Source organism: Butyricimonas hominis, from assembly GCF_014287455.1.
Classification (GTDB): domain Bacteria; phylum Bacteroidota; class Bacteroidia; order Bacteroidales; family Marinifilaceae; genus Butyricimonas; species Butyricimonas muris.
The window spans coordinates 346,030-461,372 of sequence record NZ_JACOOH010000003.1 but is presented as its reverse complement, the minus strand read 5'-3'; the positions used below and the strand labels follow the sequence as shown (position 1 = coordinate 461,372).

Below are 115,343 nucleotides of genomic sequence, written 5' to 3'. Positions count from 1 at the left end.
ACTTCTCTATCCGTGAAAACCATTACCGCGGGTGAATGGGCGAGGATATATGACGCGGGGTATTCTTTTGCCTTGCGGATGATTTGTTCCATGATTTCCTGTTTTTCTTTACCGATAACGGGAACCAGTATAGCGGAACTTTTCAAGATAACGGTTCCGGTCATGGTGATGCGTTGTTGTCCCGTGATAGGGTGTTGGGATACGGCATATACGCGACGATCCGTGAGCAAGTTCATGTCATTGGGGAATATGGAAGCCACGTGTCCGTCCGTGCCTACACCGAGGATAACACAATCGAAACGGGGGGCGGTGGAATAACCCGGAAGTTCCCATTTTACCATTTCCGAGTAGCGTTCCGCTTCAACCTTGGGTTCTTGTTCTCCCCAGATACGGTGAATATGGTTCGCGGGTATCTCCAGCGGGATAAATAGCAACTGATCGGCATGCTTGTAGTTGCTTTCGTCCTCGTCCGGCGCCACGCAACGTTCATCCACCCAGTAGAAACGAATGTTGTTCCACGGGATAATTTCTTTGTATTCTTTTACCCATAACTTGAACAGCGCTTGTGCCGTGCTACCCCCGGACAGAGCCAAGTGGAAAGGCTTTGACTTACTTTTTTTTATCACCGCGACAAGCGCTTCGCTGGTTGCACGCAACGCTTCTTCCGGTGTTTTATAAGTTTCTATTTTCATGATATATGGTTATATGTCTTAGTATAATTTATGCATTTTATACGATGCAAGTTACATTTTATTCGTGATTAAAGCAATAATTTTGCCTTGAAAGCTTGAAAAAATCTTAACGTGACATCATTTGTCGGCAGCTTTTGTTGAAACGGCGGATAAAGAGAGCCGCCGCGAACATAAGACCACCGCAGAATCCGGAGAGTAGTCCGGGAGCCCCGAAGTCGAGTAAAATACCCGTGACGTAGGCGAGCGGGACGGCAACAAAGACATAGGAAATGAAAGCGTATATCATGGGGCGTTTCACGTCGGTGATACCTCTTAACGCGCCGAGAGCGGTGACCTGTAGCCCGTCGAATATTTCGAAAACCGCGACGACGTAGAAAAGGCGGCGTGCCACTTCAATCACTTCCCGGTCGGGCGTGAAGACGGAAGCGATTTGGGCCCCGAAAAGAGCGTAGATAATGGCCGCTCCCGTCATAAAGACCACGGAAAGACGAAAAGCCGCGTGAGCGTGACGGCGCATCTTGGCGAAATTATGACGCCCGAATTCGTGGCTGATAAGTATCGTGGAAGCCCCGGCAATCCCGCTGGATATCATGAAGGTGAGGTTAATCATGGATAACGCTATCTGGTTGGCGGCAAGAGGCACCGTACCCAGCCAACCCATCATAACCGTGATGAGGCTGAGGGAGAGAAATTCGACGACCATTTGTCCGGCGATGGGGTAACCCACTTGCAAGAGTTGTTTTATTTTGCGTCCGCTGACATTTGTCCGGCGGAAGAACTGGAAGACGGTGGCGTGTATGGCGGAGCGGCGTGTATAAAAGAAAAATACCGCGGGCATCATGGTTCTTGATATCAAGGTTGCCAGTCCGGCTCCCGCTACCCCCAGATTCGGGGCTCCGAGTTTGCCGTATATAAACATGTAATTGAGAATGATATTCATGACGTTGCATGATATCGTGATGACCATGGCCACTTTCGTGTTACCGATGCCTTCCATGTATTGTTTGAATGTCATGAAGAGGATGAAGGGAATGACCGACAGGGAGGTTAGTATGTAATAGCCTTTACTTAACGCGATCACTTCCTCGGGTTGTCCCATCATGGATAAAAAAGGCATAAGAGCGAAGAGAAAGGCGGTGAGCAAGAGTGATACCGCGGTGTTCACCAGAAGAGAGTTCTGGAAGAATCCCGCCACCCGTTCGCTGTCGTTCTGGGCATGTGCCTGTCCGACGAGGGGAGTGAGTCCCGTGGCGATACCCATCCCGACGACCATCGTGTTCATGATGATGATACCGGCAAGGGATACTGCCGCCAGTTCGGGAGCGCCGAGACGCCCGACCATGATGTTGTCCGCCATTTGCACCACCGCTTGTCCCGCCAGCGAGAGCATGATGGGGAAGGCGATACGGACGTTGTCTTTGTAATATGATGAACTGATTTTCATGCCTTTTTGTAAACGGGGGCAAAGGTACGATTTAGTTTGTAAAGTTCATAACGTCACGGGAGAATAACACGCCCGAAAACCGGGGGCGGTCGGCGGGGAAACGGTGGAGTTATTCTGAAGTTCTCCTGAAGTTCTCCTGCAGTTATTCTAACGGGGTTAGAATAACTGTAACTTATCTATTGTTTAACTCTAGGATAGAGTGCAGGTCTACACGAGGGGTGGGCATCGCTTATGGAAGGGGAAATCGGGAGAAAAATAGTTGAGAAAAGTGAAACAAATGTAACCGCCCTTGTCGTATAAAAAGGTATAAGACTAAATTTTAAGTAATTTAACCTTAATATTAAGCTAAATAATTTGCGAAGATGAAATAAGTATCTATCTTTGGATATATTAAACGAGAGAAATGAAGAAGACAGTATTTCAATATTTTTTACTGTTACTTTTGCTTTTGGCAATCGGGGTAAACGCCTTTGGAGAAACTGATTCCAAAGGGGAGAAGCCCGTGCCGACAGTTCCGGGTACGGAGCAGTCGCGGGACGATTCCAAGGTTGCCACTTCTTCCGCGGACCGGCATGGTGCTTTCGAACGCACGTTGGTTTTTTCCAGTCAGCAGCTCGTGAACGGAAGTAGTCGGGAGCAACAAATCTCGTTCTCTATTTATCGCAAAATCCAATTAGCGTATCACAAGTCAGAGTATGGTATTCGGGTAGAACGTTCCATTGAAAGTTTTTCCGAATTGTTGGGTATTCGTTATATACAGGGATTCTACCTGTTCGACTTGTGTAAAATCGTCATTTAGCCACACGTAAGTCAAGTATGTCCGTGCCATATCATTGTGGTACAGGTGTTTTGTATGCCTGTATAAAATGATGAAAGAGGGTGCTATGCTCTGTTGTACAGATGTTTAGTGTGAAATCGGTATTCATGTAAGGATACGGACAGGTCCTTTACACCCTATTATTTTCAATTATTTTAAAGAGATTGACTTATGGAAACTACAAGTACAAAAATGAGTGATAAGATTACAAAGTCTGCATTATTCCAAACGTTATACCCGATCGTGGTTATGCTTATCGTTTTCGGGTTGGTATTCCTTGCTTTATATTGCGCGTTATAAATATTAAAATACATTAGACATGAAAAAGACTGCAACATCTACAAAGGGGGCAAAGAGAAATTTAGGTATTTCTGCTTTCCCGATAATCATTTTGTGTTTTATTCTTGCAATGATTATTTATCATTTCGTTTATGGAAATCCGGCTAATTTTATAAACAATGACCCGAACAATCACCCGTTACCCGGAAATCTCTTGGGTACGATATATAAGGGAGGGGTAATCGTGCCGATTATACAGACTTTATTATTCACGGTCTTGACGTTGAGCGTTGAACGTATGATCGCTTTACGCAAGGCGAAAGGGAAAAAGAATCTTCAGCAATTCGTGACCAAAGTGAAAGGTCAACTGGAAAGCGGGGATATCGAAGGAGCCCGTAAAGCGTGTGATGAACAGAAAGGAACGGTGGCGAATGTTATAAAGTCATCGCTTTCTACTTACACGCAGGTCGACGGTTGTGATACTTTGACGAAAGAAGAGAAGCAACTCGCGGTGCGGAAAGACTTGGAAGAGGCTACCATGCTGGAGTTGCCTACCATGGAGCAGAATCTGGGGGTTATCGCCACGATTACCACGCTGGGAACTTTGATGGGGCTGCTCGGTACGGTTATCGGTATGATCAAGTCGTTTGCCGCCTTGTCCTCTGCCGGGGGTACGGATTCTATCGCTTTGTCGACAGGTATTTCGGAAGCGTTGGTAAATACCGCGTTCGGTATTGCCACGGGGGCTTGCGCTGTTATCGCTTACAATTTCTTTACAAGTAAGATAGACGGTATCACGCATAGTATTGATGAAATCGGTGCTTATATCGTGCAAACATTCACGGTGAAGAACAGATAGTTTGAACCTTTAAACACACGAGTTATGAGTCAGAAGATAAAGAAGAAATCGACGTTTATCGACATGACCGCCATGAGTGACGTGACGGTGCTGTTGCTAACGTTCTTCATGCTGACCTCGACGTTTATCCAAAAGGAACCGGTGAAGGTGAATCCGCCGCAGTCGGTTTCGGAGATCAAGATTCCCGATGCAAATATCGTTTCTATACTGGTGGAACCCTCGGGAAAGGTGTTTATGGGGTTGGATAAGCCGCAAGACAGAATGGAAGTTTTGAAGAAAATGGGCGAAAGTTACCAGATCGAGTTTACTAATGATGAGTTGAAGAAGTTTAGTTTGTGTAACTCTTTCGGGGTTCCGATTCAAGGAATGAAGCAATTTCTCGCGTTATCGCCCGAAGATCAGGATAAAGTGTTGATGAATTACGGTATTCCTTGCGATAGCACGAATAACCAGTTTAAAGCGTGGATGCAGTTTGCCCGCGAGGTGAACAAGGATTTGGTGATCGCGATCAAGGCAGACCAAAGTACACCTTATCCGCTGATAAAGGATATTATGGCGACGTTGCAGGATTTGCGGGAGAACAGGTACAACCTGATAACCTCTTTGCGAAATATGCCTAATGTATGACCGGGTTGGACGTGTTAATTTGAAACGATAAGATTATGGCAGAGATACAAGATAACGGAGGCGGAGAACGCAAGAAAGGTAAACAGAAGAAGTTTAGTATCCGCGTGGATTTTACTCCCATGGTGGATATGAATATGCTGTTGATAACTTTCTTTATGCTCTGTACTTCCATGAGTAAGCCCCAGACAATGGAAATCAGTATGCCCCGGAAGGATTTGTTGAACGAGCAGGAGCAGAACAAGGTGAAGGCTTCGAAGGCGATGACCATTTTGTTGGGAAAGGAGGGGAAGGTGTACTATTATATGGGAGAACCGGATTACGAGAATCCCGATATGGTGCAGGAAACAGACTTTTCCCCGAACGGGTTGAGAGCGATTTTGCTGGGACGTAACCAGATCGTGATGCAAAAGATCCGGGAGTTGAAACAGAAAAAGGAGAATCTGGAAATCACGAACGAGGAGTACTTGAAAGAGTCCGCCGAGATTCGGAAAGAGAAAGATTCGCCTGTAATATTGATTAAGGCGACGGATTTCGCTAACTATAAGAACCTGATTGACGTGCTTGACGAGATGCAGATATGCAATATCGGTCGTTACGCGATCATGGATGTTACACAGGGCGATTTACGCTTGTTACAGGATAAAACGCACGACGGATACGCTGATGATTTGAAGGAGGTTATCGAGTACCGGGAGTTAAAACAGTAAGGTATGGCAAAAGATATTCATATAAATTCGATTGAATGGTGCGACCTCGTGTTTGCCGGGAAGAATAAAGATTACGGCGCTTACGAATTGCGTAAGCAGTCGTCCCGGCGGCATCTGACAGCTTATATAGTGATTATAGGCTGTGTCGTACTGGCAATGGTACTTCCTGCCTTCATTCGTTTTCTTACCCCGGTGAAGGCGGAGGAAAAGATGGTAGCGGTGACCGAGCTTTCTAATTTGAAGATGGAGTTACCGGAGGTGAAGGAAGAGAATAAGATCGTGGCGGTGAACGTGCCGCCTCCGCCTACATTGAAGACGACAATCAAGTTTACCGCTCCCGTGATCAAAAAAGACGAGGAGGTGAACGAGGCGGACGAGATGAAGACACAGGAGGAGGTGAATCAAGCGAAAGCGGCTATTTCCGTGGCGGACGTGAAGGGAAATGATGACGAGAACGGTCAGGATATTGCTGATTTGGAAGATCACAAATTGATCGTGGCGAGTGATGACGAGGTATTTCAAGTCGTGGAACAAGCCCCGGAATACCCGGGAGGTATGGCCGCCTTGATGAAATGGATCGGTAAAGAGATCCGTTACCCGTCTATTGCCCAAGAAATGAACATCGCGGGAAAGGTTATCGTGCAGTTTGTTATCGGGCGTGATGGTTCGGTGCGCGATGTGCAGGTCATTCGTTCCGTTGATCCTTCGTTGGATCAAGAAGCTATCCGGGTCGTGAAAGCGATGAAGAAATGGATTCCCGGTAGACAGCGGGGAGAAGCTGTATCCGTAAGATTCACGTTGCCGATATCATTTAAATTGCAACAATAAGCAATTGAAAATTGAAAATGGAGAATTGAAAATGAACTCCTTGCTTGGTTTTGGGCTCGATTTAAAATGGAGTGGGGAGATAAATTAATTAAGTTATGAATATTCGAATCGGCTTTTGGCTCTTGTTACTGGTGTCCCTTGGGGCTTGTAAAGGAAAGACATCAAGTGTGCAGGAAACCTTGTTCAGCGGGGTGATCCGGGTTGCTGTCGATGAAACGTTATCTCCCTTGGCCGAGGAAGCTATTAACGTTTTTGAGGCGCAATATAATCAGGCGGGTGTAATACCACTTTACACGAGTGAAGTGGAAGCGATTAATTTGCTGTTACGTGATAGTGTGCGGTGGGTTTTGGCTACACGACCACTGACGGAAAACGAATTAGAGTCATTCCACAGCAAGAAGTTTTTTCCGGAGTCGGTGAAGGTAGCCACTGATGGGATAGCCTTGATCGTGAACAGGCAAAATGCCGATTCGATATTCAATTTGGCTCTGTTGCAAAAGATATTTACCGGGGAGATTACCCGTTGGGAGGAGATTGCCCCGGGGTCCCGCGCGGGAGAGATACAGGTGGTTTTCGATCACCCGAATTCAAGCACCGTGAGGTACGCGATTGATTCGATTTGCGGGGAGGGGCAGTTGTCCGAGCGTTGTCATGCGGCAGGGACGAACCGGAAGGTGATTGATTATGTGGCACGTACCCGTGGTGCTTTGGGGGTAATAGGTGTGAACTGGATCAGTGATGACAGGGATTCGCTTTGTCGCGATTTTCTCGACGAGATACAGGTGGCACGCGTGAGTCGTGCCGACCGACCAACATACGGGAATAGTTACCAGCCTTACCAGTATTATCTCTATACCGGACAGTATCCCTTGCGACGGGATATTTATATTTTGCTGAATGATCCCCGTAGTGTTTTGCCCACGGGATTGACTTCTTTTTTCTCCGGTTCGCGGGGACAGCGTATCGTGTTGAAGGCCGGTTTGCTACCGGCAACAATGCCCGTGAATATCGTGAACGTGAGAGAACAAATCTAACTATAAATTTGAAGACGATGAATACAAAATGGATATTATACGGACTGTTCTTTTCGCTCCTTTCCGTGAGCGTGAAGGCGGCAGATAACAGGGTAGGGATAGCTCTCTACGAGTCGGGAATGACCGGTGCGGCAAAAGTGTTTTTTCTGGATAATCTGCCGACGCTGACGGATAATGTAGGGCAGGCTGAGGCGTGTTATTACCTCGGGGAATGTTATCTGACGCTAGGGCAGAGGGATTCTGCCGGTTTTTATTACGATAAAGGCGTGGGATTGCAACCGGATTACCCGTACAATCGGGTGGGACAGGCAAGTCTGAAGTTGAATGACGATCCTTCCGGCGCGGAGGCTTTATTGAAGGATGCCCTCGGAACGAAAGGGTATAAGAAAGACGCTACCCTGCAAATCGCTATCGCGAGGGCTTACTTGCACGCCGGTGATGCCGCGAAGGCTATGGAGCACGTGAATAAGGCGAAAGAGTTGGATGACAAGAGCGGTTTGCCCTACCTCGTGGAAGGCGACATTCTGGTGATGCGGGGACACACCGGGGATGCTTGTGCCAAGTACGAGTCGGCTACTTATTTTTCTCCGGATTGTCTGGGGGCTTATTTGAAGCAGGCACAGATATACATGTCCACCAATCGTTCGCTTTCTCTCGAGAAGTTGAATAAAGTGCGCGAGATATCGCCCGATTTTTGCGGGGCTTACTGTTCCTTGGGAGAATTGCACGAGATGTCCGGAAATAGTAAGGCGGCGGCAGAGAATTATACTAAGTTTATCCGTTCGGGGTATTACGACACGGAGAATTTGCTTCGTTACGCGGGGATATTGTATTTCGACAAGCAATATGCCGGGATGTTGCCCGTGCTGGAACAGGTGTTGAATGAACGACCGGATAATTTAGTGGCGAAACGGTTGTACGCGTACTGTCTGGCGAAGCGGGAAGACGGGGAGAAGTGTTTGCAGGCTATCCGGCATTTTATAGAGTCAACCCCGGAAGAACATCAGATTTATCAGGATTTCCTGTGTTATGCCGAGCAATTGGAGGCAAACAAGAATTACAATGATGCCGTGGTGTTTTACGAGAAGGCTTTGCAAACGGATGCCAAACATCAAGAGCTGAACAAGGAAATCGCGGATATTTTCGCGAAGACCAATCAATTGGATTCGGCTGTGGTATATTACAATCGTTATATTGATTCTGCCGGAGAGGCATCGGCGGAAGATTTATTGAAATTGGGCAAATGCTATTATAACATGGCTTGCCGGGATTCCGTTGTCGACGAACAGAAAGCGGAACTCGTGAAAGCCGATAGTTTGTTTGCCGCGTTGAGTGACAAGGTGCCGAGTAGTTACGTGGGATATTTCTGGCGGGCACGCGTTAATTCGATGCTCGATCCGGAAACCTTGGAAGGGTTGGCAAAACCTTATTACGAGAAAGTGGTAGAAATAGGACTGTCGAACACGGAACGTTATAAACGGGAACTGATAGAGAGTTACAAGTATCTGGGGTATTACCATTACGTTGTTGCCGATGCTATCACGACGAAAAATAATGGAAATCCCGATTCGGCAAAAGGTGAATACGAGGAAGCAAAGGAGTTTTTCTCTAAGGTGCTGGCGTTAGATGCCAAGGACGAGATTGCTTTGAAGGCACTGGAAAGTATAAAACTTTAATAATTTTAGATTTAGTGATTTTAGATTGAGTAAAACGACTCGTGCAAGTTGCACATAGCTTTCCCCGAGGAGTGGATGCGGGTAAGTCTTTTTTTTCCACCGTTGGGGTGTTTTGGTATGGAAATTGCACTATAATCCCACAGAACAATAAAAAGGAAATATGAAGTTTTGGTTGAAAATATTGTCTGTCGTTATTATAACGTTTTGTTTCGGGATAAATGTTTTGTCCGGGGAGAACACGTTTGAAGGACGTACGGAAAACAGGACGGAGTATTTCGCTTCTACCCGGTTGGACGGGGAATTTACTTTGAGCGATTTGGCAAGAACCTACGATTTCGTTGGTGGTGCGTTTATCCTATCCGCATCAATTGATTTACCGGGCGATACGGGTATTGAAAAAGAAAAAAGAGGTGGTTTGTCTAAACTGCTCTCGTGCCATGATTCGGTCTTGAAGTCACATCACATTATTTGTCAGGAAAAATTCCGAGAATATTTATTCACAAAGCATGTCCATGGATTTTATATCTATCGGATAGGTCGTTTAGTTATTTAGCGGTATTGCCGGGATATATTCTCTCGTGCAGGGGAGAAAAAAAGCGTGTAGAAAGTTTGTTGGGAAGAAACTTTCCCGGTGAATATACGTTAAAGTTAAAAGTAAGCATTTAAAGAACGTTTAAATTATATATTATGAGACAGAATGTCGGGTACGTGACGCAAGTGATTGGTCCTGTCGTGGACGTGATTTTCGAGAATGACGGGGGAGATTTGCCACCTATTTACGAGGCGCTTGAAATCGAGCGGGACAATGGAGCCAAGTTGATTGTCGAGGTTGAACAGCACGTGGGTGAAGACACGGTGCGCTGCGTGGCAATGGATACGACGGACGGGTTGTATCGCGGGATGAAAGTGGTTGACTTGGGGCGGACGTTGACGATGCCCACGGGCGATCAGATTAAGGGACGCCTGTTGAACGTGACGGGTGATGCTATTGATTATCTGTCCCCGCTGGAATACAAAGATACGCTTTCCATTCACCGGGAAGCCCCGAAATTCGAGGATCTGTCCATACAGGAAGAATTGTTATTGACGGGTATCAAGGTGATCGATTTGCTGGAACCTTATTCCAAAGGGGGGAAAATCGGTTTGTTCGGTGGTGCCGGTGTCGGTAAAACCGTGTTAATCATGGAAATGATCAATAATATAGCCAAGGGACATAACGGGTATTCCGTGTTTGCCGGAGTTGGTGAACGTACGCGTGAGGGGAATGACCTTTTGCGGGAGATGATCGAGTCGGGTGTAATTAATTACGGCGACAAGTTCAAGGAGGAAATGGCTCAAGGCAAATGGGATTTGGAAAGCGTGGACATGGATAAAGTGCGGGAATCACAGGCCACGCTCGTGTTCGGGCAGATGAACGAGCCTCCCGGGGCACGTTTGCGGGTGGCTTTGTCGGGATTGACCGTGGCGGAGATGTTCCGGGATTCGAATGAAGGCGGTAAGGAGATATTGTTCTTTATTGATAATATATTTCGTTTCACGCAAGCGGGTTCGGAAGTTTCGGCGTTGCTGGGACGTATGCCGTCGGCGGTGGGCTATCAACCCACGTTGGCATCGGAGATGGGTAAATTGCAGGAGCGCATCACTTCGACGAAAAACGGTTCGATTACATCTATTCAAGCTATTTACGTGCCGGCGGACGACTTGACTGACCCCGCTCCGGCGACGACATTCAGTTTCTTGGATGCGACCACGGTATTGAGCCGTAAGATCACGGAATTGGGTATTTATCCGGCAGTGGACCCCTTGGAATCGAATTCACGTATTCTTGACCCGGCTATCGTGGGTGAAGAACATTATCACACGGCGCAGAGGGTTATCGAATTGTTGCAGCATTATAACGAGTTACAAGATATTATTGCCATATTGGGAGTGGATGAGTTGTCGGATTCGGATAAGATTGTCGTGGCTCGTGCCAGACGGGCGCAACGTTTCTTGTCACAGCCATTCCATGTGGCGGAGCAATTCACGGGTATTCCGGGTGTGATGGTTCCACTGGAGGAAACTATTCGCGGGTTCAAGATGATATTGGATGGCGATATGGACGAGTACCCTGAACAAGCCTTTATGAACGCCGGAACAATTGACGACGTGATTAAGAAAGGAAAAGAGATGATGGAGAAAGCGAAAAGCAATTGAAAATTGAAAGTTGAAAATTGAAAATGAAATGAACGATGATAGGGGAGGTGCCCGAAGGGCGGAGGAGTTCAATTTAAAATCTAAAATCTAAAATCAAAAGCGTTCGCTCGTGCGGCTGTAATCTAAAATCATAAATCATAAATCTAAAATTAATCAGGATGGTTTTAAGAATAGTATCTCCGGAAAAAGTGCTTTATAAAGGTGAAGTGCAAATGGTGAAACTACCCGGTACGGTGGGACAGTTCACGGTATTGGATCATCACGCCCCGTTAGTGTCCACGTTGACAGCGGGAAAGCTGGTTTACCGGGGGGCGAGCGGGGAGAAGGAAATTGATATAAAAGGAGGAGTCGTGGAGGTGCGGGATAACAACGTGGTGGTATGTATAAATTGATAAACGAATGAAAGGTTATGCAAGACATATATTGACGGTATTCTTTTCGCTGACGGTGGCTTTGAACGTGTCCGCGCGGGAGATTGTTGCCGTGAATGATACACTGACAACGGAAGATGAAATTGTTGCTCGGGTGGATTCGCTAGGGCAGGAAGTCGAGGAAGAAGCGAAAGCATTTAACCCGAAAGAAACCATTTTCGAGCACCTTGGTGATGAATACGGTTGGAATATCGTGGGGCGTGTGACTCTTCCATTGCCAGTGATTGTTAGGGGAATAGACGGAAGTTGGCACGTGTTCAGTTCCACGCATCTGGAAGACGGGAAGGAATACGAGGGATTTTATATCGCCCGCGAGGGAACTCACGAGGGGAAGATTGTCGCCACGGACGCGACGGGAAACGTGTATCGTCCGTATGATTTCTCTATCACGAAAAACGCGTTTTCTATCATGATAAGCGCTTTGATTACCATGTTAATCGCCTTTTCGTTGGTGCGTTATTACCGGAAAAACAAATACAAAGCCCCTAGAAAGGGTGTCGGTTCAATCGAGATGGTCGTGGAGATGTTGTACAAGGAGGTTATCGTGAGCGTGTTGGGAAAAGAGGCGAGAAAATATGCGCCTTATCTACTGACATTGTTTTTCTTTATATTCATCTCTAACTTGATGGGATTGGTTGCGTTCTTCCCGGGTGGAGCGAATGTGATGGGAAATATGTCTATCACGCTTGTACTGGCAGTTTGTACCTTTGTCGTGGTGAACGTGTCGGGAACGAAGGAATACTGGAAAGAGATTTTCTGGCCGGATGTACCGTTCGCATTGAAATGCCCGGTGCCCTTGTTGCCGATAATCGAGATTTTCGGGGTATTCACGAAACCTATCGCTCTTATGATTCGTCTTTTCGCGAATATGCTGGGAGGACACTTGATAGTGCTGGTATTGATTTCGTTGATATTCATGTTCGGCGTGATGGGGCAGGTGGTTGTCGGGGTGACAACGATATTCTCGGTACTGTTTGCGGTGTTTATGAACTTGATACACGTGTTGATCGGATTTATCCAAGCGTACGTGTTTATGTTACTGTCGACGATATTTATCGGGTTAGCGAGAGTGAAGCGATTGAGTGATTTATAATAGAATAATTTGAATCAATAAATCTAAAATAAATAAGGTTATGGAAAGTTTAATTTTATTGGAAGCTGCGGTAGCCGGAATGAGTCTGGCAAAGATAGGTGCTTGTGTTGGTGCGGGTATAGCCGCTATTGGTGCCGGTATCGGTATTGGTAAGATCGGTTCTTCTGCTATGGACGCTATTGCCCGTCAGCCGGAAGAAACGAATAATATCAGGACGAATATGATTGTGATTGCCGCGTTGATAGAGGGTGTTGCCCTTTTCGCGATTATCGTTTGTTTATTAGCATTGTTTGTATAAAAAGAAGCTATGTCATTGTTTACACCGGAATTCGGATTAGTGTTTTGGATGCTGGTTGTCTTCTTGATTCTTTTCGGCATCTTGGCAAAATACGCTTGGCCTGCCATTGTCCGTATGTTGGACGAGCGGGCGGACTTTATCGATAAAGGCGTGGTTTATGCTCAAGAAGCGAAGGAAGACCGGGAGAAGGCACAGGCAGATGTCAAGACGTTGCTGGCGGAAGCGCACAAGCAACAATTGGACGTGCTGCAGCAGACGGAACGACTGAAACGGGAGATGATAGCGGATGCACGCAAGGCAGCGGAGAACGAGGCGCAACGGGTGAGAGAAGCTGCCAACTTATCAATAGAGCAGGCGAAAAGAGAAGCGGAACGGCAATTACGGGTACAAGTGGCATCTTTGTCTTTGCAGATAGCAGAGAAGGTGATGCGGAAAGATCTGTCTTCCGATAAGGCTCAAATGGAGATTATCGGTAAGCTGTTGGACGAGCTTGAAAATAAAGAGTAAAGGAGGAAGGTATGGACGAAGGATTGATTGCTCGTAGATACGCGAAGGCTCTGCTTCGATACTCGCAAGAACTGGGTGCTGCCGATTTGGTTTACGAGAAGATGAAATTATTCGAGATAAACTATATCGCTCACCCCGATTTGCAAAAGGCTTTGTTGAATCCGTTGTTGTCACCCGGGGATAAGGAGATGCTTCTTTCCACGGCTATCGGAATCGAGCCGGGAGAAGCGTATATCAAGGGGATTCGTTTGTTGATAAAGAATCACCGGGAGATGTATGTAAGACAAATCTGTCTGATGTTCCAAAAACTCTACCGGGAGGCTTACGGCATCATCCGGGTGAAGATTACCACCGCGGTGGAATTGTCGAAGGAGGCTCTGGAACAAATAGAGGATTACGTGAAACGTCGCTATGCCTCGAAAAAGATAGAATTTGTCCATAAAGTTGATTCGACGATTATCGGTGGTTTCGTGTTACAGATCGGTACGGAGCAATTAGATGCCTCGTTGATGAAGGAACTGAAGGAGATAGGAGTAGGGTTAGGACTGGAAGAGAATTATTGACTCGGTAATTCCGTGATTCAATAATTGACGATTCAGCGATTATAAGAAATTTGGAAAGTCATTTTCAATTTTCAATTTTCAATTTTCAATTGTATAAATTTATGTTGAAAGCGAATGAAATATCGGATATATTAGAGATGCAGCTCAAGGAGGTGGATACTCGAATGGTTTTTGAAGAAGTGGGTAGAGTGATGGAAGTAGGTGACGGGGTTGCCCATGTCTTCGGGTTGGATAATGTTCGGGCAAACGAGTTGCTCGAATTTGAGAACGGGGTTCGGGGAGTCGCTATGAACTTGGAGGAGGACAACGTGGGTGTGATTCTGATGAATGCCGGCGACCGCGTGAAAGAGAATTACACGGTGAAGCGTACCGGGAACATCGCTTCCATCAAGGTGGGAGAAGGTTTGCTCGGGCGGGTGATTAATACTTTGGGTGATCCGATCGACGGGGTTGGTGCGATTCAGGGTGATTTAATGCAGTTGCCGTTGGAACGTAAGGCTCCGGGTGTAATCTATCGTCAACCGGTGAAAGAACCTTTGCAGACAGGTATCAAGGCTATCGACTCTATGGTGCCTATCGGACGCGGGCAGCGGGAGCTAATTATCGGTGATCGACAGACGGGGAAGACCTCTATCGCGGTGGATACGATATTGAACCAAAAAAGGTATTTTGACAAAGGTGATCCGGTTTATTGTATTTACGTGGCTATCGGGCAAAAAGCATCCTCTGTGGCTATGCTCGTGAACACGTTGCAGGAGCGGGGTGCCATGGAATACACGGTCGTGGTGGCGGCAAACGCCTCTGATTCGGCAGCCATGCGGTATTACGCACCGTTTGCCGGGGCAACTATTGGCGAGTATTTCCGGGATAGCGGACGTAATGCACTTGTGATATATGACGATCTTTCCAAGCAGGCGGTAGCTTACCGGGAGATATCTTTGATTTTGCGTCGTCCGTCAGGTCGTGAGGCTTATCCGGGTGATATTTTCTACCTGCATTCCCGTTTATTGGAAAGAGCTGCGCGTATTATTTCCAGCGATGAGATGGCACTGACGATGAATGATCTGCCGGAAAACTTGAAACCGATGGTGAAAGGGGGCGGTTCGTTGACAGCCTTACCGATTATCGAGACACAGGCGGGCGACGTATCGGCATATATTCCCACGAACGTGATCTCTATCACGGACGGTCAGATATTTCTTGAAGCCAGTTTGTTTAACGAGGGTATGCGTCCGGCAATTAACGTGGGTATTTCGGTATCCCGTGTCGGTGGTAACGCCCAGTTAAAGGCCATGAAAAAGATAGCCGGAACGCTGAAGATCGATCAGGCACAATACCGGGAACTGGAATCGTTCTCCAAATTCGGCGGTGATATGGATTCCGTGACGGAAATGGTGATAGACAAAGGGCGTAAGAACGCACAATTATTGATACAACCCCAACATTCCCCGATGCCCGTGGAGGAAGAAATTGCTGTTATATATTGCGGTACCCAAGGATTGTTACGGAATGTGGCAATAAAACATATTGCCGAATTTGAAAAAATGTTTTTGGAAATCTTGCGTTCCAGATACCAAAAGGAGATTCTTGAACCGTTGAGTAAGGGTATGCTGGATGAAAATATTTCCAAGCTACTGGAAGAAGTTGCCGGGGATGTGGCACAAACGTTTAATGATTAGAGTTCATAAAGTTTGTAAAGTTTATAAAGTAACGGGTGTCCTTCGGACAAGATTTAATGGCAGCGTGAACTGCCGTAAACAAAGCCCGCGGGTTCCAAAATCTTATGAACTTTACAACCTTACAAACCTTATGAACTTTATAAACCTTATAAACTTTATAAACTGACTATGGCATCTACACGTGAATTGAAAGGAAGGATTAGTTCGGTACACTCTTCTCAGAAGATTACCGGGGCGATGAAGATGATTTCATCGGCAAGGTTGAGAAAGTCCGAAAATGCGTTGAATAACGCCCGACCTTACATGGAACAGTTACAGAATATATTGGATCATATCGCGGCGCAGACATGTGACTATCAGTCCCCGTTAAGCCAAGAGAGAACGGTGCAACGGGTGGCTGTTGTCATTTTTGCCGCTAACGAGGGATTATGCGGGGCTTTTAACCTGACACAGTACAAGAAGTTGTTGGAAATCCTGAACGAGTATAGTACTCAAGTGAAATCGCCGATACAGGTGTATCCCATAGGTAGAAAGATCGTGAACGAGGTGAAGCGGACGGCAGGGGTGGAAACGATGGAAATACCCGAGTTCTTCGAGGCAAAACAGTATGCTGACGGGTGTACGGCCTTGGCGGACGAGTTGATCCGACGTTTTATGGCAAAAGAAATTGATCGGGTAGACGTGATATACTCTCATTACAAGAGTATGGGCACGCAGATCGTCACCCGCGTGCAGTTGCTCCCGTGGGTGCCGCGGGAAACAAATGTTCTCTCCGGAAAGGAACAGAACACAGTTTATATCTACGAGCCTAATTGTGAAGAGATTCTGGAAACGGTGTACCCCTTGGTAATTCATTCCATCATGTATCGCTATTTGTTGGAAAACCAAACTTCGGAACAGGCATCCCGGATACTTTCCATGCAAATGGCAAATGATAACGCTATCAAGCTGTTGAAAGGTCTGCAACTGGAATATAATAAACTCCGGCAACAGAACATCACGGCAGAATTAATGGACATAGTGGGAGGCTCGCTAGAGTAATTTTAAATATTAATATTAAAGAAACATAATGATACAAACTTGATAAAACATGACTGTAACCCTGATTATTTTAGCTTTATCCGCGTTCTTTTTTGTAAATGGTAAGATAAGATCTGATGTCGTTGCGCTTTGTGCTTTAGTTCTTTTGATTCTGTTCAATATATTGACACCGGAAGAGGCTCTTTCCGGTTTCTCCAATTCAATCGTGATCATGATGATCGGGTTATTTGTCGTCGGGGGTGCGATATTTCAGACCGGATTGGCTAAGATGATCAGTAGTAAGATATTGAAACTCGCGGGGGATAGCGAGTTAAAACTTTTTATCCTCATTATGCTGGTGACTGCCGCTATCGGTGCTTTCGTGAGTAATACCGGAACCGTGGCGCTCATGCTTCCTATCGTCGTGAGTATGGCGGTAAGTGCCAAAGTGAGTCCCAGTCGTTATTTGATGCCGTTGGCGTTTGCCAGTAGCATGGGAGGTATGGCAACCTTGATTGGTACACCGCCGAACTTGGTGATTCAAAACGCCTTATTAGGAGCCGGATACGAGGGGTTATCCTTTTTCTCTTTTACCCCCGTGGGTATTATTTGCGTATTCGTGGGTATTATCGTGTTGATTCCGTTAAGTAAGATATTTCTTGTAAAGAAAGATGAGAAAAAGATAGAGAAAAAAGCGAGAAATAAATCGGTTAAAGATTTAGCTTACGAGTATCAGATCGCGCAAAACCTGTTTCGGGTAGGGGTGAAGAAAAACTCTTTGTTTTGTGGCAAGACGTTGGTCGAATTGAATATCACGGGAAAATATAACTTGACTATTCTGGAAATACGGCGAGAATCCAACACGCAAAATCCTTTCATGAAAACCATAGACCAGAGATTGGCGGGTCCGGATACGGCGTTGCAGGAGGGGGATGTCCTCTATGTGCTGGGACAATTCGCGCAAGTGGAAGTATTGGTCGGGGAGAATCATTTGGATTTGTTGGATACGCATACCGCCGAAGTTTCCGATAAACATGTCAAACAAGATGTGAACTTCGGGGAGATGGGGATTGCCGAGGTGTTATTGATGCCGAATTCGCAGTTGATAAACCGGGCTGTCAAAGATTCCGGTTTCCGGGAGAAATACCGTGTCAATGTCTTGGGTATTCAACGGGGCGGGAAATACATATTACAGGATTTGAAAGACGAGAAAATGCACTCCGGTGATGCCTTGCTGGTTCAAGGTACGTGGCAGGATATTGCTCGTTTGAACGAGATGCAGTCCGAGTGGGTGGTGGTGGGTCAGCCGCTGGCAGAAGCTGCCAAGGTTACGCTGGACCACAAAGCACCTGTCGCGGCGGCAATCATGCTTCTGATGATTGTGGCTATGGTTTTCGATTCTATCCCGATTCCACCCGTGGCGGCGGTAATCGTGGCAGCCTTGTTAATGGTATTGACCGGATGTCTTCGTAACGTGGAGGATGCCTATAAAACGATAAACTGGGAGAGTATCGTGTTGATAGCAGCCATGTTGCCCATGTCGCTTGCCTTGGAGAAGACGGGGGCTTCGTCCGTGATTTCTTCCGGATTAGTGAATTCTTTAGGTGGTTTCGGTCCTGTTATCCTTTTGGCGGGTATTTATTTCACCACATCATTGTTGACCATGTTTATCAGTAACACGGCAACGGCAGTGCTTTTAGCCCCTATTGCCATGCAGGCAGCCATAAACACGGGGGTGAGCCCTTATCCGTTCCTCTTTGCCGTCACGGTTGCCGCGAGCATGTGTTTTGCTTCCCCGTTCTCCACGCCGCCTAATGCTTTGGTGATGTCTGCCGGGAAATACACGTTTATGGATTACGTGAAAGTGGGATTACCGCTTCAGATTATCATGGGAATCGTCATGATATTCATATTGCCTTTGTTATTTCCATTTTAGTGTGAAAGGGGTAGAAATTTATGATTTTTTGATTGATAATTGCTAAATTCATTGTTCCTTTGCAGGGTAAAAACCGATAGACGTGCTGGAACGATTAAGATCATGGATGTTGCCGTTGGCTATGTTGGGTGGGGGTATATTTTACTCCTTCTTTAATTTGTTTGCTTTTCTGACACCTTATTTGATTTCCGTGATGTTGCTGATCACCTGTTGTCGCTTGTCGATACGGGAGATGCGGTTTACTCGCTTGCATGCATGGATGTTGATGGTACAAGTTTTCGGCAGCGTGATCGTGTATGGTGTCCTATGCTATTTCGATCGGGTGTTGGCGGAGGCGATGATGATATGCGTGTTGGCTCCCACGGCGGTTGCGGCGGCGGTGATCACGGGGATGCTTGGTGGAAGCGTGCCTTGTCTGGCAACCTACACGCTGGCAAGCAATCTTTGCGTGGCAATCGTGGCTCCGGTCATGTTCTCGTTGGTTGGGGTGCGGGACGGGGTGTCGTTCGGTCAGTCGGTTTGGTATATTTGCACTCAGGTGGGACCTTTGTTGCTTTTACCTCTTGCCGGGGCTTGGGTGTTGGAGTATTTTGTTCCTTCCGTGCACAAAATATTGCGTGCCCGCCAGAGTATTTCGTTTTACCTGTGGAGTTTGAGTCTGACGATCGTGACGGGGAGAACGGTGTTTTTTATCATGCAGCAGGATAGTAAGGACTACGGGGCGGAGATTCTGATGGCTATCGCTGCTCTGGTGCTTTGCATCGCGCAATTCGCTCTCGGGCGCCGGATCGGGAAAAAATATGGTGAAACGATCGCGGGGGGACAAGGACTCGGGCAAAAAAACACGATTCTCGCTATCTGGATGGCACAGGTGTACCTGTCGCCTCTCTCTTCCATAGGTCCGGCGGCGTATGTTCTGTGGCAAAATAGTATTAATGCTTTTCAATTATATCGTAAGAGAAATACAGCGGGTGGCGTGAAAGACGAACGATGATAATTAGTGAAAGGTTTGGAATTCTCCTAAAATTATAATAAATTGCAATCATAATATCGCGAATCAGCGATAAATACATGATATCATGAATAATTGGACTATAATAAAGACTTTCGTTTATCCACAAGATGCTTATATGGCAAAGGCATACCTAGAGTCGGCAGGAGTAGATACATTATTGCAGGACGAGCTGACAGCTCAAGTAAATAATTTCTATTCTAATGCGATTGGTGGTGTGAAGTTGTGGGTGCGGGACGAACATTTGTCGGAAGGGGTGAAGTTGTTGCAAGAGGGGGGATATATTACTTCGGTCGATTTGGTGCAAGAAGATGAGGTATGGATTGTTGAAGCGGATAAAACCACGGATAGGACGTGTTGTCCCTTTTGTGGCTCTTCTAATATTGGTGTAAAGAAATCTCCCGACGTGATCATGATTGTGATATACTTCTTGTTGTCGGCGTTGTTCCCGATATTCAAGTCGGTGAATAAATGCTTTGATTGTGATAAGGTGTGGAAATTTAAAAAGAAAAGAAATCATGGAAGAAGTGGAAATCCCGGAAATTGACAGAGAAGGTTTGGAAGAAGAAGCAAAGGCTATATTCCCGAACGAGGAAAAAAGAAAATTGTACGTGGATATCTTGGTGAAGAGTGTGGAGGAAGCCAAGGCATTAACTAATCTTGTGTCCTTGATGGTAGAGTACCCGGAGATCGTGACTAACGCTGACTCTCGACGGAAAATGCACGAGGCGCTTGAGGCGCATCGCGAGAAAATGGGCGAACTTGAAAAGAAGGTGAAGAAATTGTGACATTTAGAGTTTTAACTTTGAACTCTAAGCTCTTTTACTTGCTTCTTCGTTTTCTTGTTAATAAGAATAAATCCAATAACGATCAGTACGAGGGCGATCGGGTCGTGCCAAGAGAATTTCTGTAAGCCGATAGCGATAGAAACGATAGCCCCCGTGATAGGGAGTAAATATATATACGCGCTTTCCACGAATGGGGTAATGTACACCAAGGCTTTCAGACTCAAGAAGTAAGCGAGCATCGTGGAGAACACGAGCGTGAATCCCAGTTCCAACCAGATGTGTGTCGGTGCGACGGACGTGAATATCGGTGCGTTCAAGACTTGATGAATACCGAACGGAAACGTGATAATCATGGCGGCCAGACTCATCCACCGCATAACGATGACGGAATTGAACTTTTGTGTATAAGGTTTTATTAAAATCAGGTACAAGGCATTAAACACGGAAGATACGAAGATAAGAACGTCACCCGTGACCGAATCCTTGACCGCTCCGGCATGGGGAGTTATGGATACATACACCGTCCCGGCAAGGCCGAGTATGATACCGATTGCCTTATACCAGTTAAAAGAGGCATGTAACAGAAGCACGGCAAGACCGATCACGATGATCGGCTGGGTGGTACGGATCACGAAAGCATCCACTGGACCGGTCATGTTCAATCCGTTGATATAAAGTAATAAATTCCCACCGATGCCGAGTACACCCCCGAGCATCATCATTAGAATGTCTTTTTTTGTCGGTTTCGCTTGTCCTTTTGTCGGAAGAAACAACGAGATCAGCCAGAATCCCGCGGCCATCATGGTACAGCGGAGTAACACGAGCCCGTGGGGTCCTATCCACGAGGGCATAAGGATCTTCATGAAGTTCGTGTTGAAACTGTATATGATGATTGTAGACAAGACCATAAGATGCCCTATGATCTCTTTGGGCTTACCGGTTGTTTCCATTCTTTTCTATTTTCCGTGATAAACGGAAACCGGAAGAAGAAAGTTACAGAGTAAGGTCCATAAAGTCCGTAAAGTCCGTAAGGTCTATAAAGTCACGGGCGTCCTTCGGACTGAGTTTAACGGCAACATTGCTGCCGTGGACAAAGCGCCCCGCAGGGCTCCATAGACTTTACTGACCTTATGGACTTTATGGACCTTGCTGACCTTATGGACTACTTGCACAAGTCAAGAGCCGCATCTCCGGCGGGAATCGGGTCCCGTTTGATAGAAAAGTGGAAACGTGTTCCCCGTCCCTCGGATGAGGTGAACTGTATCGTTCCGCCCATAGCCTCGATGTATGCTTTGCAGATTGATAATCCAAGTCCCGTACCTTCCGTGAAGGTGTTCGCCTTGTAGAACCTCTCGAAAAGATTGGCATGAATCTTCGAGGGCATCCCTTTTCCGGTATCCTCTACCACGAAGTTGATCGTGTTTTGCTCCTTGTTCAGGGAATAACTCAGGCGGATGTGTCCCTTGTTCGTGAACTTCTGGGCATTCGATAAAAGGTTTACGATCACTTGGTACAACTTCTGCTGGTCGGTGTAGACGAGCAGGTCCGGGGTGTCGCCTTCCAAGTATAACTCCACGTTCGGGTGCGTGTTGTTCATGCGCATTAACAGAATATCTTGACAAAACTCGTGCAGGCAGAACGTGGTCATTTGAAGCTCTATCTTGTGCGCGTCGATTCTTGCCAGTCGCAACACGTCGTTTGCCATATGCGACAACTGGTCGGAATGTTCATAGATAAGATTCATGTACTCGTTGCGCTGGTTCTCGGTCAGCGTCTTGTCGGTGCTGACCAGATTTGCCCAACCCAATATACAATTCAACTGATCGTTGATATCGTTACCCAGTTTTTCCAGAAACGAGAATTTCGATTTCTCTATACGTCCCGTCTTGTCCAGTGCGTCCTGCAATCTGATCTGGGCTTGTTTCAGTTCCGTGATATCATGAATGGTGATCAACATTTCCGGGCGACAGTTCATATCCATGTACGATCCTGACACGGAGACATTGCACTTTATTGACTTCTTCTCCGATACGCGCAGGCTGACAACGGCTTCTAAATTCGAGAAGTCCTTCCTCATGCGGAACGCTTCCGTGATCGCTTGCCGGATGGGGCAGGTCTGACAAAGTTCCCCGTTCCCGCATCCTTTCTCGAAAGAGTTGACACACTGGAGTAATTCACCTACTCTTTTTTTCCGGTTATCGTCCCGTGTATCAGTCACGGTGTAATAATTTGTTTTCTCCACGATAAAATCCTTGTCGATAACTAGGATATACGCTTTAATATGTTGCAGGATAAAATCAAATAACGCTCCCGATGCCTCGATCTCTTGCCCTCTTTTACTGCTCATCGTCCTTGCTCTCATGTACAAGCAGAAGAGTAATAAAATAACGCCGCTTAATATTGTAATGATAATACAACTATTCATACTACACGCTTCTAAATTCACCACAAAGTTTGTTATAATTTACCGATGTTCCAAAGTATAGATTTAAAATTTCTATCTTTTTAAGAAAATCGTTTCCGCGAAACAGTCCCTTGGTAGCTTGATTTTTGAATTGGCATATTGATAATCACCTTGATCCTGTATAGAAACCAAGCCGGGATAAGTATTGTTACCAGACGAATTTTAGAGCAAATCCTCGTATTCCTTGTGTCGTGCCACGTAAGCGCGAGCGAAAGGACACGTGATAATTACTTTCAACTTCTTTTCTCTGGCATAATCCAGCGCCTGCTTTACCAGCGCCGAGCCGTAACCTTTGCTTTGCAAGGGCTTCGGGACGAATGTATGTACTATGTTGATTCCCCCGTCAAAGGGTTTGTATTCCACAACGGCCGTTTTGCCGTTATCTTGAATTTCGAACAGATGCATCTGTTCATTGTGCTTGATTTCCATATCCGAGTGTTTTGAGTTTATATCTATTGGAGTATACGATATACTTTCCAACACAGTTTCAGTTTTATTAAAAAATAACGAATACCTTCATTTTCAATTCTCCATTATTTTGAAACGTCTTTTCCTCTTTCATCGTATTAATTTTATGAATATATTTGTATTCTTCATCAATTTAACCATTAAATAGTAAATAATGTCTCATTTACCGACTTTGATAACCGACCTCGCGCTCATTCTTGTATCGGCGGGGATTATTACCCTTTTGTTTAAATGGCTCAAACAACCCCTTGTGTTGGGGTATATCGTGGCGGGACTTCTCGCGGGCCCTTACGTGCATGTTTTTCCCACGGTGGGGGATATCGAGAATATTAATATCTGGGCGGAAATCGGGGTAGTATTCCTGCTTTTCGCGCTAGGACTGGAGTTTAGTTTCAAGAAGTTGGTGAACGTGGGTTCGACAGCGTTTATCACGGCGATCACGGAGGTGGTCACGATGCTGATTATCGGATATCTCGTGGGCTATATGCTGGGGTGGTCAACGATGAACAGCATTTTTCTCGGGGGGATGTTATCAATGTCTTCCACGACGATTATCATCAAGGCATTTGACGATCTGGGTTTACGTAGCCAGCGATTCACGGGGATTGTGTTCGGGACGCTCGTCGTCGAAGATCTGGTGGCAATATTGATGATGGTGTTGCTTTCCACCATGGCGGTCAGCCAGCAATTTGCGGGAGAGGAACTCATCATGAGCGTCTTTAAAGTAATCTTCTTCCTTGTCCTCTGGTTCCTGATCGGGATATTTATCATTCCTTTGATATTGAAAAAAGTCAAGAAGTTGATGAACGACGAGACATTATTGGTCGTCGCTCTCGGTCTGTGCCTCGGTATGGTGGTGCTGGCAACGGAAACGGGATTCTCTGCCGCTCTCGGGGCTTTTATCATGGGTTCCATACTGGCGGAAACAGTGGAGGCGGAGCGTATCGAGCATATTATCAAACCGGTGAAAGACTTGTTCGGGGCTATCTTTTTCGTTTCCGTGGGAATGTTGGTCGATCCGGCGATACTCGTGGAATACGCGTGGCCGGTAGCGATCATCACGCTGGTGACCATTGTCGGTAAAGCTTGCTTCTCGACGTTCGGCGTCCTCTTGTCGGGACAAACGCTGAAGACTTCCGTTAAATCCGGGTTCAGCCTCGCGCAGATCGGGGAATTTGCCTTTATCATCGCCTCGTTGGGCGTGTCGCTGAAAGTTCTCGATGATTACGTTTACCCGATCATTGTTGCCGTTTCCGTGATCACGACTTTCACGACGCCTTATTTTATCCGGCTCGCGGATCCTTTTGCTGACTGGTTGTACCGGGTGTTGCCCGATCGTACCTGCAACTTCCTCGATCGCTATTCTTCCGGCGCGAAGACAATCAATCACGAGAGCGATTGGAAAAAACTGTTGAAAAGCTTTCTTGGGCGCCTCTCGATATTCAGTATATTACTGACCGCTGTCTTCTTGCTCTCTACACACGGGATATACCCGTTGATGACAGATCAATTCCCCGACTCGCCTGTGCTCGACAACGTGGTTACCGTCGTGTTGACACTGGTACTGATGGCGCCGTTTCTTATCGCGCTCGTGTCAAACAAGTACAATTCGCGCGAATTATTCATGAGTCTTTGGAATGATAGTAAATACAACCGGGGACGGCTGGTGTCGATGGTGCTTTTCCGGGTATTCGTGGCGACGTTTTTCGTGTCACTCGTGTTGATCAGGTATTTCCATATCCAGTACGGTATCGTGATTATCATTGCCCTTGGGATACTGGCGTTATTCCTTGTTTTTCGGCGTGACTTGAATCAGTATGCCAGATTGGAGAAACGTTTTCTGTTGAATCTGAACCAGCGAGAGGAAGCGGCACGCCGTCGTAATCCCCTACGTGCAAGTTTCAAGCGGAAATTGAGTGACAAAGATATTCACCTCACTGCTATTACCGTGTCGCCCAATTCCCCCTATGCCGGACTTTCCCTCGGGGAAATCTCTTTCCGAAAGACTTTCGGGGTCAGCGTGGTGGAAATTATTCGGGGCGACCACAAGATCAATATCCCCGATAACACGGAACGTGTTTACCCGCAAGATCGCCTCGTTGTCGTGGGAAGCGACGAGCAAATCCAACGTTTTTCCGCGGAGGTGGAACGAATGCAGGAGGAAAACCGTGACGGTATTCACGAGGAAGAGGTCACCTTGCAATCCTTCACCGTGGAACCCGATTTTCCTTTTCTTGAGCAGACTCTGGCGGAATCACACGTCGGCAATCGCTACAACTGCGTGATCGTGGGAGTCGAACGGGACGATAATGCCATCATGAACCCGAACGGTCACACGATCTTCAAGGAAGGTGATCTCGTGTGGGTTGTCGGCGAACGCGACAATATCCGGGATATGATAGCGGGGAAAGAGAGTTAAAGGAAGTTCGCCGCTCGACTGAAAACTCCTTCAAAGGCTTGGTGCAACATTTCCGGCGTGGCTCCCGTGTTTGTCGGGAAGGGGTTCTGGTGCGAGTACTCGTAGGGGAAATCCAGTTGTTCCAGAATCTTTCCGGCGTTTTTCGCACCGAGGGCTTCCACTACACCCCGCGTAGGCATAACGGTATCTTTCGCGAGGCTGATAATCCGGATACGGTTTTGAGCCTGTTCAAAGAATGATTCCCGGTAATCCTGCATGATTTCGGGGCGAATCATGGCTTTGAACGCTTTTTCCATGAAATCTTCCTCGTAAAGCACGGGTAACATACGGTGTGCTTCGCCCGGTACGAGAAAATCATTCATAAAATAATCTTTCACCTTTCTGTATGCTTCCCGATCCATGATATCCCGTGCGCTTCCGTCCATTCGGCTGAATATCGAACCGCCGCAAAACAGGAACAGGCGGCAGTCGTCCAGCAGTCGGTCGGGATTGGCTAACATCAGTATTTGCGAGAGGAAAGCACCGATCGAGTAAGCAAAAATGTTTACCGGGGTATCCCGCTTGAACAGGGGGTGCTGTCCCGTCTTGATCTCCGTGAGCAATTGCCATAGGTTGAACATGGATTCCTTACCCGAGATAAAGAAACGGAGCGGGGCATCCGACAGGCGGTAACTCAGCGCGACGTTCACGAACGTAGAGTTGTCGAGATGTTCCACTTCTTGCTTCCGTCGTGTTACCCACGACATCAGTGCCCGCGGGTTATACCATGTGCCCGGCGTGCGGTTCATGTGAAAAGCGATAGGGAAAAGAATGACGGCTTTACCCGTGGCGAGTGCAAGGTATTCCGCCCACGTCAGGTACTTGTCCCAGTTCCGTTCGTTCAGCCCGTGCAGCAGCAGGATGGCTTTGTCAATTTTCTTTGTTCCGCGAGGGGTGAAGACAGTGTACGAGAAACTTTTATTCTCTTGGATGTTATTGTCCGGAACGGGACAAAATTCACAGGGGGGTATCAATTGCTGGAATAGCTCGATCTCCTTCACCCCGGTGTTCTGGATGAAATGATACGGGTGTATTTCCAACGGTCTGTCGTCTATTTCTACCTTTTTATCGTAAGAGAAAATAGCTTTTAATTGTTTGGTTCTGGTGATGATTTCCATGGTGTTGTGTTTATAGCTTAATGCAAAAAAACGACACAATTCCGGGTTTTCAAAATCAAAGGTATGTACCCCGGGGGAAAGGGACGAAAAACGATATTCAGGGATAAAATTCAGGTATGAGGGGTAAATTTTATGACGGGAAAAGTGTATCTTTGTTTGAAATTTACAAAAAAAGAGAGAGATGAATGCGTTGACACGTAAAATACCCACGTTTCATTACGAGAAATCGAACTTGCTACGTTTAGTGTTATTCACGGCTGTATTTGACTTGATTTTTATCAATCTCTATAAGCCGTTTAGTTCCCTGACGTGGTATCCCGTGTCGGAGTTCAAGTTTTTCCTTTTCTCCAGTCTTGTCATTCTCACGGGGGTACTGGTGGTCGCGGTGAGTCGTCTTATCATGTATTATTACACGAAACGTCATGCGCTCAATTACCTGCAATATGCCGGTTGGATTGCAGCCGAGGTCTTTTTCATGTCGCTTTTTTATACTACCTATTCCATGTATCTGCGACCGGAGCGCGAGGTGATGGAAATATTCGCGGAATCGACCGAGAACACTTTTCTTGTTTTGCTTTTGCCTTACGCCATGTTGATGCTTTATTTCTCGTGGCGGGACAAGGTACAAAAGTTGCGGATGATAGAGAATGATAAAAACGACATGGGAGGAACTTCCGCGGTGATCTCGTTTCTTGATGCGAACGGAGAGTTGCGTTTGTCCGTGAAACGCGGAAATTTATTGTATATCGAGTCTGCGGATAATTACGTGCGTGTCTGGTATTTGAACAAGGGTGTTGTCACGAGTTTCATGCTACGGAACACGTTGAAAGCCATGGAAGAAACCTTCGAGGGAACGAATATCCTGCGTTGCCATCGTTCTTACATGGTCAATTTCGAGCAGGTGAAAGTGATTCGCAGGGAGAAAGACGGTATTTATCTGGAATTTGGCGTCGAGAAAGTACCCGATATCCCGATTTCTAAAACGTATAGCGAGAAAGTGACACATTGGTTCATGTGTTATTCATCATAATTCGTTGGAAAGTCGTATCTTTGTAGAGGAGAAGTTAAGATTATGACACCTAAGGGGAGAAAAGATTTAACAGTTTCGGACGGAAGCGTGAAGCGGAAATTGGGGTCACGGAAATGGAGAAAAATCGTGAAACGGGTTTTCGTGTATGGTATCGTTTTGCCCCTTTTGCTTTGTTGTATGGGGATACTCTTTTGTAATTACCGGATAACGTGTTATGCCAAAGGTCGGGTATTCACGGACACGGCATCAATCCCTTGTAACAAGGTGGGATTATTGCTTGGGACTTCCCCCCGGTTAAAGGGTGGGCGGAGTAACCCGTATTTCGACAACCGCATCAACGCGGCAGTGGCGTTATATAACGCGGGAAAGGTAAAATATATACTGATCAGTGGGGATAACCGCCGGCACAACTACAATGAACCTCAAGCCATGAAAGATTCGCTGTTGAGAAGAGGTGTTCCGAAAGAGGTGCTTGTGTTGGATTTCGCGGGACTGCGTACGCTCGATTCCGTGGTGCGTTCCAAGGAGATATTCGGGCAGGATAGTATCACCGTGATTTCCCAGCAATTTCATAACGAACGGGCTATATTTCTGGCTCATCATTATGAAATGGAAGCGATCGGGTACAATGCCGAAGATGTCGGAACCCAAGAAGGTTTCAAGACACAAGTACGCGAATTGTTTGCCCGGGTAAAGGTGTATGTCGATTTCTTCACGAACAAGCAACCCCGCCATTTAGGAGAGAAGATCGAGATTCCGGAATAAGTTTATAAAGTTCATAAACCCGAAGCGACAGGTTCTATTCGCCTTCGGCGAGTTGCAGGTTGCAAGTTGCATTTGCCACAAGCGGCAAGTTACAAGTTACTTTTCTCGAGTTCTAGTTTGTATTCCAACTCATCCTCTGTTTATAGAGGAAACCGGCGAGTAAGCGAGGGCAATAGGGAAGCTTGCTTCCTGATTGCCGAGCGTGAGCTGGTTCGAGACCGGCTTCCGGGCTCACTTGGACGCGAAGCGAACGGAGGAGTTTAATCTAAAATCATCAATCAAGCAATCGTAAATCACCAAATCAATAAGATTACTGAATCAACAAGTCCACTTCCCGATATTACGTTCTTCCGCGTTGAATTCCACGCCCACCTTGACGGTTTTCCGGCTGTCGGCGGAGTAGGGGATGAGGTATCCCCGATCGTCGATTTGGGCGAGGGCTTCCTCGGCGGAGCCGTCGAGTTTGAACTCGAAGACATATATGTATAGCGAGGTTTTCACCACGGCGTCCGCCCGTCCTCGGGCACTGCGTACCTCGGCGTCGGTGAATTGTCCCATTAACTTGAATACAAGGTAGAACACCACTTGATAATGCCGTTCCGTCTTGGCGTTTAACTCGTAAGGAAAATCGGCGAAGAACGCCCGCAGTCGTGTCATGAAGGCATTGACATCCCCTTTTTCCAGTTCCTGCACGAATTTGCCGATATAAAAATCCGTTTCGCTTCCCGGTATGGCGGAGTAAAACGGGGCGACAAAATTCAGGAACCCGTACTTCACCTCCTCGTTGGGGAACCCGAGAGTGTACGTCTGGAAACGCTTGTCATATCCCTTTATCGTCAGGTAACCGCTCTGGTAGATCATCGGCACGGGATTCTTCACGTCGGCACGGTCGTCGGTGAGCGACGAGGCGGTTACCTCGATGCCGTCCAGTTCCTGCAAGTCGAAATCCGTCTGCTGCAGCATGCGTGCCAGAAACGTCGGCGTACCCGTTGCGAACCAGTAGTTCTGGAACAAACGTTTCTCCATCACGCTCAACAGGCTGAACGGGTTGAACACGTTCGGCACGTCACCGCTACTGAAATGATAGCCGTCGTAGCGGCGGGTTAATTCCTCTATCATCTCCTTGCGTGTCCCCCCGTGGTATGCCACCAACCGGTCTATTTCCGGCGCGAAGTTCGCCTCTATCTCGGAGAGTGTCAACCCGCAAAGCGTGGCATAATCCAAGTCGAGGCTGATATCGGAGAGTTGGTTGAGATTGCTGAATATCCCCATCTGCGCGAACTTCGTCACCCCCGTGATGAAGATGAAACGCAACCACGGGTCGGCGGTTTTTAACACTGAATAAAATGCCGTTAGTATCGAGCGGTATTGTTCCTGCAACTCAGGGTTATCGAAGCTGTTGAGCAGCGGCTTGTCGTACTCGTCTATGAGCACCACTACCCCCCGCCCCGTCCGGGCGTGTGCCGCCTTGATTACCTCCAAGAAACGAATGGAACGCGTCGGTCCCGGTATACTGACCCCGTACTCCCGTTCCCATTCCCCGAGGCGGTATTCCAGCATCTTGTCGAGTTCCTCCACGGTCTGGTATTGCCCCGCGTTCAGGTCGAGATGCAGCACGGCGTGAGTCGCCCATTCCGTCTCCAGCCGCTCGACGGCAAGCCCCTCGAAAAGCTCGCGCTTGCCTAGGAAGTACGCTTCCAGCGTCGAGAGCAAAAGACTCTTCCCGAAGCGCCGCGGGCGGCTCAGGAAATAGGGGGTTGGCGTACTGGCAAGGCGGTACACCAGTTCCGTCTTGTCCACGTACACGAAACCTTCCCGGCGGAGTTTCTCGAAACTCTGTATGCCGATAGGCATCTTCCGGAGATGGGATAACGTTTGGTTCATGGTCTTTTTTTTTACCTTCGGCAAGTTACAGGTTATATTCGCCTTCGGCGAGTTACAGGTTGCAAGTTACATTTGCCTTCGGCAGGTTACAAGTTCAATTTGCTTTATTCGTTATCACAAAGGTAGGGATAACAATTGAAAATTGAAAGTTGAAAATTGAAAATGTTCTATTCGCCTTCGGCGAGTTGCAGGTTGCAAGTTGTATTTGCCTTCGGCAAGTTGCAAGTTACTTTTCTTGCGTTAAGGCTGTATTCCAACTCTTCCTCTGTTTATAGAGGAAACCGGCGAGTAAGCGAGGGCAATAGGGAAGCTTGCTTCCTGATTGCCGAGCGTGAGCTGGTTCGAGACCGGCTTCCGGGCTCACTTGGACGCAAAGCTGACGGAGGAGTTTAATCTAAAATCTAAAATCATAAATCATAAATCACCGAATCGTCAGGCTCATCGAATCGGTCGTTACTTCCAAATGTTGGCTTTCCGAAAATTCCGTTCTCTCGGGGTTGCAGAAGAAGGGGTAGAGGTGGATTTTCCGGGGTTGCTTGTCGTTGAGGACGATGGAGATGCCGCAACTGGCGCGGGTGACGCCGCTGTCGGCGACGAGCATGGGTTTGCCGGGTTTGTTGTCGAAGAGGACGCCGACGAGTAGCGGGTCGTGGGGAGAGCAATGGGGGGAGCGGCGGTTGTCCTGCCACGTGATGGTGATGGTGTTGCCGTCGGCGCGAGCCTCGAGGTTCCACGGCAGGCTTCTCGGCCCGAAGCTGAAACGGAAGAGGTGGAAACACGCCACGACGCGTCCTATCAACTTGTCGTGGTTCATGTGGAACATGAGGTTGTCGCCCGTGCGTCCTGCCCAGTAGAGGGTGGCGGCGGTTGCCCATGCCGGGTAGTCCGCCATCGTCCGGGCGAAGGCGGCGCCGAACTTCCTTGCCTTGCCGAAAACCTCGTTCGTGCGTTCCTGCTCGGGATGCTTGGGTCCGGTATGCTTCCGGTTGTGCTTCGGTCGGAGTACCCAGTTGCCCAGTCGTTTGAAACCGATGATGTTGCGTAAGTTCACCCGCCGGATGGAGAAAAAGTCAAAGATCGTTTTCATGGTGTGTGGTTTATTTGTTACTAACTCGAGATTGGTTTCAGCCTGTGCCGGATTTGTCCGGTAGTCGTGTACCTTGTTGCTTTATTCCTCCACGGGTTCGTGCCAATGCACTCGGATTTCGGGGAGGGAGTCCATCACCATCAGCCCCGCCGAGGCGGTCAGCTCATCCACCGGAACCCCCGCCAGCAGTGCCACCATGCCTTGCCCGGCGGCGCGGCTCAGCCGCGAGAGGTAGTAGTGCGTGATGTCGGCGGTGTATATTCCGTCCTTGGCATACGTCGGGGAGGCATCCGTCAGGATGGCGTCCACCGGTTTCCCCTCCGCGTCGGTCACTGCGGCCTTCACGCGGTTGTCGCCGTCCGTTTCGTAGAGGCGCACGGCGGCAGGCAGCGGGTAAGGCGTATTAGTCATCTCCTCTTTGACTTCCTCTTCCTCTTCCCCTTCCACGGGCGGTGTCGTGTACCATCCCGGCTGCCGGACATGCCACCGGATTTCCACCTTCGCCGGTGTGCGTCCCTCCGTTTGTCCCGGAAGCGCGTCCGGCAATTCCATCCGCACCATGTACCCGCCCGTGCCATACACCACTGCCTGCCCGTCAGGGTATCCCTGTCGGGCGGCATCGGCAAACGGCAGGGCGTCCGTCTGCTGTTGGAGTACGCTATAAAGCGTCCCCGCCGGGTCGTTGACCGTGCTCATAAACATATACGGGGCATCCTCCGCCGCGCCCGTGACAAAGGAGCAGCTCCGGGCAGTGCCGCCGCCATCGTGCCAGTGGAGGGTGATGCCCATGCCGCCTGCCGACGGGTCGAGGGTGGAGATACAAGTGTTCGACGGGTCGGCCATCACGACCAGCCCTTTCAAATATTCCCGGAACTTGGCGGCATCCCCCATCACGCTGCTTCCGGCAGCGAGCATCTCCCGCCCGAGGGCGTCGGCGTTGTTGAGCCGGAAACGCAGAACGGGCGGCACTCTCCCCGCTCCGGGCCAAAACGTGAACGAACCCAAAGGTTCAGCCTCGTGCGGGACAGTGGCGTTATTGAAGACCGGGGCGGACGGGGGAAGTTCCCGCAGGCGGTAGAGGTGGATTTGCTGCATATAGGTCGTATCTCCCCACACCGTCCCGCCGTGGCGGGCGAAAAAGGTGATCGAATCGTACACGTGGTCTGCCCGCACCTCCCCGCCGGAAGGAGGCGAGAGGGTGAAATAGGGTGTCGCGAGCGTCACCCCCGTGATATCGTCCGTCCGTCCCAACAGCAGCATCCGGGGGGAAGAGGTCGCGAAGGAGTCGCGCTTTACGGTCAGTGCCGGAAGTTCCTCCGTCACGACGGTGACCTTCACGGGAGGCTCCGGGTCGTGAATCGGGTCTTTCACGTCGCAAGCGGCGAGCAACAGGATTGCCGCCGGGACGAGAAGTGATGTAATCGTAATTTTCATATCTTTCATTCGTGTATTTGTTCTACTTGTTCCTTCCGGTAGTCCACACGAGGCTGATTCCTGCTTGTGTCGGTCCCCAGAAATTCTTTGTTTTCCCTCTTTCCTTGTACCGTCGTGTTCCTTCAACCGCGTCGAACGTGTCGTGGTCGAAGTGCGTGTAGCCCAGTCCGAGATTGAAGTCGATGGAGAAGCAGCGCGAGAGATAGAGCTGGTAGCCCGTTGTCACGCCCGCGCTCCACGTCGTGCCTTGGTAGCCGGTGTCTTTCGACAGGAAGCTGCCTATCGGGTACTTGTATATATTGTACTCGCCGTAGCTGCCCGATACTCCCGCGTAGAAGCGTTTGCCGTCGAGCAGGTACCACCTTGCTTCGGGGTTGAGCAGCCATACCTTCTGCACCTTGCCGCGGTCGCCGTTCCACCGCGCGAGGCTGCCGTCGAGCCGTATGCCGACATGGCGGTTCACGCGCCACTTCGCTCCCAGTGCGGGAAGCAGCAAGGCGTCGTGCAGCAGGTTCGTCCGTATGGCGAAGCGGTACAGGCGTGCCGGGGATTCCGGTTCCGCTGGTGGCGCGGGTGCAACTGCCTTCGCGGGTGCGTTTTCCGTTATCGTTTCTTCGACCGTCACCGTTTTCTTTTCTGTCGTTTTTTTCTCCGCGGCGGCGGGTGGAGCCTCTTCCTTCGGCTTCTCCGCCACGGGCAGGGGTGCCGCTTTTGCCGGGACGCGGAGGGTCATGATTACCGCGTCCCGGTTGCCGTCGCGGGCGACGGCGCGGTTAGTGGTTATGAAGTTCTCTTCCTTGAGTCCCCGGCGCGTGATGAGTTCCGACTTCACGCGGTTGGCGCGGACGCGTGCCATGTCGAGGTTTTCCCGTTCGGAGGGGAGGGAGGCACAGTAGCTGTCCACGGCGAGAGGCATGCTGCCGTCGGCTATCCGCGCGCGGTATTCGTCCACGAGCGAGAGCAGGCGGCGGAGTTCCGCCTCGTTGCCCCGGAGGAAAAACATATCGTTGCCCGGCAGGAAGCGGAAAGTGACGACGGAATCTGCCGCCACTCTGTCCGCCCCCCGGGCGGGCGGTGTACCGGAAACCGGCATGCCCGCTATCAAAAAGAGTAGGATCTTAGTTAGTCGAGAAGGTTTCATAAAGCTATTATTTATATATAAGTATTTTGTCGATTTACCGGAATGGCACCGCGTGCGGTGATTCGTGAATGTAAAACTAGGTAAAAATGAAATCCGCCGGGAGACAATTCAACAAAATATTGCTTGCCAAATCGTAATAGGGGTATTTTTTTCACTTGCCAAATCGTAATTCCGTGCAAAAAGGTAAAAAACGTACTATTTCGGGCTATGATAGTCGTTTTTTGACAAAAACGCGATATATTTGAAGCATGGATGTGTCTGCTGCCTATCCGATAGCCATGACGGTGCTCGTGCCCGTTTTCTCGGCGGTGTCCTGCGGGATACTCGCTCTTTTTTCCCTGCCGGACAGTTTGACGCCGGGGGAGAAAAAGTTGAAACGGGTGCTTCTGGTCTATCTTTCCCTGTCGGCACTCGGTTGGTACACGTTTTTTTGTTACGAGTTCCAGCCGGGACTGTTTGTCCTGCTGAACACGGTTTGCCTTTTGGGCTTCGTGCTCCCGTCGATATTCTTTTACCGCGTGATCCGTTACCTTACGCGACTGGGGTTGCCGGAGCGTTTCCCGCCGTGGCATTACCTTGCGCCCGGGGTGTTGGCGGGGGTGATGCTGGGGTGGTCGCTGTTCGTGCCCGGCGAGGTGCAGCTGGAAATCGTCACGGGCAAGGCGCTGGTGACGCCGCCGGGATACGGGGCGTACACCCGCTTTTTCACGATAAAGCCCTTGGTGCGGGTGATTTTCGGGTTGGTGTATTATGCGTTGACGATCGGGGTACTGGTACGTTATTATAAAAAGATGAGCGAGCGGGACACGCTGGCGCGTGCGCCGGCACGGTGGGTGATTTTCCTCGTGGCGATCTCCGTGGCGTCGTTGCTCTCGTCGCTGTTGCCTACCTTTATGCCGCGCGGTAAAATACTTTATTCCATCTGGACGAGCGTGGTGACGTTGAGCATCGCCGCGCAACACGTGTTGCTGACCTACCACGTGATACGGCGCGAGTACGTGCTTTACGCCGTGCCCGAACCGGAGGGAAAAGTGCCGGGGGACGCGGCTGAAAAGACGCCGCGCAGGCAACATTCCGGCAGTATGTCGCGGTTGAGGCTGGAAACGTATTTCGTGAAGGAGAAACCTTACCTGAACCCGGGTTACAAGATAACGGATCTGGTGGAGGCGCTGGACGTGAACCGGACGGTAATATCGGCGTTTATCAACTGCGAGTACGGGATGAATTTCAACCGCTACCTGAACCACTGGCGGTTGCGGGAGGTGGAACGGCTCCGCTCGCTGCCCGGCAACGAGGGCAAGAGCGAGAGCGCGTTGGTCAAACAAGCGGGATTCGGCGAGTACAGGCAGTACACCCGCGCCCTTGTCGCCGGGCGGGAAGGAGGGGAGCCATGATCGGGCGGGAGCTTGTCGAGGCGTTCGCCTTCACGGCGCCCGTCGTGTGCGCGCTGGTGTGTATGGTGATGGTGCTGCTGGACGCGCGGACACGGGGGCGAAGCCGGGAAGACCGCCAATTGCGCCTGTTTCTGGCGCTGGCGTATTTCGTTACCTCGCTGGGGTGGATGGGGTTGGTGTTTTACACGATTTATCCCCGTGTCTTCATCTATTATCACTCGGTGTTCCTGCTGACGTTGATGCTGGACCAAGTGCTGTTCTACCGTTTCGTCGCCATTCTCACGGGCACGGGAGAGTACCGGCGGTTCGGCCGCCTGCATCTGGCGATACCGCTCGGCATTGTGGCGGTTTCGGTGATTTTTGACTTCGCCGTACCCGTTAGCCTGCAGGCGGCGGTGGTCTACGGCGACGACGCGTCGGGGACGTGGTTCCGGGTGATGTATGCAGTGACAACGCTCGTGTTCGTCGTTTACAATACCGTTTATCCCGCGTTGAGCTTGAGGAATATACGCCGTTACAAGCGATGTGTCGTGAATTACTCGTCAGACGCGCGTCGGTCGTCGCTCGGTTGGCTGGCGCTGATGCAGGCGTTGATACTGGTTTGCGTTCCGGTGCCGTTGGCGGGATTGTTATTTCGCATTCCGGTCTTCGCCACCAATTATTTCGTGTGGCTGGGTGCGCTGCCGACCTTCGTGTTTTACTTGATATTGTGCTATAACCTGCTCGATGATAATTACGTTATTATCAGGCAGGATGCCGGGGAAGAGGAGTACCCGCCCGACAAATCGATACCTCCCGGCCGAGCGCGTTTCACGCGTTACATGCGGGAGAAAAAGCCTTATCTTAATCCCAAGTTGCGTATTACCGACCTCGCCGCCGGAATGCACACGAACCGCAGTTATCTCTCGGCGTTTATAAACAAGGAGTTCGGCATGAACTTTTGCCGTTTGATCAACCGCTATCGCCTCGCGCATCTCGAACGCCTCCGCCTTTCCCCCGACAACGCGGGCAAGAGTAAAATGGAACTGGTGATTATGGCGGGATTCAGTAATTACAGGAGTTATCTGCGGGTGAAGGAGGAGGAGAGGCTTGTTAATTAGGTGATTTATGATTTTAGATTTTAGATCGAACTCCTCCGTCAGCTACGCTGCCAAGTGAGCCCGGAAGCCGGTCTCGAACCAGCTCACGCTCGGCAATCAGGAAGCAAGCTTCCCTATTGCCCTCGCTTACTCGCGGGTTTCCTCTATAAACAGAGGAGGAGCTGGAATACAGTCATGAACGCTAGAAAAATAACTTGTAACTTGCCGAAGGCAAATGCAACTTGCAACCTGCAACTCGCCGAAGGTGAATAATCTAATATTAGACTATGTCCCTCCGGCAAACATTTAACTGCCGAGCTATCGGATTAACTAAATATATTGTCGTTATGTCGTTATTATAACCTGCCTATAGCAGGTTATGAGCAGGTTTTGAGCAGGTGATGGGCAGGTTATGAAGGTTCCTAGCCCTTTGGTGGCGCGGGTTTCGGGAGGGTAAAACGGGAAAAAAGGTGTAAGTAATTATAAAACAGAATGGTGTGATTTGTATTTATTTTAGGTAATATTGGATTAAAATTAAATAAGTATTATAAAAATAATTTAAAAACAAATGAGTATTTTCTTTGTTTTGTAATCTAATTGTTTTAATATTGCATTACGATATCGTTTGAAAAAAGAAGGAAGACCCCAACGAGGCACCCCGGGGATCGGGTGTGACCGGTAGAACTAACACGACGTTTCATTATAAAAAAGAGAAAGTATGTACATGAAGAAATTGTTTCCTTGCTTGAAGAACATCCCTTGTTCCGGCAACGGCGTGTGGATCAGGCTCCCGGACGGCAGTATCGGGAAGTGGAACCTGTCGAAGGCAAACGCGACCTGCAACTCGCCGAAGGCGAAAAAAGAATTACGAACTAAAAAGAATTGAATTATGGCAAAAGGTAAATCAACCCTGTTTTGGGAATTGCGCCAGAGTATCGGTCAACACCGTTTCACCACGAGTTGGGACGGCGAGATAATCTCGGCGATGAAAGGTAAAAAGAACCCTGTTTACTCGAGCAAGGAGAAGCAGGAGGCACGTGACTTGCGTATAGCGGGTTACGGCGGTTGCGGGAAACTTACCCGCCCGTTGCTGGAAACGTTGCGGGTGAGCTTTCGCGAGCGCAAGAAGCGGGAATCGCCGATGAACGCTTTCATGCAGGCGAACGTGAAGACGCTCTGCACGGCGTCCCGCGATGCGTTGACGAAGAAAATCGTGCTGGAGTACGATTTCGGCGGGATGCAGGTGAGTGACGGCTCTCTGGACACGGCGAACGTGACGGCGACGGTGGACATGGACACGAACAAGGTGGCTTTCGTGCAGGTGGACGAGGTGATCCCCGGCGGGTTGGCGCGGGAGAACGACCGGGTGTACGCCTGCATGTTCACGGCGGGCGCGGAGGATCACAAGTCGATGCGCAGCCTGCGAGTGGATTTGCGTGACCGCGGCGAGGCGGGCTCGACATCGGCACTGATCCCGGCGGGCTGGAACAAGGCGGCGCTGTTCATCTACGCTTACGCCGTGTCCGCCGATGGCAAGTACTCGTCGCCCTCGACGCGGCTGTACCCGCCCCCCACGGCGGAGGAGCTCACGCTCGCCGAGGCGGTGGAGGCGTACGAGGCGGCACAGTTGCGGCTCGCCGTCCGCGAGGTGACCGCCACGCCCGAGGAGCGCGAGGCTATCATGCGGGCGAAAGCGGGCGTGAAGAAAGCAACCGCCGCCGCCGAGAAGGAAGCGGTGAAAGCGAAAAAGTCAGCTTTCGAGATAAAACTGGCGGGATTGGAGGCGGCAACTAGACAATTGAAAATTGAAAGTTGAAAATTGAAAATGATTTGTTCGCCTTCGGCGAGTTGCAAGTTGTTGAATCTAAAACAAACCGGAAAAGAAGCCGGGATACTGCCGAAGGTGGCGGTATCCCGGTTTTCCCGCTTCAGTGGCACTTTCATTTTCAATTTTCAATTAACTTGCCGCTCGCGGCAAATACAACCTGAAACTTGCCTTTGGCAAGTTTCATTTCACCCATACATTCAAGATCTCGCCGATAAACATCTTGTGCATGGCTTTACCTGACCATTGTTTTTTGAGTTCGGGATCGGAGATGCCGTCGATGTTGATGGTCTGGGAAATCATTTTGCGACACTCGATAATCATCCATGCTTCCGAGAACGCTTTGCTGCCGGAAGGGGTGGTGACAGGGGTTAGTCCGGCTCCCTTTACTTTATCGGCATCCTTGCCGGAGTTGTGCCCGCAATAGTTCAGCGCTTCGCGGTACGTTTCGGTGTAGAACGTGAGCGTGTAGGTGTCGCCGTTATCCATCAGGTCATACGTGTAGCGTGCCGGGGAGATGAAACAGAAAGCCACGGGTTTGTTGTACAAGTATCCCAGTCCGCCCCAGCTTGCCGTCATGGGGTTGAATTTCTCGTTGTTCCCGCCCGTGATCAGCATCCAGTCTTCGGAAAGCATTTTGATGATATTTCCGGGAATCTTGTCGGGAGCGATCCGCTTGTAACCTTGCAGGGCTTCACCCGACACGGGAGCGATGTTCTCCACCGCTTGGGCGGGAGGGGCTACTGCCGGGGGCGTGGGTACGTTTTGTGCTGTTGCGGGTTGCACGCCGAGGCTCTTTTCCGCACCCTCGAACAAGTTTTCCGCGAGATCGACAGTTTTGATACGGAATTTGGCAATTCGTTTGATCAGTTTTGTCCGGTCCTTGTTCATGGCTTGCTCATCGGTGATCCAATCTTCCGCCGCCAGACGGTCTTTGCTGTCTTCCGGGTAGAGATAATGGATGTTCGTGATTTCCATGACGCATTTGCCGGGAGAGCAAACGAAGTTCACCCGATAGTTGGTTTTTGCCCGGTCGAGAGAGAACGTTTTGTCGGCGAACACGAGATATTCGCTGCCGTAGCAAGCGATTTGCCCTTCTTCCTTGTTCGAGTACGCGACTTGTCCCCAGTTACCTTTATCCGTTTTAAACCGGGAGTTTGCCCATGCCGACACGGCATCGAAGATTTGGTCTTTGGACAAGTTAGGGGCTTTGATTTCTTTCTTGAACATCACTTTACCGTCCACCACGGGAACGGCGCCGGTCATGTATTTGCTGTCAACTTCTTCCTGCGCGAAAGCGAACGCGGGTAAGAGGCAAAAAATAAGTAAAAGACGCTTCATCATAGTATGTCAGATTTAATAAATATTTCAGTACGGGTATTGCCCCGTCAAATCGGGGGAAAACAATAGAAGCCGCTCTCAAAGTTAAAGAAATATTTTGTATTCCGGCGGGAGAAAGGGAATATTTAAGATTTATGATTTAAGATTTTAGATTGAAGATTGAAAAGATTCCCGAAGCAAGGCGGTATTCGAGCTCCTCCTCTGTTTATAGAGGAGGTGGCACGGAGTGCCGGAGGAGTTTATTGATTAAGTGATTCAATGATTGTCGATTCAATGATTAACGAAGCGTCGCTCGTGCGACCGGAATCATTCAATGTAAAATCGCTAAATCTACAATTAATAAACTCCCTCCCCCCTTCGGGGTATTGAGCCCGGAAACCGGTCTCGAACTGGCTCTCGTTCGACAGACAACGAGCAAGCTCTCTGTCTGTTCTCTCTTACTCGCCAGTTTCCCTCTATAAACAGAGGGAGAGCTGGAATACAGTCTTTAACGCTAGAAAAGCAACTTGTAACTTGCCGCTTGCGGCAAATTCAACCTGCAACCTGCAACTCGCCGAAGGCGAAAACCGAAGTGTGGTATTTTTCCACAAAGTGCGGACGGGGATTCCTCATTTCCCACGTTTGTCCGTTCGGGTATGTTGTTGAGGTAAAGTCGATTGTTGCTTTTTGTTGTTTTCGGTATATTCTTTGAAAAATATTCAGGTATGGTTACTGTTTTCCGTGTGCATGAAGGTTAATAAAGTCGGGAGAAGTAGTTGGATTGACGGAAAAGGAGGAACAATGAATTTATGGAATAATTGATAAATAGAATATTGAAGATCGTATGGAAAAAGTTAAATTTACATTAGCCAATTCGTTTTTATGGATCTTTCTTTTCTCGGCTTTGCCTTTGACCTTATGTGCCCAAGACGATAAGGCCAAGGAATCGCAACGTACCATAAAAGGACGGGTTCTTGACGAGAACAGGGAACCCATGGCAGGAGTGCTCGTTTTGATTAAAGGAACTACAAGAGGTTCCGCCACGGATGACGAAGGGCAGTACACCTTGAATCTGATGCAACAGGATAGTTTGCTTGAATTCAGTTTCTTGGGATATGAAACAAGGACAATAAAATTGTCCTCTTCCCAGAAGACGGTGAACGTGACGTTGCGTCCTACCCGGATACGGATGGACGAAATCGTGGTCGTCGGGTTCGGGACACAGGCACGGGAAAAAGTAACCTCCGCTATCACTAAACTGCCCCCTTCGGCTTTGGAGAACGTGCCTTATACCAATCTCGCTTCGGCATTGCAAGGCAACGTTTCCGGGGTACAGGTGCAGAGTACGTCCGGGCAACCCGGCGCGGCGCCGAGGGTGATTGTCCGGGGTGGTACTTCGATCAATAACATGAACGGGGCGGCACCTATTTATATCGTGGACGGGATCATTCGTACCGATCTTGCCGACTTGAACAGTAATGATATCGAGTCGCTTCAAGTATTGAAGGATGCCGCTTCCACCGCTATCTATGGGGCAAGAGCTTCCAACGGTGTGGTGATCGTCACCACGAAAAGCGGAAAGCCGGGCAAGATACAGGCTAATTATTCGTTCGGGTTGACAGTTTCCGAACCCGGGGAAAAATATGATCTGGCTTCCGGGCGGGAGTATATCGAGATGAACCGGAAAAGTATGCAGTACGCTTCCCGCTACAACGCCAGTGCTTTGGACCGTCTTAATTCGGCTCTCGGTTTCGGTACGGGAAACGATTTGACGAATAACACGGCTTACACGACGCAATACTTGACGGAAGCCAATAAACACAAGTTGAACGAGGGGTGGGAGAGTATGCCGGACCCGATTGATCCCTCGAAGACGATTATATTCAAGGATACGGATTTTCAGGATTTGATTTACCGTACGGCTTACACGTACTCGCATAACCTAACCGTTTCGGGTGGAAGCGATAAAGCTACGTTTTATGCCGGGTTAGGGTACATGGATAGCGAGGGAACGGTGATCACGACCAAGTACCGCCGTCTTTCTTTCAGCTTGAACGGCAGTCTTAAATTGCGGGACAATCTGAACGTGTCGGGGCGGATGATGTACACCACTTCAAGTAATAACGAGGTATATGACCTCGCTCAGATTTTTTATCGGGCGGCATCTTTGCCCCATACCGCGAAATACACGTACGAGGACGGAACGCTGGCACCGGGACAAAATCGCAGTATCGGTAATCCCGTTTACCATTTGAACAATGACAAGCGAAAGAACAGTAAGGATAACCTCTCTCTTTCTCTTGCCGCGGACTGGGAATTTCTCCCCAGTTTCAGGTTTACCCCCCAGTTGTCCATGTACAAGTACACCACGGACGGTTATTCCTTCATTCCGTCTTATTGGAACGGTTCCATGACATTTAACGATTCGCGGGAAGCGAAAGGATATTACACGAAAACGTTGCAGGGACAAATGGATTTGGTGTTAGGGTATAATAAGCTGTTTGCCGACGCGCATAACGTGGACGTGAAAGCCGGGTTCTCCTATTTCGGGAGGGAGAAATCGACGTTGAATGCCGAGGGGCAAGGAGCGGCGACCGATTTGATTCCCACGTTGAACGCTTCCGCTTCGGCAAAAAGCGTGAAAGGGGATGAAAGCACGCAGGCGATAGCCGGATTCTTTGCCCGCGTGAATTACGATTACAAGGACAGGTACCTGATTTCGCTGAGTGCCCGTTTCGATGGAGCGTCCAACTTGGGTGACGACCACAAGTGGGGATTTTTCCCCGGTGTATCCGTCGGTTGGAACGTGCATAACGAGAAATTCTGGGAGCCGTTGAGTTTTATCCAGTTGAAATTAAGAGGTAGTTACGGGGTGACGGGAAATATCAGCGGACTGGATGATTTTCAGGCACGGGGTACGTATGCCGTGGGAAAAATCTACGATGGAACTTCTGCCATCCAGAACACGGTCATCCCGAACTCGGAACTGAAATGGGAACAGTCCAAGACTTTTGACGTCGGTGCCGATATCGGGCTGTTCAACCAACGGGTGGGGATACTGTTTGATTACTATCGCCGGGTGACGGATAACTTGATCACTCAACTTTCATTGCCGCCTTCTACCGGGTTTGCCAATATTTACACGAACTTGGGACGCTTGGAAAACAAGGGATTCGAGTTGGAAGTGAACGCTAATATCCTTCCGGGATGGAGTGCCGTGCAATGGACTATGGCAGCCACGGTCACGAACACGAAACACAAGATATTGAAGTTGCCGGAGAACGGGGCCGAGAATAACCGTATCGGCGGGGAATACGTGTGGGTACCTTCCCGGGGTGAATACGCTTGGGTAGGCGGTTTGCAGGAAGGTGGACGTGTCGGTGATATTTACGGTCACGTGATTGAAGGTGTGTACGCTACTGACGCGGAGGCTCAGGCAGACCCGACCGTGAATACCATGATTCCGGGTAATGACAAGACTAAATACGGCGGTTACTCCATATTCCGGGATGTGGACGGTGACGGACAGATTGATTCCAAGGATAAAGTATATTTGGGAAACTACTATCCCAAGTGGACGGGAGGATTCTCTAGCAAACTCTCGTTCCGTAGATTTACCTTCTCGTTCCGTTTCGACTACACGCTGGGACACAAGATATATAATTATGCAGCCCGCTTTATGAACAATAACTCGCAAGGCGACGGAAATCTCACGAAAAACATGGCGGTAAATTCATGGAAAGAACAAGGGGATGATGCTTCAATGCCTTGTTACATCTGGAATAGTGCTTACAATCACCCGGAGAGAGCTAATATTTACGTGGAGAAGGGGGATTTCCTTTGTTTGCGCGAGATATCTTTGAGTTACGAGTTCCCGAGAAGATGGCTGCGGAAAGTGGGACTTGCCGGAGTACGTATGCACGTGACGGGGAATAACCTTCACTATTTCACGAATTATTCGGGATTGAACCCGGAAGAGGGCGGACAAGATAACGGGCGTTATCCTATTCCGAAAAACATTATTACAGGAGTATCTATCACATTTTAAATGAATCAAGCCATGTGTAAATTGAAAAGACAAATAATTCATATAGCCATGGGAGTGAGTATGGGACTTGCCATGGGGGCGTGTGACATACTGGATGTTGATCCCACGAGTGTTATCACGGCTGACTCTTTCTGGAAAACCGAATCGGACGCGGAGGGTGGATTAGCGGGAATGTACGTGTTCCTGCGGGATAATACCACGGATAATATGTTTATCTGGGGAGAGATGCGAAGCGAAACGCTGGAATCGGAGGCTATCGTGGGGGATAATTACAAGAAATACAGGGATAATGACTTGAGTGCAAGTTTCGGACCCACGTGGGAAAAATTCTATGCCACGGTGAACGCGGCAAATTTGCTTCTGACAAAGGTACCGGAAATTCCTTTCACTGACGAGTCCAAACGTAACCTGATACTGGCGCAAGCGCATGCCATGCGGGCATTCGTGTATTTCACCATGGTGAAGATATGGGGCGGGGTGCCCCTGCGGACGGAAGCAATGGAGGGGTACGATCCCGCGAAAGTGCAGAAAGCAAGGGCGACCGAGGAGGAGTTGTTTACCTTTATCAAGAATGATATTGAAGATGCTTTGGGATTATTTCCCTCGACGGCTTTCGAAACAGGCAGAAACCATTGGTCTAAAGCGGCAACTTACGCGTTGAAAGCGGATGTTTATCTTTGGACGGCACGCCGTAAGAACGGTGGCGAAACCGATTACCGTGCCGCCTTGGGAGCCTGCGAGGAGGTGCAGAAAATCGCCGGAATCCGTCTTCTGCCGGAGTTTAAAGACGTGTTCGCTTACGAGAATAAAGGGAATGACGAAATCTTGATGGCTGTCAATTACAAGTTGAACGAGGCGGATAATAATTATTTTGACATGATGCATATTTCTCCGGCTACTATTTCTCCTGATATTGAACCGGAGATACTGGAAATTATCGGTGCCGGGGGAGGATTGATGGAACAGTCGCCGTCCAAGCATTTGCGGGAACAGTATTCACCGGACGATAGCCGGAAAGACGCTACTTTTCTTGAAATATACAAGACGGTAGAGGGTGAGCGGAAGTATTACGGGACCATGGCCATGAAAGGACGGGGGACGGTGGTTTCGGGAGTCCGCTATTTCGTGGACGATATTATCCTTTACCGTTATGCCGATGTGTTACTGATGAAAGCGGAGGCGAAGAACGGGTTGGGCGAAGACCCGACCGACGAGATGAAAGAAGTCCGGGAACGTGCCTACGGGGAGAAGTACGCCGACCACGCGTTCGTGAACGGTACTCCCTCGGAGAACGATGCTGCCATTTTGCAGGAACGGTTGTTGGAATTTGCTTTCGAGTGCAAGCGTTGGTGGGATTTGGTACGTTTCGATAAAGCATTCGAATTGGTACCCTCTCTCGCGGGACTTGACAATCCGGATTTGCTTTATTTCCCTATTCCCAACAGTGTGTTGAGCCTTGAACCGCTTGTTGAACCTAATCCGGGTTGGCCGATGTAATAGAAAAAGGTTCTGCCTTTGACGAATAGGTCGGAAGTTCTTTTGAACTTTCGACCTATTTTCATACTTTAGCGCATTGAAATAAAAGAAAAAAGATGTAATCATGAATAATGAGTTGCTTGAAAGATTAAAGACCGAATACGGGGAAGAGGACGACGTGATCCAATTGTACGAGGAATGGGGCGAAACGCCCTATTTACAAGAGATATTTCAAATTCTGGATCGACAAAATTCCGATTGGACTCTGGAACGGGAATTGGGTAGTTGGGCAGCTGAATTTATACTGGATATATTGCAGGAACACGAGGAAGAATTGGAAAATTTATCCGTGGAAGATCGTGGGAAATTATTCGAGGAGGAGATTGACGAACGCTATGCCGATTTCAAAAGTTGTCACCAATTCGCTCGTGTAAACAATCTTTCTATACAATTTGAGGAAGACGAGGATACCGATTGTCAAGACTTGGATGAGTATATTGCCGAGGACGGAGAGGAAATAGGTTTTCCCCGGTATTAAACTCCCTCCCCCCTCCGGGGTATTGAGTCCGAAACGGACTCGAACTGGCTCTCGTTCGACAGACAACGAGCAAGCTTTCTGTCTGTTCTCTCTTACTCGCCAGTTTCCCTCTATAAACAGAGGGAGAGCTGAATTACTCACCGTCTTCGGGATGAGTCACCAGCTCCTCCTCTGTTTATAGAGGAGGAGGCAGCGAAGCTGACGGAGGAGTTTTTAGAAAAAATGACTTTTGCCTCCCTCATCGAAACCGTAATAATAAGATAAACTAAGGTGTGATTACGAATTATAGCATAAGTTGATTAACACCCGGCAGATCAAATCACCCCCTATAATAGCGATAGCGTAGAGTATTCCCAGACGATAGCCTTTCAAGTTGCACGACACCCGTAGCGCGTGAAACATCCATATCAGTACCCAAACAAAGAAAATCAGGGAAAATAAAGAGAACCATACGCCTTTTATAAATTCCGGTTGTGCAAGTAATTCCTGTATGGATAGAGCGTTCGGGTTGAGTTGTGTCATAAACCGGAGCGAAGGTATAAAGTAGAAAAGGTTCATGATAATAAAAGGCAATTGAGCGAATGCCACAGTTCCCAAGACATCGACAATACGGATGCGGGAGCGAGAAAGTAATAATCCCCCGAGGTAAAACAGAATGGCAGGAATAAGCCATATCACCAGATGTTCGACGGCGAAACACCACCATGCCGGATTGGGTGCCCAACCAAAGTGTAATAGCCCGTGATAATGTAATCCGGTGGAATAGGAGAGTAAGGTGGCAAGCACAATACCGAGGAAACCCCATCCTAATGCCGAGTAGCCGGCTATTCGTGCGAAAGGATTGAACAATAAATTGAGTCGTTGTTTTTTCATAGCTATTCCATTTTATTTAGTTTGTCAATCAGATCATCCAGTACGTTGCGCACCGTGGGGTAACTGACTCCCATGTTTTTTGCCATGTCTTTCAAGCTGCCGCTGGACTTTATGAAAGCAATGGCAAATTGTTGTTCGTTTTCCGTCAGTCTGGCTAATACCGGTAGCTCGAATGAACCGCACACTTCCGTGTCACATTCTTCACAAAAGAGTCGTCCGACCTTTAGCGTGGAGTCGCATGCCGGACATCTTAGGGGTAATCGTTTCTTTGATGTATTCATAATACGGATTATTATTTGCAACAAAGGTAATTAAATAATCAATATTATGAATGTATAAATGAATAAAATTAATATCTTGTTTTGTTTTATTTATTTGAAGTGAGATGAACGTTTTTCAAGGGGGGGGAGGGTATTAAATAAAAAAAGGAGCTATTGCAGCTCCTTTTCCAGTATTTGAATCTTTAATCAAATTTCGATTTCGATCAATTTAGCTCCGGCGCTAACCGATTTACCTTCTTGGGTAAGAATACGTTTTACCCTACCGTTATAATCGGATGTTATGTTGTTTTCCATCTTCATGGCTTCGAGTACAAGTACGTTCTGACCTTTGGATACGGTATCTCCGGGTTTTACCAGAATCTTGAAAATATTTCCCGGCATAGGTGCTTCTACTACTTTTCCGGTAATAGGCTCGTCTTTTTGAACATCTTCTTTTTGTTGTGCTTGTCCTTCTTTATGGGTTGCTTGGTAGCGGGCTTCTTTCTGTTTCGTCAAGAAGGTTTTAGCTACAGCGGGGAAAAGTTCCAACAAAAGAACTTCTTTCTCGTTCTCGGCAAGTTTTACGCCACCAAATTCTGTCAACACGGGATTTTCCTGCATTTGATATTTGGAAGTGTCATACGGGATTTCCTCGCGAGTTCCGGCAATTTTCAGACGGAATTCCGGATCTACCGGAACGGGAGTTTTTCCGTATTCTCCTTTCACTAACGCGACGAATTGATTAGACGTGTTGGAATACATCGGTTTTCCGTTCTTCACGTCCAAAGCGCAGTTCACGGCTTGAGCACCCACGATCTGGCTGGTCGGGGTTACCAGAGGAGGAAGACCTGCTGCCAGACGAACGGTCGGTATCAACTTCATGGCATCCTCGAGGATATCCATAGAATTCAATTGTTTCAATTGGGCTACCATGTTGGTGTACATACCACCGGGAACCTCGGCTTTTTTCACGAGCTCGTTCGGTTTCGGGAAGTTGAAGTATGCCTCGATAGCGTGGCAAGCTTGTAACAATGCTTCTTCGTTGTTGTTCTTGGCAGCGGCGATAGCGTCGTCGAATAGCTTGTCTATGTTAGCAGGAAGCGTGTCCGTGAGCGGGTTGAACGGATTCGGGAATTGTTTAACGGCGTCGAACGCTTCCAACTCTTTCCGGATGTTGTACAACTCTTTATTGATTTTGGCAACGGCTTCCATGTTTACATCCATTTCTATGCCTAATTTCTGGCAGAAGATATAAATCAACTCGATAGCCGGAGCGGCAGGACCACCCGCGAAGTTCCAGATATTGGTATCCACGATATCTACCCCGTGCACGATAGCGGAAAGTACGGCTCCAAGTCCGTAGCCGGGAGTACAGTGGGTATGGAAGTCTACCGGGATTTTCAGGTTTTTCTTGAAAAGCGGAAGTAATTCGGCGATACGTGCCGGGTTAATCAGACCACTCATATCCTTGATCGTGATCATGTCAGCCCCGAGAGCTTCCATTTCTTTTGCTTTATTCAAGAAGTACTCGTCCGTGAACACGGGTTCCGGGTTCTTTTTACCTTTCAACTTATCCATCAGGCTAAGTTTCGGGTATTTCGGGTCAATCGTGTAACAAACCGCACAATCAGCCATACCACCGTATTTCTTCACGTATTTGATGGTCGATTTCACGTTGTTCACGTCGTTCAAAGCATCGAAAATACGCATGATTCCTAAACCGGACTCGATGGCGTTTTTACAGAAGCCTTCGATAATTTCGTCGGTATAGGGAGCGTAACCGAACAGGTTACGACCTCTTGACAAGGCGGTCAGTTTGGAAACATCACCTACAACGGCTTTGATTTTTTCCAGACGATCCCACGGGTTCTCGTTCAAGTAACGCATCACGGAGTCGGGTACTGCACCACCCCATACTTCCATCGCGTAGAATTTTGCGTCTTTGTAGAAAGGTAACACGCGGTCTACTTGGTTTTGATTCATTCTAGTCGCGAATGAAGATTGTTGACCGTCTCTCAATGTCAAATCTCTAATGAGTAATTTTCGTGCCATGTTTTATAAGAATTTAATTGTTATGTGTTTATTCTATTTTAATGCTTCAAATCTATTCAAAAAAAAAGAGTTTTCCTAATAATACTCATGAAAAATCAAAGAAAAACTAACAAATTTTTGGATAATTGACAAAGATGATTTTAATTTGTAACTTGAGATCGGATGTTTTACTTCTAAACATCGGAAGAATTATAAATAATACGTCATGGAAAAAATTGCTGTGTTTCCGGGATCCTTTGATCCGTTTACGGTTGGTCACGAGGAGATCGTGAGAAGAGGGTTGAAAATTTTCGATAAAATCATTGTTGCTGTCGGTATTAACGCTGTAAAGCAGGAGTTCTTGGATGTCGATACACGTATCGCTATTATTGAGAAAGTCTTCAAAGACGTGAAAGAAGTAAGCGTGATGAGTTATTCCGGGTTGACTGTTGATTTTTGCGAGCAGCAGAATGCCGGTTTTATCATCCGGGGACTGCGCACGGCTGCCGACTTCGAGTACGAGCGTGCCGTGGGACAGATTAACAAGGCGATGGATTCTAATGTGGAGACCGTATTCTTGCTGACGTCGCCCGAACATACTTTTATCAGTTCCACGATCGTTCGGGATATATTCATGAATGGCGGAGACGCGACTAAATTCCTGCCTTCAAATATTACCACCGAAGATTTACGGCAATAAGGAGGTTGCGGATTTTGGATTTAATGATTTTGGATTTTAGATTGAGTTTCGGGGAGAACTCGATCCGGGGTGTGTTTGGCTGTTGTCGGTTACATATGTTTTAAATTATACATATTGCTAACCTGATTATAGGGTAATGCTCTATCTTCTTCGTGGCTTTGTCAGAGCTCAAACGTAGCAACTATATTCCCCTGTATGGTTGTTATGTTTGTGTTCTGTTTGCGCTCTGGCGGAGGGGTAGTATTACCATTGATTTACCATGGGATTTTGCACGAAAGACTCCGTTACTTTATAAACTTTATGAACCTTACAAACTTTATAAACCAAAGAGGGCGTTCGAAAAACGCCCTCTTCACGTGTGAAATTGAGTAATTGAATATTAAACGAGAGTATTTTATATAGTTGTTTAGAAACTAAATCCGCTCTGGAATATATTCGATTGGCTATACGGAACCAAGTTACCGGAGAAGGTCAATTCACGACCGTTCGTGTTCGAGGTTACGGTTGCGGTAGCGTAGCTACTTCCATAACTCATGCGTACGGTGACTTGCGCGAATAAAGCGGCTCCCATAACGTTGAACGTGTAGGTGATGTTGCCGTTTTTGTCCACTCTCTGGTTGATACTGGAAGGCCAGCCGGTCAGCGTGATTCCCCCCAATCCGTTCGGTCCGGGATTAAACCCGTTGAATGCCAACTGTACGGATACCTGATTGTTGTCCATAGCCACGAAGTTCGTGTTGTTGGTAACAGGTATGGCTCCCCCGAAGTTGTTGAACAAGGTATTGGCTTGTAATACCCAACTGTTGTTCTTGAGGGCTTTTACTGCGTCCTGATAAGCGATCATATTTTGTTGTTCGCGTACCATTTTCCGGTGCATACGCATACATGCCCTGTGTGCTTTTCTCTTTTCCCTTATTTCTTTTTTGGTTTGTGCCTGCATGGCAAAGTCACTGAAAAGGAATGTAGTCATTGCCAATAAAAAAATAACTTTTTTCATAGCGTCTCTTTTTTATTTTGTTTAATTAGTTTAGTTTGTGAATTTCTCGTATTCCCAACCCCTCTTTTCCGCTAGTCTGATGAAAGAATGAGTGATAGAGTATCAAAATTCTATGGCATATACGGCAATAAGAGCGAGAGGGTTCAATTTCTCGCTTTAAAAAAAGTTTAATAATTTATGGATTCTGTGATTTTATGATTGTCCGTGAACGATATTTCACGTGTGGACGGGGGATATAGATATCGTAAGATAGTAAAAAAAGGTGTGGCAAAAATCTATTCGCCACACCTTTTTTTTTTTATGATTCACGCATCTATTTGTTTTTTTTTGTTTTTCAGCGGTGTTTCGTGCGTGGCTTCTTCTGCCACGTAAGATGGTACATGTTTTTTGTCTTTGCTTTTTTTCGGTTTTTTGTTACCTGCGGCACCCATAATAAATCCTCCTGATAATTTAATAATTAAAACAATAAATTTATAATGAGTAGAAATCGGTTATTTGAAAATAGCTGTTCTATTCACGGGCAAAGACAGACAAAAGATATGCCAAACAAGGAAGTGGTGTCAAGTTGGTGAATTTATGATGTCAATTTGACAGTGATAAAGAAAAAAGTTTTTTCAGTTTATTTTATATTTATATATTTGTGTCGTATATGTGAGAATGCATGATAAGATCGGTTGATTATAAAGGGATTTTTGAACAGTTATTTCGGGAGAATTATATTCGCCTGTGTTATCATGCCTATAGTTTTTTGAATGATGAAGAGGCTGCAAAAGATGCTGTTAATGATGTGTTTGAAAAAGTGTGGGTTAATTTCGAGAAGATAGAACGTACCCAATCTGTTCTTCCGTTACTATATACATTGGTACGTAATCATTGCGTGAGTTTGCTCCGGCATAAGAAAGTGAGGGAGCGTTTTAATCAAGAGTTGCGATTGAAGGATGAAGCGACGGATGAGGGATATATGGAATATGAACTTCTGATCGAGCGTTTGCGGCAGTCTGTGGAGAAACTACCCGGTCAAACGAAGGTCGTGTTCAGAATGTGTTTCCTTGACGGGAAAAAGTATCAGGAGACAGCAGATGCGTTAGCGATTTCTATTAATACGGTCAAAACACATATAAACAAAGCTTTACGGATTCTTCGAGAAGAGTATTCCGATTATTCTTTGCTGCTGGTTATACTTTCTTCCAAAAAATAAATAAAAAAAGTAGTCATTGACATCACCCGTTTTTAGTCGTTGAGCGTGTTAGTATAAAATAATACACTAGAAGTATGCAGGACGGCTTTAAAGATAAAGATATAGAATTTGCGTTGCACGTGTTACAGCATGTAGAATGTCATGATGATAGGGAGGTAAAAGTTTGGTTGGAGGAGAAAGATCACCGTGAGCTATTAGAAGAATTACGACGTTTTCGGGAAGCGGGTATGCGGGAAGCGGAAAGTCTGAACGTGGACGAGAATTACCAATGGCGGTTGTTGGAGCGGAGAATGGTGGCACGGAAAAGAAAGAATCATATCCGGCATGTAGTAACGGGAGTTGCTGCCGCAATAACTATATTGATAGTTGCGAGTGTAATCATTTATTATCAACAAAAGGAAAATACTTCTGGGGAAATACCTCAATTGGCTCTAAGAGCGGGAACAGATGTGGTGAAACTGATTACCGGCAAAGGGGAAGAATATATTTTGGCTTCTTCGACGCTGAACGATAGCGATACTTTGGGGTCCCAAGGTATTGTTATTGATTCCGTGGGAGGATTGAAATACATGAGGATATTACACGATACTACCCGTCCGGAGGAGTTTCACACGATACTGGTTCCCTGCGGCGGAGAGTATATATTGGTACTGGATGACGGTACCCGGGTGTGGATCAATTCCGAATCGGAATTACGGTACCCGGTGGCGTTTCGTGATTCGGTAAGGAAAGTTTATTTGAAGGGAGAGGCTTATTTCGAGGTGAAACGTGATGAAAAACATCCTTTCGTAGTGGAAACAAGCGAGTTGTGTACTCGTGTGTTGGGAACGGAGTTTAACGTGCAGTCTTACGAGAGGCGGGAGGTGAATATTACTTTAGTTGAAGGTCGTGTCGCAGTGAATAAAAACGGGAACGGTGCGGGGGTGATCTTGAAACCGGGTGAAAACGCTTCATATAACGGGGACAGCCTTTACGTGGAAAGCGTTGATGTGTTGAAATACGTGTCGTGGAAAGAAGGTTTTTTCTATTATAATAATGTGCGGTTGGAAGATATTTTGAGTGAGTTGGGACGGTGGTTTGATTTTACCGTTTTCTATCAGAATCCCGAAGTGAAGGATTACCGGTTTAAATTTTGGGCTAATCGGAAAGATACGGTGGAACAGGTACTGGAGCGTCTGAATGAAACGGGAAAATTGCAAATTGAAGTAAGAGGGAAAACGGTAACCGTTTCCTTGTAATAGATAAATAGACGAGGACTGATTCTAATATAAAAGGGATAGTCATAACCTATCCCCTTTGTAATAATTCAGTTCATCGGAAAGATGAACATGTTTAATTTTAACTACAAATGTATGGAAAAAAAATCGATTTCACCTCATACCAGAGGGCGAAAAACGAGTAATCGGGTGAAACACATGATGTATGTCCACTTGGTTCTTTTTTTAAGTTTGTTTTGCATGACGTCAGTCGTGTTCGGTCAGCAAAAGAAATTGAGTTTTAAATGGAAAGACGTGCCTTTGTCAGATGTATTCAATGCGCTGGAAAAGGCGGATGTCTACAAGTTCGTGTTTAACTACGAGGACACAAAACTTTACAAGGTGACTCTGGACGTGGAAGGGAAGAACGTGTTGGAGATACTGGATTCGGTGTTAAAGGAGAAACCTTTTTCTTACAAGACGGAAGGTATCTATATTATGATCCGGTACAAGGAACCGGAAGGTAAACGATTTATCGTGGAAGGGAGAGTGATTGACGGGAAAGCGAATCCGTTACCCGGGGTTACCGTGTTGCAGGAAGGAACAACGATCGGTACGGCTACCGATTCGGACGGGAAGTTTAAAATTCTTCTGACGAAGGAGAAAGGGACGCTGTCGTTGTCATTCATCGGGTACAAAAACCAGAAAGTGGCTTACGAAGCGGGAAAACCTGTTGTTGTGAAAATGGAAGAAGAGGTGACGGATTTGGATGAAGTGGTGATTCGTGCTTACGGAACCCAGAACAAAAAAGAGGTGGTGAGTTCAATCACTTCTATCAAGGCGGACGAGATGAAGGAACTTCCCTCGCATAGTATATTGAGTATGTTGCAAGGGCGTATGGCAGGTGTGGATATCGTGAATCAGTCGGGCGCTCCGGGTGCGGGAGGTAATCGGGTAGCCGTGCGGGGATATAATTCCCTGATGCAAGAAGGTGCCACGGACGGGCAACCCTTGTACGTGGTGGACGGGGTTCCGATGTTTTCGTTTAATTCCCCGACCACAGGTACAAATACATTATCGGATTTGGATCCCTCGATGATTGCTTCCGTGGAAGTGTTGAAAGATGCGGCAGCGGCGGCAATTTACGGTTCGCGTGCCGGGAACGGGGTGATTTTGATTACGACGAAAAAAGGACAAGCCGGAAAGGCAAAGTTTTCGGTTAACTTTTCTTATACCGCCTCTTTTTTGCCGGTTACGCCCGAGCAGACAGGAGGACGTTTGGAGAGAATGACCAAGATATATAATTTACGGCATAGCCTGGATGCGATATACGATGATTACACGCAGTTGAACAGATATCCCACTTCTTATGAAGATGCTTACAGACAGGGAGATGGCGGATATGATGCTTGGTGGGGAAACGGTTATTCCGGCTCGGCAATGGATCATACTATTCTTCAAGATAGCTTGAATCCGTTTTATAATAACCAGACGAATTGGTACAAGTATAGTTTCCAGACGGGTAAGGTTCTTAATGCCAATATTCAGGCTTCCGGAGGATCGGATAAGATACAATACATGATAGGAGCAGGGTATTATAATGAAAAAGGTATTATGTTGAGCAGCGATTATTCCCGGGCGAATTTGATGGTGAATTTAAGTGCCAAGCCCGCACCGATTATGACGGCTGCGGCGCAAGTTTACATGGCATATATGGATAAAAGCCGGAATTTGAATAATACGGGAACGACTTCGCGCAATATAGAAGGAATGACAGTAGATCCCGCTTCACAGACTACTTTATTTCCCGGGCACGGTAAGATCAACGACGAATTTCTGGCAAAGATCAACCATACGGTGTCCCGTAATGATAATTATCGTTTAATCAGTAGTTTGAACTTGGAATTTCAACTGTGGAAAGGGTTAACACTCTCGGGTGTCGGTGCGATAGATTATGCGCAGTTCAATGTAAATGAATTTAGACCGAGTACTTTGGATGGAGCGCTTCATCGTAATTCTTCGGCGGGACAAATTTCCCGGAGTATTTCATTAATGAATGAAGAATTGTTGAAATATAGGGTAGAGATCGCACAGAAACACACGGTGGAGGCTTTGTTAGGTTTTAATATTTCTAAAGAGCAGAGCTTTGATAACAAAGGCATCGGCTACGAGGGGCCGAATGATAATGTCTATTGGTATTCCGGACCCGGAGGTGTTGCGAATTATCAGCCTGAGGGCTACGAACCGCGCTGGGAATCCAGAACGGATTATTCTTCCGATTTTCAAGAAAAGACGATGTTGAGTTATTTCGGTCGTTTGAGTTATAATTTCAAGAAGTTGTATATCGCGGAGTTCGCTTTCCGTCGGGACGGATCGTCTACGTTCGGGGCAAATGTACGTTGGGCAAACTTCCCTTCAATAGCCTTCGGTTGGAATTTCGCGGATGAGGCTTTTTTAAAGGATGTATCATGGCTGAATAGCGGAAAATTGCGTTTGAGTTGGGGAAAGTCCGGTCAAATATTTAAAGAAGCCTACATGGCGTACGGATTGATGTATAAAAACGGATTATTTCAAGGTAAACCGGGAATGACATCAATGCAGGGGGTTGCTCCCGATCTGACTTGGGAGAAAACGAAACAATATAATGCCGGTTTGGATCTGGAATTGTTCGAGTATCGGTTGAATGTTAAATTTGATTACTACAATAAATTGACCTACTCGTTGATTTCAGATGTACCCACCTTTGGGGATATGAATGTGCTGGATAGTTTCAAGAGAAATTCCGGGGAGATTTCCAATCAAGGCGTAGAATTGGAATTGAAGGCGGATATTTTCCGGCAAAGTGAAGTGAGGTGGAGAAGCCGATTGAATATTTCCCGGAACTGGAACAAATTGGTCGACACGTACAACGGCAAGGATATGGTTGATAACGTATTGAAACGAGGGTTGTTTGGGGTATATGTTTTCAATGATAACGGGTATTTCCAGAATGAAAAAGAAGTCCCGGTTTACTATAATAACGAAGGTTATCCTATTTATTTGAATCGGGTTCAAGGTGAAATCAGTGGTATGGTAGGTGAAAGAAAGATTCAAGATGTGAATGGTGACGGCGTGATAGATGATGATGACATGTTTTACATTGGTAGTGCCTTACCTAAAGCATATGGCGGATGGGCAAATGAAATTTCGTGGAAGAATTTTGATTTGAATATTCTTTTCAATTATTCTTTGGGACGGAAGATGATCAATGCGGTAAGTTATTCGTCACCTTTTAGTATTGACGGTCCGATATTTCGTGATTTGCCCAAGACTACGTTTTGGGAAAAAGAAGGTGACATGACGGATTTGCCGCGTTTGGGAGCCACGATGACTTACCCGGAGTTGCGTTCCAACGTGGAACGAGTGAATATGCTTCGATTGAAGCAACTTACTTTAGGGTATAATTTACCGGAGAAATGGGCTAAGAGATTCTACTTTAGTGGTATCCGCTTGTTTGTTACGGGTGAAAATATTTGGACTTGGTCAAATTATTCCGGCACAGATCCCGAGGTTGTGGATATGGATTACGGGATAGATGGTGGAAAAGCGTATCCTTTACCGGAAAAATGGACGTTTGGGTTAACTCTTAATTTTTAATAATTATGAAACAGTATTTTATATATATTGTTGTGGGACTTCTAGCCATGTCATGTAGTGGCTATCTGGACGTAAGACCGGAAAATTCAACGACTTTTAATAATTATTTCCGTTCCGGGCAAGATGCTGAAGCTCTGCTCAATTCGATGATGAATAACGTGCGTGTTGCCGAAAATTCGGATATGTTGCATATTGCTGCCGGTTTGAAGGTGGATAATGTAGTAAGTGATTACCGGGGAACGCCAATCTATCGGGCACGTCAATTAGCACCGGTAAGTTATTTCAGATCAAATTGGAGAAATTATTACGCTGCCATTAATGATGCGGACGTGATGTTGGATAATGCTTACCGTTTTCCCATGTCGGAGGAGATTGTTAATATTTATCGTTTACAGGCTTATTTCGTGAAAGGGTTATGTTATTTCTGGCTTGCCCGGGCGTGGGGAGAGGTGCCTATTGTTCCCGATAGCGAGTCTATAGAGATTAAATTAGCAAAAAGTAGTGTGACTGAGGTGTTGGAAGAAGCGACAAAATGGGCGTTGAAAGCTATGGATTTGCCAAAGTATGAAGACTTGAAAGATTATGCAGGCAACAAGAGAACCACGAAACAATACGGGAGTAAAGGAGCTGCCGCTGCCTTGTTGGCTAATATTTATGCTTGGCGGGCAGGTCTTGAGAACAGAAAAGAGTATTGGGAAGAAGCCGAGAAATATTGCACGATGATTATTGAAAACAAGGTCGGCGCATATGGTTTGGGAGCCGACCCGGAGGACGTGTGCAACCGGGTATTCAAAGGTGGAAGCGAGGAGAGTATTTTGGAAATATACCGGACTTTCACTGCTGTCGGGGAATTCACTGAATTGGCTTATGTCGGGGAGCAATTTGCAGGTTGGCCGGTAAGGACAGACATGGAAGTGAGTTTCTCGTACCCCGATGTATTGGAATTTAATAAAACCACGATTAACGAACTTTATCCCGGTGATGATTTGAGAAGGCAGAGTTATTTCTACGGGATAGATTCCACTGAATTCCACGTGAAGGTTAAGGTATTTAATCCAGAAACGTGGGAAATGGAAGACGTGATAAAAGTTTTCGATAACACGAAAATAGAGAAGGCGTATATAAATGTATTTCGTTTCCCTAGTTACACGTACACGGGTAATGATAAAGAGAAAGTTTTCTTGGGAATGGAGATGTATAAAATAGTCTGGCGTCTGGCGGATATTATGTTGTTGAGGGCTGAATGTCGTTGTCGTGCCGGGTTGCCTGACGCGATGGAGGACGTGATAGCTATTCGGGAGCGTGCCGGGTTGACGGGAGCGGATTTGACGGATGATTTTGGCGGGGATGTACAGTTGGCGATATTCAGGGAACGGGAGCGGGAGTTGTTGTTCGAGGATACCCGGTATTACGACGTGATCCGAAATGGCGTGGAATACGTGCGGCGGGAGCTTTCTGAAACTTTCAGCCGTTTGTCCGACAAGGATATCCAGAATGGGGCATTATATTATCCGGTGGGCTCGTCTGCCATGAATAATAATGATTTGATTTTGCAAAATGTATATTGGAATACAAAAGTACAATAGGGCTATGAAACATATATTGATATTAGGCTTTGTATGTCTGGTTTTAGGCATGGGAGGCTGTGTACAGGATAATTTTATTAAATCCGGGTTGCATAACGGTCGTTTTGACGGTAGCTTGTTGGAGTATTTAAAAGCCCCGGGGCATTCTTACGACTGGGATTCCACGGCTAGATTGGTGGAACAAGCTGGTCCCGATGTGGTTCGTCTGTTCGAGGGAAAAGACACGGAACATCCGGAGATTACTTTTCTTGGACCGACGAATCACTCTATTCGCAGGTATATGTTGGAAAATGACATCGAGCGAATCTCGGATATGGATCCGGATGTTTGCAAGGATTTGTTATTACAATGCATCATCGATGGCAAAATATACCGGGATGATGTTCCGAGAGGAAAATATGATGAAGATGAAGCTATGCCGGGAGAGGGCGGTAAGTATTATCCTACATTGAGTGGAAGTACCGTTTGGTTGTACACGCACCAGCAGACGTTACAGGGAATCCCGGACGTGGGAGCTGTTTCCTTGGGCGTGTATTCACAAAGCGCGTTCCGTGATTTTTCTATCGCTTCTTCCAATATAGAACCGGATCATTGTGTGGTGCATTCTTTGTCATACAACTTCACGTTAGGGGATTTCGGGGAAATGGACGATTGGGAAGATCCGGACGATTGGGAAGATTTTGAGTAATAATAAAAGAGAAAGTTATGAAACGGATATTATTTATATTGAGTGTTATATACTGTGGGCTTGTGTCATGTGACGAGAAAGAGGGTTATTTGATAACGGAGAATGCTGTTTACGACCCGGATACGATGATCGTGCGTCTTACGCCGGACCCGGAATTGGATGCGGTACGGATAGAGTATGAATCTCCGTGGCAATCTTTGAAAATGCAAGGCTACGAGGGAACCGAACGAATTGATTTTTCCGTGGAATCTGTCTCTTCAACTGTTGGAGAAGAAGCTGCTGCTACTTTCATGCAGGAACTGACCATATTGGCAGGCGGGGGTGTTATGCGCTATCCATATAAGGGAAAGTCGCCCGCGGGACGGTATACCGTGTCGGTTCGGTTGACGGGACCCGGGTATAGTCAGGTGGTGAAGAATGCTTTTACATTTATCTTAAAATGAAAGACAGATGAAAGGAATAAAGTTAATTTGTATTTGTTGTATTCTTGGAATGACGGGTATTCATGGTGTGTCTGCGCAATCGGAAGACAATTTGTTGAATATCCTTTCCGGGGAGTTGAATAAACATTACCGGGAATTACAGGGGGAGAAACTTCCCCCCTATTACATGAATTACAGGATTATCGACACGTGGAGCACGACGATCATCACTTCGTTCGGGGCGTTGAGGGATAACCAGAGCCGGCATACCCGCATCATGATTCCCCATATTCGATTGGGTGACACGACGTTGGATAATTACAAATATTACCCGATGGGATCGGAAGTGACCGAGTTTGGTATTTCATCCGCCGTCCTGCCGATTGATGACGGGAACAATGAGGATGCTATCCGTCAGGAAATCTGGATGGAGGCTTCTTCCCGTTACGCTTTTGCCGTGGATATTTACGAGCGTACAAAGGCGCAAACCAAGGTGAATGTCAAGAATGAAGATAAAGCTCCTTATTTTTCTGCTGCGCCGGTGGAGTCCTATTACGAGGCTCCTTTTCCAGCCGATCGGTTGAAAGTGGATGCGGAGGCATGGATTGCCCGGTTGAAGAAGATTTCCGCTCTTTTTAACGAAAATATGAATATCATGCAGGGCGATGCCACCTTGACGTATGATGTCGAACGTCGTTATTTCGTGGACACGGAGGGACGGAGTGTCGTGCAGAACCTGCCTTATGCCCGCGTCATGATCCAAGGAAACGTGATGGCTTTGGACGGGATGCGGCTTCCCTTGTACCTGTCCTATTTCGCGCATGATCCGGCTGATTTGCCCTCAGACGAGCAGATGATGGCGGATACGCGGGAGATGATCAAGACATTGGCGGCTTTGCGGGAGGCTCCCGTGGCTGACCCGTATACCGGTCCCGCCTTGTTGTCGGGTGCAGCGAGCGGTGTGTTTTTTCACGAGATATTCGGGCATCGTCTGGAAGGGCAGAGGATGAAGACGGACGAGGACGGACAGACTTTCAAACAGATGGTGGGAGAAAATGTATTGGCTCCTGATTTTCAAGTTTCCGACGATCCGACGTTGACGAGTTACGCGGGAAAGGAGTTGAACGGGCATTACAAGTTTGACGATCAGGGTATTCGTGCCGAACGGGTAAACGTCGTGGTGGACGGTAAGTTACGGGATTTCCTGATGAGCCGCGTGCCGATAGACGGCTTTCCGAAGACAAACGGTCACGCCCGGGCAAGTGACGGGTTCGATCCCGTGTCCCGACAATCCAACCTGTGTATCGAAACGAAAGCTCCCAAAACACAACAGAAGTTGCGGGCGATGTTGATCGAGGAGGCGAAAAAGCAAAACAAGGAATACGGTTATTTCTTCAAAGAAGTGACAAGCGGCTTAACGTACACGGGGACAAGCAGCACGAATTCGTTCAACGTGACCCCGTTGGTGGTTTACCGGGTCTACACGGACGGCAGACCGGATGAATTGGTTCGGGGTGTTATCCTGATCGGGACTCCGTTGTCCATGTTCTCGAACATCGTGTGCGCGGGGGACGACCCGAGTGTCTTCGTCGGTATTTGCGGGGCGGAATCCGGGGGTGTGCAGGTTACTGCCATTTCGCCGACGATTTTGGTGAACAAGGTGGAAACCCAGCGTACGGCGAAGTCCAGCGTGTTGCCGCCTGTTCTCCCGAGAGTGTATGTACCGCAAAAATGAAGTTATGAATATTAAATAGGAAAATGATGAGATACACGATATTGTTATTTTTAATATTTCTGGTCAGCCTGTCGCGTGCTCAGACGCAAGAGGACGTGACTATTTTCACGGCGATGGGGGACGAGCAGGCGAGAACGAAAGAGCAGTTGACTCTTCCTATGATGAGTAAGCCTTTTTATGTCTCTTACGCTCTTCTACTTTCCCGGCAGTTTTCCGTGGAGGCAACCTTGGGGTCTGTGTTGAATTCGGTTAATCTGCCCCTTCATTTGATGGGAACCTCTCAAGTCTTGATCGGGGATTATAATCGCACGAGCGATCTGCGTCACGTGGGGCAATTCCTTCGGGTGGATGTAGGAGGCGAGATTGATTATAACGCTATTCGCCTAGGCTTCTGGCTGGCTTCAGATCAGGGATACAAGGTGGCTTTGCAGGAATACTCTGCAAAAAAGGCATACTTGGAGGCAAACCCGTATGAACTTCCCGATAATCTTCCGGATTTGTTACCGACCCCTTCCGTGGAGAAACTGATACAGGGAAAACAACCTTATATTTCCGGTATTTCCGGGGTAGAGGCGAAGGCACGGGAATTGTCCGCCGTGTTTAAAGATTACAAGGAGATCGTCGCTTCCAAAGTATCATTGCAGGGAAGTGAGATGACGTTTTACAAATTGACCACGGAACAGGTGGCGTTGAAACAGCCATTGAATTTCGTGGAATTATACGTGGAAGGTACGGTTGTCACGAAAAACGGGGAATATATTCGGGATTCGTACGTGTTGTTAGCTCCTTCACTGGAGGCATTGCCTTCACAGGAACATTTGAAACAAGTGGTGGCGGGCTTCGCCCGGCGGTTGATCGACCTGAAAAACGCGGAAGTATTTTCCGAGGAGTATAACGGACCGGTTCTTTTCGAGAACGAGGCGGTGCGTCAAGTGCTCACGGATAATTTGTTGGGGAATAACGGCGGACTGTGTACTTACCGGATGCCGCTTGGCGTGAAGGAAACGACCACTTCCTTTGAGGATAAGATCGGGAAGAAATTACTTGATCCCCGCTTGTCCGTGGTAAATTATAGTTTCATGACGGAATACATGAATATCCCTTTGCTGGGAAGTTACGAGGTGGATGCCGAAGGCGTGGTTCCGGAAAAAGAGATGATACTGGTGGAGAAAGGGGTTTTGAAAAAGGTGTTGAACGGGCAGATTCCCACGAGTAAGGTGCGTTACTCGACCGGGAGTTCCCGTTTTATTCCCACCCGTAATGACGTGATTTACGTGACGGCTCCCGGCACGCTTCATATCAAGGCTGACGGCGGGTTAAAGCCGGAGACGATGAAAAAAGCCTTGTTGAAAGCGGCAAAAGAAGCGAAGTCTGATTACGCTTATATCGTTCGCCGCTTGGCAGGCAACGCTTCACTCCTGTACAAGGTAGACGTGAAGACGGGCGAAGAAACGCAAGTCCGTTTTGGAAAAGTTGCCCCCGTGAATATGTCCAAGTTGAAGAATATACGGGAAATCTGTAATCAGGAAAAGGTACACAATCTTCTACTGGACAAGGGTGCTTTGGTATCCATGATTTATCCTTCATCTATTTTGTTGAATAACATGGATATATCTGTTATGGATGTACCGAAGAGAAAACTGCCGGCATTGAAGAATCCTTTGCAGGAGAGATAGAATTTAGTGATTTTAAATTGAAAAATGTCTGTTATCCCCGGAATGATTGAGGAATGACAGGCATTTTCAGCTCTCTCTCGATAAACAGAGGAGGAGTTGAAATACAGTCCGAAATGCGAGTAAAATAACTTGCCGAAGGCAAATGTAACCTGCAACTTGTAACTCGCCGTAGGCGACTAAAAACACATCCCGTTTGTCATTTTTGTTTTTTAACTCTATATTTGTGGCACTAATGGGGAGCGTATGTTTACATTATTGGAAAAAAAACGCTATTTTGAACAATTGTTCCGGGAGAGTTATTCCCGGCTATATTACTACGCTTTAAGTTTTTTGAATGATGACGAGCGGGCGAAAGATGTGGTGAGTGATGTTTTCGAGATCGTGTGGAAGGGGCGGGACCGCCTTGAATTTTCAACTTCATTAGTTCCTTTTTTATATAAACTTGTCCGTAATGCCTGTCTGGATGAATTGCGGCATGAAAAGACAGCGCAACGTTTTGCTGCGTATATGCGGGAAGAACCCGAGGCGGTGGACGAAAGCAAGCATTTGGAATACGAGTTGTTGATCGACCGGATACACCGTGCCGTGGAGCAGTTGCCGACTCAAACGAGGAACGTGTTCAAAAGATGTTTTCTGGAAGGGAAAAAATATCAGGACGCGGGGGCGGAGTTCGGTATCACGGTGAACACGGTAAAAGCCCATGTTATGAAAGCGTTACGGATACTGCGGGAACAATTCTCCGGGGAAGAGTTTATACTGCTTTTCTTGTGTTTTGGGAAGTCTACCGAAAAAAAATAAAAAAAAGTCGTTTTTGGCATTACCCATTTTGCAGGGGTCTACGTGTATGGGGTAGATGAATATGACAAAATGGATAAAAAGTATAATTATCGGGATATAGAATTTGGCATGGACGTGCTCAATCATCTGGTGAAGGACGATGAATTGGTGCGAGAATGGTTGCGGGACGAGGAGCACGGGCAATTGCTGGAAGAATTGCGCCGTATCCGGGAAGGGAGTTTGGCGGCTGTCGATAAAAAGAAGCCGGATGTCGATGGGGAATGGAAGAAGTTGAACCGGAAGATTTTGCGGAAAAGGATGCTTTGGACTTACAGGGTAGCGTCGGCTGTCGCTTGCATCGGTATCGTGATTTCAATCAGTTGGTTGTGGAGGAGTCCGATGCCCGCGGAGCGAACGCCTTTCGTGATGGTGATGCCTGAGAATGACGATTTTACCCCCCAAGGGGTTACACTTGTATTGAATAACGGGGAGGAGATCGATTTGAACCGGGAGAACCGGAAGGTTTTGGTGCAGCGTTTGCCCCAAGTGATCCGGTCTATCACGGCGGATTCTTTAAAGGGGTTGGTTTATTCTCCCGGGCAACCGCTCCCCGAATTGGAAGGGAATCACACGTTAAAGGTGCCCCGGGGTGGAGAGTATTTCGTGATTTTGGATGACGGGACGAAAGTGTGGTTGAATGCGGAGACGGAATTTCGTTATCCGGTCGTGTTCGGGGAAAAGGAACGCGTGGTGGAGTTGTCGGGAGAGGCTTATTTTCAAGTGCGGCGGGACGAGACGCGACCTTTTATAGTGAAGACGGCAGGGGTTCGTACCCGTGTGTTGGGAACGGAATTTAACGTTCAGGCGTATTCAAGGGAGAAAGAAAATATCACGCTCGTGAATGGAAGTGTAGCGGTCAAGGCTACCGGGAGGAGGAAAGAAGTGGTGTTGAAACCTCACGAAAATGTCCTGTATAGCGAGGGAAAACTGAAAGTGACGAAGGTGGATATACTGAAGTATACCTCGTGGAAAGAAGGGTATTTCTATTATGACGACGAGCGGTTGGAAGATATATTGACGGAACTGGGACGTTGGTATAATTTCAGCGTGGTATACGAGGAACCGGAATTGAAGGAGTTGCGTTTTAAGATTTGGGCAGATCGGAAGGCGACTTTCAGCAAGGTCGTGGAATATTTGAATGAAATGGGAAAATTAAAAATAGAGGTTCGGGATAATTGTATTATAGTTTTTAAGAAGTAGAAATGATGTATTGGAAATCAAGTATTTGAAAGGCGTGAGCCTCTCGAAAAGGGGATTGTTGTGTCTTGAATTTTAGAATGTTAAATAAATGAATTATGGAAAAAAAGCGAAGATCGGTTTATTTAAGGCGGGAACAAGGATGGAGGAAAATGACATTGTGGATGTTTTTTATGCTATGGGGGTTCCTTGGTTTCTCTCAGGAAAATAAGGTTTCTTTTAAATTTGTAGATCAGGAATTATCCTCCGTGTTGAAGGAGCTGGAAAAGGCGGACGTGTATAAATTCATGTTCAATTATGACGACGTGAAGGGGAAAAAGGTCACGTTGGAGGTGAAAGACAAGAAGGTGTTGGAGATATTGGATCTCGTGTTGAAGGATTTGCCGTTCACGTACCGAACGGACGGGGTGATGGTGATTATAAGACCGAAGGTTGCCGACGTGTCCGCCAAAAAGCATATACTCAAAGGTAAAGTTGTGGATACGAAAGGGGAACCGATGGTAGGTGTTACCGTGCGTCTGGATAGTACGACGGTCGGGACGGCAAGTGCCGCGGACGGGACGTTCACGTTGGCGATCGATAAGCCGGTGGGGAATCTGATATTCTCTTTTATCGGTTTTAGTGCGAAGAAGGTGGCGGTGACTTCCGGCAAGGAGGTGGTCGTGAAGATGGAAGAGGAAGTTTCCGACTTGGATCAGGTGACGGTGATCGCCTACGGGTCGAGAAAGAAACGGGAGTTGATCACTTCCGTAGCATCGATCAAGGCGGATGATATAAAAGAGATTCCCGCTGCCAGTCTGGAAACCTTGTTGCAGGGGCGTATGGCGGGTGTTGGGGTGAATATCCAGTCGGGTTCTCCCGGTGGCGGGGGAACGAACGTGGCGGTACGCGGGTACAATTCCTTGTGGCTGGATGAAGCGGGAGGGGGCGACGGTTCGCCGCTGTACGTGATCGACGGGGTGCCCGTGCATTCGTTTACTTCCCCGGTGACGGGAACGAACACGATAGCGGAGATTGATCCCTCGACGATAGAGTCGGTGGAGGTGTTGAAGGATGCCGCCTCTGCCGCTATTTACGGTTCACGTGCTGCGAACGGGGTGATATTGATTACCACGAAAAAGGGACGTGCGGGCGAGGGGAAGTTCTCCGTGAACCTGTCCTATTCGGCTTCCGTGTTGCCGAAAGCCCCGACACAGTTGGGCGGACGGGAGGAACGCCTGTACCATATGGCGGTCATGCGGGCGCAAAGAAATGCCTACGAGGTGAAGGGGAAGGGATATTACAAGTACCCGACTTCATACGAGGAGGCTGCTAATAACGAGGCTATATATGATGCTTTTTGGAATAGTGGTTTAGGGGTGGGAACAAAGAGTATTAGAATGGTTCAGGATTCCTTGAACCCTTTTTTCAACAATTCCACGAACTGGTACAAGTATATCTTTCGGACGGGAAAGATACTGAATGCTAATATCCAGACAAGCGGCGGTACGGAAAAGATGACTTACATGGTCGGTGCGGGATATTACAAGGAAACGGGAATTATGCCGGGAAGTGATTTTTCCCGTGTGAATTTGCTGACGAATCTTTCCTTCAATCCCGTGAAGAAGCTGACCGTGGACAGCCGTTTCTATCTGGCGTACACGGACAGAAGCCGGGGTGCGACATCGGGGGATGCTTTCAAGTACGAGAGCTTCACGGTCGATCCCAATTATACTTCTTCGTTGCTTTTGAAGGGTGGGGCGGTAGAAGAAAAAATGTTGCAGATGCTGAACGGGCAAGTGGAAAATAACACTTCTTACCGTTTAAGGGCTAACTTGCAGTTGAGGTACGAGATATTGAAGGGATTGTCTGTTTCGACTTCTTTGGCGTTGGATTATACCCAAGCGAACCAGAACCAGTTTACTCCCAGTTATCTGGATCCTAACGGTTATAATGAAAGTAAATCTTCGGGAGAGATTGCCCGGGATATGTTGTTGTCGAACGAGAATTTGTTGAGTTACGTGTTCACGCTCAACGAGGTGCACAATTTTGATTTGTTATTCGGGTTGGCGTATGACGGTAGCAAGAAATGGAGTAACAGCGGTCACGGGTTGCGGGGACCGAGTGACCGGATCGAGTATGTCGGAAGTGGTTTTCAGGATTTGGTATACGATCCGAGGGTGGATGATTACCGTGCTTTAAAAGATTATGGTTCCGATTTTTCGGAAACAGCGATGGTGAGTTATTTCGGGCGTCTGGCTTACAATTATGACAAAAAATACTTGTTGGAAGCCACGGTGAGGCGGGACGGGTCTTCCGTGTTCGGTGCGGATGTGCGTTGGGCTACGTTCCCGTCCGTAGCGGTCGGGTGGGCTTTTTCTACCGAGCGTTTCATGAAGTGGGCGTGGTGGTTGAATTACGGGAAGCTCCGGGCTAGCTGGGGACGCTCCGGTAGCCAGTTCGCGATCCCGTATCTGGCACAGGGCTTGATGTCCCCGGGAACGATCTTTGACGGGGTACAGGGAATGCAGCCCGAGGGGGTGATTAACCGTAAACTGAAATGGGAAGAGTCGGATCAATATGATTTCGGGTTGGATATGGACTTTTTTAATTATCGCTTGAACCTGACCATAGATTATTACTATAAATACACACGTGCCTTGATAAACAAAGAGTCACTACCCGGCGATATGTACGGGTTCAACGGGGTACAATGGCGGAATACGATGGCTATTTCAAACGAGGGGTTGGAGTTGGATGCCAAAATCGATATCCTGAGAGACACGGAAGTGAAATGGCGTACGCGTTTCAATATATCCCGGAACTGGAATCGTTTCCGGAAGAGTTACTCGGGGAGAGATTTCTATGACAAGGTGATTGGCAAACCGTTGAGCGGGATTTATCTTTTCAAGGATTTGGGTATGATCGAGAGTGATGCCGATGTCCCGTATATATTCGATCAATCCGGTAAAAAACAGATGTTGTCACCAGAAGGGGACGAGGAATATTTTTTCACGAAGGGAATGCGCCGTATCGCGGATATTGACGGCGACGGGCAGATCACGGAAGATGATTTGGTTTATTCCGGGACCACTTTGCCACAGGCTTACGGCGGGCTTGTGAACGAGATTAAATGGAAGAATTTTGACGTGAATATTTTGTTGACTTACACGCTCGGGCGTAAGATGGTGAATCAGTTCAAGTATAGTACCCTTCAGGGAACATTAGGTGTTTATCCCGTTTTCGCGGATGTGTCTTTGTCCGATTTTTGGCAGTATGCCGGTGACGGGAGTAAATACCAGACTCTCGGTTTGTATGGCAATTCCACGTTGATCAAGATAACCGGGCAAACGACGGATGCGCTGGAAAACGTGCATTATTGCAGGTTGAAACAATTGACAATAGGGTACAATCTTCCGAAGCGTATCATGAAGAAGTTGTGGTTGGACGGTATCCGGATTTTCGTGACGGGAGAAGACTTGTTCCTGTTGTCAAATTATTCGGGGCTTGACCCGGAAGTGGCGAATATCGCTACCGGATTCGATGACGGTCGTACTTATCCCTTGGCGCGGAAATGGACTTTTGGTTTGACTGTAAATTTTTAAACGAGGTAGATTATGAAAAGATTTTTATATAGTGTACTGGTCGTGTTGCTGTGTGCTTCTTGTGATTCGCTTCTTGATCTGGAACCGAAGAACGGGGTGACGTTTGAACACTATTTCACGACGGAACAGGATTTGGAAGCGGTAGTAATACAAATGCACGGGAATTTGAGAACAGCTTTGACAGGGGTGACTCAACAGGAGTTTATGGGACTCCGGGTGGATGTCGTGAAGCAGGGATCTTATATAAATAAAATACGCGGGTTGAATACCGACTATTTGTTGAATGTTACTAATCAACAGCAATGGAAGACTTACTACAACACGCTTGCTATCGTGGATTTGTTTTTCGATAATTACAAAAAAGCCAAGGATGTGGCTCCCGAACGGGTACGTTTTTATTGCGGTCAGGGAGAATTCGTGAAAGCCATGTGCTATTTTTACTTGGTACGGATGTGGGGTGATGCTGTTATCACGAAAGGAAGCAATTACATTGATAAATACGCCAAAAGCCCGGCATCCGTCGTTTTGGACACGGCTATTCATGCCGCCTTACGGGCGTATGACATGTTGCCCAAGTTCAGCGGTCTGAAAAACTCGAATAACAAAGCGTTGACCTCGAAGCAATACGGGTGTAAGGGAAGTGCTGCCGCCCTGTTGGCTCACCTGTACGCGTGGAAGGCTCACGTGGTCGGCGGTCAGGAGGATTTGAAGGAGGCGGAGAAATGGGCGAGTAAGTTGATCGAGGAAAAGTATCGCGACGAAGTGGGTGTCTATACTCTTGCGGAGAACCCGGAAGAGGTTTGTGCCGAGGTGATGCACAGGAAAAGTGCGGAGAGTGTTTTCGAGTTGGAAATTAATTATCAGGATGCCAGTACTTACTCCGTTTTTCTACCCGCTTATTCCATGATCGGAGCCCCGATCGTGAAGACCGAGGAAAAGATGGATATTAAAGATAAGGATTTTGGAATAACGATAGCGGGAGTAAATTCTTTATTCCCGGCAGGAGATGCACGTCGGGAGGCTTATTTCTACCATCTGGATGATCCGGAATGGCAGGAAGCGGGATTGGCTTATCTCTATAAATGGCGGTATGCCCGTTACGGGGCATCGGTTGCCGGGGAAGTCTGGCTTAAAGGGATGGATGTGAACCGGGTTATTTTCCGGTTGGCGGATATGTACCTGTTGCGCGCGGAGTGCCGGGTAAAGATGAATGACCCGGCGGGAGCGAAAGCCGATCTGAACGTAATCCGCGATCGGGCGGAAGCGAAGTTATGGCCTGCCGAAGGTGATAGCGGGGATTTGCAATACGATATTTTCAAGGAGCGGGAGAAGGAGTTGTTGTACGAGGGACACCGTTATTACGACGTGGTTCGTAACGGATACTGGAAAACGGAGTTGCAGGGAGGTTTTAACGATTTGTCGGTTGAGGACGTGAAAGACGGGGCTCTTTACCTGCCTGTTCCCCAAACTGCATTTTCACAAAATGATTTAATGATCCAGAACACGTTTTGGGCGTCAAAAATGAAATAAGCTATGAAAAAGATACTGTTTATACTGGTCGTGGCGGGTGTATTTACGGCTTGCGGTACAAAATACGACTATATCGATACGGGAGTTTGCGAGGAGGAATTCCGGGGTAATATGTATGAATACTTGCAGAGTAATCACTACGATTGGGATTCTATCGTGAAGATTATTGATCGCGCGGGATTACGAGAGATGTTCGAAAAGGAGGATTTCACTTTTTTGGGACCCACGAATATCACCATTCGCAAGTGGTTTTTCTGGGATAAGATAGGTGGCGTGGGAAACACGGACAAGGAATACGTGATTCACGGTTACAAGAGTATCCAACGGGTACCTGTCGAAATATGCCGGAAAATCGTGTTGAGCCACGTGGTAGAGGGAATTATCGCCCGCGATGATATCGCGAGGGCTACCTATAACGAGGAACAAAAAATGGACGGCGGGGGCAATATTTTTACCACTCGTTGGGGTAACCGGGTGTGGTTGTGGACGATACAGGAACCTTACATGAATATTCCCGAGATGGGACCGGTTATCGTGGAAATGGCATCGGTTGACGGCGAGGGCAAGAAAATCAAGGACATCGGTATGGCTACAATCGGCGTGAAACCGACGAACGGGATGGTACATTCGTTACCGTACAGTTATAATTTGGGAGAGATGTACACGGATAGATATTGGGCAATAGTTAATCATTAATAGCATGGGAGAGATGAAAAAATATTTGGTTTTGATAGGGGTGATATTAGTTTGGTGGGGATGTCACAACCCCACGCCGGGGTACCTTGAAACGGGTAACGCACAATACGTACCCGACACGATGATTATTCGCAAGGAGTTGGATCCGCTGAAAGATGCTTACCGGAAGATGAACAATGCTCCTTGGGTATCCCCGAAATGTCAGGGAGTTGACGGTACGGCTCCCGTTCTGTTCGAGATCGTAGACGTGACTTCCGAGGACGGCGATGCCGCCATGTTCAAAAGTTTCCTGAATATCCGGGGAGGCGGAAGAATGGAGTTTCCCTTGAAAGTAAGCGTGCCCGTGGGGCATTACGTGGTTTCCGTCAGGGTGTCGAACGAGGGATATTCCGAGGTAATCCCTGACGTGTTTACTTTTATAGTGGAATAATAAAATGAAAGGTTATGAGAAAGAGCGTGTTATTATTAATGATATGTATTTTCGCTGCCGGGGCAAGAGGGGAAGGTATCCGTTTTTTCAAGGGTTCCTTCCAAGATGCCTTGAAGCAGGCGAAAGCAGAGAACAAGAAGGTGTTTGTCGATTTCTACACCACGTGGTGCGGACCTTGTCAACTGATGTCCAAAAATGTATTCCCGGACGACGAGGTCGGGGAGTATTTCAACGAACATTTTATCAATTATCAGATTAATGCCGAGGACAAGGCGTACCTGCCGGAAGTGAAGCGATACGGCGTCATGGCGTATCCGAATATGTTGATTCTGGACACGGAGGGCAACGTGCTGGGGCGGCAACTGGGGGCTACCGACAAGAACGGTTTTCTCCGTTTTGCCCGGTTGGCATTGAAGGAAGTGTTGCCCGTGGACCAGCTTTACGAGAAACTGAAGAAGGACAGGAAGAATCAAACACTGATGCAGGAGATTCTGTTGGAAGCCCCGGGGTATATCGCCCGCTTGTCCGGTCAGGATCATGACAAATGGGAATACCGGATCGAGAAGTTATACGCCGATTACCGGAAGCAAAGACCGTTGGAAGATTGTATCACGGCGAATGACTTGAAGATTTTCTCTATATACCACACGGGGATGGGGAAGAAAGACGAGGTGTTTGAATTTGTGTTGTTGCACGTTGATGATTACGCGCGAGTGATTGATCGGAACGAGGTTTCCAATTTCCTGTTCATGTTGAGTTATCCTTGGATGGAAGAGTTGGCGAAAAAAGGTGATATGAGCTACCGGGAGGAGTTGGAGCGCGTGCGGGGAGATTTGAAGGTCGTGTATGATTCTATCATAAATTTCGGGGGGATGGACACGTATTCCGGTTTAAAGCTGCTGTTTGATGCGGAGTATTACCTGTACAACAAGAAGGATGTCGAAAAGTACCGTTCGTACATGGAGAAATATTTTGCGGGCTTGGGTGAAGGTATTCGTCCTCAAGATTATATCGGGGCGTTGGAGTCGCTGTATGAAGTGCTGGGGGAAAAGATCACGCCGGAAGTGGCACGTCAGGGAATCAGTTGGTTAAACGAAGCTCTGAAAAGCAAGTTGCAGCCGGAGATGCAGATGCGTTGTTTGCTGATGCTGGGCGATTGTTACAAGGCTTCGGGAAGCAAGGAGGACGCGAAGAAGTGTTATGATCAGGCTTACGTGATTTCCCTGCAATTCAATAATCCCGGTTTGTCTGCGGCAGTACAGGAATATGTAAAGAAATTAGAAGAATAATTACAGGAAGAGGTTTATTCATACCCTACCTCTTCGTCCATATTAACACTAACAGAACCTTTTGGGGTACAAGGTGAAAAAAAGAAAGACCATGAAAAGATTAATGTTATTATTTTGCTTGTTGGCGAGTTTTATTGCCTGTTCCGATGATAAGGATAATCCGGAGGAACCCAAGATGCCTATTACTGATTTGCAACTGCCGACGGTAAATCCCGTTGTCGGGGACAATGTAACGCTTGCGGGTAAGGGATTTGCGCAGGATTGCAAGATACAGGTAAAACCGGAAGGGGCTGCCGAGGCTATCGATGCTGCGATTGTCGAAGTTACCGATGCCGGAATAACCTTTAAGGCTCCGGCAGAAGTTACCGGTAAATGTAAAGTGATTTTGCTACAAGGCGGGAAATCATACGAGTTGGGTGATTTGACTTTTGAAGAGGCTCCGGATATTGAAGCTACTTTGTATGGTGTGTTTGCCGATGAAACGACAAATTCCGTGTGCCCGATCGACGTTGCCACCCAAAGGAGAGGTAAGGCGTTGTTTACACTGGATAGTGACATCGAGGGTATTGTTGCAGACAATCATGGCATGGTGTATTATAAAGTCATCACATTCGTGGATAACAAGAGTACTTATGAATTGCGTTATTACGATATCAAAGCGGGTAAAGGCGGAAAGATCGATTGGGCAGATGCCGGTCGTTGTTTCTCTATCAGCACGGATGGTGAAAAATTATACGCTTTGACTTATGATACTGATAGCTATGATATTTGCTTGTATTCTGTTGAACGCGATGGAAATGTCACTCTTTTACAAACTTACACAGATCAATTGGAAGCGCCTTACAGACGTCTTTATTCCACGGGTGGTACATTTTTATATGGAGAAAGCTATATATTTGCCGGTTTGCGTCTTGATATGGGGGATGTTGCGTATCATATATCCATCGTTGCAGATTTGAATGATGATTATTATGATTATCCTGCAGCAGAGGATATGATGAAATCTTTCCGTTTTGTGAAAACAGGTGATAATCATTATGTATTCAAGAACAATGAAGGAGAGGACGCTACAGCCAAAACAACAGTACATGAGTTTGCTGGGGAAGACGAGTGGTATGGCGATGACTATAATAATCCGGTTATTGCAACCATTGATAATTATTTTGTCGATCAGGTGTACGACCCGACGACCGGGCTGATATACGGAATGTTTGGGGATGAGAGCGATGGTATTCTGCCTTTCGATCCGAAAACGAATAAGGCTCTTGATCCTTGGATAGGAAGTGGTTGCGTGGCATTAGTATATATCAAAGATGTCGAGTGATAACAGAAAACGTGTATTGGAGTTGTGACATCGTTCATGACTAAGTTGTGTTGTAAAGATCGGGTTTGAATAGAACCCGGTCTTTTTTCATACAATATCCATGTATTTCCCGTGATGCCGATAGAACTCGGTAGTCCTGTTTTTGTCGGAGTGTTGATGAAGAGAACCCCATGAAATAACGGAGAGATAAGGGAGTAATAAGGGAACAAAGACGTTTCACCTTCGATACAAAGACGTTTCAAAGACGTTCACAGACGTTTTTGAATTGAAAGTGATTTGAGAATAAAATGGAACTATGTCTTGTCCTCTACCTCTTCTCTCCCTTATTTCTGTTTCACTTCTTCCTGCCGGGGAGATAAACGGATGTCGGGTAGTTTGATCGTTTTGTGTTTTAGCTTATCTTTGGCGATAAAATAACTGGAATGAAACACAATTGGAAACCGGGAAACATGATTTATCCCTTGCCGGCGGTGCTGGTGACTTGCGGGAGCGAACCGGAGGAATACGCCGTCTTGACCGTGGCGTGGACGGGAACGATATGTACCAACCCGCCGATGTGCTATATCTCCGTGCGACCGGAACGAAATTCTTACCCGATCATCAAAAAGAACATGGAGTTCGTGATTAATCTCACGACGAAAGATATGGCGTATGCTACCGATTGGTGCGGGGTGCGTTCCGGCAGGGAGTACAATAAATTCGAGGAGATGAAACTCACGCCCGTGCCGGGAGAGGTCGTGAAGGCTCCTATCATAGAGGAATCGCCCGTGTCTATCGAGTGTCGGGTGAAAGAAATTGTGCCGCTGGGGTCACATCATATGTTTATCGCCGATGTCGTGAACGTGCAAGCGGATGACCGTTACTTGAGCGGGGAAACGGGCAAATTCGAGTTGGCGGACGCCGAACCTCTGGTGTATTTACACGGCGGATATTTTGAATTGGGCAAGAAAATCGGTAAATTTGGTTGGTCTGTGGAGAAGAAAAAGAGAAGACGATAGTATAACTAAAGATTTGAAGTAAACGATATAATAGGAATATGAATGATCTGATAGAAAAGCATCCGTTGCAACCATTCCTGCCGGGTAATGCCCGGTTGCTCATGCTGGGGAGTTTTCCTCCGCCGCGGGCACGTTGGTCGATGGATTTTTACTACCCCAATTTGCAGAACGATATGTGGCGGCTTTACGGGGTATTATTCTTCGGGGATAAGGACTATTTTTTAGAGAAGGGAAAGAAAAGCTTTGACAAGGATCGGATTATCGCCTTCCTCAACGAGAAGGGAATAGCGTTATTCGATACCGCTATGGAGATCATCCGGCACAAGGGAAACGCATCCGATCAGTTTTTGGAAGTGGTTACCCCGGTCGATTTGAAGCGGGTCTTGGCGCAGATTCCCGCGTGTCGCGCTATCGTGACCACGGGACAGAAGGCGACCGATACCCTGTTGGAACAAATCGATGCCGTATCCCCCCGGGTAGGCGGGTATAGCGAGTTCGTGCACGAGGGACGCCCGATGCGGCTTTACCGTATGCCGTCGTCATCAAGGGCTTATCCGAAACCGTTGGAGGAAAAAGCGGCTGATTACCGCGTAATGTTTCATGATTTAGATATGTTGTAGGGATATGAAGACACTGTTGTTTATCGTGGATATGCAGAACGACTTTTGTTCGCCTCGCGGTTCTCTATATGTACCGGGAGCGGAAAAAGACGCCGAGCGGTTGGGGAGATTGATAGATCGGAAGAAGGAAGAGATAGACAAAATTATCCTTACGCTCGATCAACATCACGTGATGGACATTGCGCATCCTTTCTATTGGCGGAATGCCAAGGGCGAAAACCCGAAACCTTTCACCACCATATCTTGGTGGGAAGTCGTGTCCGGGGAGTGGATACCGTTCGGCGACAAAGCGGAAGTCGTCGAGTACCTGCGTCAACTCAAGGAGACGGGGGAGTACCAGCACGTGATCTGGCCGGAGCACTGTATCAAGGGAAGCGAGGGGGCTGCCATTATTCCGGTCTTGTTCGATGCCGTCATCCGCTGGGCACGTCAGGGGCGTTATTGCGGGATTGTCGAGAAAGGACTACATCCCGGCACGGAGTTTTTCGGGGCTTTTCGGGCAAACGTGCCTGTCGCTTCGGCTCCCGAAACAGCCTTTAACGTGAAGTTGAAAGAAGAGTTTGAACAATACGATACGATATGGTTGGCGGGTGAGGCTAGAACCCATTGCGTGGCAAACACGTTAAAACAGTTATTCGACTTCCCGGAGATTGTCCGCAAGCTCGTGATCATCGAGGATTGTATGAGCGATATACCGGGATGCGAGGGATTGGCTGTACCGATCTACGACAAGGCGGCACGCCTCGGGGCGCGTTTCGTCAAATCCGATTCAATATTGTTGGATAAAGATTGAGATGATAATACATGATTTTTTAGATAACGACCTCTACAAGTTCACGACGATGAACGCTATCCAGAAAAAGTTTCCGGATGCCGAGGTTGTCTATCGCTTCGTGAACAGGGGAAACACTCTCTTTCCCCCCGGTTTTGCCGAGGCGGTAAGGAAGGAAGTGGACGAGATGGCAACCTTGGTGCTATCGCCCGAGAATGAACGCTTTCTGCGTGCCCGGTGTTATTACTTCGATTCTGTTTTCTTTGACTTGTTAAAGGGATTCCGTTTCAATCCCGACGAGGTCAAGGTGAGTCAAGCGGGAGGCCGGTTGGACGTCGAGGTGCGGGGATTATGGTACCGGACGGTATTGTGGGAAGTGCCTTTGCTGGCAATTATTTCGGAATTGTATTTCCGGATGACGGGGCAGGAGGCACGCGATACGGAAGAAAGGGCTATGGCCAAGGCAAAGGCTTTCGCGGAAATGCATGCGGAGATTTCCGAGTTCGGCACCCGTCGCCGCTTCTCGTTCGAGGTGCAGGATCGGGTGATCTGCATATTGCGGGAAAACATGAAGGGATTGCTCAACGGCACGAGTAACGTTTACTTTGCCATGAAATATAACCTCACGCCCATGGGGACGCATCCTCACGAGTGGTTCATGTATCACGGTGCGCATTTCGGCTATCGCTCGGCAAATGCCATGGCGCTGGCAAACTGGGTGGACGTCTATGACGGTTATCTGGGGATAGCCTTGTCGGATACCTATACTTCGGATAATTTCTTCAATAGTTTTGACACGAAGTATGCCAAGCTCTTTGACGGCTTGCGGTGGGATAGCGGCGATCCTTTCGAGTTTACGGAGAAAGCCTTGCGTCATTACCGTCGGCATCGGGTTGACCCGGCGAGCAAGACGATCGTGTACAGCGATGCTCTTGACCTCGACGGGGTAAAGAGAATCAAAGAGTACGTTGCCGGGCGCCTGCACGATGTTTACGGTATCGGCACGTATATCACGAACGACGTCGGTGTGACACCGCTGAACATCGTGATTAAACTTTTCGAGTGCCGTCCCAAGGGAAGTGATATATTTCTCCCTACTGTCAAATTGTCTGACGTGGCGGGCAAGCACACGGGGGATCCCGAAGAAATTGATTTATGTTTGAGAATGTTGAGAATAAAATAAAGAAAAGATGTTAGTTACATACGAGAATATCCGAAACGACGAGAGTATAAAAACATATATTAACGAGGCGGATAAGGTGCTGCTTGCCTTGGGGTACACGGAACACTCGTTTCCCCACGTGGTAAAAACGGCGAAAATGGCAGAAATGATTCTGTTGACGTTGAATTACCCGAAACGCACGGCGGAGTTGGCCAAGATTGCGGGATACATGCACGATATCGGGAATATCGTCAACCGTATCGACCACGCTCAAAGCGGGGCCGTCATGGCGTTCCGCCTGCTCGACCGCATGGGAATGGACCCGGATGAGATAGCCCAAGTCATCAGTGCCATCGGCAACCATGACGAGGGGACAGCCGCGGCTGTCAACCCGATCGCCGCTGCCTTGATTCTCGCGGATAAAACCGATGTACGTCGTTCCCGCGTACGCAATCAAGATTTCTCTAACTTTGACATACATGACCGTGTAAACTATGCTGTCGAAGAATCCCGTATCTACTTCAACGAGGACAACACGGCTATTATTCTTGACTTGAAAATCGACACGTCAATCTCCGCTGTCATGGATTACTTTGAAATTTTCCTCGGTCGTATGCTTCTGAGCCGCAAAGCTGCCGAGTACTTGGATATTCATTTCGAACTGATCGTCAACGGACAAAGACTGCTTTAATAATTGAAAATTGAAAGTTGAAAATTGAAAATGAAAAGAACTCCCTCCCCCCTTCGGGGTACTCCCTTTATAAACAGAGGGAGAGCTAAATTACTCACCATCTTCGGTAAGATTCACCAGCTCCTCCTCTGTTTATAGAGGAGGTGGCTGCGAAGCAGACGGAGGAGTTCATTTTCAATTTTCAACTTTCAATTTTCAATTATCAAAACGTTCGGGCAATGGTCTGAATGATAGACTTCCGGTTCGATATACGCGTCTTTCAGGCGGGGTTTCAAGTTTTCGGTTGCCATGCAGTAGTCGATGCGCCAGCCTTTGTTGTTGGCTCTGGCGTTGAAGCGATAGCTCCACCACGTGTATTTTTCTGCCTCTTCCGGGTGGAAGTAACGGAAGGTATCTATAAAGCCGGAGTCGATAAACCCACCAATCCATTCCCGTTCCTCGGGCAGGAAACCGCTGTTCTTGGCGTTGCGTACCGGATCGTGAATATCTATCGGGCGGTGACAAATATTATAGTCCCCGCAAAGGATCAGGTTCGGGCGGGTTTTCTTCAGTTCTTCCACGTAATTCTGGAAGTCTTCCAACCATTTCATCTTGAATGCCTGCCGTTCATCTCCTGTCGTTCCGGAAGGATGATATACACTTACGATAGACAAGTCGCCGTAGTCGGCACGAATGAAACGTCCCTCGTCGTCGTACGCGGGGAGTCCCATCCCGTATTCCACGTGATCCGGCTCCGTTTTCGAGAGTATCGCTACCCCGCTATATCCTTTTTTCTTGGCTGAAAAGAAGTAAGAACGGTAGCCTAAAGCCTCGAATTCCAGTGTCGGTATCTGGTCCGGTTGCGCTTTTGTTTCTTGCAGGCACACGACATCAGGCTGTTCGTCTTCCAACCATTTCGTGAAATCTTTCGATAAGGCAGCCCGTAGGCCATTGACATTATAAGTAACTATTTTCATGGTTCGTTTTTTTTGCATTATGCCTCAAACTTACAAAAAAAGTTTTACTAATGTCGAGCCGAAGGTTCTTAAGATTCATAAAGTTTATAAAGTTCATAAGGTTTATAAGGTTCTTAGACCCCTGCGGGGCGCTTTGTCCACGGCAGCTCTAGCTGCCGTTAAATACAGTCCGAAGGACACCCGTCACTTTATAAACTTTATGAACTTTATAAACCTTATAAACTTTACTGCTTTGCCCCGGTGGCTTATTTCAAATAATACCGTTTCTTCGGGCGCAATTGTGCATCCAATTCATATACCTGCGGTACTCCTGTCGGAATTTCCAAACCGACAATATCTTCGTCACTGATCCCGTCCAAGTATTTAATCAATGCCCGTAGGCTATTGCCGTGTGCCACGACCAGCACCGTGTTTCCCGAGATCAGGCAGGGTGCGATATAATCCTGCCAGAAAGGAATGACCCTCGTGATCGTCAGTGCCAGCGACTCGCCCAAGGGAAGCACGGCGGGGTCCACGTTCTTGTACTTGTCCTCGTAGACGGCTCCGCGAGGATCGTCAGGCTCCAGTAAAGGAGGTGTAACATCAAAACTCCTTCGCCAGATATGTACCTGCTCTTCCCCGTACTTCTTTGCCGTTTCCGCTTTGTTCAATCCCTGTAATGCCCCGTAATGCCGCTCGTTCAAACGCCAGTTATGAATTTCCGGTACCCACATCCGGTCTGCCGATTCTTCCAGTAAATGCAACGTGCGGATAGCCCGTTTCAACACGGAAGAAAAAGCTACGTCAAATAACAAATCGTGTTTCCGAATTAACTCACCGGCACGGCGAGCTTCCTGTTCCCCCTTTTCACTCAAATCGACATCCGTCCATCCGGTGAACCTGTTTTCCTTGTTCCAGACACTCTCCCCGTGCCGGACTAATATTAATTTACACATAATACCTTGTTTAATTATAGGGGGTATACGTGTAAGGGTTTATAAAGTTTATAAGGTTCATAAAGTTTATAAAGTTCTTAGACCCCTGCGGGGCGCTTTGTCCACGGCAGCTTGAGCTGCCGTTAAACACAGTCCGAAGGACACCCGTCACTTTATAAACTTTATGAACTTTATAAACTTTACAAACCTAATAGTAATTGCGTAAAGCCGGTTTGATGCAGATCCCGAATCTCACCATGGACACGTAGCGGTCGTATTCCAGCAAGTTCTCCGCGTAACCGTTGTAATACTGTATAAACAAATATTCGTTTGCTTTCAAGCTGGGTTTGAAGTTTATCTCCAACGTGGTATTCATGTTGATAAACTGTCGGCGGGGATTGATGATGGCAGAGCACCACAGTCGTTCGTTAGCACTTTGGTAGTTGAAAGCGACAAAGCCGTACCCTTTGTATTTCAGTAAATCCGGGTTTCCTTCTTTGTCCACCCAGCCGCCCCATACTTTCATCTGCACGGAGAAGCGGTAATCGATAAACCATGAGCCGGACAACGAGATATAGTTCCAACTCCGGGAAGCCAGAGAATCACGTCCGTTTGACTCGTGCTCGAATGAAAGTACCGCCATTCCCATCAATTGATCGCGATAGATCAATGCTTTGCTCAGGCTTATTCCCGGGTTGAAATTATTATCCAGAAAAGGGCTCGATTTGGCGTAAATATCCCAGAAAGACTTTTGCGTGTAGGTCAGGTACAGGAAGGTTTTGAACGGGAGAATACTTTTTGTCAGGCGTTGGCGTATACTGATCTGGAATTTGGCATCCGCCGTGTGCTTGTCGATCTTGTGGTTGGTAGGAATGCCCGAGACGAAGTAATTATCCCGGAATATGCCGAAACTGGGGGTGTTGTCGAACAACTCCAACGCGCTCTTCTCGCTGACAACTACCGTACCCCCGGTTTTATTCTTGGCAAGTTCCTCCCGTTCCCGCAATATCTTTTTTTCCTCGTCCGTTTGCGCTTGCAGCACTGCCGGGCAAAGCAAGCAAAAGAAGAAGACCGGAACAATAATACGCCGCCGCCTTTTCATCATCTCATGCTTTTTTATTGCTGAATAATGACACGATAGCCAGCAACACGATAGCTCCCACGGTTGCCGTTATCAGGCTTCCGATGATACCCGTCGTCCAGATGCCCATCACCCCGAAGAGCCAGCCGCCCAGCACTCCGCCGATAATCCCGACGATCAGGTTTAAAAACAATCCCAGTCCACCTCCGCGGACGAGTTTCCCGGCGATAAATCCCGCCGCGATACCGATTAAAATATACCAAATAAACATCATAACTTATAAGATTTAGATTCATTTGTATATTTAAACTTAAACAGCCATGAAAAAGTTCCAATTTCTGGACACTTTATTAGTGTCAAAGAAAGTGACAAAGAGTCATTCGGCATGACAAAAAGTAACAGGACACTGTCATGACAAAAGAAAAGAGCCGATCAGAAATCGGCTCTTGGAAAAGAATGCCCCCGGTCAAGAAGGTGTATGTGAGGATCGGCGTTTGTTACAACCGGGAGGCATTCGAGGATAGCTCTTGATAATGTTTTTGAAGAATGCCCCCGGTAAGAGGTGTATGTGGGGATCGGCGTTTGTTATACCGGGGGGCATTCAGGAATATCTTATTCTCTAGTGCTTTATTTGATTACTCGATACGTGATTTTGTAATCAACTCGTCGTAATCGCGGGAAAAATTCTTTCACCATGTACCTGTAAGGCACTCCTTGATCCAGATCCATGAGTTGTTTTTCTCTTCCCTCGAAAATATCGACGTTATTAATAATGTAAAGAACTCTATCTTTATCGGGCATCCCGAATTGTGTTATCAATTTTTTCAGTCCTGTCCAGTCTTCCGCCACCCAATCCGCGTGGTAGAGGTTTCTTGGCATCGGGTACCTGTCAAGCAGGTAGTCGCGCAATTCCAGCGTGCGTTCCCGTGACAGTTGCTCGTTTCGCGCGTACGTTCCCTCCGGGGAAGCGTATCCCGTGAGATAAATTCCCGTTATCTCGTGATCCGGGTTGCTCGTGATCTCGTCAATCATAGCCTTGATCTTGGCAAGCTCCTCGCGATTATCCTTGTAATCCGGGATAATATTTGTCCGGTTCCTCGGGTAATCAAGATAGGCGGAGCCTTCAACAACCCTCGCTGGCGACGCGGTATTCTCTTTCACGACCGGGGTCGTTCGCGTTACCGGTTCGGGCGCGAGGGGAGTGGGGGCAACAATCTGCACCTTCCCTTTCAAGGCCGCGTCCGGCTTGAGTGCCTTCGCCAACAAGTTTACCGATATCAAGCGTTGCTCTATTCCATCATAAAAACTCTCGTGCAAATTTAATGCCGCGTCCTGCATCCACGCTTGATAAAGAACACTTATTTTATAATTTACTTTCTCCCGCGTGCGCTTGTTAGCCGCTACTACCGAGTACGTGGGGAAAGGTTTCGCCCCGCGATTGAAGTAGAGTGACCGTTGATACGCCTTAGACCTACGCTTCCCGTTCACGATTACCGATGGTAATTCTTCTACTTCAGTCCCTTTCTCGATCACGGGGGTTAGCGTGAAGGCTTCGTTGTTGCCCACGGGTAACCCGTTCATGTCGATTGTCATTTCGATGAAAACACTGTCACCCCGCTGTTCGAAACGATTCTGCGTGACGCGTATCTCGCCCACGTAGACGTTGCTCTGAGCCTCCACTCTCGTTGAAAACAGACCCGCGGTCAGTAAAATTATACTATATATGATCGTCTTTCTCATCACTCTTATTTTATAATGTACACCAGACTAATTCCAGCTTTCGTCGGGCCTATATAATCTTTTTCACCCTTTTTTATAAATTTACCCCCGGTCTGGTACTCGTGTTTGTCGTACTCGAATCTCGCGTACCCGATCCCGAGCGTGGCTTCCAAGTTCAGGCGTTTCCCGAGTATCCATTGATAACCGTATGAAATCCCTCCACCGTGAAACGAGCCCTCGTAACGGTATTTGTCCAATCCCAACATCTTGATTCCTCCCGCGTTGAACTTACCGTAGAGCCCGTGAACCCCGAAGAAGTGCCCGTTAAAACGTTCGCCTCCCCAGTACCGGAACTCCGGTTGTACCAGCCAGTGTTTAATCTTTTTGTTATCACCAAAACTCCACGGGTTATACGTACCGGACAGGTCCAAAGTTGTCTTTTTCCCCAGCGCGACTTCCAATCCCATGTTGGGCGTGGTTGTCAACCAGTACAAGGCATTCGTTTTCACGCTGAAAAGCGGGGCGTTGTAGAAATCTCTCTCTTGTCCGCTAACCTTGCTTGTCGAAACAAGCGCGATCATACCCAGCACGAAAATCATTTTCCTCATCATAACCCTTTCACTTTGTTTTTGATATTACAAAAGTATCTCGCTCGCGTCAAGAATTAGTGACCTTTAACGTGTATTTGTTATTTAACGCGTTTCTATTGAAGCACTCTTGTTCATTTTTTGATTTGTATTCCGATATTTTTATTAAATTGCCGGGCAAATAATTTCACTTTTCGGAACTATTGAAACGACAGACTCGTATAACGAGTAATATAGTTGTATTAATAAATACTCAAATCATGACAACTTTTGATTACAATGAAGAATTAATTAAAGCCATGAAAGAAAAACTCCCGCGTGGGGTTAATCTGGCAAATACATTAATAGATAAATTATACCTCGGTAAAGAAGCCGTTTACCGCAGGTTGCGGGGTGAAGTCCCCTTCACCTTGTCAGAGGCTGCTATCATATCCCGCGAGATGGGCGTGTCGTTGGACAAGCTGGTCGGTTCCAAGAAAGGAATGAGTGCGATATTCGACTTGAACGTCATACATTATACCGATCCGTTGGAAACTTATTATTCCATCGTAGACAATTACGTGAAGGTTTTTCAAGAGATAAAGCATGACCCGACCTCGGTGCTTTGCACGGCGTCGAATATTATCCCGCAGACGTTCTACTTGAAATACGAGTTGCTGTCGAAATTCCGTATGTTCAAATGGTTGTACCAGTTCGAGAAGATTGATATCGAACATCATTTCGAGGAACTGAAGCTGGTGGACAAACTGCTCGACCGCCAGCGCGATTTCGTGAGAGAGTCGCAGGAGTTCAATCATACCGAGTATATATGGGATTGTAAAATCTTTTTCTACCTCGTGAACGATATCAAGTATTTCGCCCGCGCGAACTTGATTTCACCGGAGTACGTGCGGAAATTGAAAAAAGAGTTGCTCGAGTTGCTCGACGAGCTGGAAGAGATAGCCGTTCGAGGGGCGTTCAAGAGCGGGAAAGAGGTATCTATATATATAGCCAACATTAACTTCGAGGCGACATATAGTTATATAGCGACTTCCTCCTACAAGTTAAGCCTCATCCGGCTGTTCGCCATCAACTCCATCACTTCACACGACGAGAACGTGTTCCGTAACGTGAAAGAGTGGGTTGATTCCTTGCGGAAATATTCCGTGCTGATCTCTCAAAGCGGGGAAATCCAACGGAGTAAATTCTTTAAAGACCAGCGGGAAATCGTCAATGGTTTGTGCGAATAGAGTTTATTAAGTTCGTGAAGTTTATAAGGTTTATAAAGTTATGGCCTCCTGTGGGGTACTATATTAACGGCAGCGTAAGCTGCCGTTTTGATTTTGTCCGAAGGACGTTTTGTACATAAACCCAACACGGGAATCTTTCCGTGTTGTAGTTACGAATAACGGAATGTTTAACAATAAATAGAGAATCTGTTTCATTATTCAAGTCTGTTTTTGATAATCCATACAGAAATAGAAAAAACGCATATGGCTGATACACTGTAATAAGCACTGATTGTTGAATAAAATCTTTCATCTTTGTACTGCTAAGTGGGCAGAACGTCATCTTGGCAAAATTCATTTAAAAGCGTGTGTATCGATGAAACAGAATTATAGATAATACCCGGAATCGTGCTTGACGCCCCGCGCGTCGGGTGCGGTTTCGTGTAATACACGCCGGTAAACTCTATTTATTAATATTAAAACTATTGACAATGAACAAACGTGAATTAATCGAGAAGGTCGCGGAGAAAAACGGGACAAGCAAAGTGGAAGCCGCTAAGGCTGTAAACGCGGTAATCGGGACAATGGCGGAATCTTTGAAGAACGGGGAGAAGATTTCTTTGTTGGAACTGGGTTCTTTCTCTATCAGGGAACGCAAAGCCCGTAACGGTTACAACCCGAACAGCAAGCAAAACATGACCATTCCCGCGAAAAAAGTGGTTAAATTCTCCATCGGTAAATACTTTTTTGACTAAGGAGCGGCACCCCGATGAAAAATGCCGTGGTAGATGAACTGATCAGCACGATGCGCGAGATTACCCCGAAAGAGAATAATCTCGCCAACATCCTCATGGAGGTATTGTGCATGAGTAAGGAGGCAATTTACCGGAGATTAAGGGGGGAGGTTGCTTTCACGTTCAGCGAAGTGGCGATCATCGCCAGCCAGATGGGCATATCGTTAGACAAGATTGTCGGTAACAGTATGTCCAGCGGGGCGATGTTCGACCTGAACGTGTTGCACTCCGTGGAGCCGATGGAAAATTATCACGAGATACTTGCCCGTTACCATAAATTATTCAGGTACGTCAAGGCGGATCCAACGACAGAGGTGATAACCGCGTCGAATACCATTCCTTATACATTTTACGCCCCTTACGAGAATTTGTCCAAATTCCGGATTAGCAGGTGGCTGTACCAGAACGAGAAACTGAGAACGCCCGCCTCGCTGTCCGACGTGGTGATTTCGGAGAAATTGGCGAAAACGCGGAAAGAACTCATGGAAAGTTTAAGACAGGTGCACAAGACTTGTTTTATCCTCGACGAGAGTGTATTCAATTCCTTCGTGAAGGAAATAAAGTATTTTGCCGAGCTGAATCTCGTGTCCGCGACCGATGTCGCCGACATGAAGAAAGAGTTGCATCAACTTCTGCGCGAGCTGGAATTATTGTCGGAAAAAGGAGCCTTCCATAACGGCAACCTTCTGTCAATTTACCTCTCGAACGTTGATTTTGAAGCCACGTACAGTTACGTCGAGAAAACCGGTTTCCAGATTTGTTTCCTGCGAGTGTATTCCATCAACTCGATGGACTCGCGCGACGGGAAGGTATGTAATTACCAGAAAAAATGGATTCATTCGTTGAAAAGACATTCGACTCTCGTTTCACAAAGCGGTGAGATACAGCGGATGAATTTCTTTAACGACCAAAGGAAAATTATAGATACATTATAAGTGCGCGTGTGATTTCTTAAAGGTCGAGGCCGTTCCGGGAAGACGCGGGGCGGCCTCTTTTATTCACGATACCCCGGCACTAGCATCTCATGTAATAACTGCCCGCGTACGCGCTCTTGTCCGCCCGCCCGAAGAAGGGGTAGAGGTGGAGCGCTCCGCCGTCGGGCTGGTCGAGGGGCGGGATGTCGAACTCCGCGCGTTGCTCGCCGCGTGTGGCGCCCGTCACCGGGACGAGAAGCGGGGCGCGGGGATACCCCTCGTGGAAATAGCCCACGAACAGTAGGTCCCCGGCGGCAGCGGCGGGTTGGTCGCGGTCGTCCTCCCACTCGAGGGTAATGTGCCAGCCGTCACGCCGGACGGTGAAATTATCCGGAAGCTCGAGAATCCCGTGGCTGAAACGGTAAGAGTTGAAATAGCGCACGCCCTCGTCGGGGACGTATGCCGCCTTGTTCAGGTGGCGGTGCAGCGCCCATGACGATTGCCCGGGTTTCGTCTTCGGTGCCACCACCCAGATTTGCAAGTGCCCGTGCGCGAGGAAATAAGCCTTCGTCATCGCTTGAGCTTCCGAGAACACGGAGCTCGATTTCTCCTGAGCGGGGCTGCGTAGGGGCAGTTCCTTGCCGTTCTCGTCCTTCCGGGGAGTGCGTTTCTCGTTCTTCGACGTGCGGCAAATAAGTTGCCCGTTGCGCCAGTAATAAGTTATCCCGTTCACGCGCCAGCATTTACGGGAACCGTCCATCGGTGGAAAATTCAAGTCCATAACCTTCGATTTTAATTCAACTACATTCTGAGCCGGTTGTAAGCGACTACCAATCTTCGTGTAAAACTACTAATTTTTTTTTAATTAAACAATTCTTCCACGGTGTTTATTCGAACCTCGCTCGAATAAGTACCGAATAACTACCGAATAAGTACCGAATAACTCCGCCGTTTCCTCGCCGACTGCTCCCCGTTTCCCGTGGGCTTGTTGCCCTGTTCGCGTATCCCTTGTGTTGTATTGTTAAAATAAATTAAAATAAAATTCGTTTTTTCTTGATTTTCTTTTTCTTATACCGTAACTTTGTTGACGATAATGATACCGTGTGGCGGCATCTTGAAACATTAACCTTTAAAAACGTACAAACTATGGCAGACGCTAAAATGAATCTATGCAAGAGTATTTCCGGGCAAGTGGGACCCAACCTGTTCTCGAAGAAACCTAACGGCGGCGTGACCGTCAAATCGATGCCCGCGTGGAACGGGTCGTTGAAAGAAGACGTGATGAAGCAGGACGCGTGTTTCGGCGCGCTGGGGCGCTTGGCATCACCGCTGAAACGGGTGTTGCGCGTGAGTTGCCCGCCGGACAACAAGGGAGTGAAGTGCAACGCGAAATTCTTGAAAATCAACAAGTCGGATGTCGTGACGGCGACGCGGAGGTATCCCGAACGGGATTTCAACCCGAAGGCAAAACCCGAGGAGATGTTCGAAACGGTGGTCGACTTTTCCCGCCTGCTCGTGTCCTATGGTAGGCTGTTGAAGGGAAAGGTGACGGTAACGCTCGACAGGGCGGCGCGGAAACTGCGATTCAACCAAGAGGCTAACGTGGTTGACGGGGCGGATTGTTACGCGGACGACAAGGCGTATGCGGTCGTGTTCGACACGACGAACGAGTATTGCCTCCTCGTGACGCTACGCGAGCGTGGCGAGTCCGGTAGCACGTCGACGGCACTGGACGAGGAGTACGACCTCGACAATCTCGCCATTTACACCTTCATGACCACCCGTTCCGGGAAACAAACCTCAACGTCACAGTACTTGACCCCGGGTGAGGAGTGAGAGAGGAGGGGCGCGTGCGCGCCCCCCTAGTTCATAAAGTTTGTAAAGTTCATAAAGTTTATAAGGTTTACAAGGCGTCCTTCGGACAGTGTCTAACGGCAGCCCGGGCTGCCGTAGATAAAGTTCCTCGCGTCCGTGCAACTTTATAAACTTTATGAACCTTATGAACTTTATAAACTAAATCGTATCTTCGCGTATCAATCGATCGAAACCATGAAAAGTTATACACGGAATATTGTCATCGGGTTATGCGTCGCGTTGGCGGCGTGTTCTTTTTCACGCGGGAAAAAAGCGGAACAAGGCGCGGCGCGTGTGCAGGCATTCCGGCTGCCGGAGATACCTTCTATATACACGGACGAGAGGGAACAGGTGAAATACCTCGTTGCACGTTACTGGGAGCATTTCGATTTCGCCGACACCTCGTTGATCCGTCGTCCGGAAATAACGGAACAGGCATTCGCCAATTACTTGCAACTCTTCCCCCGGGTGCCTTACGCGGACGTGGAACGGGCGATAGCGTCGATGCTCGACCGGGCGATGGATGCCGATTCGGTGATGTTCGCCCATTTCACTTCCCTGTACGAGAAATACTTGTATGACCCCAATTCGCCCATGTTGAGCGAGGAATTTTACATTCCCGTGTTGCGGTATATCGTCGCGTCGCCGCGGGTGGGGGAGGTTGACAAGCTGCGACCGGCGTTCCGGCTGGAAATGGCGTTGAAGAACCGACCGGGAAGTGCGGCTACCGATTTCGTTTACACCTTGCCGTCGGGCAAGAGAGAAAAGTTGTCGGACATCCGAGCCGATTACACGATTCTATTCTTCAACAATCCCGATTGCGACGCTTGCCGGGCGATCAAAGCGGAGTTCGAGGCCGCCGATTTCGTGAATTTCCTGTTGAGAGAGAAACGGGGGGAATCGCGGCGGCTGGTATTTCTTTCCGTGTACCCCGACCCCGACGTTGAAGCGTGGCGTCGGCACCTGAAAGAGCAACCGAAGTCATGGGTGTGCGCTTACGACGACGGGCAGGTGATCAAGGAACAACGCTTGTACGACCTGCGGGCAATCCCGACATTCTACCTGCTGGACAGGGATAAAAAGATTATTTTTAAAGATGTCCCGTTCCGGGTAATTGCGTCCTTTCTGGAACAGTGATTCGCCTTCGGCGAGTTGCAGGTTATTTTTCCCGCGTATTATTTATGGTTTTTTGTAGAAAAACTTGTAACTTGCCGAAGGCAAACGCGACCTGTAACTTGTAACTGTAACTTATGGCGATAGTATCACATAAAGAGTTTAAAGCATTTTTCGAAACATTCTTTCTACCGGTATATACCTTGATGCAGCGATACACGGGGGAAACGGAATTATCCCGCGATTTCACGCAGGAGGCGTTCACGCGGGTGTTCGAGCACCGGGAGGAATTCGCGACGGATGAAAACGCCAAGGCTTTCGTGTACACGGTTGCCCGCCGTATCTACCTCGATCATTGCAAGCACCGGAAGATCGAGGAACAATACTCTGCCCGCCTGAACGAGAACGAGGCGGAGGATTATGATTTCCTGAAAGAGGTTACCCGGCAGGAAACGTACCGGGTATTGTACGAGGCGATAGACAAGTTGCCGGCTCAATCCCGCGCGGTGATCTTGTTGAACTTGAAAGGGAATAATAACACGGAAGTCGCGGCGGAGTTGCGTGTATCCGTGAACACGGTGAAGTCATTGAAAAAGAGCGCTTACGTGAAGTTGCGCGAATTACTTTCCAAGGATATTTTAATGATTCTTTTCATCCTGCTTGAAAAATAATCATCTCCACTCACCCACTTTTTTCTCTCGATCGTCTTCTATATAAACCGTAAACCTGAATAGATGACAGATTTATTGAAAAAACGTTTTGATGTAGCCCGTTGGATAGCCAAGGAGATCGCCGGGACGCTGGAAGGGGAGGAACGTGCTTCGCTGGAACGGTGGCGGGGAGAATCACCCTTGCACGAGAGCGAGTACGGGGAAACGAGGGCGTATCTCCTGTCACGGGAAGCGCCGACGCGGGCGGAACGGCAAATGGTGAAAGACGAGTGGAGGAAGTTTGAACGGGCACGTCACGGGAAGCGTTTTACCCGGCGCGCGGTGGCGAGATACGCGGCGTTATTCGTGTTGCCCTTGTGCGTGGCGGGGTACTTGTGGTACGCCGCTCCCGGGAGAAGCGGGCTTCCGGCGGCAGACGGCACGGGGATCGTCCCGGGTGGGGGAAAAGCCGTGCTGATACTTGCCAACGGGCAATCCGTGGAGTTGAAAGATGAAAAAGGGCTTCTGGTAGACACAACGGGGCGCGTGGTGGTACCCGCCGGGGAGCGGGGCGTGTACCGGCAAATCGCCGCGCGCGCGGATTCCTTGGCGGAAGAGAAGTACAACACGCTGGTCGTTCCCCGCGGCGGGGAGTTTTTCATGGAATTGCCGGACGGTACGCGGGTTTGGCTGAACTCGGAATCCAAATTATATTTCCCTTTACGTTTCAAGGGCGTGCGGCGGGACGTGAAGCTCGAGGGGGAGGGTTATTTCGAGGTCATGCCCGACTCGACAGCCCCGTTCCACGTGTTCGTCAACGGCGCGGACTTGCGCGTGCTGGGAACGAGTTTCAACGTGACCGCTTACCGGGGACGGACGATAGCCACGCTGGTGGAAGGACGGGTGTGCCTGACCCACGGCGGGGAATCCGTGTTGATGCTGCCCGGCGTGCAGGCGGAAGTGCTCCCGGGAAGCGGCGGGATACGGACACGGGAAGTGAACGTGAAGGAGTTCGTCCTGTGGAAAGATGGTATATTCTATTTCGAGGGGGCGGATCTGGCGACAATCATGGAACGTTTGGCGCGGTGGTATGACGTGAACGTGAACTTTGACGACGAAGAACTCGGGAAATTACGGTTCTCGGTCGAGATGAAACGGTATGAACATATTCAGGATTTATTGACGAAAATTGAAAAGACACGGAAAGTAAGGTTCCGGATCGAGGGAAGAGAAATTCGCGTGGGGGTGTACCGGGAACCGGGTAGCTGAAACACGTGATTCCGGCAAGGTAATTTCACTATAAATGGTGATTTGCGCGTATCGGGAGAGAGAGTACTTTTGCCGGAAACATGAAAGTGAAAAATTAGTAAATCAAGTTAGCTTATTGAAAAAGTAAGCAGGCAATGTTTGCCCCATTGCCCGCTCGCTAAGCTCATCATTGAATTTAATGTGAAACCTAAAAACAAAAGTATGAAAAAAAATGACACGCGAAGCAGTTCCAGTAGGGAAAAGCTGTGGAGGAAGTTATTACTTGTTAAGTTTTTATGCCTGTGTATGCTGGTGCAGAACCTCGCGTTCTCGGCGGTGTACTCGCAGGAGGTGAAACTGACATTGAAGGCCGAGAACAAGAATCTCACGGATATCTTGACGGAGATTCGGGAGAATAGCCGCTACACGTTCGTGTACAACTTGGATGATTTGCAGGGTGTCCGCGTGAAATCGCTGGACGTGAAAGACGCCACGCTCGAGGAGGTACTGGACAAATGCTTGAAAGGCACCGGGGTCTCCTACGAGATAGAAGACGACGTCGTGATCATACGTCCCGAACGTCCCGTGCGGGACGAGGTGAAAAAAGTGGTATTGAAAGGGGTGGTGATGACGACGGATTCCGTGCCTATCCCCGGTGCTACCGTGATTTTGCGGGGGACTTACGCGGGTGTGATATCGGATATCAACGGGAAGTTCGAGATGGCGATCCCGGTGCAGAAAGATATCGTGCTGCTCGTTTCCTTCGTGGGTATGGAAACGCGGGAGGTGAAAGTGTCCGACGTGACGAAGACACTCACGGTCGTGATGAAAGAAAAGGTTGACCAGCTGGACGAAGTCGTGGTCACGGGTTACGGGCAGACGACGAAACGCAATTCCCCGGGTTCTTTCGGTACGGTGGCCGCCGAGGTTTTCGAGAATAAAGCCATTCCCACGGTGGATATGCTTTTGCAGGGGCAGATAGCCGGGGTGAGTGTTGTCGCTGTTTCCGGAAGACCGGGTGAAGCGGCGAAAATACGGATCCGGGGAACGAACACGATTAGCGGGGACGCCGAGCCCTTGTGGGTAGTGGACGGTGTGCCTCTTCAGCAGGATATCCCGGAAATATCGACGGGGCAGATCAAGTCGGGGAATCTGAACGAGATTTTCGTGACGGGGGTAGCGGGGATTAACCCGAACGATATAGAGAGCGTGACGATATTGAAAGATGCTTCCGCCGCCGCCATTTACGGGTCGAGAGCCGCGGGCGGTGTTATAGTGGTCACGACTAAAAAAGGAAAGGCGGGAAAAATGAAAGTGAATTATAGTGCCACGTTTTCCGTGGGGTTGAAACCGCAACGTGATCCGAAGTTGATGAATTCACGGGAGAAACTGGCATGGGAGCGGGAGTTATGGGACGAGTTTTCGGCCGCTCCTTTCGAGCATAATAAGACGGAAAAGCCGTTGAAGCATTACCCGGTAGTGGGAATTGTCGGTATGCTCCGGGCGGAAAAACTCGGGCGGGATGATAAGTTGTGGCTGGAAGACGGGTTCGAACCCATGAGTACCGCGGAACAGGATGCCTATATCGAGGAATTGGGCAAACGCACCACGAATTGGTTTGACGTGATATTCCGAAATTCCTTCTCGATGAATCATAATCTCTCTTTTTCAGGGGGATCGGACCGGAACACGTATTACGTGTCACTGGGTGTCGCTGACCAGAACGGGTTGGTGAAGGAAACGGATTACGAGAGGTATAACGTTAATGCCAAGATTAACACGAACGCGACGGAACGCTTGAACATGATGTTCGGGATTGATCTCTCGAAACAGAAGTCAAAGAGTTACTCGACCGTTATAAACCCGTTCGAGTACGCTTATTTCGCGAATCCTTACGAGAAGGTGTATAACGAGGACGGGAGTTATCGTCCCGACCGCACGTATTTCAACTTGCAATCGATTAACGAGGGAAATGCCAATATCGTGATATTGCCTACCAACGGTTTCAATATCATGCGGGAGCTGAAAGAAACATCAAGTACGGCGGATAACGCGAACGCGCGGGTGCAGATGAACCTGACTTACGATTTGTTGAGTTATTTGAGGTTTTCCGGGTTGGCTTCCTATACCTATTTTCACAATAAAGTGGAGGACACGAGGGGGCGGGACACGTACGCGGCATTTTTAGACCGCTTGTATTTTGATGAATATAATAACGAGTGGACGCCTTACGGGACAATCACGCAGACATCCACGAACGGTTCCAGCTATAACGTGCGGGGACAGTTGGAATACAAGAATACGTTTGCCTTGGAGCATTATTTGAGTCTGGTAGGGGGAGCGGAATTGCGGGGGGATAAAAATCAACGGACTTACTTCAAGCGTTTCGGGTATGACGAGGTGACAGGTTATTCGGCGATGCCGCTTCCGCCCGAGCCATCCGTCACGGACGTGGGAAAGTACGCCGACTTGTTTGACCAGTTGGCGGGGGAAACCACGACTGAAAACAGGTTCGCTTCATTTTACGCTTCGCTGGATTATAATTATTTACAACGTTATTTGTTCAGTTTTACATTCCGGACGGATGGTTCCAACAATTTTGGTAGCGACGAGCAGTTCAACCCCACGTGGTCGTTAGGTTTGGGGTGGCATCTGGATCAGGAACGCTTCATGAGTTCGTTGTTGCCGGTCGTGAACCGGTTGAGCTTGCGGGCTTCCATGGGGTACACCGGGAATATCGTGAAATCCGTGAACAAGGAACTGGTGTTGAGATATACCACGACTTACTGGAACGGGTCGCGGACGGGGTCGGTGAGTTCGGCTCCTAACCCGAACGTGCGTTGGGAGAAAACGAAAGACATGAAAGTCGCATTGGATTTCGGTTTGTTCGACGAGCGGATAAGTGGGTTGGTCGAAGCGTATTACCGCGTGAGTTCGGATGTGGTGTCGACGGTGGACGTGTTGTCGAGCACGGGTTTTTCCGGGCAGCCCTATAATACTTCCGAGATAAAGAATAAAGGCGTGGAGGGAACCTTGAACGTGAAGGTTTTGAACGGTAAGGATTTTAAACTTGACGTGGGGGGAAATATCGCTTGGAACCGGAACATATTGTCGAAATACAGCCGGAAACGGGTGATTAGTAACGGTAGGTACGAGGGATTCCCGCTGGAATCCGTTTTTGCGGGACGTTATATAAAGATAGACGAGAGGGACGGGGTTTATACCTTCGAGTTAAGACCTGACGCGCAAATTTACACGGGTACGGATTTGCAGTCGAAGGATAATTATCGTTTCTATCTCGGGACCTCGGTGGCGCCTGTCACCGGTGGATTCAACGTGAATTTCTCGTATCGCGGTTTGAGATTGAACGTGGGAGGGGTGGTTTCTTCCGGCGCGAAGATATTGAACACGGTTACTTCGCCCGCCGGTTACAGGAGCGTGACTTCTTTAGCCACGGGCGAGAAACCGCAGACCGCGTACAGCGATTTGTATCGCAATCACTTGAACGTGGAGAGGTCCGTGACCAACCGCTGGACGGAAGAGAGGCGCACCGGCGTGAAGTATCCCAGAATTATTGATTATCTGGCGGAGGAGCGGTTGTTGTTGGACCAGTATAATGTGCACGACACGGAAATCACGCAAGGGGCGTACCTTGAAAACGTGTCTTTCCTGCGGGTAAAGAATATATCGTTGTATTATAATTTGCCGGAGCGGTTGTTGCATCCGCTTGGGTTGAAATCGGTAGTCTTTTCCTTCACGATGAATAATTTTATCACGTTCACGAATTATTCGGGTATTGACCCGGAAACGCCGGGAACAACTTACCCCTTGACGCGTTCGGTTACCTTCGGGCTGAATGTAGGATTCTAGTAATGTATTAAATTGAATGAATATGAGAAGATTTGGTTTATATATCATGGTTTTGCTCTTGATTGGACAAACGTCCTGCTCGCGTTATTTGGACGTGAAAGACAAGAGTGAAGTAGTACCGAAAACTGCCGAGGAGTTTTCCGCTATATTGCACACGCGTTTGAATAATATCGAGCAGGCGAGCGAGTATGCTTTCTTCGGGGCGTACCTGAACACGTTGCCTTTCGAGTTCTACACGGATAATATGGACGCGAACCTGACGATTTCGGAGAGGGATATTCCCGAGTACGTGGGAAGTGACATCAATAGTCTTTCCGGTAAGTTCGGCTCGTTGTACGAGGTGATAAAGGATTGTAATATCGTCCTGCACGAGTTGAAAGAACGGGACACGGAGTTCGGGAAAAAACTTTTGGCCACGGCTTACACGATGCGTGCCGTTTGTTATTATAACCTGATGCGTAATTTCTGTGAACCGTATGATAAAACAAGGGCAGGGGAGCAATTGGGGGTACCTCTGGTGGAGAAATTTGACATGGAGGGAAAGCCTGACCGTGCAAGTTTGAAAGCGACAGCGGATTTTATTATTCATGATTTGAAAGAAGCCTTGAAACTCAACCAGACGGACAAACAGTATCTTTTCTACGCCGATGTCACTAACGCGTATCTGGCGAGGACGTATTTTTGGACGCAGGAGTGGGACTTGGCTGCAAGCACGGCAAAAGAGGTGTTGGATGCCTACCCGCTGATTCGCGGGGATGCTTATAGAGAGATGCTCCAGAGTGAAGTGGAACGGAAAGGGAATGAATTGATTCGTAGCGGAACAAAACAGAGTGAAGCGTACACTCGTTTGTACATGCAACGGTCGAAACAACGTCCGGTTTCGTTGGACTTGGTGAAGTTGTTCACGGAGAAAGAGCGGGATATTCGTTATACGTTCTTTTTTGACGAGCAATTCTTGAATACCAAGATGTTGAAGACTTCCGTGCGGGCTGCCGAGATGTGTCTGGTTATGGCAGAGAGTTACGCGCACGCCGGGGACGAAACGAATGCTTTGCGGTACCTGAATCATTTGCGGGAGAATCGGATCAGTGATTATGTCCCGTACACGGCGCAGAATCTTCCAGAAGTGAATACTGACGCTTTAGTCAAGGTCGATGCCACGGGTAAAGCGTTGACTCCCTTGATGTCTGCGATATTGAACGAACGGCGCAAGGAATTGTACTTGGAATTCGATCGCTGGTACGAGTTGAAGCGTAACGGAAGTCCTGTCATGTGGTGGGGGCTTAGTGGAGTGAAGTACGAAACGGCTAAGTTTATGTATTTGTTCCCGATCCCGAAAACTGATATCGCTTTGAACTCGGGATTAATCCAGAATCCCGGGTACGAGGGACTGTAATAATAACATTTAATATAGAATGACATGAAAGCGTTAAAATATATCATAGGAATAATGGTTCTAGTATTATCGGGATGTGACGATGTGGATGATATGCCGCCCCGTCTGGCGGACATTTCCACCACGTTTATTATGCCTGCTTTGCCTCGTTTGACAAACGCGGAAAGGGCTGTTATTCAAGAGAGAAGAGATGCTTATAATGAAGCGTTGGAAGAAAATTGAAGTTCCACGAATAAAGAATAGAGTTATGCGAAAGATTTTATTTGTTTTTTCGTTACTGGTGAGTTTGAGCCTCCTGTGGGCTTGCTCGGATGATGATGATAAGGGACCCACGTTGAGTTTCGGGCGTCCCATATATATACTGAAAGCTGTTGATTCTTTGGCAGTGGAGGTAATGGTATCGGAACCGGTAACGGAAGTGGTGAGAGTTCCTTTCACGGTAGAAGGATCTGCCGTGGAAGGTGAAGATTACACGTTGTCGGCAAGGGAATTTACAATCCAACCGGGTCAGATGATTGATACGATTCACGTGAAACCGAAAGATAACGTGGTAGGACGGCGTGAAATTCGCTTGAGTTTACAGGAAGTGCCGGGATATCGCTTGTGGAACAATCGTTGGGCGATGATTCCCGTGGAAACGAAGGATTTGTTTACCGGCTCATTTACCCAGACTTCCATGGATTTGAAGAATGAGATCGTCGTGTCCGCCGGAATGAAAGTGGCAGGGGAAGATTACATGTACAAGCGGGAAGAGTTGCGCGTACCTTTCGAGATAGATCCTGAATCCACGGCAGTGGAAGGAGAGCATTACGAGATCGTGGGCGGCGGACGTGAGTTGTACATGGGAGTAATGAAGGCCACGGCTGACGTGACCGTGCGTTTCCTCAAGAAAGAGGAGGGGAAAGATAAAGTGATCCTTCGGTTAGTGGAAGAAGGTCGTTTCGAGGCGGGTACGAACGGTTTCGTGGTCATAAACGTGAACGGACCGACGCGTTACGAGGAATTTGTAGGGACATGGATTTCTCCTAATTTGATAAGTGTTGACTTTATCAAGAGTATGGTTTGGGGACACCCGAACGATTGCGATAATCTGCCATTGAATAATCCCGCCACGGACAAGATCGTGTTTGGTGCGGCGAATACCTTAAACGTGGATGGCGTGTATGGTGATTTGGCAAAATACTTGCGGAATTGTGACGTAATCTATAAGGGGGAAGAGCCCGAACAGCTATGGGATCAGGATGCTTACGGGATAAAACGGGATGTCGTGACGCTGGAGTTAAGTAAAGCGAACGTGAACTATTCCGCCGCTAACGTGACGGAACGCCCGGCGATTATTTTGGTGCGTTTGTTGAGCAAAGGGAAAGTCTTGGAATTTCGGGTTGTGGATTACGAACCGACTGATTTCTTGACGGGAACTTATAAAGACCAGATGAACCCGGGATGGGGCGATCCGCCACAGTACCCGATGAGGGAATTGTACCCGCTGGTATTCCGTTTCACGAAGGTGGAATAAAAGAGAAGATTTTTCAATGTCTTACTATAAAAATGAAAAGTATGAAAAAATGGATGTTAGTATTGCTGGTAGGGCTTCTGGTGTTACCATGCACGCGAGAAACGTACGCTTCCGGTCGTAAGAAAAAAGGTAAAACGACGGAGGTCAAGGCACCGGAGAAAAAGAGTGCTTATGACAAATTGTTCAAAAAGAAGTCGTGTGAAACCGTGAAGAGTAATTTTATCACGCTTCACAAGGTGGACGGCAAATTGTATTTCGAGATTCCGACGAAGTATCTCGGGCGGGAAATGTTGCTGGCTTCCACGTTGACATCGACGTCCAGTAACGATTTCTGTGACGTGGGATACAAACAGAATGATCCGCTGCATATCAAGTTCACGAAGATCGACAGCACGATCTACCTCAACGAGGTGAATGCTTACGTGACGTCGAACCCGAATGAGCCGTCTTTGCGCAAGGCGATAGATAAGAATTTCATGGATGCAATTCTCTATTCTTACAAGATAGCTGCCTATAATGGTGACAGTACGGCAGTCGTGATTGACGTGACCCCGATGTTTACCACGGATATGAAGGAGTTTGCTTTCCTGCCGACTTCTATCATGGGATTGATTCAAGTGGTGACCAGTTTCAATAAAGACGGGTCAGCCTTGGGAGAAATCAAGGCGTTTGATGATAACCTGACGGTGAAGTCCATGCTGTCCTATAAAATGTCGTTGAAATTCATGGCTTTCTCGATATTGGATAATATGCCATTGACGGCAACCGTAACCCGTTCGTTACTTTTATTGCCGGAGGAGAAAATGCGTCCTCGTATTTCTGACTCCCGCGTGGGGATATTCGTGACGAGTAAACAACACGTTTCCACGGAGAAAGACGGTATACAAAACTACACGCTTGCCAATCGTTGGCGTTTGGAGCCGAAAGATGTTGCCGCTTACAGAAGGGGGGAACTGGTGGAGCCGGTGAAACCTATCGTGTTCTACATTGATGATGCCTTCCCGGAATTGTGGAAACAGCCGATAAAGGAAGGTACTTTGCGTTGGAATGCCGCTTTCGAGAAGATTGGTTTCAAGAATGCCGTGCAGGTGCGTGATTTCCCGGCTGATGATCCGGAGTTCGATCCGGATAACTTGAAGTACTCCTGTATCCGCTATTTGCCTTCCTCGACCGCTAACGCGATGGGCCCCTCTTGGGTAGACCCGACAACAGGGGAGATTATCAACGCTTCCGTGTTGGTTTACAATGACGTGATTCGTCTGATTAATAACTGGCGTTTCGTGCAGACGGCACAAATCGACCCTTCAGTACGGGCAAAGAAGATGCCGGATGATATCGTGAAGGAGTCTATCGCTTACGTGGTGGCTCACGAGGTGGGACACTGTCTGGGGTTCATGCACAATATGGCGGCATCGGCTTCTTATGCGGTGGATTCTTTGCGTTCCGCTTCTTTCACGAATACTTACGGGACTACGCCCTGTATCATGGACTACGCCCGTTTCAATTACGTGGCGCAACCGGGCGACAAGGGAGTGCGTCTGACTCCGCCCGACTTGGGAATTTACGATTATTTCCTCGTGAAGTGGAGTTATCAGCCTTTATTGGATGCCGGGAACGAGTGGGACGAGCAAGCAACTTTGGAAGGTTGGGTGGACGAGAAAGCGGGAGATCCCCGTTATCGTTACGGTAGGCAGCAGATCTATTCCCGCTATGACCCGAGTGCCATTGAGGAAGATTTGGGTGACGACCCGATGAAAGCCGGAGAATACGGTATCAAGAACTTGAAATATATTCTTGCTAACATGAATGATTGGGTAACCGATGATACCGATTTCACTCATCGCGAACAATTGTACAAGCAAATCGCGAATCAATATTACCGTTATCTTATGAACGTGATGTACAACGTGGGAGGGATTTACTTGACGGAAGTGAAGGACGGTACGCGAGGACAACGTCACGTGTCCGTGCCGAAGAACGTGCAAAAGGCTTCGCTGGCGTGGATATTGAAGGAGTTCAAATCTGCCGATTGGCTAAATAACAAGGAGTTGACGAAGAATTTCAGCATGGCTGTCGATATGACGCCCGTGTTGCAAAAGAGGCTTCTGGATCAGTTGGAACGCTTGACCGGAAATATACTTTTGTCCGCTCATTTGTCATCGAATCCTTACACGGTGCAGGAATACTTGACAGATTTGTATAACGGGGCTTTCGACAGCACGATCAAGGGACGGAAATTGACGGAAGGTGACAAGATGTTGCAACGTTTTATCGTGGATGTATCCAGCAGCGCGTTTAAAGATGCCGGAGGCGGTGCGTTACGGATGTTGACGGATGCGGCTTATGTACCTTCGGTGGAGGAGATTGCCGCTTACGGGTTGGATGAAAGCGGGTTTATTCACAAGTATATAGATCAATTCCGTCAGTTGGAAGAAGAACACGGGGTTGGCTACGTGGCACGGCAAATGGCTCTGAACGAGTTCGGCTACGGTTATGGTTTCCAAAGGCGGGTTACGGTCGGTGAGATTGATAATTCACAGACCTACATACAGGATATGGCGTTGAAAGCACAGCGTTTGTTGTCTTCTAAAGTTGCCGGGGCAACGGGCGACACGAAAGTGCATTATCAATCCATGTTGATGAAGTTGAATAAAGCATTGAAGGATAGTAAATAACCCTAAGTTTGTACTACTGGATGATGGAGCGAGGCTGTCCGGAATTACCCGGCAGCCTTGTCTTTTTTTAATTACTTCAAGTTCTCGTAAAAGAAGCGCCACAACGTGTCGTTCAATGGCGGGGGAGCGGTGACGGTCACCATCTCTTGCTTCACCGGGTGCATGAACGTGATGGAACGGGCATGAAGGCTGATACCTCCTCCCTCGTTGGAACGGGGGAAACCGTATTTCAAGTCGCCTTTGATGGGGCATCCGATCTTTGCCAATTGACAACGGATCTGGTGATGACGTCCCGTGCACAGCTTCACTTCCAACAGGTAATAACGTTGTCCGGCTCCCAGCAGGGTATATTCCAGAATAGCTTCTTTCGCTCCACTCTTGGGTTTGTTGTAAGCGTATGATTTATTCTTCTCGGGATCACGCATCAGGTAGTGAGTCAATCGGGCATGGTCTTCGTCGGGAAGGTTCCCCACGATAGCCCAATAGATTTTGGTGATTTCCTGATCGTGTTCTTGAAACATCTTGTTCAGACGAACCAATGCTTTGCTGGTTTTGGCGAATAATACGACACCGCTCACCGGGCGATCCACGCGGTGGGGAATACCCAAGTACACATCACCGGGCTTGTTGTATTTCTCCTTGATGTAGGCTTTTACCCGTTCGCTTAGCGGCTCATCACCCGTTTTATCTTCCTGCACGATATCCGATACCCGCTTGTTCACGGCTATGATGTGATTGTCTTCGTATAAAATCTCCAAATCCCTCATGTTATTTTAAATTTTAGATTTTAAATTTTAGATTGAACTCTCCAATTTTAGATTTTAAATTGAATTCTCAAATCCCTGAATCCTACAATTTAAAATCTAAAATCATTCAATCTAAAATTCTAATATTGTTCTCTCTCGTTCGGGAAGTTGCGGCTCTTCACGTCGTTGATGTAGTTGCTGACAGCTCCCGTCATTTCCGCGTACAAGTTGTGATAGCGACGCAGGAACCGGGGTGAAAATTCCTGATTGATTCCCAGCATGTCGTGAATCACGAGTACCTGACCGTCCACGCCGCCGCCGGCACCGATACCGATAATGGGTATGCTTACTTCTTGTGCCACTTGCGCGGCTAGTTTTGCCGGAATCTTCTCCAGAACGATGCCGAAGCAACCAGCTTCTTCCAAAGCGTGGGCGTCTTCGATCAGTTTCTTGGCTTCTTCCTCTTCCTGTGCCCGTACAACGTAAGTACCGAATTTATGGATACTCTGCGGGGTAAGCCCGAGGTGTCCCATGACAGGGATTCCGGCAGAGAGTATGCGTGAAACCGATTCGAGGATTTCTTTTCCACCTTCCAGTTTCACGGCGTCGGCGCTTGTTTCTTTCATGATGCGGATAGCCGAGCAAAGGGCTTCCTTGCTGTTCCCTTGGTAACTACCGAAAGGCAAATCCACGACAACCAAGGCGCGTTCCACGCCCCGAACCACGGAAGCACCGTGATATATCATCTGGTCGAGCGTAATCGGCAGGGTGGTTTCGTGTCCTGCCATAACGTTGGACGCGGAGTCACCCACGAGTATAACATCTATTCCGGCATTGTCGATAATCTTTGCCATGGAATAGTCATAAGCGGTAAGCATACTTATTTTTTCACCCTTCAGTTTCATTTCCGACAACACGTGGGTGGTTACTCTTTTTACTTTCTTTTGAACAGACATAGTACTGATTTTTTACGAGCCGGTGAACGGATCACTTGGACTCAGGTTCTTTAAATGTTCCGATAAGTGTTTGTGAACCGGTCACTTTTTGTCCCAGCTTCACGTCTATTTTAGTCCCTAGCGGCAAGTATAGGTCAACACGGGAACCGAATTTGATGAATCCGGCGTGTTCGTCTTGACGTGCTTCTCCGCCCACGGGAGCGTAAGATACGATGCGTTTTGCCATAGCCCCGGCGATTTGGCGCATGACGATGTCCCGCCCGTCACGGGCTTCTATGGCGATAGTGGTTCTTTCATTCTCCGTGGAGGACTTGGGCAGGTAGGCTGCCATGTATCTTCCTTGATGGTATTTGAAATATTTGATGATTCCGTTGATAGGGAACCAATTGATGTGCACGTTAAAGATATTCATGAATATGGATACCTGTATACATTGTTTTTTCAAGTACTCCGGTTCGTATGTTTCCTCTATAACCACGATTTTCCCGTCGGCAGGGGCGAGGATAGTGATATCGTCCGGCGCGATGTGCCTGTTCGGGAAACGGAAAAAGTTTACCATCAGGAGGTAGCAGATAGCACTGACAACGAGCACAGCCCTGAAAACAATGATACCGGGAGAGAAAACGTAGACAAGTACGTTGATAATGGCGATAATTACAAATGCTTTAATTAACAGTGAATGACCTGCTTTATGTATCTTCATATTCTTTTCGTTACGTTATTAAAACAGCGGGCAAAGTTAATACATGAATTCCATATATACAAAAATAGCGGGGATTGTAAATATGACAGCGTCGAATCTGTCGAGGATTCCCCCGTGCCCGGGCAGAATATTGCCGGAGTCCTTGATTTCAATACTACGTTTGAACATGGATTCCAGTAAGTCGCCGTAAATGGCGAATACCACCACGATGCAGGAGATGACTGCCGTGTCGAAAACGCGGTATCCCTCGATATACGGAGCCACGCACAGCCCGACAATAATGGTCATCAGCCCGCCGCCGATGGCTCCTTCCCAAGATTTCTTCGGGGATATCCGGGGAAAAAGTTTATGCTTGCCGAGTAAAGAACCGGAAAGGTAGGCAAACGTGTCGTTTACCCACACGAGCAGGAAGGGGAAAAAGATGATTTCCGGCATCCATTGTCCCGAGTTTGACATGTAAGGCAAGTATATCAATAAGGTAAAAGGCAGGCTGATGTACAGGAGGGCATAATAGGAGAACGCGATGTTCTGGAAACCGTTTCCCTTTTTGCGATAGAGCTCGCGGATAGCCATAATAAATGTCAGTATAAAGAAATAGAGGTAACCGTCTTTGTAACCGATGTAGTTATGCAGGAATCCCGCGGTGAATAGCACGCTTCCGCACACGATACAGAAAAAGAGGTTGACGTGGATGTTCATGTGTCGTGCCATACGGCCGAACTCAAGAAGTCCCAGAATGTTGATGATAAAGAACAGTACGTAAAAACAAATGGGGTGTATGAAAATACACCCTGTTAGTACCACGACAAACAGCAATCCGCTGATTGCCCTTTTTAAGAAATTACTTACGATCATTGTATGCTTTTATAACTTGCTCGGCTTTTTCCCGGTCTTCTTTGTTTACCATGACGTTGATATCGCCGAATGTTTTGTAAGAAGAATCCCGTTGATTCAGAACTACGGCAGGGATTCCCGAGTCGGTTAACACTTCCTTGATTCGTTCAGCGACGAATTCTTCGGTTGTCGAGAAAACAGATACCCAATTTTCCATAACTTTCGTTTTTTAGTTTATACTGTTTTTATCCTGTCGGGAATAGCCCTTCGTTCTTATAATTCTTCGGGTTGAATGGTTTCCCCGTCTTCCGTCCAAGGACGTTTCCCGAGTATTCTTTCCAGATCATCGCTGAAGATTACTTCTCTCTCGATCAAGAGTTCGGCAACTTGGCGGTGCTGGTCTTTATGTTCACTCAATAGTTGTTTTGCCCGTTCGTACGCGGCTGAAACCATCGCTTTCACTTCTTCGTCGATAATCTCCGCCGTTTTTTCCGAGTAAGGTTTCGTGAAGTTGAAATCACTTTGTCCGGTGGAATCGTAATAACTCAACATTCCCACTTTATCGCTCATACCGTAGATGGATACCATGGCATAGGCCTGTTTCGTGGCACGTTCCAAGTCGTTCTGTGCGCCCGTGGATATTTCGCCGAAGACGATTTCTTCCGCGGCACGTCCGCCCAACACGGAAACCATTTGGTCGAGTAATTGGTCTTTCGTGGTGATCTGGCGTTCTTGCGGCAGATACCACGCCGCACCCAAGGCTTTGCCTCGCGGTACGATAGTCACTTTCAACAGCGGGTGAGCGTGTCGGAGCAACCACGATACGGTAGCGTGTCCCGCCTCGTGATAAGCGATGGTTTTTCTCTCGCCCGGTTTGATTACCTTGCTCCGGTTCTCGAGTCCTCCCACGATACGGTCGATGGCATCGAGAAAGTCTTGTTTTTCCACTGCCGATTTGTTTTTACGGGCGGCGATCAGTGCTGCCTCGTTCGCCACGTTGGCGATATCCGCGCCCGAGAACCCGGGTGTTTGTTTCGCGAGGAAGCTGTAATCGATATCCTCTGCAAGTTTCAACGGTTTCAAGTGTACCTTGAAAATATCTTCCCGGTCTTTCAATTCGGGGAGATCCACGTATATCTGACGGTCGAAACGTCCGGCACGCAATAACGCGCTGTCCAGAATATCCGCCCGGTTGGTGGCAGCTAGAATGATAACGCCCGAATTAGTTTCGAAGCCGTCCATTTCAGTCAACAACTGGTTCAACGTGTTCTCGCGTTCGTCGTTGGAACCCATGTTCGGGTTTTTGCCCCGGGCGCGACCGATGGCGTCGATCTCGTCGATGAATATGATACACGGGGCTTTCGATTTCGCTTGCTTGAACAAGTCGCGTACACGGGATGCCCCGACCCCGACGAACATTTCCACGAAGTCCGAGCCTGACATGGAGAAGAACGGTACATTGGCTTCTCCCGCCATCGCCTTTGCCATTAAGGTTTTTCCCGTTCCCGGGGGACCCACGAGTAAGGCTCCCTTGGGTATTTTACCTCCCAACTTCGTGTATTTATCCGGTGATTTGAGGAATGACACGATTTCTTCCACCTCCTGTTTCGCCTCGGCTAATCCTGCCACGTCTTTGAACGTGATCTTGATATTGGATTCCTTGTCAAACAGTTTGGCGTTGGATTTTCCCACGTTGAAGATACCGCCGCCACCACCGCCGCCGGCGTTTTTACTCATCCGGCGCATGAAGAATACCCAAATACCTACAAATAGAGCCAAGGGCAGGATGATGGATATGATGTCTGCCCACCAGTTGTACTCGTCGCCGTAATCGACATGTATGTCCGCGGTTTCCGGGTATTCCTTTTGTGCTTCTTCCAGATTCTTTTCGAATTGCTCCAATGTTCCGAAAGGTACGTAGTATTGTGGTCCCGTACTTTTTTGGTTAAATCCCTTGGAAACTAATTTGTCGTGAGTTTCTATCTTCTCCGGTTTCAGGAAAATATTTGCCTTTCCCCCGTTGCGGACGATAAGAATTTCTTTCACCTCGTCCTTGGCGAGAATATTGGTTTTAAATTCCTGCCACGAGATACGTTCCGGGTTTGTCGGCATACTGAAAAATTGGTAGCCTATAAGAATGGCGGCAATAATAATATAGGTCCAGTAGCCGCCGAATCTCTGGTTCCTGTTGTTCTTCCTCCCGACCGGAGGAAAATCAAAGTTATCGTGTTTGTTGTTTTCTGCCATATCGTGTATTAATTTTCTTCTATTCTGGTTATTTCTGCATCTACCCAAAAGTCTTCGAGTTGATAATAATCTCTTTGTTCTTTTTGAAATATATGTACGACCACGTTTCCATAGTCCAGAACTACCCATTGTGCTTGTTGCTCCCCTTCCACGTGTAACGGTTTTTCCCCCGTGTATTCGTTGACTTCATCGTGAACGTAATCCGACAGGCTCGCCACGTGCGTGTTGGAAGTTCCGTGACATATTACGAAAAAACTACAGAAACAGTTTTCGATTCTTCTTAAATCAATCTTTACTATATCGACACCCTTGTTCTTATTTAATGTTTCAATTACTTGTTCAACTATTTTTTCTGCTCCACTCATTCTCTATAACTAATTTCTAATTTAAAGTACAAATATACATTTAATATTTAATCCCTTTACAAAAAGCGTACCTATTTTCCCGTTGTTTGTTATTATGACGAATTGTCAGTGGAATAGGTTTGGATTTTTAGAGGATAAATTTTATAAAAGTGGAGATGGTTAATTTTTTTATTCATTGGTAGTGTTTTTAACAAATCTTATTTATAGTTTTGCAAACCAGTGCGCCGATTTTGTCGTTTACCGAACCATGAAATAAGGGGGCGGGATTGGATTGTAACGTGAAACATTATAAACTTGTAGAAAAGAATGGAAAAGTATCTGATACCGTTAGTTCCGGGGCCTGTAGCTGTCCCGCAAGAGATTTTGAAAGTTGCTGCCCGGAACTTCGGGTCTGCGGATTGTGAGCCGGAATACGCGGCTTTATACCGGGAAACGGAGGGTTTGTTGCAGAAGATGATGAAAACCCGCGAACGGGTAGTGATTCAGACGGGCGAGGGGATGTTGGTTTTGTGGACGGCTTTGAAAAGTACGTTAAAGCCGGGAGATAGGGTGTTGGTGCTTTCTACCGGGTTATTCGGCGAAGGGTTCGGTGATATGGCAAAAGCGATCGGGTGCGAGGTGATGACGTTGGATTTCGGGTATGACCGGACCTTCCATGATTTTGATACCATAGAAAAGGCTATCGTGGAGTTCAAGCCGAAAATGATCACGATGGTACAGAATGAAACCCCGAGCGGGACAACAAATCCCGTTCAGGAGATTGGGGATTTGAAAGTGAAACACGGGGTACCGTTGTTATGCGTGGATATTGTTTCCGGTTTGGGTGGTACTCCTGTCGATGTAGATGCTTGGCACGTGGATCTGGCTTTGGGCGGTTCGCAGAAATGTTTGTCTGCCCCGGCAAATATGTCTTTCCTTTCCGTGAGCGAGGGAGCGTGGAACATCGTGAAAGAGGTGAATTACGCGGGTTACGAGGCTTTGTTGCCTTTCCTGACTGCCCCGGAAACGGGATATTTCCCTTACACTCCTTACTGGCAGGGGACGGCTCAGTTGCATAAGGCTTGTGAATTGATATTCGAGGAGGGCTTGGATAGTTGCATTGCCCGTCACGAGAAAGTCGCCGCTTATTGCCGGGAACGGATTAAGGATATGGGGTTAAAGCTGTATCCTGCCGAAGATGCCGTGTGTTCTCCGACCGTGACGGCTGTTTACGTGCCCGAACACATGACTTGGGAACGTTTGGATTCCGAGTTGAGAGTACAAGGTATGGTTGTCGGCGGAAATTACGGTAAATTGGCGGGAAAGGTATTCCGTATCGGTCACATGGGATCGCAGGCGAATATCAACCTGATCAAGGAAGCGATGGATATTTTGGAAACCGTGGTTCACGATATTTAATTCCGGCGGGATGAATGGTGATATTCACGCGAGAGCTCATTAATTGGCTGGAAGCGCACCAGTTGCCTTGTCTGGTGAAGGAATCTATCGGTATCGAATGTCCCGGTTGCGGGTTTCAGACAGCGGTTTTTATGTTGTTAAGGGGAGAGATTGTCAATTCCGTGAAAACTTACCCGGGATTAATCCCCTTGATCGTGTTTCTAGCCCTTGCGGCAGGGCGTATCGCGGGGATAAAAAAAATATCGCCCGGCATATTAAAAATTACGGGTTTTGTTTGCTTGATAATAATTTTAATTTCATATTTGCTTAAATTAATAACCCACTAAAACGACAACGATGGAGATTATTGAAACGAAGAAAAAAGACCTCCCGAATGCAACGGCAGTGTTGGTATTGGGAATATTGTCACTGGTATTTTGCTGGTGCTACGGTTTCGTTGGATTGGTGTTGGGGATTCTCGCCGTGGCGATGGCTTCGTCGCCTCGCAAGGCTTATTTGGAGAATCCGGACGAGTACACGGAGGCATCTTATAAAAACGTGAGTGCCGGGCGTGTTTGCGGGATCATCGGGATTTGTGTTGCCTTGGCGGTAGTCGCTTTCGTTATCCTCGTTATACTGGGTGTTACGGCACTGGGTGTCGGTTCGGCGTTGATGCTAGGTTAAAATTAAATAACATATGGATTACAGATTTGAAATCAGTTTACCGACTAGTTCGGATTTTAGGTGTGAAATCGCGGTTGGAGGAGAACAGACATTCCAACAGTTTCACGATAAAATTGTTGAGACGTTAAATTACGACAGTTCTCAAATGGCTTCTTTCTTCACGTTAGACCGGATGGGGAACCGGGTGAAAGAAATCGCTTTGATGGATATGGCCGTGGATGACGAGGAGAGTGAAAACCTCGTTATGGACAGCACGAAGATCAGCGATATCATTAAGCCGGGATGCCTCGAACTGGAATACGTGTACGATTTCTTTTCCAACAAGTATTATAAGGTGGAATATGCCGGGGAATATATCCGCGATTCGTCGGACGTGATGCCGGTTTGTATTGCTTGCGAGGGAGATATCCCGGAACAATTCTCGTATGACGAGAGCAATGCTAACTGGGAATTTGACAAGCCCGAGGAAGAATATGACGGCGATTACGACGACAGTTTCATGGAGGAATTCGGGAATGACAGTTATGACGACGACGATCGTCAGGATCGTGACGGTGATGATGATTACTATAGGGATTCCCGTTACGAGAGTTTGGATGATTATATTGATAGGCTTTAGTAATTTTAGATCTAAAGATTTTAGATTTAAGATTGATTTTCTAAAATCATAAATTTGAAATTATAATCGTAAATCATAAATCGTAAATCAAAAATCTTTAAATGGATGAAGACATTGCTGGTATTGTTAGGACCGACGGGGGTGGGGAAGACAGACTTGAGTATAGAGTTGGCGAGGCATTACCGGACATCTGTAATTTCTTGTGATTCCCGACAGATTTATAAAGAAATGAATATAGGAACTGCCGTACCGGAGCGAGAGCAACTGGCGGCAGTTCCTCATTTTTTTATTCAGACCGTATCCGTGCGGGATTATTTTAATTGCTGGGAATTTGAGCAGCAGGCTTTACGTAAGATACGGGAGCTTTTTGAGGAGAGGGATGTCGTGGTTATGGCGGGCGGTTCGATGATGTATATTGACGCGGTGTGCAAAGGGATTGACGAGATGCCTACTATTGACGACGAGGTGCGGGCGTCGGTGAAAGAGATGTTCGAACGGGACGGGATAGAAGCCTCGCGTATGTTATTAAAGAAGTTGGACCCGGAGTGGTACGCGCGAGTGGATCTGAAGAACGGTAAACGGGTTATGCACGCATTGGAAGTTTGCCTGATGACGGGAAAGCCGTATTCTTCTTTTTTGACGCGCACCGTGAAAGAGCGGGAATTTAATATCGTGAAGATCGGACTGAACCGGGAACGGGAAGAATTGTTCGACCGTATCAACCGGCGCGTGGATATTATGGTTGAATCGGGTATGGAGGAAGAAGCGCGAGCCCTTTACCCGTTACGGCATTTGAACGCGTTGAACACCGTGGGATACAAGGAATGGTTTGATTATTTTGATGGGAAGTTTGACCGGGAAGAGGCTATCCGTCTGATAAAGCGTAATACCCGCCGTTACGCCAAAAAGCAACTTACATGGTATCGTAATGACCCGGACATCCATTGGTTCCATCCCTCCCAAAAAGAGGAAATCCGATCCATTTTAAATTCCTTGATTTTAGATTAAGTGATTGAATTACTCTGTCTTGTAAAGGAATCCATTTTCCATTTTCAATTTTCCATTTTCAATTATTTAGTCCGTCATGTATTGTTTCGGCTCCAGTTGCTTGGTGCGTCGGGGCGGCATGAGTAGGATAAGGAACGAACCTAAAATGATAACGCACCCGAGAATATAATCCTTTATATCCAAATCGGGTTTTAAATTGATAGCGTAAACCGCGACAAGCGATTCGAGCCCGTAGGTCAACATGGGTTGGAATGCCCGGAAAGTCATAAAGGTTTCTGCCGTGGCGGTTTGTAGGGTGGCGTAATACAGGTAGGTCGATAGGGAAGTTAGCATGAATCCCGTGAGGCACGCCGACACGATAGTCGTGGGGTGAAGGATATCTTCAATTCGGGGCAAATAGAACCACGAGGGATGGCTGTCGAAGAATCCCGGGGCGAAAATATGTTCCCCGATAGCGATGACGGTAAGTGCCGACATCACGATAATACCACCCCAGAACATGGTGAACCCGGAAATACCGCATTTCTGGCGGGTGGTTGTGTCGGGACTTGCGATAGTTGTTTTCTCGACCACGATAGCACGGGTGCAACTGGCTATAATAACCGCGGACATGAGTACGCTGACTCGTAATTGTATGACTTCCGGTAGCGATTGTATGAATAACACGATGCCTACCATGATGACGAGCATACCGAAAATATTACTCGGGTGGGGGCGGCGTTTAAAGAAAATGTAAGCGAAAATCGTGGTCACCACTATTTCCCCGTTTATCAATAAACTCGTTTCCGTGCTGGTGATATACAGGTAAACGGCGGCAAGGAAAAAGTTACGGCATATTTGAAGTATCGTGTACAGCCACGAGTATTTTACACCCGAACGCCAGCCTTCACGGGTGACGGGTTTTCGGATGAGCAACAGTGCCACTCCTGCCGAGAATATCTGTAACGTGGCGAACACGAGGATGTTCGCTTCCAAGTACACGATGCAGAAGCGGGTAATAACGCTGATTATTGCCCATGTGATAATAGATAACAACGCGTATAGGGCACCTATTTTCATGCTTGGTTATTTTAATTTGGTTCGGATATAACGATATGTTCGGGTGAAAAGTTTTTTATTAAAATAAAATATATCTTTGTTTTGCTAAATATAACAGAACCGGTAATGACAGAATCGAATACGCGGCACGGGTACGCGGAATCCCTCCAAGTGTTTTACAGGCAGGGAATTACTCGTGATATTTCATGGCGATTGGCGAAATTGAGAGAATTGAAAAAAGCTATTCTTTCACGAGTGGAGAGTATAAACAAGGCTTTGTGGGAGGATCTGAGGAAGTCCGAGGGCGAGGCATACCTGACGGAGATCGGGGTGGTCATCGGCGAGATAGATTATCACGTGAAGCATTTGAGGCGTTGGGCGAAAGGAAAGCGGGTGCCCACCCCGTTACCTTTTTTGCCTTCTCGTAGTCGGATCATGTACGAACCTTACGGGGTGGTGCTTATTATAGCTCCTTGGAATTACCCGTTCCAGTTAATTATGGCACCTTTGATCGGGGCTATTTCGGCGGGGAATTGTGCCGTGTTGAAGCCTTCTCCTTTTGCCCCGGCGACGACAAAGGTGCTCGGGGAGATTGTTGCTGCGGTGTTTGATCCCGGTCATGTGGCTATGTTCGAGGGGGACGGGGAAATGGTCAATCGCTTGCTGGAGGAGCGGTTCGATTATATCTTTTTCACGGGAGGACCTCGTTTCGGGAGGCAGGTCATGGAGGCGGCTTCCCGGCATCTGACGCCCGTGACGCTGGAATTGGGGGGTAAAAGTCCCTGTATCATGGATCGGGACGCGAATCTGGAGATTGCGGCTCGGCGTGTTGCTTGGGGGAAGTTCCTGAACGCGGGACAGACTTGCGTGGCTCCGGATTATGTTCTTATTCCGGCGGAGCGTGAAGCGGCTTTCGTGGCGGCAGTGAAACGCGCGATACAACTTTTCTACGGGGAGAATCCCGTGGAGAGCCCGAATTACACGAGAATTATTCATCAGGAAGGAACGAAACGTCTGATGAAGTTGATGCATTCCTCCGGGCAAGTGGTCGTGGGGGGAGAGGTCGATGTTGAAGATAAATATATCGCGCCGACCGTGTTGACGGGTGTGGAGCCGGATAGCCCGATCATGCGGGAAGAGATTTTCGGACCGGTTTTGCCGATTTTGAATTACAAGGAGTTGGATGAGGCGATAGATTTCGTGAATAAACGAGAAAAGCCTTTGGCGTTGTATTATTTCGGACCTTCGGCGTCGGCAGAAAAAGTGTTGAAACACACTACTTCTGGCGGAGCTTGTATCAACGATACAATTATTCATGTGGGTAATTTTCATTTACCTTTCGGGGGTGTCGGAACGAGCGGGATGGGCAAGTATCACGGGAAGGCGAGTTTTGAATTGTTCAGTAATTTGAAATCTGTTGTAATTTCTCCCACCTTTATTGATAACCATTTTCGTTATGCCCCGTATAAGCATTTGAAATTGATTAAAAAATTTATGTGATGTCTGATAAGAATTATTATATTTGTTGAAATTTAAAAACAATAGCGCTATGAAAAAGTACATTTGCACAGTTTGCAGTTATATCTATGATCCCGCGGAGGGTGATCCGGACGGGGGTATTGCACCCGGAACCGCTTTTGAAGATATTCCGGAAGATTGGGTTTGCCCGCTTTGCGGCGTCGGTAAAGAAGACTTCGAACCGGTAGAGGAATAAAAATTAAAAAGAAGACCGGCTAACTTTTGAGAAACATCTCATTTCAGTTAGCCGGTCTTTTTTTATGTATGCGCTATCTTTATTTCACCCTTATCCCATCTTAAAAATACTGCTTTTACATACCATTGACATAGCATGGACGCTCGTGTACGTCCATGCTACGTTCATGCTACGTCTATGCTACGTTCATGAGGTAGTGTATAGGTAGCCCAAGGGTAATTTTAATGTGCCCACTCGGCGAAGAAGTCGTTTCCTTTGTCATCGACGATGATGAAGGCGGGGAAGTTTTCAACCCGGATTTTCCGGATAGCTTCCATTCCTAATTCTTCGAAAGCGACGATTTCAACCGATTTGATACTTTCCTTGGCAAGGATCGCGGCAGGTCCGCCGATGGAACCGAGATAGAATCCGCCATGCTTCTTGCAGGCGTCGGTAACGGCTTGCGAACGGTTACCTTTGGCAACCATAATCATGGAACCGCCGTGGTCTTGGAACAAGTCAACGTACGGGTCCATACGTCCGGCTGTTGTGGGACCGAAGCTCCCGGATGCCATACCTTTGGGTGTCTTGGCGGGACCGGCGTAATAGATCGGGTGTTTCTTGAAATATTCCGGCATGGGTTTGCCCGCGTCGAGCATCGCTTTGATTTGGGCGTGCGCGATATCGCGTGCCACGATTAGGGTTCCCGACAGGTTCAAACGAGTTTTTACCGGGTATTGGCTTAATATCTTCAGTACTTCCTCCATGGGTTGATCCAAATCTATATCCACGGCAGGGGCTAGAGCCGGATTCTCGGCGGGTAGGAAACGCGCGGGATTCTTCTCGAGTTGTTCGAGGAAGATTCCGTCTTCGGTGATCTTCGCCTTGATGTTGCGGTCGGCACTGCAACTGACACCGATTCCCACGGGGCAGGATGCGGCGTGACGCGGCATACGGATTACCCGTACATCATGTACCCAGTATTTGCCGCCGAATTGTGCCCCGATACCCATATCTTGGCAAATTTTCTGTATTTTGGCTTCCCATTCCAGATCGCGGAATGCCTGACCGCCCTCGTTTCCCTCGGTAGGCAGGTTGTCGTAATATCCCGCGGATGCTTTCTTCACGGTCGCCAAGCAGGTTTCGGCAGAAGTTCCGCCGATGACCACGGCCAGGTGGTAGGGAGGACAAGCGGAAGTACCCAAGTCTTTCACCTTTTCCTTGATGAACTTGGTCAACGCTTCCTCGGTCAGAAGGGCTTTGGTCTGTTGATAGAGGAAAGTCTTGTTGGCAGAACCGCCTCCTTTGGTGATAAACAGGAACTCGTATTTATTGCCTTGCGTGGCGTACAGGTCGATTTGCGCGGGAAGGTTCGTTCCGCTGTTTTTCTCGTTGAACATGGTGTAAGGTACTACCTGCGAGTAACGCAGGTTGCGATCGCGGTAGGTTTCATACACCCCTTTGCTGATCGCCTCGGCGTCGTTGAATCCGGTCCACACGTTTTCACCTTTCTTGCCGATAGCGATGGCGGTACCCGTGTCCTGACAGGTGGGGAGTTCTCCCTCGGCGGACACGACTTGATTCATTAACATGGTGTGAGCGACAAATTTATCGTTGTCACTGGCTTCCGGGTCTTGTAGGATATTGGCTAATTTCTGCAAGTGAGAAGCGCGAAGATAGAAAGATACGTCGGCGTACGCTTCCCGGGCAAGTAATTCAAGCCCCTCTTTTTCAATCTTCAGTATTTTACGTCCTTCGACTTCTATTGTCTTCACGTAATCCTTTGTTAATAAACGATATTCCGTGTCATCTTTCTGTATCGGAAATGGTTCTTGATACTTGAATTCTGCCATAATCTGTATTGTTTTTGTGTTTATATTCTATTGTTCCATAACGGAAAAATTTCTTTAATTTGTCGCAACGAAATTAGAATTAATAAATGAGAAACGCAAATTATATTTACACGGGGCAAACGCGTCAAAACGCTTTTTGCCCTTTTAGTCAAAAGTTTATAAAGTTCATAAGGTTTATAAGGTTCTTAGACCCTGCGGGGCGCTTTGTCCACGGCAGCATGGCTGCCGGTAAACCTTGTCCGAAGGACGCCCGTTACTTTATGAACTTTATAAACTTTAGGAGCTGAAAGCTCAACTTTATGAACCGGACGAAAAGCGTTTTGATGCGTTTGCCCTAGCAGGTTACATTTGCCTCTGGCAAGTTGCAGGTTATGAAATTTGTTGTATCTTTGTTCAAGAATTTAAACTTGTAACTTGCCGCTTGTGGCAAATGTAACCTGTAACTTTACCGGAGGTAAAATGATATTTATTGTTATTGTTGTTTTCCTGTGTCTGGATTTTATCCTTGAACGGGTGCTGGAACATTTGAATTTTAAGCATATGTCGCCCGTGTTACCCGAGAGTCTGAAGGGTATCTATGAC

General features: G+C 47.7%; 103 protein-coding genes and 1 pseudogene (2 of these 104 only partly in view). 73 read left to right on the top strand and 31 right to left on the bottom strand.

The window, feature by feature from the left end:
* Together pgl and H8S64_RS08790 are read right to left on the bottom strand one after the other, a co-directional pair.
* Positions 1 to 692: the 5' portion of a 6-phosphogluconolactonase gene (gene pgl, locus H8S64_RS08795; RefSeq protein ID WP_099293005.1), read on the bottom strand. It extends 10 nt beyond the left edge of the window; only the first 692 of its 702 coding nucleotides appear in the window; the start codon lies at positions 690 to 692; the stop codon falls past the left edge of the window.
* Between the two features lie 106 nt (positions 693 to 798).
* Positions 799 to 2,136, bottom strand: coding sequence for an MATE family efflux transporter (locus H8S64_RS08790; RefSeq protein WP_186975761.1), 1,338 nt, complete (start codon positions 2,134 to 2,136; stop codon positions 799 to 801).
* Positions 2,137 to 2,539: 403 nt separating this feature from the next.
* Between H8S64_RS08790 and H8S64_RS08785 the strand changes: the two genes are divergently transcribed.
* The 21 genes from H8S64_RS08785 to H8S64_RS08690 all read left to right on the top strand — a co-directional run bounded on the left by H8S64_RS08785 (position 2,540) and on the right by H8S64_RS08690 (position 20,486).
* Positions 2,540 to 2,935, top strand: coding sequence for a hypothetical protein (locus H8S64_RS08785; RefSeq protein WP_186975760.1), 396 nt, complete (start codon positions 2,540 to 2,542; stop codon positions 2,933 to 2,935).
* A gap of 189 nt (positions 2,936 to 3,124) precedes the next feature.
* Positions 3,125 to 3,253: a hypothetical protein gene (locus H8S64_RS22520; protein WP_255302058.1), complete on the top strand. Its 129-nt coding sequence runs from the start codon at positions 3,125 to 3,127 to the stop codon at positions 3,251 to 3,253.
* 19 nt (positions 3,254 to 3,272) lie between these two features.
* Positions 3,273 to 4,091: a MotA/TolQ/ExbB proton channel family protein gene (locus tag H8S64_RS08780; RefSeq protein WP_099292999.1), complete on the top strand. Its 819-nt coding sequence runs from the start codon at positions 3,273 to 3,275 to the stop codon at positions 4,089 to 4,091.
* Positions 4,092 to 4,115: 24 nt separating this feature from the next.
* Positions 4,116 to 4,718, top strand: a complete 603-nt coding sequence (locus H8S64_RS08775; protein WP_186975759.1) for an ExbD/TolR family protein — start codon at positions 4,116 to 4,118, stop codon at positions 4,716 to 4,718.
* Between the two features lie 35 nt (positions 4,719 to 4,753).
* Positions 4,754 to 5,425 carry an ExbD/TolR family protein gene (locus tag H8S64_RS08770; RefSeq protein WP_099292995.1) on the top strand — a complete coding sequence of 224 codons (672 nt, stop codon included), beginning with the start codon at positions 4,754 to 4,756 and terminating at the stop codon, positions 5,423 to 5,425.
* A 3-nt stretch (positions 5,426 to 5,428) separates the two neighbouring features.
* The gene (locus H8S64_RS08765; RefSeq protein ID WP_099292993.1) at positions 5,429 to 6,253 is read left to right on the top strand and encodes an energy transducer TonB; all 825 of its coding nucleotides are present in this window, start codon (positions 5,429 to 5,431) and stop codon (positions 6,251 to 6,253) included.
* A 95-nt stretch (positions 6,254 to 6,348) separates the two neighbouring features.
* The gene (locus tag H8S64_RS08760) at positions 6,349 to 7,287 is read left to right on the top strand and encodes a PstS family phosphate ABC transporter substrate-binding protein (RefSeq protein ID WP_186975758.1); all 939 of its coding nucleotides are present in this window, start codon (positions 6,349 to 6,351) and stop codon (positions 7,285 to 7,287) included.
* Between the two features lie 17 nt (positions 7,288 to 7,304).
* On the top strand, positions 7,305 to 8,963 hold the full coding sequence (locus tag H8S64_RS08755; RefSeq protein ID WP_186975757.1) for a tetratricopeptide repeat protein: 1,659 nt from the start codon (positions 7,305 to 7,307) through the stop codon (positions 8,961 to 8,963).
* Between the two features lie 160 nt (positions 8,964 to 9,123).
* A complete protein-coding gene (locus H8S64_RS08750) occupies positions 9,124 to 9,516 on the top strand; it encodes a hypothetical protein (protein ID WP_186975756.1) in 393 nt (130 codons plus the stop codon).
* Positions 9,517 to 9,650: 134 nt separating this feature from the next.
* A complete protein-coding gene (gene atpD / locus H8S64_RS08745) occupies positions 9,651 to 11,159 on the top strand; it encodes a F0F1 ATP synthase subunit beta (RefSeq protein ID WP_099292987.1) in 1,509 nt (502 codons plus the stop codon).
* Between the two features lie 158 nt (positions 11,160 to 11,317).
* Positions 11,318 to 11,551 carry an ATP synthase F1 subunit epsilon gene (atpC, locus tag H8S64_RS08740; protein ID WP_186975755.1) on the top strand — a complete coding sequence of 78 codons (234 nt, stop codon included), beginning with the start codon at positions 11,318 to 11,320 and terminating at the stop codon, positions 11,549 to 11,551.
* 7 nt (positions 11,552 to 11,558) lie between these two features.
* Positions 11,559 to 12,683, top strand: coding sequence for a F0F1 ATP synthase subunit A (atpB, locus tag H8S64_RS08735; protein WP_186975754.1), 1,125 nt, complete (start codon positions 11,559 to 11,561; stop codon positions 12,681 to 12,683).
* 40 nt (positions 12,684 to 12,723) lie between these two features.
* Positions 12,724 to 12,981: an ATP synthase F0 subunit C gene (atpE, locus tag H8S64_RS08730; protein WP_099292981.1), complete on the top strand. Its 258-nt coding sequence runs from the start codon at positions 12,724 to 12,726 to the stop codon at positions 12,979 to 12,981.
* A gap of 9 nt (positions 12,982 to 12,990) precedes the next feature.
* Positions 12,991 to 13,488, top strand: coding sequence for a F0F1 ATP synthase subunit B (atpF, locus tag H8S64_RS08725; RefSeq protein ID WP_099292979.1), 498 nt, complete (start codon positions 12,991 to 12,993; stop codon positions 13,486 to 13,488).
* 11 nt (positions 13,489 to 13,499) lie between these two features.
* Positions 13,500 to 14,051, top strand: coding sequence for an ATP synthase F1 subunit delta (gene atpH / locus H8S64_RS08720; protein ID WP_099292977.1), 552 nt, complete (start codon positions 13,500 to 13,502; stop codon positions 14,049 to 14,051).
* Positions 14,052 to 14,152: 101 nt separating this feature from the next.
* Positions 14,153 to 15,730 carry a F0F1 ATP synthase subunit alpha gene (atpA, locus tag H8S64_RS08715; protein ID WP_099292975.1) on the top strand — a complete coding sequence of 526 codons (1,578 nt, stop codon included), beginning with the start codon at positions 14,153 to 14,155 and terminating at the stop codon, positions 15,728 to 15,730.
* A 168-nt stretch (positions 15,731 to 15,898) separates the two neighbouring features.
* Positions 15,899 to 16,771: an ATP synthase F1 subunit gamma gene (gene atpG / locus H8S64_RS08710; protein WP_186975753.1), complete on the top strand. Its 873-nt coding sequence runs from the start codon at positions 15,899 to 15,901 to the stop codon at positions 16,769 to 16,771.
* 49 nt (positions 16,772 to 16,820) lie between these two features.
* Positions 16,821 to 18,686: an SLC13 family permease gene (locus H8S64_RS08705; RefSeq protein ID WP_099292971.1), complete on the top strand. Its 1,866-nt coding sequence runs from the start codon at positions 16,821 to 16,823 to the stop codon at positions 18,684 to 18,686.
* A gap of 82 nt (positions 18,687 to 18,768) precedes the next feature.
* Entirely contained in the window at positions 18,769 to 19,680 is a 912-nt protein-coding gene (locus tag H8S64_RS08700) for a transporter (protein WP_186975752.1), read from the top strand.
* Between the two features lie 85 nt (positions 19,681 to 19,765).
* Positions 19,766 to 20,245 (top strand): putative signal transducing protein, encoded by a 480-nt coding sequence (locus H8S64_RS08695; RefSeq protein ID WP_099292967.1) that lies wholly within the window; start codon positions 19,766 to 19,768, stop codon positions 20,243 to 20,245.
* Positions 20,217 to 20,486 (top strand): hypothetical protein, encoded by a 270-nt coding sequence (locus H8S64_RS08690; RefSeq protein WP_099292965.1) that lies wholly within the window; start codon positions 20,217 to 20,219, stop codon positions 20,484 to 20,486. The genes H8S64_RS08695 and H8S64_RS08690 overlap by 29 nt, the downstream gene beginning before the upstream one ends.
* An 11-nt stretch (positions 20,487 to 20,497) precedes the next feature.
* On the opposite strand, the gene H8S64_RS08685 is transcribed toward H8S64_RS08690, so the two are convergent.
* The 3 genes from H8S64_RS08685 to H8S64_RS08675 form a co-directional block, all read right to left on the bottom strand.
* Positions 20,498 to 21,436, bottom strand: coding sequence for a DMT family transporter (locus H8S64_RS08685; protein ID WP_186975751.1), 939 nt, complete (start codon positions 21,434 to 21,436; stop codon positions 20,498 to 20,500).
* Positions 21,437 to 21,648: 212 nt separating this feature from the next.
* Positions 21,649 to 22,911, bottom strand: coding sequence for a sensor histidine kinase (locus H8S64_RS08680; protein WP_186975750.1), 1,263 nt, complete (start codon positions 22,909 to 22,911; stop codon positions 21,649 to 21,651).
* A gap of 201 nt (positions 22,912 to 23,112) precedes the next feature.
* The gene (locus tag H8S64_RS08675; RefSeq protein WP_099292959.1) at positions 23,113 to 23,379 is read right to left on the bottom strand and encodes a GNAT family N-acetyltransferase; all 267 of its coding nucleotides are present in this window, start codon (positions 23,377 to 23,379) and stop codon (positions 23,113 to 23,115) included.
* 193 nt (positions 23,380 to 23,572) lie between these two features.
* On the opposite strand from H8S64_RS08675, the gene H8S64_RS08670 reads away from it, so the two are divergent.
* On the top strand, positions 23,573 to 25,837 hold the full coding sequence (locus H8S64_RS08670) for a monovalent cation:proton antiporter family protein (RefSeq protein ID WP_099292957.1): 2,265 nt from the start codon (positions 23,573 to 23,575) through the stop codon (positions 25,835 to 25,837).
* Here H8S64_RS08670 and H8S64_RS08665 read toward each other — a convergent pair.
* Positions 25,834 to 26,994 carry a DUF6051 family protein gene (locus tag H8S64_RS08665; RefSeq protein WP_186975749.1) on the bottom strand — a complete coding sequence of 387 codons (1,161 nt, stop codon included), beginning with the start codon at positions 26,992 to 26,994 and terminating at the stop codon, positions 25,834 to 25,836. The two genes, H8S64_RS08670 and H8S64_RS08665, sit on opposite strands and share 4 nt — an antisense overlap.
* Before the next feature lie 181 nt (positions 26,995 to 27,175).
* Here H8S64_RS08665 and H8S64_RS08660 point away from each other — a divergent pair, with 181 nt between their 5' ends.
* Together H8S64_RS08660 and H8S64_RS08655 are read left to right on the top strand one after the other, a co-directional pair.
* Positions 27,176 to 28,024, top strand: coding sequence for a LytR/AlgR family response regulator transcription factor (locus tag H8S64_RS08660; protein ID WP_186975748.1), 849 nt, complete (start codon positions 27,176 to 27,178; stop codon positions 28,022 to 28,024).
* 126 nt (positions 28,025 to 28,150) lie between these two features.
* Positions 28,151 to 28,789, top strand: coding sequence for a SanA/YdcF family protein (locus tag H8S64_RS08655; RefSeq protein ID WP_186975837.1), 639 nt, complete (start codon positions 28,151 to 28,153; stop codon positions 28,787 to 28,789).
* A 318-nt stretch (positions 28,790 to 29,107) separates the two neighbouring features.
* On the opposite strand, the gene H8S64_RS08650 is transcribed toward H8S64_RS08655, so the two are convergent.
* From H8S64_RS08650 to H8S64_RS08635, 4 genes are all read right to left on the bottom strand, one after another.
* Complete coding sequence (locus H8S64_RS08650) at positions 29,108 to 30,673, bottom strand: ATP-binding protein (protein ID WP_186975747.1); 1,566 nt, start codon at positions 30,671 to 30,673, stop codon at positions 29,108 to 29,110.
* 421 nt (positions 30,674 to 31,094) lie between these two features.
* Positions 31,095 to 31,760 carry a hypothetical protein gene (locus H8S64_RS08645; protein ID WP_186975746.1) on the bottom strand — a complete coding sequence of 222 codons (666 nt, stop codon included), beginning with the start codon at positions 31,758 to 31,760 and terminating at the stop codon, positions 31,095 to 31,097.
* Between the two features lie 81 nt (positions 31,761 to 31,841).
* A complete protein-coding gene (locus H8S64_RS08640) occupies positions 31,842 to 33,203 on the bottom strand; it encodes a DUF4270 family protein (protein ID WP_186975745.1) in 1,362 nt (453 codons plus the stop codon).
* Between the two features lie 13 nt (positions 33,204 to 33,216).
* Positions 33,217 to 34,335, bottom strand: a complete 1,119-nt coding sequence (locus H8S64_RS08635) for a DUF3575 domain-containing protein (protein WP_186975744.1) — start codon at positions 34,333 to 34,335, stop codon at positions 33,217 to 33,219.
* A gap of 248 nt (positions 34,336 to 34,583) precedes the next feature.
* Here H8S64_RS08635 and H8S64_RS08630 point away from each other — a divergent pair, with 248 nt between their 5' ends.
* The 4 genes from H8S64_RS08630 to H8S64_RS08615 all read left to right on the top strand — a co-directional run bounded on the left by H8S64_RS08630 (position 34,584) and on the right by H8S64_RS08615 (position 38,624).
* Positions 34,584 to 35,729 (top strand): AraC family transcriptional regulator, encoded by a 1,146-nt coding sequence (locus H8S64_RS08630; RefSeq protein WP_255469483.1) that lies wholly within the window; start codon positions 34,584 to 34,586, stop codon positions 35,727 to 35,729.
* A 44-nt stretch (positions 35,730 to 35,773) separates the two neighbouring features.
* Positions 35,774 to 36,829: an AraC family transcriptional regulator gene (locus H8S64_RS08625; protein WP_366482559.1), complete on the top strand. Its 1,056-nt coding sequence runs from the start codon at positions 35,774 to 35,776 to the stop codon at positions 36,827 to 36,829.
* Positions 36,830 to 37,526: 697 nt separating this feature from the next.
* Complete coding sequence (locus H8S64_RS08620) at positions 37,527 to 37,694, top strand: hypothetical protein (RefSeq protein WP_176555097.1); 168 nt, start codon at positions 37,527 to 37,529, stop codon at positions 37,692 to 37,694.
* Positions 37,695 to 37,697: 3 nt separating this feature from the next.
* Entirely contained in the window at positions 37,698 to 38,624 is a 927-nt protein-coding gene (locus H8S64_RS08615) for a hypothetical protein (RefSeq protein WP_186975742.1), read from the top strand.
* Positions 38,625 to 38,816: 192 nt separating this feature from the next.
* Here H8S64_RS08615 and H8S64_RS08605 read toward each other — a convergent pair whose 3' ends face one another.
* Positions 38,817 to 39,977 (bottom strand): DUF4468 domain-containing protein, encoded by a 1,161-nt coding sequence (locus H8S64_RS08605; RefSeq protein WP_255469482.1) that lies wholly within the window; start codon positions 39,975 to 39,977, stop codon positions 38,817 to 38,819.
* Positions 39,978 to 40,797: 820 nt separating this feature from the next.
* On the opposite strand from H8S64_RS08605, the gene H8S64_RS08600 reads away from it, so the two are divergent.
* From H8S64_RS08600 to H8S64_RS08590, 3 genes are all read left to right on the top strand, one after another.
* Positions 40,798 to 44,001: a SusC/RagA family TonB-linked outer membrane protein gene (locus H8S64_RS08600; protein WP_186975740.1), complete on the top strand. Its 3,204-nt coding sequence runs from the start codon at positions 40,798 to 40,800 to the stop codon at positions 43,999 to 44,001.
* Between the two features lie 12 nt (positions 44,002 to 44,013).
* Positions 44,014 to 45,498 (top strand): RagB/SusD family nutrient uptake outer membrane protein, encoded by a 1,485-nt coding sequence (locus H8S64_RS08595; protein ID WP_222621163.1) that lies wholly within the window; start codon positions 44,014 to 44,016, stop codon positions 45,496 to 45,498.
* 103 nt (positions 45,499 to 45,601) lie between these two features.
* Positions 45,602 to 46,015 (top strand): hypothetical protein, encoded by a 414-nt coding sequence (locus tag H8S64_RS08590; protein ID WP_186975739.1) that lies wholly within the window; start codon positions 45,602 to 45,604, stop codon positions 46,013 to 46,015.
* A 276-nt stretch (positions 46,016 to 46,291) separates the two neighbouring features.
* Here H8S64_RS08590 and H8S64_RS08585 read toward each other — a convergent pair whose 3' ends face one another.
* The 3 genes from H8S64_RS08585 to H8S64_RS08575 all read right to left on the bottom strand — a co-directional run bounded on the left by H8S64_RS08585 (position 46,292) and on the right by H8S64_RS08575 (position 49,200).
* Positions 46,292 to 46,888: a YIP1 family protein gene (locus H8S64_RS08585; protein WP_186975738.1), complete on the bottom strand. Its 597-nt coding sequence runs from the start codon at positions 46,886 to 46,888 to the stop codon at positions 46,292 to 46,294.
* A gap of 2 nt (positions 46,889 to 46,890) precedes the next feature.
* Positions 46,891 to 47,169 carry a DUF2089 family protein gene (locus H8S64_RS08580; protein WP_099292934.1) on the bottom strand — a complete coding sequence of 93 codons (279 nt, stop codon included), beginning with the start codon at positions 47,167 to 47,169 and terminating at the stop codon, positions 46,891 to 46,893.
* A 186-nt stretch (positions 47,170 to 47,355) separates the two neighbouring features.
* Positions 47,356 to 49,200, bottom strand: a complete 1,845-nt coding sequence (locus H8S64_RS08575) for a biotin/lipoyl-containing protein (RefSeq protein WP_099292932.1) — start codon at positions 49,198 to 49,200, stop codon at positions 47,356 to 47,358.
* Between the two features lie 205 nt (positions 49,201 to 49,405).
* Between H8S64_RS08575 and coaD the strand changes: the two genes are divergently transcribed.
* Positions 49,406 to 49,879: a pantetheine-phosphate adenylyltransferase gene (gene coaD, locus H8S64_RS08570; RefSeq protein ID WP_099292930.1), complete on the top strand. Its 474-nt coding sequence runs from the start codon at positions 49,406 to 49,408 to the stop codon at positions 49,877 to 49,879.
* Positions 49,880 to 50,285: 406 nt separating this feature from the next.
* Here coaD and H8S64_RS08565 read toward each other — a convergent pair whose 3' ends face one another.
* Positions 50,286 to 50,876 (bottom strand): DUF4251 domain-containing protein, encoded by a 591-nt coding sequence (locus tag H8S64_RS08565; protein ID WP_186975737.1) that lies wholly within the window; start codon positions 50,874 to 50,876, stop codon positions 50,286 to 50,288.
* A gap of 661 nt (positions 50,877 to 51,537) precedes the next feature.
* Here H8S64_RS08565 and H8S64_RS08560 point away from each other — a divergent pair.
* The 21 genes from H8S64_RS08560 (at position 51,538) to H8S64_RS08460 (ending at position 78,143) form a co-directional block, all read left to right on the top strand.
* Positions 51,538 to 52,074, top strand: coding sequence for an RNA polymerase sigma-70 factor (locus tag H8S64_RS08560; protein WP_099292924.1), 537 nt, complete (start codon positions 51,538 to 51,540; stop codon positions 52,072 to 52,074).
* A gap of 74 nt (positions 52,075 to 52,148) precedes the next feature.
* Positions 52,149 to 53,312, top strand: a complete 1,164-nt coding sequence (locus H8S64_RS08555; RefSeq protein ID WP_186975736.1) for a FecR family protein — start codon at positions 52,149 to 52,151, stop codon at positions 53,310 to 53,312.
* Between the two features lie 114 nt (positions 53,313 to 53,426).
* Entirely contained in the window at positions 53,427 to 56,906 is a 3,480-nt protein-coding gene (locus H8S64_RS08550) for a SusC/RagA family TonB-linked outer membrane protein (protein ID WP_255469481.1), read from the top strand.
* Between the two features lie 5 nt (positions 56,907 to 56,911).
* Positions 56,912 to 58,492 carry a RagB/SusD family nutrient uptake outer membrane protein gene (locus H8S64_RS08545; protein WP_186975735.1) on the top strand — a complete coding sequence of 527 codons (1,581 nt, stop codon included), beginning with the start codon at positions 56,912 to 56,914 and terminating at the stop codon, positions 58,490 to 58,492.
* A gap of 4 nt (positions 58,493 to 58,496) precedes the next feature.
* On the top strand, positions 58,497 to 59,180 hold the full coding sequence (locus H8S64_RS08540) for a hypothetical protein (RefSeq protein WP_186975734.1): 684 nt from the start codon (positions 58,497 to 58,499) through the stop codon (positions 59,178 to 59,180).
* 17 nt (positions 59,181 to 59,197) lie between these two features.
* The gene (locus H8S64_RS08535) at positions 59,198 to 59,623 is read left to right on the top strand and encodes a hypothetical protein (RefSeq protein ID WP_186975733.1); all 426 of its coding nucleotides are present in this window, start codon (positions 59,198 to 59,200) and stop codon (positions 59,621 to 59,623) included.
* A gap of 7 nt (positions 59,624 to 59,630) precedes the next feature.
* Positions 59,631 to 61,337 (top strand): metallopeptidase TldD-related protein, encoded by a 1,707-nt coding sequence (locus tag H8S64_RS08530; protein WP_186975732.1) that lies wholly within the window; start codon positions 59,631 to 59,633, stop codon positions 61,335 to 61,337.
* A gap of 26 nt (positions 61,338 to 61,363) precedes the next feature.
* Positions 61,364 to 63,013 (top strand): metallopeptidase TldD-related protein, encoded by a 1,650-nt coding sequence (locus H8S64_RS08525; protein ID WP_186975731.1) that lies wholly within the window; start codon positions 61,364 to 61,366, stop codon positions 63,011 to 63,013.
* Between the two features lie 243 nt (positions 63,014 to 63,256).
* The gene (locus H8S64_RS08520; RefSeq protein WP_099292912.1) at positions 63,257 to 63,811 is read left to right on the top strand and encodes an RNA polymerase sigma-70 factor; all 555 of its coding nucleotides are present in this window, start codon (positions 63,257 to 63,259) and stop codon (positions 63,809 to 63,811) included.
* A gap of 69 nt (positions 63,812 to 63,880) precedes the next feature.
* The gene (locus H8S64_RS08515; protein WP_099292910.1) at positions 63,881 to 65,050 is read left to right on the top strand and encodes a FecR family protein; all 1,170 of its coding nucleotides are present in this window, start codon (positions 63,881 to 63,883) and stop codon (positions 65,048 to 65,050) included.
* A 95-nt stretch (positions 65,051 to 65,145) separates the two neighbouring features.
* Complete coding sequence (locus tag H8S64_RS08510; protein ID WP_186975730.1) at positions 65,146 to 68,631, top strand: SusC/RagA family TonB-linked outer membrane protein; 3,486 nt, start codon at positions 65,146 to 65,148, stop codon at positions 68,629 to 68,631.
* Positions 68,632 to 68,643: 12 nt separating this feature from the next.
* Entirely contained in the window at positions 68,644 to 70,161 is a 1,518-nt protein-coding gene (locus H8S64_RS08505; protein ID WP_186975729.1) for a RagB/SusD family nutrient uptake outer membrane protein, read from the top strand.
* A 3-nt stretch (positions 70,162 to 70,164) separates the two neighbouring features.
* On the top strand, positions 70,165 to 70,857 hold the full coding sequence (locus tag H8S64_RS08500) for a hypothetical protein (RefSeq protein WP_099292904.1): 693 nt from the start codon (positions 70,165 to 70,167) through the stop codon (positions 70,855 to 70,857).
* 13 nt (positions 70,858 to 70,870) lie between these two features.
* Positions 70,871 to 71,287, top strand: a complete 417-nt coding sequence (locus H8S64_RS08495; protein WP_255302053.1) for a hypothetical protein — start codon at positions 70,871 to 70,873, stop codon at positions 71,285 to 71,287.
* A 14-nt stretch (positions 71,288 to 71,301) separates the two neighbouring features.
* On the top strand, positions 71,302 to 72,576 hold the full coding sequence (locus tag H8S64_RS08490) for a thioredoxin family protein (RefSeq protein ID WP_186975728.1): 1,275 nt from the start codon (positions 71,302 to 71,304) through the stop codon (positions 72,574 to 72,576).
* 91 nt (positions 72,577 to 72,667) lie between these two features.
* The gene (locus H8S64_RS08485; protein ID WP_186975727.1) at positions 72,668 to 73,900 is read left to right on the top strand and encodes an IPT/TIG domain-containing protein; all 1,233 of its coding nucleotides are present in this window, start codon (positions 72,668 to 72,670) and stop codon (positions 73,898 to 73,900) included.
* A gap of 422 nt (positions 73,901 to 74,322) precedes the next feature.
* Positions 74,323 to 74,898: a flavin reductase family protein gene (locus H8S64_RS08480; RefSeq protein WP_186975726.1), complete on the top strand. Its 576-nt coding sequence runs from the start codon at positions 74,323 to 74,325 to the stop codon at positions 74,896 to 74,898.
* A gap of 38 nt (positions 74,899 to 74,936) precedes the next feature.
* Positions 74,937 to 75,518 carry a uracil-DNA glycosylase family protein gene (locus H8S64_RS08475; protein ID WP_186975725.1) on the top strand — a complete coding sequence of 194 codons (582 nt, stop codon included), beginning with the start codon at positions 74,937 to 74,939 and terminating at the stop codon, positions 75,516 to 75,518.
* Between the two features lie 4 nt (positions 75,519 to 75,522).
* Complete coding sequence (locus tag H8S64_RS08470) at positions 75,523 to 76,311, top strand: cysteine hydrolase family protein (RefSeq protein WP_186975724.1); 789 nt, start codon at positions 75,523 to 75,525, stop codon at positions 76,309 to 76,311.
* 1 nt (position 76,312) lies between these two features.
* The gene (pncB, locus tag H8S64_RS08465) at positions 76,313 to 77,473 is read left to right on the top strand and encodes a nicotinate phosphoribosyltransferase (protein WP_186975723.1); all 1,161 of its coding nucleotides are present in this window, start codon (positions 76,313 to 76,315) and stop codon (positions 77,471 to 77,473) included.
* A 7-nt stretch (positions 77,474 to 77,480) separates the two neighbouring features.
* A complete protein-coding gene (locus tag H8S64_RS08460; RefSeq protein ID WP_186975722.1) occupies positions 77,481 to 78,143 on the top strand; it encodes an HD domain-containing protein in 663 nt (220 codons plus the stop codon).
* Between the two features lie 188 nt (positions 78,144 to 78,331).
* On the opposite strand, the gene H8S64_RS08455 is transcribed toward H8S64_RS08460, so the two are convergent.
* The 6 genes and pseudogenes from H8S64_RS08455 to H8S64_RS08430 form a co-directional block, all read right to left on the bottom strand.
* Positions 78,332 to 79,099 carry an exodeoxyribonuclease III gene (locus H8S64_RS08455; RefSeq protein WP_099294630.1) on the bottom strand — a complete coding sequence of 256 codons (768 nt, stop codon included), beginning with the start codon at positions 79,097 to 79,099 and terminating at the stop codon, positions 78,332 to 78,334.
* A 245-nt stretch (positions 79,100 to 79,344) separates the two neighbouring features.
* On the bottom strand, positions 79,345 to 80,034 hold the full coding sequence (gpmA, locus tag H8S64_RS08450; protein WP_186975721.1) for a 2,3-diphosphoglycerate-dependent phosphoglycerate mutase: 690 nt from the start codon (positions 80,032 to 80,034) through the stop codon (positions 79,345 to 79,347).
* A 187-nt stretch (positions 80,035 to 80,221) separates the two neighbouring features.
* Positions 80,222 to 81,118 carry a phospholipase A gene (locus H8S64_RS08445; protein WP_255469480.1) on the bottom strand — a complete coding sequence of 299 codons (897 nt, stop codon included), beginning with the start codon at positions 81,116 to 81,118 and terminating at the stop codon, positions 80,222 to 80,224.
* 1 nt (position 81,119) lies between these two features.
* Positions 81,120 to 81,368, bottom strand: coding sequence for a GlsB/YeaQ/YmgE family stress response membrane protein (locus H8S64_RS08440; RefSeq protein ID WP_186975720.1), 249 nt, complete (start codon positions 81,366 to 81,368; stop codon positions 81,120 to 81,122).
* A 1,172-nt stretch (positions 81,369 to 82,540) separates the two neighbouring features.
* Positions 82,541 to 82,834, bottom strand: a pseudogene (locus tag H8S64_RS22895) (DUF3868 domain-containing protein); the annotation flags it as partial.
* A 5-nt stretch (positions 82,835 to 82,839) separates the two neighbouring features.
* The gene (locus H8S64_RS08430) at positions 82,840 to 83,424 is read right to left on the bottom strand and encodes a DUF3575 domain-containing protein (protein WP_099292883.1); all 585 of its coding nucleotides are present in this window, start codon (positions 83,422 to 83,424) and stop codon (positions 82,840 to 82,842) included.
* 236 nt (positions 83,425 to 83,660) lie between these two features.
* On the opposite strand from H8S64_RS08430, the gene H8S64_RS08425 reads away from it, so the two are divergent.
* From H8S64_RS08425 to H8S64_RS08415, 3 genes are all read left to right on the top strand, one after another.
* A complete protein-coding gene (locus H8S64_RS08425; protein ID WP_099292882.1) occupies positions 83,661 to 84,629 on the top strand; it encodes a hypothetical protein in 969 nt (322 codons plus the stop codon).
* Between the two features lie 410 nt (positions 84,630 to 85,039).
* A complete protein-coding gene (locus H8S64_RS08420) occupies positions 85,040 to 85,363 on the top strand; it encodes an HU family DNA-binding protein (RefSeq protein ID WP_227215632.1) in 324 nt (107 codons plus the stop codon).
* A 14-nt stretch (positions 85,364 to 85,377) separates the two neighbouring features.
* Positions 85,378 to 86,337 (top strand): helix-turn-helix domain-containing protein, encoded by a 960-nt coding sequence (locus H8S64_RS08415; protein ID WP_186975718.1) that lies wholly within the window; start codon positions 85,378 to 85,380, stop codon positions 86,335 to 86,337.
* A 79-nt stretch (positions 86,338 to 86,416) separates the two neighbouring features.
* Here the strand turns inward: H8S64_RS08415 and H8S64_RS08410 are convergent, their stop codons facing one another.
* The gene (locus H8S64_RS08410; RefSeq protein ID WP_186975717.1) at positions 86,417 to 87,097 is read right to left on the bottom strand and encodes a hypothetical protein; all 681 of its coding nucleotides are present in this window, start codon (positions 87,095 to 87,097) and stop codon (positions 86,417 to 86,419) included.
* 365 nt (positions 87,098 to 87,462) lie between these two features.
* Here H8S64_RS08410 and H8S64_RS08405 point away from each other — a divergent pair, with 365 nt between their 5' ends.
* From H8S64_RS08405 to H8S64_RS08365, 9 genes are all read left to right on the top strand, one after another.
* Positions 87,463 to 88,152 (top strand): DUF6266 family protein, encoded by a 690-nt coding sequence (locus H8S64_RS08405; RefSeq protein ID WP_186975716.1) that lies wholly within the window; start codon positions 87,463 to 87,465, stop codon positions 88,150 to 88,152.
* 213 nt (positions 88,153 to 88,365) lie between these two features.
* On the top strand, positions 88,366 to 89,307 hold the full coding sequence (locus tag H8S64_RS08400) for a DUF5106 domain-containing protein (protein ID WP_186975715.1): 942 nt from the start codon (positions 88,366 to 88,368) through the stop codon (positions 89,305 to 89,307).
* Between the two features lie 113 nt (positions 89,308 to 89,420).
* Entirely contained in the window at positions 89,421 to 89,954 is a 534-nt protein-coding gene (locus H8S64_RS08395; protein ID WP_099292878.1) for an RNA polymerase sigma factor, read from the top strand.
* Positions 89,955 to 90,017: 63 nt separating this feature from the next.
* Positions 90,018 to 91,202 (top strand): FecR family protein, encoded by a 1,185-nt coding sequence (locus H8S64_RS08390; protein ID WP_186975714.1) that lies wholly within the window; start codon positions 90,018 to 90,020, stop codon positions 91,200 to 91,202.
* Between the two features lie 201 nt (positions 91,203 to 91,403).
* Positions 91,404 to 95,051: a SusC/RagA family TonB-linked outer membrane protein gene (locus tag H8S64_RS08385; protein ID WP_186975713.1), complete on the top strand. Its 3,648-nt coding sequence runs from the start codon at positions 91,404 to 91,406 to the stop codon at positions 95,049 to 95,051.
* A gap of 22 nt (positions 95,052 to 95,073) precedes the next feature.
* The gene (locus tag H8S64_RS08380; RefSeq protein WP_186975712.1) at positions 95,074 to 96,447 is read left to right on the top strand and encodes a RagB/SusD family nutrient uptake outer membrane protein; all 1,374 of its coding nucleotides are present in this window, start codon (positions 95,074 to 95,076) and stop codon (positions 96,445 to 96,447) included.
* Between the two features lie 54 nt (positions 96,448 to 96,501).
* Entirely contained in the window at positions 96,502 to 96,669 is a 168-nt protein-coding gene (locus H8S64_RS08375; RefSeq protein WP_176555093.1) for a hypothetical protein, read from the top strand.
* A gap of 25 nt (positions 96,670 to 96,694) precedes the next feature.
* Positions 96,695 to 97,963, top strand: a complete 1,269-nt coding sequence (locus tag H8S64_RS08370; RefSeq protein WP_186975711.1) for a Calx-beta domain-containing protein — start codon at positions 96,695 to 96,697, stop codon at positions 97,961 to 97,963.
* A 41-nt stretch (positions 97,964 to 98,004) separates the two neighbouring features.
* Positions 98,005 to 100,638: a zinc-dependent metalloprotease gene (locus H8S64_RS08365; RefSeq protein WP_186975710.1), complete on the top strand. Its 2,634-nt coding sequence runs from the start codon at positions 98,005 to 98,007 to the stop codon at positions 100,636 to 100,638.
* A 71-nt stretch (positions 100,639 to 100,709) separates the two neighbouring features.
* Here H8S64_RS08365 and H8S64_RS08360 read toward each other — a convergent pair whose 3' ends face one another.
* From H8S64_RS08360 to rsfS, 7 genes are all read right to left on the bottom strand, one after another.
* Complete coding sequence (locus tag H8S64_RS08360; RefSeq protein WP_222621167.1) at positions 100,710 to 101,396, bottom strand: RluA family pseudouridine synthase; 687 nt, start codon at positions 101,394 to 101,396, stop codon at positions 100,710 to 100,712.
* Positions 101,397 to 101,524: 128 nt separating this feature from the next.
* Positions 101,525 to 102,340, bottom strand: coding sequence for a 3-methyl-2-oxobutanoate hydroxymethyltransferase (gene panB, locus H8S64_RS08355; protein WP_099292871.1), 816 nt, complete (start codon positions 102,338 to 102,340; stop codon positions 101,525 to 101,527).
* Between the two features lie 31 nt (positions 102,341 to 102,371).
* Positions 102,372 to 103,043 carry a phosphatidylserine decarboxylase family protein gene (locus H8S64_RS08350; protein WP_099292869.1) on the bottom strand — a complete coding sequence of 224 codons (672 nt, stop codon included), beginning with the start codon at positions 103,041 to 103,043 and terminating at the stop codon, positions 102,372 to 102,374.
* A 36-nt stretch (positions 103,044 to 103,079) separates the two neighbouring features.
* Positions 103,080 to 103,898: a phosphatidate cytidylyltransferase gene (locus H8S64_RS08345; protein WP_099292867.1), complete on the bottom strand. Its 819-nt coding sequence runs from the start codon at positions 103,896 to 103,898 to the stop codon at positions 103,080 to 103,082.
* The gene (locus H8S64_RS08340) at positions 103,885 to 104,094 is read right to left on the bottom strand and encodes a putative signal transducing protein (RefSeq protein WP_186975708.1); all 210 of its coding nucleotides are present in this window, start codon (positions 104,092 to 104,094) and stop codon (positions 103,885 to 103,887) included. The genes H8S64_RS08345 and H8S64_RS08340 overlap by 14 nt, the downstream gene beginning before the upstream one ends.
* A gap of 56 nt (positions 104,095 to 104,150) precedes the next feature.
* Entirely contained in the window at positions 104,151 to 106,124 is a 1,974-nt protein-coding gene (gene ftsH, locus H8S64_RS08335) for an ATP-dependent zinc metalloprotease FtsH (protein ID WP_186975707.1), read from the bottom strand.
* An 8-nt stretch (positions 106,125 to 106,132) separates the two neighbouring features.
* Positions 106,133 to 106,489 (bottom strand): ribosome silencing factor, encoded by a 357-nt coding sequence (gene rsfS / locus H8S64_RS08330; protein ID WP_099292863.1) that lies wholly within the window; start codon positions 106,487 to 106,489, stop codon positions 106,133 to 106,135.
* Positions 106,490 to 106,795: 306 nt separating this feature from the next.
* On the opposite strand from rsfS, the gene H8S64_RS08325 reads away from it, so the two are divergent.
* The 5 genes from H8S64_RS08325 (at position 106,796) to miaA (ending at position 110,177) form a co-directional block, all read left to right on the top strand.
* Positions 106,796 to 107,887 (top strand): pyridoxal-phosphate-dependent aminotransferase family protein, encoded by a 1,092-nt coding sequence (locus tag H8S64_RS08325; protein ID WP_186975706.1) that lies wholly within the window; start codon positions 106,796 to 106,798, stop codon positions 107,885 to 107,887.
* A 14-nt stretch (positions 107,888 to 107,901) separates the two neighbouring features.
* The gene (locus H8S64_RS08320) at positions 107,902 to 108,213 is read left to right on the top strand and encodes a DUF2752 domain-containing protein (RefSeq protein ID WP_186975705.1); all 312 of its coding nucleotides are present in this window, start codon (positions 107,902 to 107,904) and stop codon (positions 108,211 to 108,213) included.
* A gap of 10 nt (positions 108,214 to 108,223) precedes the next feature.
* Positions 108,224 to 108,550, top strand: coding sequence for a CCC motif membrane protein (locus H8S64_RS08315; RefSeq protein ID WP_099292851.1), 327 nt, complete (start codon positions 108,224 to 108,226; stop codon positions 108,548 to 108,550).
* A gap of 13 nt (positions 108,551 to 108,563) precedes the next feature.
* Complete coding sequence (locus tag H8S64_RS08310; protein ID WP_099292849.1) at positions 108,564 to 109,169, top strand: IS1096 element passenger TnpR family protein; 606 nt, start codon at positions 108,564 to 108,566, stop codon at positions 109,167 to 109,169.
* 105 nt (positions 109,170 to 109,274) lie between these two features.
* Positions 109,275 to 110,177 (top strand): tRNA (adenosine(37)-N6)-dimethylallyltransferase MiaA, encoded by a 903-nt coding sequence (gene miaA, locus H8S64_RS08305; RefSeq protein WP_186975704.1) that lies wholly within the window; start codon positions 109,275 to 109,277, stop codon positions 110,175 to 110,177.
* 66 nt (positions 110,178 to 110,243) lie between these two features.
* On the opposite strand, the gene H8S64_RS08300 is transcribed toward miaA, so the two are convergent.
* Entirely contained in the window at positions 110,244 to 111,236 is a 993-nt protein-coding gene (locus tag H8S64_RS08300; protein WP_186975703.1) for an EamA family transporter, read from the bottom strand.
* A 105-nt stretch (positions 111,237 to 111,341) separates the two neighbouring features.
* On the opposite strand from H8S64_RS08300, the gene H8S64_RS08295 reads away from it, so the two are divergent.
* Together H8S64_RS08295 and rd are read left to right on the top strand one after the other, a co-directional pair.
* Positions 111,342 to 112,715, top strand: coding sequence for an aldehyde dehydrogenase family protein (locus H8S64_RS08295; protein ID WP_186975702.1), 1,374 nt, complete (start codon positions 111,342 to 111,344; stop codon positions 112,713 to 112,715).
* Positions 112,716 to 112,764: 49 nt separating this feature from the next.
* Complete coding sequence (rd, locus tag H8S64_RS08290) at positions 112,765 to 112,929, top strand: rubredoxin (protein WP_099292841.1); 165 nt, start codon at positions 112,765 to 112,767, stop codon at positions 112,927 to 112,929.
* A gap of 221 nt (positions 112,930 to 113,150) precedes the next feature.
* On the opposite strand, the gene H8S64_RS08285 is transcribed toward rd, so the two are convergent.
* Positions 113,151 to 114,761, bottom strand: coding sequence for a fumarate hydratase (locus H8S64_RS08285; protein WP_099292839.1), 1,611 nt, complete (start codon positions 114,759 to 114,761; stop codon positions 113,151 to 113,153).
* A 423-nt stretch (positions 114,762 to 115,184) separates the two neighbouring features.
* Between H8S64_RS08285 and H8S64_RS08280 the strand changes: the two genes are divergently transcribed.
* On the top strand, positions 115,185 to 115,343 hold the 5' end (the start) of the coding sequence (locus H8S64_RS08280) for a M48 family metallopeptidase (RefSeq protein WP_366482539.1). 1,107 nt of this gene lie beyond the right edge of the window; 159 of the gene's 1,266 nt are visible here — the first part of the coding sequence; its start codon is at positions 115,185 to 115,187; the stop codon falls past the right edge of the window.

Coding starts and splice junctions, on each gene's coding strand:
- H8S64_RS08790 (WP_186975761.1), bottom strand. CDS start 2,136: ATGAAAATCAGTTCATCATATTACAAAGACAACGTCCGTATCGCCTTC.
- H8S64_RS08785 (WP_186975760.1), top strand. CDS start 2,540: ATGAAGAAGACAGTATTTCAATATTTTTTACTGTTACTTTTGCTTTTG.
- H8S64_RS22520 (WP_255302058.1), top strand. CDS start 3,125: ATGGAAACTACAAGTACAAAAATGAGTGATAAGATTACAAAGTCTGCA.
- H8S64_RS08780 (WP_099292999.1), top strand. CDS start 3,273: ATGAAAAAGACTGCAACATCTACAAAGGGGGCAAAGAGAAATTTAGGT.
- H8S64_RS08775 (WP_186975759.1), top strand. CDS start 4,116: ATGAGTCAGAAGATAAAGAAGAAATCGACGTTTATCGACATGACCGCC.
- H8S64_RS08770 (WP_099292995.1), top strand. CDS start 4,754: ATGGCAGAGATACAAGATAACGGAGGCGGAGAACGCAAGAAAGGTAAA.
- H8S64_RS08765 (WP_099292993.1), top strand. CDS start 5,429: ATGGCAAAAGATATTCATATAAATTCGATTGAATGGTGCGACCTCGTG.
- H8S64_RS08760 (WP_186975758.1), top strand. CDS start 6,349: ATGAATATTCGAATCGGCTTTTGGCTCTTGTTACTGGTGTCCCTTGGG.
- H8S64_RS08755 (WP_186975757.1), top strand. CDS start 7,305: ATGAATACAAAATGGATATTATACGGACTGTTCTTTTCGCTCCTTTCC.
- H8S64_RS08750 (WP_186975756.1), top strand. CDS start 9,124: ATGAAGTTTTGGTTGAAAATATTGTCTGTCGTTATTATAACGTTTTGT.
- atpD (WP_099292987.1), top strand. CDS start 9,651: ATGAGACAGAATGTCGGGTACGTGACGCAAGTGATTGGTCCTGTCGTG.
- atpC (WP_186975755.1), top strand. CDS start 11,318: ATGGTTTTAAGAATAGTATCTCCGGAAAAAGTGCTTTATAAAGGTGAA.
- atpB (WP_186975754.1), top strand. CDS start 11,559: ATGAAAGGTTATGCAAGACATATATTGACGGTATTCTTTTCGCTGACG.
- atpE (WP_099292981.1), top strand. CDS start 12,724: ATGGAAAGTTTAATTTTATTGGAAGCTGCGGTAGCCGGAATGAGTCTG.
- atpF (WP_099292979.1), top strand. CDS start 12,991: ATGTCATTGTTTACACCGGAATTCGGATTAGTGTTTTGGATGCTGGTT.
- atpH (WP_099292977.1), top strand. CDS start 13,500: ATGGACGAAGGATTGATTGCTCGTAGATACGCGAAGGCTCTGCTTCGA.
- atpA (WP_099292975.1), top strand. CDS start 14,153: ATGTTGAAAGCGAATGAAATATCGGATATATTAGAGATGCAGCTCAAG.
- atpG (WP_186975753.1), top strand. CDS start 15,899: ATGGCATCTACACGTGAATTGAAAGGAAGGATTAGTTCGGTACACTCT.
- H8S64_RS08705 (WP_099292971.1), top strand. CDS start 16,821: ATGACTGTAACCCTGATTATTTTAGCTTTATCCGCGTTCTTTTTTGTA.
- H8S64_RS08695 (WP_099292967.1), top strand. CDS start 19,766: ATGAATAATTGGACTATAATAAAGACTTTCGTTTATCCACAAGATGCT.
- H8S64_RS08690 (WP_099292965.1), top strand. CDS start 20,217: ATGGAAGAAGTGGAAATCCCGGAAATTGACAGAGAAGGTTTGGAAGAA.
- H8S64_RS08685 (WP_186975751.1), bottom strand. CDS start 21,436: ATGGAAACAACCGGTAAGCCCAAAGAGATCATAGGGCATCTTATGGTC.
- H8S64_RS08680 (WP_186975750.1), bottom strand. CDS start 22,911: ATGAATAGTTGTATTATCATTACAATATTAAGCGGCGTTATTTTATTA.
- H8S64_RS08675 (WP_099292959.1), bottom strand. CDS start 23,379: ATGGAAATCAAGCACAATGAACAGATGCATCTGTTCGAAATTCAAGAT.
- H8S64_RS08670 (WP_099292957.1), top strand. CDS start 23,573: ATGTCTCATTTACCGACTTTGATAACCGACCTCGCGCTCATTCTTGTA.
- H8S64_RS08665 (WP_186975749.1), bottom strand. CDS start 26,994: ATGGAAATCATCACCAGAACCAAACAATTAAAAGCTATTTTCTCTTAC.
- H8S64_RS08660 (WP_186975748.1), top strand. CDS start 27,176: ATGAATGCGTTGACACGTAAAATACCCACGTTTCATTACGAGAAATCG.
- H8S64_RS08650 (WP_186975747.1), bottom strand. CDS start 30,673: ATGAACCAAACGTTATCCCATCTCCGGAAGATGCCTATCGGCATACAG.
- H8S64_RS08645 (WP_186975746.1), bottom strand. CDS start 31,760: ATGAAAACGATCTTTGACTTTTTCTCCATCCGGCGGGTGAACTTACGC.
- H8S64_RS08640 (WP_186975745.1), bottom strand. CDS start 33,203: ATGAAAGATATGAAAATTACGATTACATCACTTCTCGTCCCGGCGGCA.
- H8S64_RS08635 (WP_186975744.1), bottom strand. CDS start 34,335: ATGAAACCTTCTCGACTAACTAAGATCCTACTCTTTTTGATAGCGGGC.
- H8S64_RS08630 (WP_255469483.1), top strand. CDS start 34,584: ATGGATGTGTCTGCTGCCTATCCGATAGCCATGACGGTGCTCGTGCCC.
- H8S64_RS08620 (WP_176555097.1), top strand. CDS start 37,527: ATGTACATGAAGAAATTGTTTCCTTGCTTGAAGAACATCCCTTGTTCC.
- H8S64_RS08615 (WP_186975742.1), top strand. CDS start 37,698: ATGGCAAAAGGTAAATCAACCCTGTTTTGGGAATTGCGCCAGAGTATC.
- H8S64_RS08605 (WP_255469482.1), bottom strand. CDS start 39,977: ATGATGAAGCGTCTTTTACTTATTTTTTGCCTCTTACCCGCGTTCGCT.
- H8S64_RS08600 (WP_186975740.1), top strand. CDS start 40,798: ATGGAAAAAGTTAAATTTACATTAGCCAATTCGTTTTTATGGATCTTT.
- H8S64_RS08595 (WP_222621163.1), top strand. CDS start 44,014: ATGTGTAAATTGAAAAGACAAATAATTCATATAGCCATGGGAGTGAGT.
- H8S64_RS08590 (WP_186975739.1), top strand. CDS start 45,602: ATGAATAATGAGTTGCTTGAAAGATTAAAGACCGAATACGGGGAAGAG.
- H8S64_RS08585 (WP_186975738.1), bottom strand. CDS start 46,888: ATGAAAAAACAACGACTCAATTTATTGTTCAATCCTTTCGCACGAATA.
- H8S64_RS08580 (WP_099292934.1), bottom strand. CDS start 47,169: ATGAATACATCAAAGAAACGATTACCCCTAAGATGTCCGGCATGCGAC.
- H8S64_RS08575 (WP_099292932.1), bottom strand. CDS start 49,200: ATGGCACGAAAATTACTCATTAGAGATTTGACATTGAGAGACGGTCAA.
- coaD (WP_099292930.1), top strand. CDS start 49,406: ATGGAAAAAATTGCTGTGTTTCCGGGATCCTTTGATCCGTTTACGGTT.
- H8S64_RS08565 (WP_186975737.1), bottom strand. CDS start 50,876: ATGAAAAAAGTTATTTTTTTATTGGCAATGACTACATTCCTTTTCAGT.
- H8S64_RS08560 (WP_099292924.1), top strand. CDS start 51,538: ATGATAAGATCGGTTGATTATAAAGGGATTTTTGAACAGTTATTTCGG.
- H8S64_RS08555 (WP_186975736.1), top strand. CDS start 52,149: ATGCAGGACGGCTTTAAAGATAAAGATATAGAATTTGCGTTGCACGTG.
- H8S64_RS08550 (WP_255469481.1), top strand. CDS start 53,427: ATGGAAAAAAAATCGATTTCACCTCATACCAGAGGGCGAAAAACGAGT.
- H8S64_RS08545 (WP_186975735.1), top strand. CDS start 56,912: ATGAAACAGTATTTTATATATATTGTTGTGGGACTTCTAGCCATGTCA.
- H8S64_RS08540 (WP_186975734.1), top strand. CDS start 58,497: ATGAAACATATATTGATATTAGGCTTTGTATGTCTGGTTTTAGGCATG.
- H8S64_RS08535 (WP_186975733.1), top strand. CDS start 59,198: ATGAAACGGATATTATTTATATTGAGTGTTATATACTGTGGGCTTGTG.
- H8S64_RS08530 (WP_186975732.1), top strand. CDS start 59,631: ATGAAAGGAATAAAGTTAATTTGTATTTGTTGTATTCTTGGAATGACG.
- H8S64_RS08525 (WP_186975731.1), top strand. CDS start 61,364: ATGAGATACACGATATTGTTATTTTTAATATTTCTGGTCAGCCTGTCG.
- H8S64_RS08520 (WP_099292912.1), top strand. CDS start 63,257: ATGTTTACATTATTGGAAAAAAAACGCTATTTTGAACAATTGTTCCGG.
- H8S64_RS08515 (WP_099292910.1), top strand. CDS start 63,881: ATGGATAAAAAGTATAATTATCGGGATATAGAATTTGGCATGGACGTG.
- H8S64_RS08510 (WP_186975730.1), top strand. CDS start 65,146: ATGGAAAAAAAGCGAAGATCGGTTTATTTAAGGCGGGAACAAGGATGG.
- H8S64_RS08505 (WP_186975729.1), top strand. CDS start 68,644: ATGAAAAGATTTTTATATAGTGTACTGGTCGTGTTGCTGTGTGCTTCT.
- H8S64_RS08500 (WP_099292904.1), top strand. CDS start 70,165: ATGAAAAAGATACTGTTTATACTGGTCGTGGCGGGTGTATTTACGGCT.
- H8S64_RS08495 (WP_255302053.1), top strand. CDS start 70,871: ATGAAAAAATATTTGGTTTTGATAGGGGTGATATTAGTTTGGTGGGGA.
- H8S64_RS08490 (WP_186975728.1), top strand. CDS start 71,302: ATGAGAAAGAGCGTGTTATTATTAATGATATGTATTTTCGCTGCCGGG.
- H8S64_RS08485 (WP_186975727.1), top strand. CDS start 72,668: ATGAAAAGATTAATGTTATTATTTTGCTTGTTGGCGAGTTTTATTGCC.
- H8S64_RS08480 (WP_186975726.1), top strand. CDS start 74,323: ATGAAACACAATTGGAAACCGGGAAACATGATTTATCCCTTGCCGGCG.
- H8S64_RS08475 (WP_186975725.1), top strand. CDS start 74,937: ATGAATGATCTGATAGAAAAGCATCCGTTGCAACCATTCCTGCCGGGT.
- H8S64_RS08470 (WP_186975724.1), top strand. CDS start 75,523: ATGAAGACACTGTTGTTTATCGTGGATATGCAGAACGACTTTTGTTCG.
- pncB (WP_186975723.1), top strand. CDS start 76,313: ATGATAATACATGATTTTTTAGATAACGACCTCTACAAGTTCACGACG.
- H8S64_RS08460 (WP_186975722.1), top strand. CDS start 77,481: ATGTTAGTTACATACGAGAATATCCGAAACGACGAGAGTATAAAAACA.
- H8S64_RS08455 (WP_099294630.1), bottom strand. CDS start 79,099: ATGAAAATAGTTACTTATAATGTCAATGGCCTACGGGCTGCCTTATCG.
- gpmA (WP_186975721.1), bottom strand. CDS start 80,034: ATGTGTAAATTAATATTAGTCCGGCACGGGGAGAGTGTCTGGAACAAG.
- H8S64_RS08445 (WP_255469480.1), bottom strand. CDS start 81,118: ATGATGAAAAGGCGGCGGCGTATTATTGTTCCGGTCTTCTTCTTTTGC.
- H8S64_RS08440 (WP_186975720.1), bottom strand. CDS start 81,368: ATGATGTTTATTTGGTATATTTTAATCGGTATCGCGGCGGGATTTATC.
- H8S64_RS08430 (WP_099292883.1), bottom strand. CDS start 83,424: ATGATGAGGAAAATGATTTTCGTGCTGGGTATGATCGCGCTTGTTTCG.
- H8S64_RS08425 (WP_099292882.1), top strand. CDS start 83,661: ATGACAACTTTTGATTACAATGAAGAATTAATTAAAGCCATGAAAGAA.
- H8S64_RS08415 (WP_186975718.1), top strand. CDS start 85,378: ATGAAAAATGCCGTGGTAGATGAACTGATCAGCACGATGCGCGAGATT.
- H8S64_RS08410 (WP_186975717.1), bottom strand. CDS start 87,097: ATGGACTTGAATTTTCCACCGATGGACGGTTCCCGTAAATGCTGGCGC.
- H8S64_RS08405 (WP_186975716.1), top strand. CDS start 87,463: ATGGCAGACGCTAAAATGAATCTATGCAAGAGTATTTCCGGGCAAGTG.
- H8S64_RS08400 (WP_186975715.1), top strand. CDS start 88,366: ATGAAAAGTTATACACGGAATATTGTCATCGGGTTATGCGTCGCGTTG.
- H8S64_RS08395 (WP_099292878.1), top strand. CDS start 89,421: ATGGCGATAGTATCACATAAAGAGTTTAAAGCATTTTTCGAAACATTC.
- H8S64_RS08390 (WP_186975714.1), top strand. CDS start 90,018: ATGACAGATTTATTGAAAAAACGTTTTGATGTAGCCCGTTGGATAGCC.
- H8S64_RS08385 (WP_186975713.1), top strand. CDS start 91,404: ATGAAAAAAAATGACACGCGAAGCAGTTCCAGTAGGGAAAAGCTGTGG.
- H8S64_RS08380 (WP_186975712.1), top strand. CDS start 95,074: ATGAGAAGATTTGGTTTATATATCATGGTTTTGCTCTTGATTGGACAA.
- H8S64_RS08375 (WP_176555093.1), top strand. CDS start 96,502: ATGGTTCTAGTATTATCGGGATGTGACGATGTGGATGATATGCCGCCC.
- H8S64_RS08370 (WP_186975711.1), top strand. CDS start 96,695: ATGCGAAAGATTTTATTTGTTTTTTCGTTACTGGTGAGTTTGAGCCTC.
- H8S64_RS08365 (WP_186975710.1), top strand. CDS start 98,005: ATGAAAAAATGGATGTTAGTATTGCTGGTAGGGCTTCTGGTGTTACCA.
- panB (WP_099292871.1), bottom strand. CDS start 102,340: ATGTCTGTTCAAAAGAAAGTAAAAAGAGTAACCACCCACGTGTTGTCG.
- H8S64_RS08350 (WP_099292869.1), bottom strand. CDS start 103,043: ATGAAGATACATAAAGCAGGTCATTCACTGTTAATTAAAGCATTTGTA.
- H8S64_RS08345 (WP_099292867.1), bottom strand. CDS start 103,898: ATGATCGTAAGTAATTTCTTAAAAAGGGCAATCAGCGGATTGCTGTTT.
- H8S64_RS08340 (WP_186975708.1), bottom strand. CDS start 104,094: ATGGAAAATTGGGTATCTGTTTTCTCGACAACCGAAGAATTCGTCGCT.
- ftsH (WP_186975707.1), bottom strand. CDS start 106,124: ATGGCAGAAAACAACAAACACGATAACTTTGATTTTCCTCCGGTCGGG.
- rsfS (WP_099292863.1), bottom strand. CDS start 106,489: ATGAGTGGAGCAGAAAAAATAGTTGAACAAGTAATTGAAACATTAAAT.
- H8S64_RS08325 (WP_186975706.1), top strand. CDS start 106,796: ATGGAAAAGTATCTGATACCGTTAGTTCCGGGGCCTGTAGCTGTCCCG.
- H8S64_RS08320 (WP_186975705.1), top strand. CDS start 107,902: ATGGTGATATTCACGCGAGAGCTCATTAATTGGCTGGAAGCGCACCAG.
- H8S64_RS08315 (WP_099292851.1), top strand. CDS start 108,224: ATGGAGATTATTGAAACGAAGAAAAAAGACCTCCCGAATGCAACGGCA.
- H8S64_RS08310 (WP_099292849.1), top strand. CDS start 108,564: ATGGATTACAGATTTGAAATCAGTTTACCGACTAGTTCGGATTTTAGG.
- miaA (WP_186975704.1), top strand. CDS start 109,275: ATGAAGACATTGCTGGTATTGTTAGGACCGACGGGGGTGGGGAAGACA.
- H8S64_RS08300 (WP_186975703.1), bottom strand. CDS start 111,236: ATGAAAATAGGTGCCCTATACGCGTTGTTATCTATTATCACATGGGCA.
- H8S64_RS08295 (WP_186975702.1), top strand. CDS start 111,342: ATGACAGAATCGAATACGCGGCACGGGTACGCGGAATCCCTCCAAGTG.
- rd (WP_099292841.1), top strand. CDS start 112,765: ATGAAAAAGTACATTTGCACAGTTTGCAGTTATATCTATGATCCCGCG.
- H8S64_RS08285 (WP_099292839.1), bottom strand. CDS start 114,761: ATGGCAGAATTCAAGTATCAAGAACCATTTCCGATACAGAAAGATGAC.